The sequence below is a fragment of the Scandinavium tedordense genome (assembly GCF_024764965.1).
Classification (GTDB): domain Bacteria; phylum Pseudomonadota; class Gammaproteobacteria; order Enterobacterales; family Enterobacteriaceae; genus Scandinavium; species Scandinavium tedordense.
Window position 1 is genome coordinate 1 of sequence record NZ_JALIGG010000045.1, and the last position, 85,167, is coordinate 85,167.

Genomic DNA, 85,167 nt, shown 5'->3' on the forward strand with positions numbered 1-85,167 from the left:
TGCCTGGCGGCAACAGCGCGGTGGTCCCACCTGACCCCATGCCGAACTCAGAAGTGAAACGCCGTAGCGCCGATGGTAGTGTGGGGTCTCCCCATGCGAGAGTAGGGAACTGCCAGGCATCAAATTAGCAGGTCAAACCGGGGCATAAAACCGGTTGTTGTAAAGAAATTCGGTGGAGCGGTAGTTCAGTCGGTTAGAATACCTGCCTGTCACGCAGGGGGTCGCGGGTTCGAGTCCCGTCCGTTCCGCCACTTATTAGAAAATTAAGCCTGCTTTAATGCGGGCTTAATAATAAGCGTCATTTAGGGGCGTAGCTCAGTTGGTAGAGCACCGGTCTCCAAAACCGGGTGTCGCGAGTTCGAGTCTCTCCGCCCCTGCCATATAATGATCCTTTGCTTCGGCAAAGGATTTTTTTTGTCTAAAATTCAGCGGATTTTCATCCGCCACCTCTCATAGAAAATACTCAAATTCCTTATTCGAGCACGGTCACCTTCAAGATCTCTCGAATTTGTGCCTGCTTATCACTGTTCTGAAGCCAAATAGCATATAACGGTCGTGAAAGCGTCGCGCTGTCAGCAACGGTATGTAACCCATCTTTCTCTTTTGCCCAAATCATTGGTAACCAGGAGCAGCCTTCAAGCGGCATGAGTTGTTGCCGTGCCAGCTCCGCAGAACTGGTTGTCAGCAGTGGAATGTCATCTGGTGCGATAAGTCCTGCCTCATGCTGTTGGAAGTCCGGGCCCCATTCCAGTCGCAGATAGTTCAGATTCGCTTTGACCTGCGAAGGACTTGAACAATAGAGCGCCAGCGTGAAATGCCCCAGTAACTGGCTGCTGAATTCGTCCATTTTAGGGGCTTCAGTGGTAATCAGCAGATCCAACTGACGCTCATGAAGCTGTTTAACCAACGATTGCCTCTGAGCGATACGGGCTTCAAATTGCAACGTGTTGTGCGTCGGATAGAGTCGTCCCAACCAGCTATTCAGCATGCACTCCCACAGAGAGGCGCTGGCACCAATAGAGAACTCATTATGGCGTGACGTGTTGGCCACTTCCTTACGTGCCAATTGCCAGGTACTCATCAGCGTTTCGGCATAGGGAAGAAGCTTCTCACCAGCCGCTGTCAGGCGGATATTGTTGCGATGTCGGGTAAAAAGATTCACACCCAGCTGGTTCTCAAGCTGACGAATACGAAAGCTGACGGCTGATTGCGTCAGGTATAGCGCTTCTGCCGCACGCCCGAAGTGACGTGTTCGGCTCACTTCAAGAAAAGTTTTTAGCAATTCCGTATCCACAACCTTCTCCGCAAAATAATTTGTCGTGTTGATTTAAATGTTTTGTTTGACGCTCTGTCAAGCGTAACTAATACTCCGCGCCATAAATAGCTCAGCCAAAGAATCAGGAGCGTGTAGGATGGCGGAAAGCTTTACGACGACTAATCGTTTTTTTGACAATAAAAATTATCCGCGTGGGTTCTCTCGTCATGGTGACTTCACCATCAAAGAAGCCCAACTGCTGGAGCGCCACGGTTATGCGTTTAATGAGCTGGAACTGGGTCACCGTGAGCCTGTGACGGAAGAGGAAAAGCAGTTTGTCGCGGTATGCCGTGGCGAACGCGAACCGGCAACCGAGATTGAACGCGTATGGATCAAGTACATGGCGCGAATCAAACGGCCAAAACGTTTTCACACGCTGTCTGGTGGTAAGCCTCAGACAGAAGGTGCGGAAGACTACACCGAAAGCGACGATTAATGATAAAGGGGCGAAAGCCCCTTTTTTACGCCATCATTTTCTGTAAATGGATCAGTAACCTTTCTATTGCCCGATACCCCAACGCTTCTTGTAAATGTACCCGCGTTATCTTTTCCGCTCCGGCAAGATCGGCCAGCGTTCGTGAAACCTTAATCAATCGCTGCCAGGCCCGAATCGATAATCCCAAGTGGGCGAATGCCTGCTCCAGCCATGCCGCATCTTCTTCCTGCAGTTCACACCATGTTTTAATCTCATTGTTCCCCAGAAGGGCGTTGAGCTTCCCCTGGCGGGACAACTGTATTTGCTGTGCGGCAATGACACGTGTCTTCACGATCATGCTGCTTTCACCTTTTTCAGGCCGTTGGCTAAGAAGACCTGGAGGTGGAAGTGGGATCTCCAGCGAGAGATCAAAGCGGTCAAGAAAAGGCCCTGACAGGCGCGCCAGGTAACGCAGGATTTGCTCCGGAGAGCTGCGATTATGATTGCCCTGATAGTGTCCCGTCGGGCTAGGGTTCATGGCGGCAATGAGTTGAAAACGCGCTGGATAGGTGATTTTTGCCCGGGTCCGCGAAATATGAATTTTCCCTGACTCAATGGGTTCACGCAGAGCATCCAGTACCCGACGTTCGAATTCCGGGAGTTCATCGAGAAACAGAATGCCATTGTGCGCTAACGAAATTTCCCCAGGTGCGGGGATCGTGCCGCCACCGACCATCGCCGTAATTGATGCACTGTGATGAGGCGAGCGGAATGGACGCTTACGCCATTGTTGGTGAAGATGCCCCGCACTGGTCAGGCTGAGGATTGCCGCACTCTCCAGAGCTTCCTGGCTGCTCAGAGAGGGTAGAATGCCCGGTAATCGGCTGGCCAGCATTGTTTTTCCGGTACCCGGTGGTCCCACAAGTAGCAAGTTATGCCCGCCTGCGGCGGCGATTTCGAGCGCGCGCTTCCCCTGTTGTTGGCCTATAACGTCGCTGATGTCGGCCTCTATAGCCGTGGGTATGTCTTCCAGCATTTCGGGATGTTGCAATGGGATGCGTCCCTCAAGAAAAGCACAAACCTCCTGCAAATGGCTGGCAATGAAACAGTCTGTTCCGCCAATCAGACCGACCTCAGGGGCATTTTCTGCCGCCACAATAATTTGTCGGCCAGCGCTGATGGCTTCCATCGCGCCGGAAATAGCCCCGGTAACTCCACGTAGCGCGCCCGTAAGCGCGAGCTCACCGATGAGCTCATACTGATTAAGTCTGGTGGTGTTGAGCTGCTCAGAAGCCGCCAGAAGCGCAATTGCGATAGGCAAATCGTATCGTCCACCCTCCTTGGGTAAATCGGCCGGTGCCAGGTTGATGGTGATCTTCTTTGCAGGAAATTCATACCCGCTGTTGATCATCGCGCTTCTGACCCGATCGCGAGCCTCTTTCACCGCTGTTTCCGGTAAACCCACCATAGTTAAGCCTGGTAATCCGTTACTGATATGCACTTCAACGGTGATGAGGGGGGCGTTAACCCCCAATGCGGCCCGTGTATAAATAATCGACAATGACATAGCGCCTCCGTAAGAAGTCAGTATGTCGAGTTACATAAGCGCGGCAATGATCAAAGTTGTTTTTTACGGGCATGTATCAGGTGATTTTCAGGGTATTTCATCGCTGTTGCATTCAATTGGGAGCACGTTCGAGAAAAATAGCCATTGCCAAACGGTCTTCATGTAATGAAGAATTTTCATCTCAGTTATTTCTTATAAAAAACAATACTTTTTACCAATATCGTTAGCGCGATCAGAAAACGCATTATAAAAAATCTTGTGTTGTTCTTCATGTCTGTGGTAACTCTTTAGGTATTCCTTCGAACAAGAAGCCAGAAAGTATAGAAAATGACAGCCCTTCTACGAGTGATTAGCCTGGTCGTGATTAGCGTGGTGGTGATTATTATCCCACCGTGCGGGGCTGCACTTGGAAGAGGAAAGGCTTAGAAAACAAGCCTTAACGAACTAAGACCCCCGCACCGAAAGGTCCGGGGGTTTTTTTATGACTGCGAAAAAACCAAAGAGAAACAGAGCATGGTAAATAGCATAAAATTCTGTTTCTCTCGAATAGCGACGGGGATGTAACTATGAATGGGGCTCAATGGGTGGTGCATGCGTTGCGAGCGCAAGGGGTTGAGACAATATTTGGCTACCCGGGCGGCGCTATTATGCCTATCTACGATGCATTGTATGACGGCGGTGTGGAGCATCTGCTGTGCCGACATGAGCAGGGCGCGGCGATGGCGGCGATTGGCTATGCTCGTGCAACCGGGAAAACCGGCGTGTGTATGGCGACTTCCGGCCCTGGAGCCACCAACCTGATAACCGGCCTTGCCGATGCGTTGCTGGATTCCGTCCCGGTCGTGGCCATCACCGGCCAGGTCGCTTCCTCGTTTATCGGCACCGATGCATTTCAGGAAGTGGACGTTCTCGGTTTATCACTTGCTTGCACCAAACACAGTTTCCTGGTGCAGTCGCTGGAAGAGTTGCCACGCGTCATGGCCGAAGCCTTCCTGGTGGCAAACTCAGGCCGTCCTGGTCCGGTTCTGGTTGATATCCCGAAAGACATTCAGGTCGCCAGCGCCGCACTTGAACCGCATTTTTCCACCGTTGAAGATGAAACCGTTTTCCCGTTCGAAGACGTTGAACAGGCTCGCCAGATGATTGCCCAGGCCAGCCAGCCGATATTGTACGTCGGTGGTGGCGTCGGGATGGCGCAGGCGGTTCCTGCACTGCGCGAGTTTATCGCGGTCACGCAAATGCCTGTTACCTGCACACTGAAAGGGCTGGGTGCAGTGGAGGCAGATTATCCGTACTACCTGGCGATGCTGGGTATGCACGGTACGAAAGCGGCTAACCTGGCGGTGCAGCAGTGCGATTTGCTGATCGCCGTTGGCGCGCGCTTTGATGACCGCGTTACCGGCAAGCTGAATACTTTTGCCCCGAATGCGAAAGTCATTCATATGGATATCGACCCTGCGGAACTGAACAAGCTGCGTCAGGTTCACGTGGGTCTTCAGGCGGATTTGAATGCGCTGTTACCTGCCCTGCAACAGCCGTTGAAGATCGATGCGTGGCGTAAACACACTGCGGAATTACGTGCTGAGAACACCTGGCGCTACGACCATCCGGGTGAGGCCATTTACGCGCCGTTACTGCTCAAACAGCTCTCCGATCGCAAACCGGCCAATAGCGTGGTGACCACCGATGTCGGCCAGCATCAGATGTGGTCGGCGCAGCACATGACGTACACCCGTCCGGAAAACTTCATCACCTCCAGCGGATTAGGCACGATGGGCTTTGGCCTGCCTGCGGCTGTGGGCGCGCAGGTTGCTCGTCCGGATGATACCGTTATCTGCATTTCCGGTGATGGTTCGTTCATGATGAACGTGCAGGAACTCGGCACCGTGAAGCGTAAGCAGTTGCCGGTGAAGATTGTCATTCTCGATAACCAGCGCCTGGGGATGGTTCGTCAATGGCAGCAGCTCTTTTTCCAGGAGCGCTACAGCGAAACGACACTGACTGATAATCCGGATTTCCTCATCCTGGCCAGCGCCTTTGGTATTCCTGGTCAGCACATTACCCGTAAAGACCAGGTTGAAGCGGCTCTCGACACTATGCTGAACAGCACCGGGCCATACCTGCTTCATGTCTCAATCGACGAACTCGAAAACGTCTGGCCCCTGGTACCGCCGGGTGCCAGTAATGCAGAAATGCTGGAGAAATTATCATGATGCATCATCAGGTTGCCGTTCAGGCCCGCTTCAATCCGGAAACGTTAGAGCGCGTTTTGCGTGTGGTACGCCATCGTGGCTTTCAAATTTGTGCCATGAATATGGAAACAGCCACTGACGCCCAAAACATAAATATTGAATTGACCGTTGCCAGCCTTCGTCCAGTCGAATTACTGTTTAGTCAGTTAAGCAAACTGGTAGACGTCGCCCGCGTCGAGATCCAGCAACGAACAACATCATCACAACAAATCCGCGCCTGAGCGCAAGAAGGAAGAACAATGACGACGAAAAAAGCTGATTACATCTGGTTTAACGGTGAGATGGTTCCATGGGGTGAAGCGAAGGTGCACGTGATGTCCCACGCCCTGCACTACGGGACGTCCGTCTTCGAAGGCATCCGTTGCTACGATTCTCACAAAGGCCCGGTGGTGTTCCGTCATCGTGAACACATGCAGCGTCTGCATGATTCAGCCAAAATTTATCGTTTCCCGGTTTCTCAGAGCGTCGATGAACTGATGGAAGCCTGCCGTAATGTTATTCGTAAAAACAACCTGACCAGCGCCTACATTCGTCCGCTGGTATTCGTTGGCGATGTCGGTATGGGCGTGAACCCGCCAGATGGTTACAACACTGACGTTATCATTGCCGCTTTCCCTTGGGGTGCATACCTCGGCGCAGAAGCGCTGGATCAAGGGATCGACGCAATGGTGTCTTCCTGGAATCGTGTGGCACCGAACACTATCCCAACCGCAGCAAAAGCGGGCGGGAACTACCTTTCTTCATTGCTGGTCGGCAGCGAAGCGCGTCGTCACGGCTACCAGGAAGGGATCGCGCTGGATGTGAACGGCTATATCTCTGAAGGCGCAGGCGAGAACCTGTTCGAAGTGAAAGACGGTATTCTGTTCACGCCGCCATTCACCTCTTCCGCGCTGCCGGGGATTACCCGCGATGCGATCATTAAGCTGGCGAAAGACCTGAACATCGAAATTCGCGAGCAGGTGCTTTCCCGCGAATCGCTGTATCTGGCTGACGAAGTGTTCATGTCCGGTACCGCCGCAGAAATCACGCCAGTCCGCAGTGTGGACGGCATTCAGGTGGGTGAAGGCCGCTGTGGCCCGGTCACCAAACGTATTCAGCAAGCATTCTTCGGCCTCTTTACCGGTGAAACGGAAGATAAATGGGGCTGGTTGGATCAAGTTAATCCGAAATAAAACAATGGGACGGCACGCACCGTCCCATTTAACAGTTAGACGGGAGTAAACAGAGCATGCCTAAGTATCGTTCCGCCACTACCACCCACGGCCGAAATATGGCCGGCGCCCGCGCGCTGTGGCGCGCCACCGGGATGACAGATGCCGATTTCGGCAAACCCATTATTGCCGTTGTGAACTCGTTTACCCAGTTCGTGCCAGGCCATGTACATTTGCGCGACCTTGGTAAACTGGTTGCTGAGCAAATCGAAGCCTCTGGCGGCGTGGCGAAAGAATTCAACACTATCGCCGTCGACGATGGTATCGCCATGGGTCACGGGGGCATGCTGTATTCACTGCCGTCGCGCGAGCTGATCGCCGATTCCGTGGAATACATGGTGAACGCCCACTGCGCCGATGCAATGGTCTGTATTTCCAACTGCGACAAAATCACCCCGGGGATGCTGATGGCGTCTCTGCGCCTGAACATTCCAGTTATCTTTGTTTCCGGTGGCCCGATGGAAGCCGGGAAAACTAAATTGTCCGATCAGATCATCAAACTGGACCTGGTTGATGCGATGATTCAGGGCGCGGACCCTAAAGTGTCCGACGAGCAGAGCGAGCAGATTGAGCGCTCCGCGTGCCCGACCTGTGGTTCCTGTTCCGGCATGTTCACCGCCAACTCGATGAACTGCCTGACCGAAGCGTTGGGCCTGTCGCAGCCGGGCAACGGCTCGCTGCTGGCAACGCACGCCGACCGTAAAGACCTGTTCCTCAACGCCGGTACGCGCATCGTTGAGTTGACCAAGCGTTATTATGAGCAGGACGACGCGTCCGCGCTGCCGCGGAACATCGCCAGCAAAGCCGCGTTTGAGAACGCCATGACACTGGATATCGCCATGGGCGGTTCCACCAATACCGTTCTTCACCTGCTGGCCGCCGCGCAGGAAGCGGAAATCGACTTCACCTTGAGTGACATCGACAAGCTGTCCCGCAAAGTGCCGCAACTGTGTAAAGTCGCGCCAAGTACTCAGAAATATCACATGGAAGACGTTCACCGTGCCGGCGGCGTCCTCGGAATTCTCGGCGAGCTGGACCGCGCTGGGCTGCTGAACCGCGATGTGAAAAATGTGCTGGGGCTGTCACTGCCGCAGACGCTGGATCAGTACGATGTGATGCTGACCAAAGATGACGCGGTTAAAACCATGTTCCGTGCGGGCCCGGCAGGTATTCGTACCACTCAGGCCTTCTCGCAGAACTGCCGTTGGGACACGCTGGACGACGATCGTGCCGAAGGCTGTATCCGTTCACTGGAAAACGCCTACAGTCAGGACGGCGGTTTGGCAGTGCTGTACGGTAACTTCGCGGAAAATGGCTGCATCGTGAAAACCGCAGGCGTGGACGACAGCAATCTTAAATTCACCGGCCCGGCTAAAGTGTACGAAAGCCAGGACGATGCGGTAGAAGCGATTCTCGGCGGCAAAGTGGTTGCTGGCGACGTAGTGGTTATCCGCTATGAAGGACCAAAAGGTGGACCGGGCATGCAAGAAATGCTCTATCCGACTACTTTCCTGAAATCGATGGGCCTCGGCAAAGCCTGTGCACTGGTCACCGACGGGCGCTTCTCCGGCGGAACGTCTGGTCTGTCTATCGGACACGTGTCACCGGAAGCGGCAAGCGGAGGCAACATCGCGCTGATTGAAGACGGCGACATGATTGCTATCGACATTCCGAGCCGTGGTATTCAGCTGCAACTGAGCGATCAGGAACTGGCGGCGCGTCGTGAAGCGCAGGACGCACGTGGCGATCAGGCCTGGACTCCGCATAATCGCGAACGTCAGGTTTCTTTCGCGCTGCGTGCCTACGCCAGCCTGGCGACCAGTGCAGACAAAGGTGCAGTGCGCGATAAATCCAAACTTGGGGGCTAATCATGGCCGAATCCCAACCGCTATCCACCGCCCCTGAGGGGGCGGAATATCTTAGAGCGGTGCTGCGTGCGCCGGTCTATGAAGCCGTCCAGGTCACGCCGTTGCAGAAGATGGAGAAAATCTCCGCTCGTCTCGACAACGTCGTGCTGGTGAAGCGCGAAGACCGTCAGCCGGTTCACAGCTTCAAGCTACGCGGCGCGTACGCGATGATGGCGAGTTTGACTGAAGAGCAAAAAGCGTGTGGCGTGATTACTGCTTCTGCGGGAAATCACGCCCAGGGCGTAGCGTTCTCGTCGGCCCGTCTGGGCATTAAAGCGCTGATTGTAATGCCGGTGGCGACCGCGGATATCAAAGTTGATGCGGTGCGCGGTTTTGGTGGCGAAGTGCTGCTGCATGGCGCGAATTTTGATGAGGCCAAGGCCAAAGCTATCGAATTGGCACAACAGCAGGGCTTTACCTGGGTCCCGCCATTCGATCACCCAATGGTGATTGCCGGACAGGGCACGCTGGCACTGGAGCTGATCCAGCAGGATGCGCATCTCGACAGGGTATTCGTGCCGGTCGGCGGTGGCGGTCTGGCGGCCGGTGTTGCAGTGCTTATCAAACAGCTGATGCCACAGATCAAAGTTATTGCGGTGGAAGCGGAAGACTCAGCCTGTCTGAAGGCGGCGCTGGACGCCGGGCATCCGGTTGATTTACCGCGCGTCGGGCTGTTTGCCGAAGGCGTCGCAGTGAAGCGGATTGGCGATGAAACCTTCCGGCTGTGCCAGGAGTATCTCGACGATATCGTCACCGTCGACAGCGACGCTATCTGCGCGGCAATGAAAGACCTGTTCGAAGATGTGCGTGCGGTGGCGGAACCGTCTGGTGCACTGGCTCTGGCGGGGATGAAAAAGTATATCGCGCAGCATAACATTCGCGGTGAACGCCTGGCGCACGTGCTGTCCGGGGCGAACGTTAACTTCCACGGATTGCGCTATGTCTCTGAACGCTGCGAACTGGGAGAACAGCGTGAGGCGTTGCTGGCGGTGACTATCCCGGAAGAGAAGGGCAGCTTCCTCAAGTTTTGCCAGCTGCTCGGCGGGCGTTCGGTAACGGAATTCAACTACCGATTTGCCGATGCTAAAGACGCGTGTATTTTCGTCGGCGTGCGGTTAAGTCGTGGCCTGGAAGAGCGCAAAGAGATCCTCGGTCTGTTGAATGACGGGGGCTATAGCGTGGTGGATTTGTCTGACGATGAAATGGCGAAGCTGCATGTTCGCTATATGGTCGGCGGCCGTCCTTCGAAGCCGTTACAGGAGCGTCTGTACAGCTTCGAGTTCCCTGAATCTCCCGGCGCGTTGCTGAAGTTTCTCTACACCCTCGGCACCCACTGGAATATTTCATTGTTCCACTATCGCAGCCACGGTACTGACTACGGTCGCGTATTAGCCGGTTTTGAACTGGGTGAGCACGAACCGGATTTCGAAACCCGACTCAGCGAACTGGGCTACGAGTGTCACGATGAAACCAATAACCCGGCGTTTCGCTTTTTCCTCGCGGGCTAGTGGTTCGGCAGAATCGCCCAGAAAGCGTCTATAAGCGGCTCATGTAGCCGCTTTTTTTGTACACATACGCCGAGCTCAAACGGGGTTTTTTCGTCGCTGCGCTCGAGGATCATCACGCGGTTGCGCACCGGTTCAGGGCTGTTTTCCAGCACGATTTCCGGGATAAGTGCCACGCCGCAGCCGAGCGCTACCATCGACACCATCGCTTCATGACCACCAACGGTGGCGTAAATCGACGGATTGCTGATTTTATGGCGACGGAACCACAGCTCAATGCGGCGACGCACCGGGCCCTGATCGGCCATGATAAACGGTACCGTTGACCAGTCTGGTTTCTCCTGCGCCACCTGCGTGCGCACTGGGCAGGCGAGCGCCGGGGCAATCAACACCACCGCTAAATTCTCCAGCATCGAAAACGCCACTGCGCCGGGGAGCGTTTCCGGTTTGCCAGCAATGGCTAAATCCGCCTCGCCGGTCATCACTTTTTCCATCGCATCGGCGGCATCACCGGTGGTGAGTTTGATTTCCACGGAAGGATGCTCCGCACGGAAGCGGTCCAGAATCGGCGGTAAATGGCTGTAGGCTGCGGTTACCGAGCAAAATAGATGTAGCTCGCCGGAGAGCGACGGCCCTTTCTGGTCGATGGTGTGACGCAGCTGCTGATACTGCAACAGAGTTTGTTGAGAGAAGGTGCGCAGCTCTTCACCGGCTTCGGTGAGGGTCACGGTGCGGTTATCGCGGACAAATAGCGCCTGGCCAAGATCTTCTTCCAGCCGTTGAATTTGTCGCGAAAGCGTGGAAGGACTGACGTGCATCGCCCGCGCGCTGCGGCCAAAGTGGCGACTTTCCGCCAGATGCAGGAAGGTTTTCAGATCGCGTAAATCCACAGGAGACACCCCACGATTTTATATTGCAGAAATTGCAACGTGATGTTGTGAATATATCAATTTCCGCAATAAATTACCTGTTGTAATGTGGTTCCAGTCCCGCAAAACGCGAACCGAACAATAAGACAGTACAACATCACGAGGTATCACCATGGCTAACTACTTTAATACACTGAATCTGCGTCAGCAGCTGGCACAGCTGGGTAAATGCCGCTTCATGGCGCGTGACGAATTCGCCGATGGCGCGAGCTACCTTCAGGGTAAAAAAGTGGTCATCGTCGGCTGTGGCGCACAGGGCCTGAATCAGGGCCTGAACATGCGTGACTCCGGTCTGGATATCTCTTATGCGCTGCGTAAAGAAGCGATTGCTGAAAAGCGCGCGTCATGGCGTAAAGCGACCGAAAACGGTTTTAAAGTAGGCACTTACGAAGAACTGGTTCCACAGGCAGACTTGGTTGTTAACCTGACGCCAGACAAGCAGCACTCAGACGTTGTACGTTCCGTACAGCCGCTGATGAAAGATGGCGCAGCGCTGGGTTACTCCCACGGCTTTAATATCGTGGAAGTGGGCGAGCAGATCCGTAAAGACATTACTGTGGTCATGGTGGCGCCGAAGTGCCCAGGTACCGAAGTGCGTGAAGAGTACAAGCGTGGTTTCGGTGTACCAACGCTGATCGCCGTTCACCCGGAAAACGATCCTAAAGGCGAAGGCATGGCGATTGCTAAAGCCTGGGCAGCGGCGACCGGTGGTCATCGTGCTGGCGTGCTCGAATCTTCCTTCGTTGCAGAAGTGAAATCTGACCTGATGGGCGAGCAGACTATCCTCTGCGGTATGCTGCAGGCGGGTTCTCTGCTGTGCTTCGACAAACTGGTGGCTGAGGGTACTGACCCGGCTTACGCAGAAAAACTGATTCAATTCGGCTGGGAAACCACCACTGAAGCGCTGAAGCAGGGCGGCATCACCCTGATGATGGACCGTCTGTCTAACCCGGCGAAAGTCCGTGCATTCGCACTTTCCGAGCAGCTGAAAGAAATCATGGCCCCGCTTTTCCAGAAACACATGGACGACATTATCTCCGGCGAATTCTCCTCCGGCATGATGGCTGACTGGGCAAATGACGATAAGAAACTGCTGACCTGGCGTGAAGAGACCGGTAAAACCGCGTTCGAAACTACCCCGCAGTTTGACGGTAAAATCGGTGAACAGGAATACTTCGATAAAGGCGTAGTGATGATTGCGATGGTGAAAGCGGGCGTTGAGCTGGCATTCGAAACCATGGTTGATTCTGGCATCATCGAAGAGTCCGCTTACTACGAATCACTGCACGAGTTGCCGCTGATTGCGAACACCATCGCCCGTAAGCGTCTGTATGAAATGAATGTGGTTATCTCCGATACCGCTGAGTACGGCAACTACCTGTTCTCTTACGCATGTGTTCCGCTGCTGAAAGAGTTCATGACCACGCTGCAAACCGGTGACTTGGGTAAAGCGATTGCTGAAGGCGCGGTAGATAACGCTCAGCTGCGTGACGTGAACGAAGCGATTCGCAGTCACGAGATTGAAACCGTTGGCAAGAAACTGCGCGGTTATATGAAAGATATGAAGCGTATTGCTGTAGCAAGCTAATACCCTGTCGTCTTCGATTCGCAGCTGTGTTGGCTACGTTCATACACCCCAGTTACATCGTTATCTATGCTCCTGGGGCTGTACTCACTTGCCGCCTTGCTGCAAGTCGACATTCTTAGGCGTATCTCTTCAGGCCCGGCCCGCGTTAGCGCCGCCGGGCTTTTTATTAGTTACGGTACAGCACTTTGATGATGTGGTAGCCGAACTGAGTATGCAGCGGGCCAGTAGGCTCCAGCACTGGGCATGAGAAGACTACTTTATCAAACGCCGGAACCATCTGGCCCTGTTTGAATTCGCCTAAATGACCGCCTTTTCTGCCTGACGGACAGGTGGAGTGCTTCTTCGCCAGCTTCTCAAAATCGCCGCCGTTTTTGATCTGCTCTAAAAGATCCAGAGCCAGTTTCTCTTCCTTTACAAGGATATGCATTGCTGCTGCTGTTTTTGCCATGATCGTGCCTTGAGTGGTATGGTTCAGGCTCGCTATACTACCACGCTCTATACCCGTCGTCCTTCAAGTTGCAGGTATGTTGGCTGCTCTCGTTCACCCGAATCACTTACTTGAGTAAGCTCATCGGGATTCTCTCGTTTGCCGCCTTCCTGCAACCTGAATGAGCTTGGGTATGTTTCGGCCCTCCCGTTTTTCATTGAGTGACCCTATGCGTTTAAACCCCGGACAACAACAAGCCGTCGAATTCGTCACCGGACCCTGCCTGGTGCTGGCGGGAGCGGGATCGGGCAAGACGCGCGTGATCACCAATAAAATTGCGCACCTGATCCATCAGTGTGGCTATCAGGCGAAGCATATCGCCGCCGTGACCTTTACCAACAAAGCCGCGCGCGAAATGAAAGAACGTGTCGCCCAGACGATAGAGCGTAAAGAGGCACGCGGCCTGATGATCTCCACGTTCCATACCCTGGGGCTGGAAATCATTAAACGCGAGTTTGCCGCACTGGGGATGAAATCCAATTTTTCCCTGTTCGACGATACCGATCAGGTTGGGCTGCTGAAAGAGCTGACGGAAGGGCTGATTGACGATGATAAAGTGGTGCTTCAGCAGCTGATCTCGACGATCTCCAACTGGAAAAATGATCTGATGACGCCGCAACAAGCCGCGGCGCAGGCCAATGGCGAGCGCGATCGTATTTTTGCTCACTGCTACGGGCTGTACAGTGCGCACATGAAAGCCTGCAACGTGCTGGATTTCGACGATCTGATCCTGCTGCCGACGCTGCTGCTGCAACGCAATGAAGAAGTGCGTGAGCGCTGGCAGAATAAGATTCGTTATCTGTTGGTGGATGAATATCAGGATACCAACACCAGCCAGTACGAGTTGGTGAAACTGCTGGTGGGCAGCCGGGCGCGGTTTACAGTGGTGGGCGATGACGACCAGTCGATTTACTCCTGGCGTGGTGCGCGTCCGCAAAACCTGGTGCTGTTGAGCCAGGACTTCCCTAAACTCCAGGTGATTAAGCTCGAGCAGAATTACCGTTCTTCTGAACGTATTCTGAAAGCGGCCAACATCCTGATTGCCAATAACCCGCACGTTTTTGAAAAGAAACTGTTTTCTGAGTTGGGCTACGGTACCGAACTTAAGGTACTGAGCGCAAATCACGAAGAACACGAAGCTGAACGCGTCGCCGGCGAACTGATCGCCCATCACTTCATCAATAAAACGGCCTATAAGGATTATGCGATCCTCTATCGTGGTAACCATCAGTCGCGGGTGTTCGAAAAGCTGCTGATGCAAAACCGCATTCCGTACCGCATTTCTGGCGGCACGTCGTTTTTCTCGCGTCCTGAAATCAAGGACCTGCTCGCCTATTTGCGCGTGCTGACTAACCCGGATGACGATAGTGCATTTCTGCGGATTGTGAATACGCCGAAGCGTGAAATTGGCCCGGCAACATTACAGAAGCTGGGTGAATGGGCAACCACCCGTAATAAAAGCATGTTTGCCGCTAGTTTTGATATGGGTCTGACGCAAACGCTTACCGGGCGCGGTTATGAATCTCTGACCCGTTTCACTCACTGGCTGGGTGAAGTTCAGCGTCTGGCGGAGCGTGAACCTATCGCGGCGGTACGCGATCTCATTCACGGCATCGATTATGAGTCTTGGCTGTTTGAAACTTCGCCGAGCCCGAAAGCGGCTGAAATGCGCATGAAAAACGTCAATACCCTGTTTGGCTGGATGACGGAAATGCTCGAAGGTTCGGATCTCGAAGATCCGATGACGCTGACGCAGGTCGTTACCCGTTTCACCCTGCGCGACATGATGGAGCGTGGCGAAAGTGACGAAGATCTCGATCAGGTCCAGCTGATGACGTTGCACGCGTCAAAAGGTCTGGAGTTCCCGTATGTGTATCTGGTTGGTATGGAAGAAGGGCTGCTGCCGCATCAGAGCAGTATCGACGAAGATAACGTAGATGAAGAGCGTCGTCTGGCGTATGTGGGGATTACCCGCGCGCAAAAAGAGCTGACCTTTACACTATGCAAAGAGCGCCGTCAGTACGGCGAACTGATCCGTCCGGAGCCGAGCCGTTTTCTGCTGGAGTTACCACAGGACGATATCATCTGGGAGCAGGAGCGTAAGGTAGTCTCGCCGGAAGAGCGGATGCACAAAGGGCAGGCGAATGTGGCCAACATCAAAGCGATGCTGGCCAAAGCGAAGGCGAAGTAATTAGTCGACGGTCAACGGCCAGTGGACATAGCTCTGCCACTGGCTTTCCTGCAACACCAGTTCCGCACCGAGCGGATGGTTAGCCAACCAGCCTGACGGCAGCATCAGGGTCAATGTTTCCCCTTCCACGCTAAGCGAAATATCTGGCAGTAGGTCGTCCCGGCGGCGACCCGCAAAGAGGATAGCCAGACGCAGCAAACGGCAAAGCCGATCGGCTATGCGCGGCGGAACCGCATTTTGCTGATGCAGCGAGGGCAAGTCGACGGGATTGGTCTGGTTGAGCACCAGTGTGGCCAGCAGCTTTTTCTGCGCAGGCGTAAAGCCGGGGAGATCAAGATTGCGCACCAGATAGGCTGCATGCTGAGGGGCCTGTTTGAAATCGACACTCAGGCCAATTTCATGCAGATGGCAGGCGCTAAGTAATAAATCACGGCTTAACGGTTCAATTTCCCAGTTTTTTTCACACTGATCGACGAGATGAGAGGCTAACTGCGCCACGCGCTGAGCCTGTTCGGTATCGACCATAAAACGCCGTTGAATATTGCGTAGCGTGCGACTGCGGATATCCTGATCGACGGCCAGATGCAGCATGCCGTAAACCAGACCTTCGCGCAGGGCGCCACCCGCGAGGGTCATGCACTGGATATCAAGCTCGCTAAAAATGGCCAGTAAAATTGCCAGTCCACTTGGGAACACCAACGCCCGTTCGAGCGTCAGGCCTTCAATCTCGAGTTCTTCCAGACGACCACACTGAATTGCGCGCTGTTTGAGTTGCTGCAGCTTGGCGAGCGTAATGCGCTCATCCATGCCCTGTGCCATCATGATTTCCTGCAATGCCTGAACGGTACCGGAGGCGCCTACGCAAATTTTCCAGCCGTGTTGACGAAGTTCGTCGGCGACTGGGCGTAGCACATCACGTGCTGCCTGCTCGGCGGCATCAAAATGGGCGTGTTCGAGATTTCGATCAGTAAAGAAGCGTTCGAGCCAGGTTACGCAGCCCATCGACAGGCTGAAAAGAGAGGTGGTTTGGGCTCCGGTGCCGGTGACCAGTTCAGTACTGGCCCCGCCAATATCCACCACCAGACGGCGATCGTCGCCACCGGTGGTATGTGCCACGCCCTGATAGATCAGGCGTGCTTCTTCTTCACCGCTGATCACTTGCACCGGACAACCGAGGATTTCCTGTGCTTTTGCAAGGAAGGCATCGGCGTTAACGGCCAGACGCAACGTGGCGGTTGCCACGACGCGGATTTGTACGTGCGGGATATCTTGCAAACGTTCGGCAAACAAACGCAGGCATTGCCAGCCTCGTTCCATGGCCTCCGGCGACAGCGTGTTATCGCTGTTCAATCCGGCGGCCAGCCTGACTTTGCGCTTAATGCGCGTCAGGGTTTGAATGCTCCCCGCCACTTCGCGCACAACCAGCATATGAAAACTATTAGAACCGAGATCTATTGCTGCGTATAGCGAAGAGGCGTTCATACACTTCATCCTTCAACCTGTCTCTGCGTTGGATTCGTACTCTTGGCGCCGTGATACAGGTTGGAGGATTTTGTGTATGGCATAAGCCTGCTTAACCTGAACGACGACGGTTGCGCGGTGCGCCGCCGCCAGAACGGCGTGGGCCGTTACCTGGACGCGTGCGTGTCAGGCGCAATGCCTTCGGCAAATCGCTCATCAGCGCATCCGGGTTGTACTTGCTCTGCGGAATCGAGTGACCGATATAGGTTTCGATAGCCGGCAGGTTCAGCGCGTACTCTTCGCAAGCGAGGCTGATGGAATGGCCGCTGAGGCCAGCACGACCGGTACGACCGATACGGTGAACGTAATCTTCACAATCATCTGGTAGATCGTAGTTAAAGACGTGCGTCACGGCAGGAATGTGCAGGCCGCGGGCAGCAACGTCCGTCGCGACCAGAATATCGAGGTCACCACGGGTAAATTCTTCCAGAATACGCAGGCGTTTTTTCTGTGCCACGTCGCCGGTCAGTAGACCAACGCGGTGACCATCGGCAGCCAAATGGCCCCAGACGTCTTCGCAGCGATGCTTGGTGTTGGCAAAAATAATGGCGCGATCTGGCCATTCTTCTTCCAACAGCGTTTGCAGCAGACGCATCTTCTCGTCGTTGGACGGATAGAAGAGCTCTTCTTTAATGCGGTGCCCGGTTTTCTGTTCCGGTTCCACCTCCACATACTCGGCGTTATTCATTTGCTCGAACGCCAGTTCACGTACGCGGTAAGAAAGAGTCGCGGAGAACAGCATGTTCAGGCGCTGGTTAGCCTGCGGCATGCGACGGAACAGCCAACGGATATCTTTAATAAAGCCCAGATCGTACATACGATCCGCTTCATCCAACACGACAACCTGAATTGCCGCCAGGTTGATGTAGTTCTGCTTCGCGTAGTCAATGAGACGACCGGTGGTGCCGATCAGAATGTCGACGCCGCTTTCCAGCACTTTCAGCTGTTTGTCGTAACCATCGCCGCCGTATGCGAGACCCAGCTTCAGGCCGGTGGCCGCTGCCAACGGTTCTGCATCAGCATGGATTTGAACAGCCAGTTCACGCGTTGGAGCCATAATCAGCGCACGCGGTTGGTTAACCTGGCGGTTCTCAGCAGCAGGGTGAGAGAGAAGATAATGGAACGTTGACGTCAGAAACGCCATCGTTTTGCCGGTTCCGGTTTGCGCCTGTCCTGCAACATCACGTCCTGCCAGCGTCAGCGGGAGTGCGAGTGCCTGAATAGGGGTGCAATGATGAAACCCTTTCTTTTCAAGGGCTTCTATCACCTGAGGGTGCAGGGCGAAGTCGGAAAACTTCTGTTCTGTTAAATGTGTTTTGCTCATAGTGTGGTAGAATATCAGCTTACTATTGCATTAAGAAAGCGTATCCGGTGAAATAACGTCAACCTTTTAGTTGGCTAAAGCAACATCAACCTGACGTTGCTCGTTGATTAATGCTACACCAACACACCAGGCTTATTCCTGTGGAGTTATATATGAGCGATAAAATTATTCACCTGACTGACGATAGTTTTGACACGGACGTACTCAAAGCTGACGGGGTTACCCTCGTTGATTTCTGGGCAGAGTGGTGTGGTCCGTGCAAAATGATTGCCCCGATTCTGGATGAAATCGCTGAAGAGTTCGAAGGTAAGCTGACCGTTGCAAAACTGAACATCGACCAGAACCCGGGCACTGCGCCGAAATACGGCATTCGCGGTATCCCGACTTTGCTGCTGTTCAAAAACGGTGAAGTCGCTGCGACCAAAGTGGGCGCGTTGTCTAAAGGCCAGCTGAAAGAATTCCTCGAAGCAAACCTCGCCTAATCCGGCACTGGGTTGAAGTGGCGTCCGCTGTTCCGAAAATGTCGGGACCGCTGGACGCCCGCCCTGAGTCGTGCTAAGTTAACGTTGACTTCGTTTTAAACATACCTTATGTAGTTTGAATCTGATTTAGCCAATACTTCCCGTACCACATCTTTATACGCGTGAAGTTGATAGATTTCAGGCATATCACTCTTTCTTTCCGTCTCGTCGTTTCAGTTCTGCGTCCTTTCTTTTGACCAGGCAGCGTACAGGCATGAGTTGATGGCCGCAAACAGGCATGGATGACCCTGCCATACCATTCACAACATACGTTCGAGATTTACCCCTCACACCACTATGAATCTTACCGAATTAAAGAATACGCCGGTTTCTGAGCTGATTACTCTCGGCGAAAATATGGGGCTGGAAAACCAAGCCCGTATGCGCAAACAGGACATCATATTTGCCATCCTGAAGCAGCACGCGAAGAGTGGCGAAGATATCTTTGGCGACGGTGTGCTGGAGATTCTGCAGGATGGATTTGGTTTCCTCCGTTCCGCAGACAGCTCCTACCTCGCCGGTCCCGATGACATCTACGTTTCCCCCAGCCAAATCCGCCGTTTCAACCTCCGTACAGGTGACACCATTTCCGGTAAGATTCGTCCTCCTAAAGAGGGTGAGCGTTACTTTGCATTGTTGAAAGTTAACGAAGTTAACTACGACAAGCCGGAAAATGCGCGTAACAAAATTCTGTTCGAGAACTTAACGCCGCTGCACGCGAATTCTCGTCTGCGTATGGAACGTGGGAATGGCTCAACTGAAGACTTAACCGCTCGCGTACTGGATCTGGCATCGCCGATCGGTCGTGGCCAGCGTGGTCTGATTGTCGCACCGCCGAAAGCCGGTAAAACGATGCTGCTGCAGAACATCGCGCAGAGCATCGCGTACAATCATCCAGACTGCGTGTTGATGGTTTTGCTTATCGACGAACGTCCGGAAGAAGTGACCGAGATGCAGCGTCTGGTTAAAGGTGAAGTTGTTGCTTCTACCTTTGATGAGCCAGCCTCTCGTCACGTTCAGGTTGCTGAGATGGTTATTGAGAAGGCTAAACGCCTGGTCGAGCACAAGAAAGACGTTATCATTCTGCTCGATTCAATCACTCGTCTGGCTCGTGCCTACAACACCGTCGTACCGGCTTCCGGTAAAGTACTGACCGGTGGTGTGGATGCGAACGCTCTGCACCGTCCGAAACGCTTCTTCGGTGCTGCGCGTAACGTGGAAGAGGGTGGTAGCCTGACTATCATCGCTACCGCTCTGGTTGATACCGGTTCTAAAATGGATGAAGTTATCTACGAAGAATTTAAAGGTACCGGCAACATGGAACTGCATCTGGCGCGTAAAATCGCTGAGAAGCGCGTGTTCCCTGCTATCGACTACAACCGTTCTGGTACGCGTAAAGAAGAGCTGCTTACCACTCAGGAAGAGCTGCAGAAAATGTGGATCCTGCGCAAAATCATCCATCCAATGGGTGAAATCGACGCGATGGAATTCCTCATTAATAAGCTGGCGATGACCAAAACCAACGACGATTTCTTCGATATGATGAAACGTTCGTAAGTTTCGCGAGACTTAAAAACGCCACGCAACTGCGTGGCGTTTTTGTTTTAGTGCATACTTAAAGCCAGTTTCTGCGATGACAGAGCACATTTATTCCGAATCTCTCTCATTCATCTTCATTTTTTGGTTAGAATACAAACATCTCCCGTAAAACTCAGCCTGATTCCTCTTCTGGAGAATCGCTATCGTGGGTATACTTTCGCTAATAATTTTCCCAGAGAGCACGCATTGTGAATTTACTGACAGCATGCGCTGATCTGATCAGTATTTTTTTGTTCACAACCTTATTCCTTTTTTTCGCGCGCAAGGCAGCTAAAAAGGTGGGTTTAGTGGATAAACCCAATTTCCGTAAACGTCACCAGGGAATGATCCCTCTGGTCGGCGGAATTTCTGTGTTCGCAGGAGTGTGTTTCGCCTTCGGTTTGGTTGATTACTACATTCCCCACGCGAAGTTGTATCTGAGCTGCGCTGCTGTACTGGTGGCGGTTGGTGCTCTAGACGATCGCTATGACATCAGCGTTAAGTTTCGCGCGATGGTTCAGGCTATCGTTGCCGTTCTGATGATGGTTCAGGGGAAATTATACCTGAGCAGTCTGGGCTACATCTTTGGTTCCTGGGAGCTCGTTCTCGGTCCGTTCGGCTACTTCCTTACCTTGTTTGCAGTCTGGGCCGCTATCAATGCCTTCAACATGGTTGATGGTATCGACGGCCTGCTGGGCGGACTTTCAAGCGTTTCCTTTGGCGCAATGGGGATAATCCTGTGGTTGGATGGCCAGTACAGCCTCGCCATGTGGTGCTTCGCGATGATTGCGGCGATCCTCCCTTACGTTCTGTTGAATCTGGGGCTGCTTGGACGTCGGTATAAGGTTTTCATGGGAGACGCGGGCAGCACGTTGCTCGGTTTTACTGTCATCTGGATATTACTGGAAACGACCCAGGGGAAAACCCATCCGATAAGCCCGGTCACCGCGCTGTGGATTATTGCTATTCCGTTGATGGATATGGTTGCCATCATGTTCCGTCGTTTACGCAAAGGAATGAGTCCCTTCTCCGCCGACAGGCAGCATATTCATCACCTGATCATGCGGGCAGGTTTTACCTCCAGGCAGGCTTTTGTGCTGATTACACTTGCTGCTGCGCTGCTAGCGGCCATTGGAGTAGTTGGCGAATATACGCGAATTATTCCAGAATGGGGCATGTTACTCCTGTTTATACTTGCCTTTTTTATGTACGGTTACTGCATAAAACGCGCATGGAAAGTGGCGCGCTTCATCAAAAGAGTGAAGCGGCGAATTCGTCGGCATAGCGATAAAACGCACCATTTAACCAAATGAATCTGGAAGAGAGATGACACAACAATTACCGGGAGCAAACTCAGTGAGCGCTGAAAATGAGCTGGATATTCGCGGTCTGTTTTGCACGCTATGGGCCGGAAAACGCTGGATCGCAGGCATTGCCTTTTTGTTTGCTCTGATTGTGCTTGTCTATACCTTCTTTGCCCGGCAAGAGTGGAGCGCTACCGCTATCACTGACCGGCCGACGGTCAACATGCTGGGGGGCTACTATTCCCAGCAGCAGTTTTTACGCAATCTGGATATCAAGGCGAATTTGGCGAGCCCCGATCAGCCTTCAGCCATGGATGAATCGTATAAAGAGTTCATCATGCAGCTGGCGTCATGGGATACCCGCCGCGAGTTCTGGTCGCAAACGGACTACTACAAGCAGCGTCAGTCAGGAAATGCGCGTGCCGATGCCGCACTGCTGGATGACTTAATTAATGATGTACAGTTCATGCCGGGTGACCCGCTGAAAAGCGTGAACGACAGCATCAAGCTGGTGGCAGAAACGGCCCCGGATGCTAACAATCTGCTGCGCCAATATGTGGCCTTTGCCAGCCAGCGAGCTGCAGGACACTTGAATGATGAACTGAAAGGTGCGTGGGCGGCACGTACCATTCAGATGAAGGCGCAGGTTAAGCGCCAAGAAGAGGTTGCTCAGTCCATTTTCGATCGCAATATTCACAGCGTTCAGCAAGCATTGAAAGTGGCGCAGCAGAACAATATTTCCCGCAGCGAAACGGATGTTCCGGCAGAGCAGCTGCCTGACTCCGAATTGTTCCTGCTCGGTCGCCCTATGCTGCAGGCAAGACTCGAAAATCTACAATCTGTTGGTCCTGATTTTGATCTCGACTACGACCAGAATCGTGCGATGCTGACCACGCTCAATGTTGGTCCAACTCTCGACCCTCGTTTTCAGACCTACCGTTATTTACGTACACCGGAAGAGCCGGTAAAACGCGACAGTCCGCGTCGCGTCTTTCTGATGGTAATGTGGGGCATTGTCGGTGCGCTGATTGGCGCGGGCGTTGCGTTGGTGCGTCGTCGCACACAGTAACATGCACTTCGTGGCGAGGCGGATTACGCCGTCGCCACCTATTCAAAGAGAATTGATGTGAAAGTATTAACCGTATTTGGCACACGTCCAGAGGCGATTAAAATGGCGCCGCTTGTCCATGCTTTGGCAAATGATCCACATTTTGAAGCCAAAGTCTGCGTCACGGCACAGCATCGGGAAATGTTGGATCAGGTGCTAAAGCTGTTTTCCATCGTTCCTGATTACGATCTCAACGTGATGAGTCCAGGGCAGGGACTGACGGAAATCACCTGCCGGATCCTACAGGGCCTAAAACCGGTACTGGAATCCTTCAAGCCTGATGTTGTGCTGGTGCACGGTGATACCACCACTACCATGGCCGCGAGCCTGGCCGCTTTTTATCAGCGTATCCCGGTCGGACACGTTGAGGCAGGTCTGCGCACGGGGGATCTCTATTCTCCATGGCCGGAAGAAGCCAACCGCACCATGACGGGCCATTTGGCGATGTACCAATTCGCGCCGACGGAAAATTCCCGTCAGAATCTTCTGCGCGAGAACATTTCTGAGCAGGGCATCGTCGTGACGGGCAATACCGTGATTGACGCGCTCTTCTGGGTGCGCGACCGCGTGCTGGCTGATGAGTCCTTACGCAGCGAACTGGCTGGCCGTTATCCATTCTTAGACAGCGACAAAAAGCTTATCCTGGTCACGGGCCATCGTCGCGAAAGCTTCGGTCAGGGCTTTGAGCAGATTTGCCATGCGCTGGCAGAAGTGGCCGCAGAAAACCCGGAGGTTCAGGTCGTTTATCCTGTACATCTCAACCCGAACGTAAGCGAGCCGGTTAATCGTATTCTTGGCCATGTAGACAATGTCTTCCTGATTGAACCGCAGGACTACCTGCCGTTCGTCTGGCTGATGAATCGTGCCTGGTTGATCCTCACTGACTCCGGCGGGATTCAGGAAGAAGCCCCATCGCTGGGTAAACCGGTGCTGGTAATGCGCGACACCACCGAGCGCCCAGAGGCCGTAGATGCCGGAACCGTCCGTCTGGTGGGTACCGATCGTCAGAACATAGTGAATGAAGTTACGCGATTGCTGCGTGACGAGAAGGAGTATCAGGCGATGAGTCGGGCCCATAATCCTTATGGTGACGGCCAGGCCTGTAGTCGAATTTTGTCAGCCCTCAAACACAATCAGGAAACACTATGAGTTTTTCGACCCTCTCTGTCATCGGCCTTGGCTATATCGGACTGCCAACGGCAGCGGCATTTGCCTCACGGCAGAAACAGGTGGTGGGTGTGGATATCAATCAGCACGCGGTAGACACCATCAACCGCGGTGAAATCCATATCGTTGAACCCGATCTCGGTCAGGTCGTCAAAGCGGCGGTCGAAGGCGGCTATCTGCGCGCTAGCACGATGCCGGTTGAAGCCGATGCCTACCTGATTGCCGTGCCTACGCCGTTTAAAGGCGATCATGAGCCTGACATGGCATTTGTCGAAGCGGCCGCGCGGTCTATTGCGCCGGTGCTCAAGAAGGGCGCGTTGGTAATCCTCGAGTCCACCTCTCCAGTGGGTGCGACGGAGCAGGTAGCCGAGTGGCTGGCAGAAATGCGTCAGGACTTGAGCTTCCCGCAGCAGGCTGGCGAACAGGCTGATGTGAATATTGCCTACTGTCCGGAGCGTGTACTGCCGGGCCAGGTGATGGTCGAACTCATTAAAAACGATCGAGTGATTGGCGGTATGACCCCCGTTTGCTCTACGCGAGCAAGCGAGCTCTACAACATCTTCCTCGAAGGGGAATGTGTGGTGACGAACGCGCGTACAGCAGAAATGTGCAAACTCACGGAAAACAGCTTCCGTGACGTGAATATCGCGTTTGCCAACGAACTGTCGCTGATTTGTGCCGATCAGGGGATTAACGTCTGGGAGCTGATTCGCCTCGCGAATCGTCATCCGCGCGTTAACATTCTCCAGCCAGGACCGGGAGTGGGCGGACACTGCATCGCCGTTGACCCGTGGTTCATCGTGGCGCAGAACCCGCAGCATGCGAGATTGATTCGCACCGCGCGTGAAGTGAACGATCATAAACCGCATTGGGTAATGAATCAGGTGAAAACGATGGTCGCCGATTGTCTGGCCGCCAGCGATAAGCGTGCCAGTGACGTCAAAATTGCCTGTTTCGGGCTGGCATTCAAACCGAATATTGATGATCTGCGTGAAAGCCCGGCGATGGAAATCGCGACGCTGATTGCTGACTGGCACAGTGGTGAAACGCTGGTGGTCGAGCCCAACGTTCATCAACTGCCGAAAAAACTCACTGATAAAGCCACGCTGGTTTCTCTGGATGACGCCCTGAATGATGCCGACGTACTGGTGATGCTGGTCGATCACAAGCAGTTCAAAGCTGTAGACGGTGACAGTATCAAGCAGACGTTTGTGGTGGACACCAAAGGAGTGTGGCGGTGAAAAAGATTCTGGTGACCGGCGGTGCGGGCTTTATTGGTTCCGCCGTGGCGCGTTACATCATCAGTGAAACCACCGACAGCGTTGTCGTGGTCGATAAGCTGACCTACGCCGGAAATCTTGCCTCGCTTGCCCCTGTTTCGCAAAGCGATCGCTTCGCCTTTGAGCAGGTCGATATCTGCGACCGTCAGGGGCTGGACGGCATTTTTGCCCGTCATCAGCCCGACATGGTCATGCACCTGGCGGCAGAAAGTCATGTCGATCGTTCTATTGACGGTCCTGCGGCGTTCATCGAAACCAACATTCTTGGCACTTATACACTATTAGAAGCGGCGCGCGGCTGGTGGAATACTCTGGCAGACGATAAAAAATCGGCGTTCCGTTTCCATCATATCTCCACTGATGAAGTGTATGGCGACCTGCACGGCAGCGATGATTTCTTCACCGAAACCACGCCGTATGCGCCAAGCAGCCCTTATTCAGCGTCGAAAGCCGGTAGCGATCATCTGGTGCGGGCATGGCTGCGAACTTATGGTCTGCCAACGCTGGTCACCAACTGTTCGAATAACTACGGGCCGTATCACTTCCCGGAAAAGCTTATCCCGCTGACGATTTTGAATGCTCTGGCGGGCAAGGTGCTACCGGTTTATGGCAATGGGCAGCAGGTGCGCGATTGGCTTTATGTGGAAGATCACGCCCGCGCGCTGTACCGCGTGGTGACTACCGGTGTGGTGGGCGAGACTTACAATATCGGTGGCCATAACGAACGTCAGAATATTGATGTGGTTCGCACCGTCTGTGCACTGCTTGAAGAGTTGGTACCGCAAAAGCCTGAAGGCGTGGCCAGGTATCAGGATTTGATCACCTACGTGACAGACAGACCTGGGCATGATGTGCGTTATGCCATCGATGCGGCAAAAATTGAACGCGAACTGGGCTGGACGCCGGAAGAGACATTTGAAACCGGAATGCGCAAAACGGTGCAATGGTACCTTGCGAATCAGGCCTGGTGGCAACAGGTTCTGGATGGCAGTTATCAGGGCGAGCGCCTCGGCCTGAAGGGTTAACTCTACCGGGAGGACATATGAAAGGCATTATTCTGGCCGGCGGTTCCGGCACCCGCTTGCATCCTATCACCCGCGGTGTTTCCAAACAGCTGCTGCCCATTTACGACAAACCGATGATCTACTACCCCCTGTCAGTGCTCATGCTGGCGGGGATCCGTGAGATTTTGATCATCACGACACCTGAAGATATAAGCTACTTCCAGCGTCTGTTGGGTGATGGGTCTGAATTTGGTATCGAGCTGCATTATGCCGAGCAGCCAAGTCCTGATGGTCTGGCGCAGGCGTTTATCATCGGTGAAACTTTCCTGAACGGGGAACCTTCGTGCCTGGTGTTGGGCGATAATATCTTCTTCGGCCAGGGCTTCAGCCCGAAATTGCGTAGCGTTGCCGCGCGTGCCGAAGGCGCAACCGTCTTTGGCTATCAGGTAATGGATCCTGAACGTTTCGGCGTGGTTGAATTCGACGACAATTTCCGCGCAATTTCGCTGGAGGAAAAGCCCAAAGAGCCAAAGTCTAACTGGGCGGTCACCGGCCTCTATTTCTATGACCACAACGTGGTGGAGTACGCCAAACGCGTGAAACCTTCAGAGCGCGGTGAGCTGGAAATTACCTCCATTAACCAGATGTATCTCGATGACGGTAAGCTAACCGTGGAGCTTCTCGGACGTGGATTTGCGTGGCTGGATACAGGTACTCACGACAGCCTGATTGAGGCCAGCATGTTCGTGCAGACGGTCGAAAAACGTCAGGGATTCAAAATTGCCTGCCTGGAAGAAATTGCCTGGCGCAACGGCTGGCTTGATGATGACGGCGTAAAACGCGCGGCCAATCAATTAGCCAAAACTGGCTATGGTCAATATCTGCTGGAGCTGCTTCGTGCTCGCCCGCGCCAGTATTGATCCCCTTGACTGGGAAACGCAGTTTTTTGGTATCAGCAGCGCCATTGTTCGCATGAATGATGATGCACCGGAACTTCACGCCGAAGAACTGGCGAACTGGTCGCGCGTGCAGGCGAAAATCCCGGCGCAGCGCACCGACTGGCTTGATGCGTTGCAAGCGATCGGTTTTCAGCTGGTGGAAGGTGAAATTGACTTCCGGCTAACGGTGACGGATAGCGTTGACCCACAGGCTGAGATTGCCACCGAAGAGGACATTCCTCGGCTGCGAGAATTTGCCGCACAGGCGTTTGCACAGAGCCGCTTTCGCGCGCCCTGGTACGCCAAAGATGCCAGTGGCCGTTTTTACGCGCAGTGGATTGAAAATGCAGTGCGTGGCACGTTCGATCATCAATGCCTGGTTTTCCGCGATGAGAACGCGACTATCCGCGCCTTTGTTTCTTTGCGTCAGCTGAATGACAGCGAGGCCCGGATTGGGCTGCTGGCAGGGCGCGGGGCGGGTGATATTCTCATGCAGGCTGCTGTGCATTGGGCGCATACGCGCCGACTGAATACGCTGCGGATAGCGACCCAAATGGGCAATGCCGCGGCACTTAAACGTTACATTCAAAGCGGTGCTGTCCCCGAAAGTACCGCCTATTGGCTATACAGGTGACACGATGATTCCTTTTAACGCACCGCCGGTTGTAGGTACAGAGCTCGATTACATGCAGTCGGCCATGGGCAGCGGCAAACTGTGCGGCGATGGTGGCTTTACCCGTCGCTGCCAGCAGTGGATGGAGCAACGTTTCGGCAGTGCCAAAGTGCTGTTAACCCCATCCTGCACCGCATCGCTGGAAATGGCAGCCTTGCTGCTGGATATCCAGCCTGGTGATGAAGTCATCATGCCGAGTTACACTTTCGTGTCCACGGCTAACGCCTTCGTGCTGCGTGGCGCAAAAATCATTTTTGTCGATGTGCGTCGCGATACCATGAACATTGACGAAGCGCTGATTGAAGCGGCGATCACCGAGAAAACGCGAGTCATCGTGCCGGTGCATTATGCTGGCGTGGCCTGTGAAATGGACACCATCATGGCGCTCGCCAAAAAGCATAACCTGTTCGTGGTGGAAGATGCCGCCCAAGGCGTGATGTCGACTTACAAAGGCCGCGCGCTGGGCACCATCGGGCATATTGGCTGCTTTAGCTTCCATGAAACCAAAAACTACACCGCCGGTGGTGAAGGCGGCGCAACGCTGATCAATGATCGTAAACTGATTGAGCGTGCCGAAGTCATTCGCGAGAAAGGTACCAATCGCAGTCAGTTCTTCCGCGGGCAGGTCGACAAATACACCTGGCGCGATATCGGTTCAAGTTACCTGATGGCCGATTTGCAGGCGGCGTATCTGTGGGCGCAACTGGAAGCCGCAGATCGTATTAATCAGCAGCGTCTTAGCCTGTGGCAAACCTATCACGATGCGCTGAAACCGCTGGCTGACGCCGGCCGTATTGAGCTGCCGACGATTCCAGCCGACTGCGTGCATAATGCGCACATGTTTTACATCAAGCTGCGTGACGAAGCTGATCGCGGCAAGCTGATTTCCTGGCTGAAAGAGGCCGAGATCCTCGCGGTGTTCCACTATATCCCGCTGCACTCATCCCCGGCGGGCGAAGCGTTTGGCGAGTTCCACGGTGAAGACCGCTTCACCACGCAGGAAAGTGAGCGTTTGCTCCGTCTGCCGCTGTTCTACAATCTGGCGGCGGTGAATCAGCGCACGGTGATTAACTCTCTGCTTAGCTTCTTCGCCTGATGTCGCTGGCAAAAGCGTCTGTCTGGACTGCGGCCAGCACGCTGGTCAAAATTGGTGCGGGTCTGCTGGTGGTCAAACTGCTGGCAGTGACCTATGGGCCGTCTGGTGTAGGCCAGGCGGGTAACTTCCGTCAATTGGTGACGGTGCTCGGCGTGCTCGCTGGAGCGGGGATTTTCAACGGCGTCACTAAGTATGTCGCGCAGTATCACGACGACCCCGAGCATCTGCGCAATGTAGTCGGCACCTCGTCAGCGATGGTGCTGGGTTTCTCCACGCTGTTGGCCATCATCTTTGTTGTTGCCGCTGCGCCCATCAGCCAGGGGCTGTTCGGGCATACCCATTATCAAGGGTTAGTGCGGCTGGTGGCGCTGGTCCAGATGGGCATTGCATGGGCCAACCTGCTTCTGGCGTTGCTCAAAGGTTTTCGCGATGCATCCGGAAACGCACTGTCTCTCATTGCCGGTAGCTTAATTGGTGTAGCAGCGTATTTTCTTAGCTGGCATTTCGGTGGCTATGAAGGCGCGTTGCTGGGCATTGCCTTAGTCCCTGCGCTGGTTGTACTGCCAGCCGCAGTGATGATGGCGAAGCGCAGAGCGATTCCGTTTGCCTACCTGAAACCACGGTGGGATGCGTTTTATGCCGGACAGCTGGGAAAATTTACGGTAATGGCGTTGATCACATCGGTGACGCTGCCGGTGGCATATGTGATGATGCGAAACCTACTGGCTGCGCATTACAGCTGGGATGAGGTGGGGATCTGGCAGGGCGTGAGCAGCATTTCCGACGCCTACCTGCAGTTTATTACCGCCTCATTCAGCGTCTATTTGCTGCCAACGCTTTCGCGGCTGACCGAGAAATCAGACATTACGCGTGAAATTGCGAAAGCGCTGAAGTTCGTACTGCCGGCGGTAGCCGCGGCGAGTTTCACCGTCTGGCTGCTGCGTGATTTTGCTATCTGGCTGCTGTTTTCTGCGAAGTTTACCGCAATGCGCGATCTCTTCGCGTGGCAGTTAGTCGGCGATGTGCTGAAAGTGGGCGCTTATGTGTACGGCTACCTGGTGATCGCCAAAGCGTCGCTGCGGTTCTACGTACTGACGGAAATTAGCCAGTTCACGTTGCTGACCGCATTTTCGCATTGGCTGATCCCCGCGCACGGTGCACTCGGCGCGGCGCAAGCCTATATGGCGACCTATATCGTTTATTTTGTGCTGTGTAGCAGCGTATTTTTAATTTGGCGTAAACGGGCATGACTGTACTGATACACGTACTGGGATCGGATATCCCGCACCATAATCAAACCGTTCTGCGGTTTTTTAGTGAAGAACTGGCGGACGGTTGCGAGCACGCCCGCGAATTTATGGTGGTGGGCAATGAAAGCGAGCTGCAAGCCGCAGGCCCGAACCTCTCGCTGCGTTTTTATGCAGACAAGAAAGCGTTGGCTACCGCAGTTGTCGAGAAAGCGAAAGCCGACCGTACGCAGCGGTTTTTCTTCCATGGGCAGTTCAACACCGGCCTTTGGCTGGCGCTGTTATCCGGCGGTATCAAGCCCGCGCAGTTTAACTGGCATATCTGGGGCGCTGACCTGTATGAAGTTTCTCGTGGCCTGAAGTTCCGTCTCTTTTATCCGCTTCGCCGGATGGCGCAGGGGCGTGTGGGTTGTGTTTTCGCCACACGAGGCGATTTGAATACCTTCGCCAAAGTACATCCGCGGGTACAAGGTGAATTGTTGTATTTCCCGACGCGCATGGATTCGTCGTTAAACGACATGGAAACGGCGCGTCACGAAGCGCAAACGCTGACCGTACTCGTCGGCAACTCCGGCGATCGCAGCAACGATCACATCGCGGCGCTGAAGGCTATTCATCAGCAGTTTGGTGACACCGTTAATGTGGTGGTGCCGATGGGCTACCCGGCGAATAACGACGAATACATTCGCGAAGTTCGCGCGGCAGGTGAAGCGTTATTCAGCGTGGAACACCTACAGATCCTCGGGGAAAAGCTGGAGTTTGACGATTATCTGGCCCTGCTTCGCCGCTGCGACCTGGGCTACTTCCTGTTCCCACGCCAGCAGGGGATCGGCACGCTGTGTTTGCTTATTCAGGCGGGGGTTCCGTGTGTGTTGAACCGGGAGAATCCGTTCTGGGAAGACATGGCCGAGCAGCACATTCCGGTGCTGTTCACTACTGATACACTGGACGTCGCCGTGGTGCGTGAAGCGCAACGACAACTGGCGAGTGTCGATAAAACACAGATAGCGTTTTTCCGCCCAAACTATCTGGAACCATGGCATCGCGCGCTGCAGATTGCAGCAGGAGAGGCGCAATGAGCCTGATGCAGTTTACTGGCCTGTTTGTGGTCTGGCTGTTTTCATCGCTGTTTATCGCCACGCTGACGTATTTTGAGTTTCGTCGGGTGCGCTTTAACTTTAACGTCTTCTTCTCAATGCTGTTTTTATTGACGTTTTTCTTCGGCTTCCCACTGTCGATGACACTGGTGTTTCGCTTTGACGTCGGTGTCGCGCCGCCTGAAATTCTGCTGCAGGCGCAGCTGTCGGCGGCCTGTTTTTACGCGATGTACTACGTGGCGTACAAAACGCGCCTGCGTGCGGCACGTACTCAGAAGGAACGTCGTCCGTTATTCACCATGAATCGGGTGGAAACCCACCTGGCCTGGATGACGCTGGCGCTGATTGCATTGTTGAGCGTCGGTGTATTCTTCGCGCACAACGGTTTCTTGCTGTTCAAGCTGCACTCCTATAGCCAGATTTTCTCCAGCGAAGTCTCCGGCGTGGCGCTCAAGCGCTTCTTCTACTTCTTCATCCCGGCGATGCTGGTCGTCTATTTCCTGCGTCAGGACAGCAAAGCGTGGATCTTCTTCCTTGTCAGCACCGTGGCGTTTGGTCTGTTGACCTACGTGATCGTCGGCGGCACGCGCGCCAATATCATCATCGCCTTTGCTATCTTCCTGTTCATCGGCATCATTCGCGGCTGGATTTCGCTGTGGATGCTGGCGGCGGCGGGTGTGTTAGGGATTGTCGGCATGTTCTGGCTGGCATTGAAACGCTATGGGATGAATGTGAGCGGCGACGAAGCGTTTTACACTTTCCTGTATCTGACGCGCGACACCTTCTCGCCATGGGAAAACCTGGCGCTGCTGTTGCAGAACTACGACAAAATCGACTTCCAGGGGCTGGCGCCGATTGTCCGCGATTTCTATGTCTTCATTCCGAGCTGGCTGTGGCATGACCGGCCGAGCATCGTACTCAATACCGCCAACTACTTTACCTGGGAAGTGCTGGATAACCATTCCGGGCTGGCGATTTCACCGACGCTGATTGGCTCGCTATTGGTGATGGGCGGCGCATGGTTTATCCCGCTGGGTGCGGTGGTCGTGGGGCTGATTATCAAATGGTTTGACTGGCTGTATCAGCTGGGCAACCGTGAAACGAACCGCTATAAAGCGGCGATTCTGCACAGTTTCTGTTTTGGCGCTATCTTCAACATGATTGTGCTGGCCCGCGAAGGACTCGACTCATTCGTTTCCCGTGTGGTCTTTTTCCTGGTGATTTTCGGGCTCTGCCTGCTGGTCGCCAAATTGCTTTACTGGCTGCTGGACAGTGCCGGGCTTATCCATAAACGCTCAAGGCCGCAGCCACAACCTCTGGTTTGATAAGGGAACACATGACGGATTCAACCGTTGCGCCGCTTTATGCCGTGCGCGGCCTGCAGCTGATTGGCTGGCGTGATATGGCGCATGCGCTGGACTATCTCTATGCCGATGGGCATATGAGACAGGGGACGCTGGTGGCGATCAACGCGGAGAAAGTACTGGCGGCGGAAGACAACGCCGAGGTGCGTACGCTTATTGACGCCGCAGAGTTTAAATATGCCGACGGGATAAGCGTCGTACGTTCGATTCGCAAGAAATACCCGAAGGCCAACGTGTCACGCGTGGCCGGAGCCGACCTTTGGGAAGCGCTGATGGCTCGCGCGGGCGCGGAAGGCACACCGGTATTTCTGATTGGTGGCAAGCCGGAAGTGCTGGCGCAAACCGAAGCCAAACTGCGTCAACAGTGGAACGTGAATATTGTTGGCAGCCAGGACGGGTATTTTAACGCGGAAGAGCGGCAGGCACTTTTTGAGCGAATTCAGGTCAGCGGCGCGAAGATTGTCACCGTGGCGATGGGCTCACCAAAGCAAGAAATATTGATGCGTGACTGTCGTTTGGTTCATCCTGATGCGCTGTATATGGGCGTGGGCGGTACCTATGACGTCTTCACCAGCCATGTAAAACGTGCGCCTAAGATATGGCAAAAACTGGGGCTGGAATGGCTCTACCGCTTGCTGTCGCAGCCGAGTCGCATTGGCCGGCAGTTGCGCCTGTTGCGCTATCTTCGCTGGCACTACACCGGCAATCTTTGATCTCCCTTCCTAAAAATGTATTGCACAACAATTGTGCAATACATTCGCATAACTAATACTTTATTTGCCATTTCACCCTTTTTATTCAACCATTCGCACCCTTAAAAGTCGGCACGCCTGTTGATGCCAGACATTCCACGGTATGACATCTGTTCATAACAATAACCAGCAACGACCGGAAAGCGGCAAACACGCGAGGATCTATGGCTGAGAAAGAACCAGTGCTACAGCGAGGGCTGGAAGCGCGACACATTGAATTAATTGCCCTGGGCGGCACCATCGGCGTTGGGCTGTTTATGGGCTCCGCAAGCACCCTAAAATGGGCGGGTCCTTCGGTTTTACTGGCGTACATTATCGCCGGCCTCTTTGTGTTCTTCATCATGCGTTCGATGGGCGAAATGCTGTTTCTCGAACCGGTCACTGGCTCGTTTGCCGTTTACGCGCATCGCTACATGAGCCCATTTTTTGGTTATCTCACCGCGTGGTCTTACTGGTTTATGTGGATAGCGGTCGGCATTTCAGAGATAACCGCCATCGGGGTTTACACCCAGTTCTGGTTCCCGGACATGGCACAGTGGATACCGGCGCTTATCGCCGTGGCGCTGGTGGGATTAGCGAATCTCGCGGCGGTGCGTTTGTACGGCGAACTGGAATTCTGGTTTGCGATGATCAAAGTCACCACCATTATCGTGATGATCGTCGTGGGGCTTGGGGTGATTTTCTTTGGCTTCGGCAACGGCGGCCACGCGCTGGGCTTCGGTAATCTGACCGAACACGGCGGTTTCTTTGCCGGCGGCTGGAAGGGTTTCCTGACGGCGTTGTGCATTGTGGTGGCATCGTATCAGGGCGTGGAGCTGATTGGCATCACCGCCGGTGAAGCGAAAAACCCGCAGGTCACCCTGCGCAGTGCGGTGGGCAAAGTCCTGTGGCGTATTTTGATTTTCTACGTCGGCGCTATTTTCGTTATCGTCACCATTTTTCCGTGGAATGAAATTGGCAGTAGCGGCAGTCCATTCGTGCTGACCTTTGCCAAAGTCGGGATCACAGCGGCGGCGGGCATCATCAACTTTGTGGTGCTGACGGCGGCACTTTCCGGCTGCAACAGTGGAATGTACAGTTGTGGCCGCATGCTGTACGCGTTGGCGAATAACCGCCAGCTTCCATCGGCGATGGCGAAAGTCTCGAGGAACGGTGTGCCGGTGGTGGGCGTGGCGGTGTCGATTGTCGTGCTGCTGCTTGGCTCATGTTTGAACTACATCATTCCCAATCCGCAGCGGGTGTTTGTGTACGTCTACAGCGCCAGCGTGCTGCCGGGTATGGTGCCATGGTTTGTTATCCTGATTAGCCAGCTGCGTTTTCGTGAGGCGCACAAGCAGGCGATGGCGAGCCATCCGTTCCGATCGGTACTGTTCCCGTGGACCAACTATTTGACGATGGCTTTCCTGATTTGTGTGCTGGTCGGCATGGGCTTTAACGACGACACGCGCACATCGCTGTTTGTCGGCGTTCTTTTCCTGGTAATTGTGACAGTGCTTTACAAAGTGTTAGGCCTCAATCGGACTGATAGCACCCAGAAATTGCAGGAATAAGCGACAAAACGTGCAAAGCATAACCAAACGGAAAATTTCTTTAAAAAGACACTAGACAGCACAGCATGAAGTCCGTAATATCCGACCCCGCAACGGCGCTAAGCGCCCGTAGCTCAGCTGGATAGAGCGCTGCCCTCCGGAGGCAGAGGTCTCAGGTTCGAATCCTGTCGGGCGCACCATTTACCCGGTGCTGGAGCTGCGGTGGTCTGTGATGTAAAGACAGGGCCGCGTGAAAGAATATCAGTGGTGGCTATAGCTCAGTTGGTAGAGCCCTGGATTGTGATTCCAGTTGTCGTGGGTTCGAATCCCATTAGCCACCCCATTAATTTTGAGTTCAGTGGCAATGCGAAGGTGGCGGAATTGGTAGACGCGCTAGCTTCAGGTGTTAGTGTTCGTAAGGACGTGGGGGTTCAAGTCCCCCCCCTCGCACCACAACTTAAAATTAAATAGAATTGAACGAAAATTCAAAAAGCAGTATTTCGGCGAGTAGCGCAGCTTGGTAGCGCAACTGGTTTGGGACCAGTGGGTCGGAGGTTCGAATCCTCTCTCGCCGACCAATTTTGAACCCTGCTACGGCAGGGTTTTTTCTATCAAGAATTGAACAAAAATTCAAAAAGCAGTACATCGGCGAGTAGCGCAGCTTGGTAGCGCAACTGGTTTGGGACCAGTGGGTCGGAGGTTCGAATCCTCTCTCGCCGACCACATTCGAAAAAACCGCTCTTTTGAGCGGTTTTTTTTTGTCTGTAGCCCGGAGAGGATGAAGAAGCTCCGGGGGAAGGAGGTTCGAGCCGAGCGAAGCGAGACAACGTTGCTTTAGCAGCGGCCCGGAGGGCGAGCCACGTAGTGGCGAGTTATCCTCTCTCGCCGACCACATTCGAAAAAACCGCTCTTTTGAGCGGTTTTTTTACGTCTGTAGCCCGGAGAGGATGAAGAAGCTCCGGGGGAAGGAGGTTCGAGCCGAGCGAAGCGAGACAACCTTGCTTTAGCAACGGCCCGGAGGGCGAGCCACGCAGTGGCGAGTTATCCTCTCTCGCCGACCCATTTTGAGCTTCGTTTTGGCTTTTTTTTCTATTCTGTACCTGGTGTTTCTGCCCTTTAAAAAATATTTTTCCGCTCGGATTTTCTCGTTGTCAAATATGTCTCCAGACGGCGACATTTAATTCCCTGATTTCATGCGACATCGCCTTTTCTGTATTCCAGCGTCTCCGTTTGGCGACATCTCATTTATTCCTAAAGCGGCTAACCCCCTGATATTGAGGGTACAAGAGTGGCGTGACGTGTGTAATAATATCTGTGTAGATGCTCATTCCATCTCTTATGTTCGCGTTTACGCCTCATAAACTCAGGAATGACGCAGAGCCGTTTACGGTGCTTATCGTCCACCGACAGATGTCGCTTCGGCCTCATCAAACACCATGGACATAACGTTGAGTGAAGCACCCTTTGTTGTCAAAAAGACCTGTTTTAACGCCTGCCCTGTTTTCAGTGCAGGCGTTTTTTTATGGGTTACGTTCGGTAGCGGAATAAGACGGCGGCCACTAACAATAATGCGCAGAATGAAACGCCCCACAGCGTATAAATTGCGCCAAGCTGGCTCGGTAGCATTACCGTGATAGACGTCGCGAGGGTGGCGCTGAGGGTTTGCCAGCGCCAGGCTTTTGCGCTGGCGGAGGAAACGTCATCTTCGGTGAACTGTTGCAGCACGCTGAACGTCCCCACCGCGAAGACCACATTTGACGCCAGGTGAGCGATAAAAATGGCTCCCAGCGCCGCAGCGGTCAATTTCGACAACATCAGCATCATGATGTAGGCGAGCAGAAATATCCAACCCAGCGGCAGCTACGCCAGCCCGGCAGTATCATCCGTGCGCCAACGTGGGCAGAAGCGCCATCGCCAGAGTGCCAACAGGCCGAGTAATTCGCAGCAAATGAGCAACTGCAGGAGAGGGTGAGTGCGGCACAATCTTTCGCCAATAAGACTGCCCAGAAAGCCGGGCATGGTCGCCAACAGCCAGGCGAGCGTTAACGTTGTCGGTGAGGCCTGCCAACGCAATAGCTGACCGAAAACGACGACCTGCATCAGACCATTACCCAGTGACGATAAAATAAAGGCGAATGCTGAAAAGTCGTTACATTGGCAGGCTCTTGAAAGAGGTTAAGAGCAAAGAATTTAGCATGTTGCTTAAGAAAAAAGAAAGGGACCCGAAGGTCCCTTTTTTGCTGAATCGACTCAGGAAGGCGGGTTGTTCTGCAACGTCAGTAACAGCCCGTCACGACGCATGTTGGCCGCTTCTTCTGGCTGATGCAGTCTGTCGAGCGCATCGGCCAGCCAGGCGTAATCAAACGCGTCTGGACGCTGTTTCAACGCCGCGCGGAAGGCAACGGTCGCTTCCTGCCATTCGCCGTGCTTCATCAGCGACTGACCCAGCGTACTCCACAGCAGAGGGCGGTCACCCACGCTTTTGATTTGCTGGCGCAGGACTTTTTCCAGCTGCTCAGGCGTATTGGTTTTCAGACGCGGTACCGGCAACAGCAGGCGATCGTCATACTGACGCTTGAGGCCATCAATGATTATCTGTTGCGCGGTGTCATGATCGTCGCATTCGATGAGATGATCCGCCATCGCCACCTGCAGCGGCACACGCTGACGGGTTTTGCGGCTCTGATTTTTCCACCATTCACGCAGACCATCGCTGCCCTGATCGGCACGCGCCTGATCCATCAGACCAATCCAGGCCTGCTGTTCCAGAACGTCACGGTGTGCTTCATCTCCGACGTTCGCTTTCGCCATTGACGGAATGATATCCAGCAGTGAGGTCCAGGCCCCGGTGCGAATATAGGCTTGCTCAGCCAGACGCAGCACTTCCGGGTGACGCGGTGCGATTTCCAAAAGCTTATCGACGCCGTGACGTGCGGCATGGTCTTCATTGCGTGCCAGTTGCAGGCGAACGCGGGTGATTTCGACCGGGATCAGATCGTTGCCGGCACTTTCGGCCGCACGTTCCAGATGCTGATTGGCGCGCATTTCGTCCCCGCGCTGTTGCGCAGCTTCTGCGGCTAACAGGTAATTTACTACCGGTTGTTCAGCGTGATCGGCATTCTTCGACATCAGCTTTTCAACCTGCTGATAATCACCCTCTGCCAGCTTCAGCAGCGCCTGTTCGGTCTGCTTACGCGCCCGACGGCGTTTACGGCCAACAAACCAGCCACGGGTATGTGCCCCAGTGCGGAAAATGCGGCGCAGCAGCCATTCGATAGCGAACAGCACCACCATGGCCAGGATCAGAATGATCACCAGGCCGGTGACGCTGGTTTCAATGTTGTAGTTATCTGTCTGGATCAGGACGTATCCTTGATGGCCAGCGACGATCGGGCCCACAACGATCCCGGCGATCAGCAGCGCAAAGAGCAGTAAAACTTTAAGCATGCTTATTCTCCCTGCGGTGCAGCGGCGGCGGGCGCGGCATCAGCCTGAGGTGCAGCGCTCGGCGCAACCGGCGGCTGTGCCAGCAGATTACGCACGCGGGTCTGCATCAGCTTTTCCAGAATCGCCTGGCTTTGCAGCGTTTCTGGCACGTCCATATTGATATTTTGCTGGCTCAGCGAATCCACCTCATCAAGGAAAGCTTTGGTGGTCGCATCGTCAGTATCGTAGTACGCGCGTACCCAGGTGGAAACGTTGTCCAGTGCCTGTTTGTACGTTTGTTCCTGATGGCGAGGCACGGCCTGGGCCGCAACCAGCAGACGCGAGCGAATGTTTTCGCGCAGGTAGACATCCTGATTTGGCGCTAACAGCGGAACGGCGGTTTCATCACGGCGACGAACGGTGATGAAGCTGTCCATAAAGTTCTGCCAGCTTTTTTGCAGATTGACGCGCCATTCACTCAGCGAGCTGGAAAGCTCACCGCTGTCGTCGTCCATCGGGGAATCATCGTCAGTGTTATCGGCCAGACGCAGGTTATCAATCTGATTAGACAGCTGATTGACCTTCAAAATGATCCCGTCGTAATCGACCTGCGCCACGCCGGAGAGGCTGGCGATATCGTCAGTGATTGCACGACGAGCGTTAATCAGGCTTGGGTCATTCATGTCCGCCAGGCTTGCATCGGCACTTTTCAGCAGTGCCGCTGCGGTGGTGATGTCCTGATCGCTCCACAGTTTACGTCCTGCCAGTTTGACGAGGAAATCGGCCTGTGCGAGCTGCCAGGTTTTGGCATCGCTGCCGGAAATCGTGGCGACTTTTTGCTGCAGCTCATCAAGCTGTTTCGTCAGCACATTTTGTTGCTGTTGTGCAGCACTCAGACGATCGGCTTGTTGCTTGATGACGCCATCCAGTTCGCTCTTCTGCGACTCTTGTGCTTTTTGCAGGGCGGTCACTTGATTGACCAACGCATCGCTGGCGGTCGTCTGATTAGTATTTTGTTTTTTTACCAAGCCATACAGGCCAATGCCTGCGGCCAGAGCGATGGCAATCGCCACTACGCTCAGCGCCAACGGCGCTTTGTTGCTGCTGTTTTTCTTCTCAGCGTTTTTCTTTTCAGCATTCTCCGGCTGTGGCGTTTGTTCCACGGCCTCCCTGGTCTCCTCAACCACGGCGGAGTTCTCTTTTTGTTCCGTCATTATGGCTTCCAATTTTGAGAGTTATTGTAAAGCACGCAGCAGCGCGTCGTTGTCGGCGCTATCGGCCACCCTGATATTCCGCCAGCCCAGCTCCCGGGCCTGTTCAGCAAGGCGCTCACTCACCACAAGCACTTCGCAGTTTAACAACCAACGCTCTCGATACCATTGCGGAATAAGCGACCAGAGCTGTTTTAACATTTCGCCGCTGGTGATGACCAGTCGGCTCACGCCGCGCCTTTGCCAGCGCATAGCTTCTTCCGCACCGTCATAGTTCCGATTACTGCGTTGATAACATTCACAAAAAATCACTTCTGCGCCGCGACTGTGTAGCGTTTCACCGAGCAATTCGCGCCCGCCGTTTCCGCGTAAAATCAGTGCTTTCTTGCCGGCAACGTTTTGTAATTCAGGTAATTGTAGCAACACTTCGCTGACTTCCCGATCGAGAGGGTAGCGAACGTCAATACTGCTGACTTTGTGCAGCGCCAGGCCAGTGGTTCGCCCGATGGCAAAATAGCGTGGCGCGTGCGGCCAACGTTGCCCGTGCTGCTGAAGCTGTGCCTGGGCAAATTCGACAGCGTGTTGTGAAAGGGCGAACAGCAGATCGCCGTCGTTCAGTGCGGCCAGGTGTCCCGCAAGCTGCGCTAATTCGCGGCCGGGAGTAAATTCAATTAATGGAAAGCTCCAGGCCTCTCGCCCCAGCGCGCGCAGGCGGCTGACAAGTTCTTCTCCCTGGGGAGAGGGGCGAGTGACCAGAATGCTCATTCAGGGGCTTCTCCGTTATACACTTCCGCGAGAATTTCACGTGCGCCGTTATTCAGCAGCTCCTCGGCTAATGAAATCCCCAGCTCTTTGGCGTCTTCGGCTGGCCCACGGCGTTCACCGCGTACCATCTGGCTGCCATCCGGTGCGCCAACCAGCGCCCGAAGCCAGATTTCACCGTGGCTTAATTCAGCATAGCTGCCAATCGGCACCTGACAGCCGCCTTCGAGGCGAGTATTCATCGCGCGTTCTGCGCAGACGCGCACCGCGGTATCCGCGTGATTCAGCGGTGCCAGCAGCGTACGGGTGTGAGCGTCGTCGAGACGGCACTCAATACCCACGGCACCCTGGCCAACGGCGGGCAGAGATTGCTCAGGCGATAATGCCTCGCGAATTCGGTCTTCCAGACCGAGACGCTTCAGCCCAGCGACGGCCAAAATAATGGCATCGTAATCGCCGTTATCGAGCTTGCCGAGGCGCGTGCCAACGTTGCCACGCAGCGAGCGAATCACCAGGTCCGGGCGATCGGCAGCCAGTTGACACTGGCGGCGTAAACTTGACGTGCCAACCACGCTGCCCGCAGGCAACGCGTCGATAGAATTGAAATGGTTAGAAACAAATGCGTCGCGTGGATCATCGCGTTCGCAGATGGTCGTCAGACCGAGTCCTGGCGGGAATTCCACCGGAACATCCTTCATAGAATGCACGGCGATATCGGCGCGGTCTTCAAGCAGCGCAAGTTCCAGCTCTTTGACGAACAGGCCTTTTCCGCCCACTTTCGCCAGAGGCGTATCGAGGATCACATCGCCGCGCGTCACCATCGGCACCAGTTCTACCTGAAGCCCGGGATGGCACGCCATTAGCCTGTCTTTCACATAATGTGCCTGCCACAGCGCGAGAGGACTTTGGCGTGTGGCAATTCTTAAAAGTTTGTCTAACATGCTTGTTACCGTCGTTATCGTCCGCCAGCCATCCTAACATTGTTGCTATAAGGATGTTAGTTTTCGAGTTTTTCTGAAAATGAGCAAACGGAGCGATTACCGGCATGTTGAAGAATTTACAGCCGTTAATCGGTGCTAGACTTATGAGTAGCGCAACTTTCTTTACGGTCAAACGGCAAGGTGTTAGATTGATCACGTTTTAAACCGTTTGTTAGCCCGCACCAACACACCATCTCGGCGACAGACGGTAGCGGTTCTTGTTGAAATTCTAAAAACCTTCGTATCCCGTGCAGTTCACCGCCTTAGCGATACGCCAGGTTTTAACATCAGGCGATACGTCTTGTACCTCTATATTGAGACACTGAAACAGAGACTGGATGCCATTAATCAATTGCGCGTGGATCGCGCGCTTGCTGCCATGGGGCCCGCTTTTCAGCAGGTCTACAGTCTTCTGCCGACATTGCTTCACTACCATCATCCGCTAATGCCGGGTTACCTCGACGGTAACGTACCCAAAGGCATTTGCCTCTACACGCCTGATGAAACTCAACGTCACTACCTTGATGAGCTGGAACTGCACCGCGGTATGCCGCCGCAGGTTTCCGCCAAAGGTGAACTGCCGATTACCGGCGTTTACTCTATGGGTAGCACTTCTTCGGTTGGCCAAAGCTGCTCTTCCGATCTCGATATCTGGGTCTGCCATCAGGCCTGGCTTGATAACGAAGAACGCCAGCTGTTGCAGCGTAAATGTAGCCTGCTCGAAAGCTGGGCCGCGTCGCTTGGCGTGGAAGTCAGCTTCTTCCTGATAGACGAAAACCGCTTCCGTCATAATGAAAGCGGCAGCCTCGGGGGTGAAGACTGTGGCTCAACGCAGCACATCTTGCTGCTCGACGAATTTTACCGGACCGCCGTGCGCCTCGCCGGGAAACGTATTCTGTGGAATATGGTGCCATGTGAAGAAGAAGAGCATTACGACGATTACGTTATGAAGCTCTACTCGCAGGGCGTACTGACGCCAAATGAATGGCTGGATCTCGGCGGATTGAGCTCGCTCTCCGCGGAAGAATACTTCGGGGCCAGCTTGTGGCAGCTGTATAAGAGTATCGACTCGCCGTATAAAGCGGTGCTGAAAACCCTGCTGCTCGAAGCTTATTCCTGGGAATATCCAAATAGCCGCCTGTTGGCGAAAGACATCAAGCAGCGCCTGCACGACGGCGAGATTGTGTCCTTTGGGCTCGATTCTTACTGCATGATGCTCGAACGCGTCACGACCTATTTGCAAGCCATCGATGACGCCGCCCGTCTGGATCTGGTGCGTCGATGCTTCTACCTGAAAGTATGCGAAAAACTCAGCCGCGAACGCGCCTGCGTGGGCTGGCGTCGTGAAGTCATTGGCCAGCTGGTGAAAGACTGGGGCTGGAGCGAAGAGCGTTTGGCGATGCTCGACAATCGTGCGAACTGGAAGATTGACGAAGTGCGCGATGCGCACAACGAACTGCTCGACGCGATGATGCAGAGCTATCGAAACCTGATCCGTTTCGCGCGCCGCAACAACCTCAGCGTTTCAGCCAGCCCGCAGGATATCGGGGTGTTGACCCGTAAGCTGTATGCGGCGTTTGAAGCACTGCCGGGCAAAGTGACGCTGGTTAACCCGCAGATTTCGCCGGATCTCTCCGAGCCGAACCTGACCTTTATCCATGTGCCGCCGGGCCGAGCCAACCGTACAGGCTGGTATCTCTATAATCGTGCGCCAAACATGGAATCGATTGTCAGTCATCAGCCACTCGAATATAACCGTTATCTTAATAAGCTGGTGGCGTGGGCCTGGTTTAACGGCCTGCTGACTTCACGCACCCGCCTGTTTATTAAGGGCAACGGCATTGCTGACCTGGCGAAACTGCAGGAAATGGTGGCCGACGTGTCTCACCACTTCCCGCTGCGCTTGCCTGCGCCGACGCCGAAAGCACTCTACAGTCCGTGCGAAATTCGCCATCTGGCGATTATCGTCAACCTCGAATATGACCCGACTGCGGCATTCCGTAATCAGGTCGTGCATTTCGATTTCCGTAAGCTGGACGTATTCAGCTTCGGGGAAGAGCAGAATTGCCTGATTGGCAGTGTCGATCTGCTGTACCGCAACTCGTGGAACGAAGTGCGAACCCTGCATTTCAACGGCGAGCAGGCGATGATCGAAGCGCTGAAAACTATCCTCGGCAAAATGCATCAGGATGCGGCACCGCCGGACAGCGTGGAAGTGTTCTGCTACAGCCAGCACCTGCGCGGACTTATCCGTACGCGTGTGCAGCAGTTGGTATCAGAGTGCATTGAACTGCGTCTTTCCAGTACCCGTCAGGAAACTGGGCGCTTCAAAGCGCTGCGCGTGGCAGGGCAAACCTGGGGCCTGTTCTTCGAACGTCTGAATGTGTCAGTGCAGAAACTGGAAAACGCCATCGAGTTTTATGGCGCGATTTCTCACAACAAGCTACATGGCCTCTCGGTCCAGGTAGAAACTAACCATGTGAAACTGCCGCCGGTCGTGGACGGGTTCGCAAGTGAAGGGATCATTCAGTTCTTCTTCGAGGACAGCAGTGAAGACAACGGCTTTAACATCTACATTCTGGATGAGAGCAACCGGGCAGAGGTCTATCACCATTGTGAAGGCAGTAAAGAAGAACTGGTGCGTGATGTCAGCCGCTTCTACTCGTCCTCGCACGACCGCTTTACCTACGGCTCAAGCTTTATTAACTTCAACCTGCCGCAGTTCTATCAGATTGTGAAAGTCGACAATCGCGCTCAGGTGATTCCGTTCCGCACTCAGGCTATAGCGGCCGTCGCACCCGCAAATCAGGATGCAACGACCCCACTGCTGCAACAGTATTTTTCCTAGCGGAAGCTAACAGCCTCGCCCGCCTGCTGCGTGGCGGCCTGTTCCAGCAAATCCCAGAAGGTTTCGCCGCTGCGATCGCAGACCCACTCGTTGTCTTTCAAACTAAAATGATAGCCTCCCTGTTTGGTGGCCAGCCACACCTGGTGCAGCGGCTCCTGGCGGTTAATGATGATTTTGCTGCCGTTCTCGAAGCTCAGCGTCAGCACGCCGCCGTTAATCTCACAATCAATATCGCTGTCGCCATCCCAGTGGTCGAGTTTCTCTTCGATGGTCATCCACAGTTGGTCTGTAAGGCGATGAAATTCACTGTCGTTCATTGTTCTTTTCCATTATCAGGTGATGGCGGCAGTATAACGCGAAACAATTCCGGTTGCAGTCAGGCGCTAAACGCTTGCTTTTACGTCTTCTCCTGCGATGATAGAAAGCAGAAAGCATCAACCACAGGCACTTTAAGAATGAAGAACCTCTTTCGACCGCTGGTCCTTTTGGCTGCGTTATTGACCCTGGCAGGTTGTGGCCTGAAGGGCCCACTCTATTTTCCGCCAGCAGATAAATCGGCGGCTCCACCAACGAAACCGGTTGATACGGACACTCAGACGACTGAGCCGACCCGTAACGATCGCGGTGATAACGGTGGCCCGAGCCAGGTTAACTACTAACAAGACATCGTTATTTCTGCGTGGATGGAGTCAATGATGCAGTTCTCTAAAATGCACGGCCTGGGCAACGATTTCATGGTCGTCGATGCGGTAACGCAGAATGTGTTCTTTTCTCCGGAGCTGATCCGCCGCCTGGCCGATCGGCATCTTGGCGTCGGCTTCGATCAGCTGCTGGTGGTTGAGCCACCGTACGATCCCGATCTCGACTTCCACTACCGCATCTTTAACGCCGACGGCAGTGAAGTTTCTCAGTGCGGCAACGGTGCGCGCTGCTTTGCCCGCTTTGTACGCCTTAAAGGCCTGACCAATAAACGTGACATCTGCGTCAGTACCGCCAACGGTCGTATGGTATTAACCGTAACGGATGACGACCTGGTGCGGGTGAACATGGGCGAGCCCAACTTCGAACCTTCGCAGGTGCCGTTCCGCGCCAACAAAGCGGAAAAGACCTATATTATGCGTGCGTCTGAACAGACAGTATTGTGCGGCGTAGTCTCAATGGGCAATCCGCACTGCGTCATTCAGGTCGATGATGTCGATACCGCTGCGGTGGAAACATTAGGCCCAATTATGGAAAGCCATGAACGTTTTCCTGAGCGTGCCAACATCGGTTTTATGCAGGTGGTGAAGCACGATCACATTCGCTTGCGTGTATTTGAGCGCGGCGCAGGTGAAACGCAGGCCTGCGGGAGCGGAGCTTGTGCGGCAGTTGCCGTCGGCATTCAGCAAGGTTTGCTGGCCGATGAGGTACGCGTGGAATTACCAGGCGGGCGGCTGAATATCGCCTGGAAAGGACCGGGTCAACCGTTGTTTATGACTGGCCCGGCGGCACATGTCTACGACGGATTTATTCATTTATGAAACCAATCGGGGAAGAACAGCAGGCTGAACTCAACATGCTCGACGATCGGGCGGTAGTCGACTATCTGCTGCAACATCCTGAATTTTTCATTCGCAACGCCCCGGCGGTGGAAGGGATGCGCGTGCCGCATCCGGTTCGCGGCACGGTGTCGCTGGTCGAATGGCACATGGCACGAGCCAGAAATCACATCAACGCGCTGGAAGAGAACATGACGCTGTTGGTGGAGCAGGCATCGGCGAACGAAAGCCTGTTTTATCGTCTGCTGCATCTGCAAACGCGTTTAGCTGCGGCTGAAAGCCTCGACGATATGCTCAATCGTTTCCACCGTTGGGCGCGCGATTTGGGTCTGGCGGGTGCCACGGTGCGTCTGTTTGCCGATCGCTGGCGCATTGGCGCGCCGTCTAAGTTCACCCAGCTTGCACTTTCCCGTCAGTCTTTTGAATCCATCCGCATTCAGCGTCTTGGCCATGAGCGCCATTTTCTAGGCTCGCTGAATGGCCCGGAACTGCTGGTGATGATGCCGGATGCCAAAGCGATTGGCTCGGTCGCAATGTCGATGCTCGGCAGCGACGGTGACCTCGGCGTAGTGCTGTTCAGCAGCCGCGACGCGCACCATTATCAGGCGGGTCAAGGAACGCACCTCTTGCAGGAAATTTCCCTGCTGCTGCCTGGCCTGCTGGAGCGTTGGGTCGAGCGCGTATGACGCAGACTCCGCTCTTTGAACCGACCGAACGCTTCCTGCGTTATCTCGGCGTTGAACGCCAGCTCAGCCCGATAACTGTGCTCAACTATCGGCGTCAGCTTGATGCCATCATTGCTATCGCCGAAGAAAGCAATGTGAAAAATTGGCAACAATGTGATGCTGCGACAGTCCGTAGTTTTGCGGTTCGCAGCCGTCGTAAAGGGCTTGGCCCGGCGAGTCTGGCGCTCAGGTTGTCGGCCCTGCGTAGTTTTTTCGACTGGCTGGTGAGCCAGGGTGAGCTGCAGGCCAACCCGGCGAAAGCTGTATCCGCGCCGAAAGCCCCGCGCCATCTGCCAAAAAATATTGATGTGGATGACGTCAATCGTCTGCTGGATATCGATCTCAACGATCCGCTGGCCGTGCGCGACCGGGCAATGCTTGAAGTGATGTACGGCGCGGGCCTGCGTTTGTCGGAACTCGTGGGCCTTAACATTAAGCATCTTGACCTGGAATCAGGTGAAGTGTGGGTGATGGGGAAAGGCAGCAAAGAGCGTCGTCTGCCGATTGGCCGTAACGCCGTGCACTGGATTGAGCACTGGCTCGATTTACGCGGGCTGTTCGGGAGCGAGGAAGACGCGTTGTTTTTATCGAAGCTCGGCAAACGAATCTCCGCGCGCAATGTGCAAAAACGCTTTGCGGAGTGGGGTATCAAGCAAGGGCTGAACAGCCATGTAAATCCGCACAAGTTACGCCACTCGTTCGCGACCCACATGCTGGAGTCGAGCGGGGATTTGCGCGGCGTGCAGGAGCTGCTCGGTCACGCCAATCTCTCCACCACCCAAATCTATACCCATCTTGATTTTCAACATCTTGCCTCGGTGTACGACAAGGCACACCCACGCGCTAAACGGGGGAAATAATGCGTTTTTACCGTCCACTGGGCCAGATTGCGGCCCTGACTTTTGATCTTGATGACACTCTTTACGACAACCGTCAGGTTATCCGCCGCACGGAAAAAGAATCACTGGAATTTGTTCGTGGTTACCATCCGGCGTTACAGGTGCTGGAAAGCAGTGATTTCCATCAGCTGCGGCAGGCGCTTCGTCAGGCCGAGCCTGAGATTTATCATGACGTAACCGAATGGCGTCGTCGTGCGGTTGAATTAGCGATGCTGAATGCCGGTTTATCAGCGAGAGACGCCACGATTGGTGCCAACGCCGCGATGGCCAATTTCGCCCACTGGCGTAGTGCGATCGATGTGCCGCAGGAAACCCACGATACGCTTGCGAAGCTGGCCGAAAAATGGCCGCTGGTGGCGATCACCAACGGCAACGCACAGCCGGAACTGTTCGGCCTGAATGACTACTTTACGTTTGTGCTGCGCGCAGGCCCCGACGGACGCTCCAAGCCATTCAGCGATATGTATCATCTGGCGGCAGAGCGCCTTAACGTGCCGCTGGAGCAGATCCTGCACGTGGGCGATGACCTGACGACCGACGTCGCGGGTGCTATCCGCTGCGGTATGCAGGCTTGCTGGATAAACCCGTTCGACGGCGACCTGATGCAAATCGCCGACAGCCGCCTGTTACCTCACATCGAAATTTCGCGGTTGGCATCCCTCACCACGCTGATATAATCAGCAAATCTGTATAAAATTCCAGGGGTTTCTGCGCGTCATTCTTTGGTTTGCAGACGCGTTGGCTGCACTCACTCACCCCAGTCACATAGTGAATCTATGCTCCTGGGGGCTCATGAGTTTGCCGCCTTCCTGCAAATCAAATGATTGAGCGCAGTGGCTCCACACTAACCCGGCGGTGCCAATGGACGTTTCTTACCTGCTCGACAGCCTCAATGACAAACAGCGTGAAGCCGTGGCGGCGTCGCGCACCAACATGCTGGTGCTGGCTGGGGCAGGAAGCGGCAAAACGCGCGTGCTGGTGCACCGTATCGCGTGGCTTATCAGCGTCGAACACAGTTCACCGTATTCGATAATGGCGGTGACCTTTACCAACAAAGCGGCGGCGGAAATGCGCCACCGTATCGGCCAGCTGATGGGTACCTCTCAGGGTGGCATGTGGGTCGGCACGTTCCACGGTTTGGCGCACCGCTTGCTGCGCGCGCACCATCTGGATGCTAATCTGCCACAGGATTTTCAAATTCTCGACAGCGAAGATCAGCTGCGTCTGTTGAAGCGTCTGATCAAGGCCATGAACCTCGACGAGAAGCAGTGGCCGCCGCGTCAGGCGATGTGGTACATCAACGGTCAGAAAGACGAAGGGCTGCGCCCGCATCATATTCAAAGCTACGGCAATCCGGTGGAGCAAACCTGGCAGAAGGTCTATCAGGCCTATCAGGAAGCGTGCGACCGCGCGGGTCTGGTTGATTTCGCCGAGTTGCTGCTGCGCGCCCATGAGCTATGGCTCAACAAGCCACATATTTTGCAGCACTATCGCGAGCGTTTCACCAATATCCTGGTGGACGAATTCCAGGATACCAACAACATTCAGTACGCGTGGATCCGCATGCTGGCGGGCGACACGGGCAAAGTGATGATCGTCGGTGATGATGACCAGTCGATCTACGGCTGGCGCGGCGCGCAAGTCGAAAACATCCAACGTTTCCTGAACGATTTCCCCGGCGCTGAAACCATCCGTCTGGAGCAGAACTACCGTTCGACCAACAATATTCTTAGCGCCGCGAATGCCTTGATTGAGAACAATGACGGGCGTCTGGGCAAAAAGCTGTGGACCGATGGCGTCGACGGCGAACCGATTTCACTGTACTGCGCATTCAACGAGTTGGATGAATCCCGCTTCGTGGTGAGCCGAATCAAAGCCTGGCAGGACAACGGTGGTCAACTTGAACAGTGCGCCATTCTTTATCGCAGCAACGCCCAGTCGCGCGTGCTGGAAGAAGCGTTGTTGCAGGTTAGTATGCCGTACCGTATTTATGGCGGGATGCGCTTCTTCGAACGTCTGGAAATCAAAGATGCACTGGCCTATCTTCGCCTGATTGCCAACCGCAATGACGATGCGGCGTTTGAGCGCGTGGTGAATACCCCGACGCGCGGCATTGGCGATCGCACTCTCGACGTGGTGCGCCAGGCCTCCCGCGACCGGCAGCTGACGCTGTGGCAGGCATGTCGTGAATTGCTGAAAGACAAAGCCCTTGCCGGACGAGCGGCCAGCGCATTACAGCGCTTTATGGAACTTATCGACGCCCTCGCGCAGGAAACCGCCGATATGCCGCTGCATGTGCAGACTGACCGGGTGATTAAAGATTCCGGCCTGTTCATGATGTATGAGCAGGAGAAAGGCGAGAAAGGCCAGACGCGTATCGAGAACTTAGAGGAACTGGTGACGGCGACGCGCCAGTTCAGCTACAACGACGAAGAAGAAGATTTGATGCCGTTACAGGCGTTCCTGTCCCACGCAGCGCTGGAAGCGGGTGAAGGGCAAGCCGATACCTGGCAGGACGCAGTGCAACTGATGACGCTGCACTCGGCGAAAGGTCTGGAGTTCCCCCAGGTCTTTATCGTCGGGATGGAAGAGGGCATGTTCCCGAGCCAGATGTCGCTGGATGAGGGCGGACGTCTGGAAGAAGAACGCCGACTGGCGTACGTCGGCGTAACGCGTGCAATGCAAAAGCTGACGCTGACCTACGCTGAAACCCGTCGTTTATACGGTAAAGAGGTGTATCACCGTCCGTCGCGCTTTGTCGGCGAACTGCCGGAAGCGTGCGTTGAAGAGGTGCGTCTGCGAGCGACAGTCAGCCGCCCGGTCAACCATCAGCGGATGGGCACGCCAATGGCAGAAAACGACACCGGCTACAAGCTAGGCCAGCGCGTGCGCCACCCGAAATTTGGCGAAGGCACCATCGTGAACCTGGAAGGCAGTGGCGAACACAGCCGTTTGCAGGTGGCGTTTCAGGGTCAGGGCATCAAATGGTTGGTGGCGGCATATGCCAGGCTCGAAAATGCGTAACGTTAAGAAATACATCATATTTTCTTAACGATCTGCTAGTCTTATATGCCAGAGAGGTGGAAAAACTCTCTGGCGCTTCGCTGTATGTTGACGCTTCATTTAGGCTGGCGTAACATGCGCGCACGAATACGCTAAGAGGACTGATACCTTGGACACACCCAGTAGATGCTGGCTCAACTTCCTGCAACCCAGGAACAACTCCTAAGGCTATCACCCGACGCTGATGGCCTTAGAGGTTGTCGGCGACATGCAATATTCCCGTCGCAATGAGTCAGGCTTAATGGTCTGAAACCCCTGATGTTTCTGTGTGCCCACCGTACTGTCCGATAATTTTTTGCATTGGGAGTCCCGGTCATGCTGAGCGCATTTCAACTGGAAAACAACCGCTTAACGCGCCTTGAGTCTGATGACATCAAACACCTCGCCACCTCGGTTTGGGTAGATTTGGTCGAGCCAGATGACGAAGAGCGTAATCGCGTACAGACGGAACTGGGTCAGAATTTGGCCACGCGGCCTGAGCTGGAAGACATCGAGGCCTCGGCCCGTTTCTTCGAAGACGAAGACGGGCTGCACATCCACTCCTTCTTCTTTTATGAAGATGCCGACGATCACGCCGGTAACTCCACCGTGGCATTCACCATCCGCGAAGGGCGTCTGTTCACGCTGCGCGAACGCGAACTTCCGGCGTTTCGTCTGTATCGAATGCGCGCCCGCAGTCAGGAAATGGTCGATGGCAATGCGTTTGAGCTGCTGCTTGACCTGTTCGAAACCAAAATCGAACAGCTGGCGGATGAAATTGAAAACATCTACAGCGATCTGGAAAAGCTGAGCCGCGTCATTATGGAAGGCCATCAGGGCGACGAATACGATGAAGCGCTCTCCACGCTGGCGGAGCTGGAAGATATCGGCTGGAAAGTGCGTTTGTGTCTGATGGATACCCAGCGCGCATTGAACTTCCTCGTCCGTAAAGCGCGTTTACCGGCGGTACAGCTGGAGCAGGCGCGTGAGATCCTGCGCGATATCGAATCCCTGCTGCCGCATAATGAATCGCTGTTCCAGAAAGTGAACTTCCTGATGCAGGCGGCGATGGGCTTTATCAACATCGAGCAGAACCGCATCATCAAGATATTCTCGGTGGTCTCCGTGGTGTTCCTGCCACCGACGCTGGTGGCCTCAAGCTACGGGATGAACTTCGAATTTATGCCAGAGTTGCACTGGAGTTTCGGCTATCCGGGGGCGATTGTGTTTATGATCCTCGCGGGCCTCGCGCCGTATCTCTATTTCAAGCGCAAGAACTGGCTTTAACGAGCACATCCTACCTGCGGAGGCGTTGCCGCTTTCTGGCAACGCCTCCGGTGTCAGCTTTTTGGCGTACGGCGCAGGGTATACAGTGCATCGATAACGAACACCGCCAGCGCGACCCAAATAAATGCGAAAGTGACCATTTTATCCGCCCCTGGGGTCTCACCGTAAAACATCACCGCGAGAATGAACATTAGCGTCGGGCCGATGTACTGGAAGAAGCCCAGCGTCGATAGCCGCAGTTTGGTGGCGGCGCCGGTGAAGCACAGCAGTGGGATGGTGGTGACGACGCCTGCCGCCATCAGCAGCAGGTTCAGCGACCACGAGTTTTGCCCCATATGGCTGGTGGCGCTGTCGGCGATGCCGAACAGATAAATGGCCGCCACAGGCAGTAACCAGAGTGTTTCCACCAACATGCCTGTTTGGGCATCAACGGCAATTTTCTTACGCAACAGACCGTAAAACGCAAAGCTGAACGCCAGACCCAGCGCAATAATCGGTAGCGAACCAAAGGTCCAGAGCTGCACTAACACACCGCAGGCCGCGAGGAAAACCGCCACCCATTGCATCCGACGGAAGCGTTCCCCGAGGAAAATCATCCCCAGCACGATATTCACCAGCGGGTTAATGAAATAACCGAGACTGGCTTCCAGCATGTGCTGATTATTCACGGCCCAGATAAACAGCAGCCAGTTGCCGCCAATCAATACCGCAGAAAGCGCCAGCAGGAAGATTTTCTTCGGCGTCTGGCACAGGCGCTTGATGCCACTCCACTGACGGCTGATGCTGATCAGCGCCACCATAAAGAAGAATGACCAAATAATACGGTGGGTGAGGATTTCATCGGCGGGTACGTAGTGAATGACTTTGAAGTACGCCGGGGCTACACCCCAAATAAAATAAGCGGCGAGGGCGAGTAAAACCCCTTGCCGCGTTTGTTTAGCATCCATGGGAAAATCCGTTACATAAAAGTAAGGGGATGTTACCCGATTTTAACGGTTAACCCACCATATAAGTAGCGGTCGCACTGGCGATATAAACCTGCTCTTCGTTGTGCAGTTCGACGCGTGCGACGGCGACTTTATTACCCGCGCGCAGCAGGCTGCTGGTGGCGGTAAAACGGTTGCCCCGGCCCGGACGCAGGTAGTCCACGCGTAAATCGATGGTGCCCATTCGCGACAGGCGCTGGCGCAGCTCATCTTCGTTGATGGTGTCGTGTCGGGTGAGCGTACTGCCCACGCACACCAGGCCTGCGGCGACGTCCAGCGCTGAGGCAATCACCCCGCCGTGAAGAATACTTTGCGCCCAGTTACCGACCATCATCGGCTGATTGTTAAAGCTAAGCTGAGCGAAGGATTTCTCGTAGCGTTCCAGCTCTAGCCCCAGCGCGCGGTTAAACGGCATGTGGTACACAAAGATATCGCCTACCAGCTTTAGCGCGGCTTCGGCGGTGAGTTCTGCGGACATAGCAACCTTTCCATTGGTTAAGGAAATGTTGATTTTATGCCTATGGATTGTTGATTTCTACTTTCGGAAACGATAACCGCGCAAGATGGCGATAAATCGGTAGAATGACAGCCGACTGATTATCCAATAATAAATTTTGTTCAGGAGAACTCCCAATGCGAACCAGGCTGGGTTGGTTGCTGGCAGTTACAGGGCTGCCGCTGTCCGTTTATGCACAGGAAGCAACGATTAAGGATGTTCATGATGCGCCTGCCGTGAGTGGCAGTGTCATCGCCAACATGCTCCAGGAGCACGACAATCCTTTTACGCTGTACCCATACGACACCAACTATGTGATTTACACCGATACTAGCGACTTGAATAAAGAGGCCATCAAAAGCTACAACTGGGCCGACAATGCGCGCAAGGATGAGGTGAAATTCCAGCTGAGTTTAGCGTTCCCGCTGTGGCGAGGGATCCTGGGTAATAACTCCGTTCTCGGGGCATCATATACCCAGAAATCATGGTGGCAGCTCTCCAATACTTCCGAATCAGCCCCATTCCGCGAAACCAACTATGAACCGCAGCTTTTCTTGGGTTTTGCAACTGACTACCAATTTGCAGGCTGGACGCTGCGTGACGTGGAGTTGGGTTACAACCATGATTCCAATGGCCGTTCCGACCCGACGTCCCGCAGCTGGAACCGCCTCTACACTCGTCTGATGGCGCAAAACGGCAACTGGATGGTGGAAGTGAAGCCGTGGTATGTGATTGGCAGCACCGACGACAACCCGGATATCACCAAGTACATGGGCTACTATCAGCTCAAAGTGGGCTATCACCTGGGTGATGCCGTGCTGAGCGTGAAAGGCCAGTACAACTGGAATACCGGCTACGGCGGTGCGGAGCTCGGTCTGAGCTATCCGATGACCAAACACGTGCGCATTTATACGCAGGTTTACAGCGGTTACGGCGAGTCGCTGATTGATTACAACTTCAATCAGACACGCGTTGGCGTAGGCGTAATGCTCAACGATTTGTTTTAAACGTTGCACTCTTGCTCTCAGGCGCTGAAAATAGCGCCTGTTTTTATTTCAGAATTGGGGTGAGTGTGGCGCAGGCGGAAGTGATAAATCAGGTATCGCTGGCAAGACAGGTTTTACAGGAAACCTTTGGCTACCAGCAGTTCCGCCCGGGTCAGGAAACCATCATCGAGACGGCGCTCGAAGGGCGTGACTGTCTGGTGGTGATGCCGACCGGCGGCGGGAAATCCCTGTGTTATCAGGTTCCCGCGCTGGTTCTCGACGGCCTGACGGTCGTTGTCTCACCGCTGATTTCATTAATGAAAGACCAGGTCGATCAGCTGCTCGCCAACGGCGTGGCGGCGGCCTGTCTGAACTCGACACAGACTCGCGAACAGCAGCAGGACGTCATGGCGGGCTGTCGTACCGGCAAAATCCGCCTGCTGTATATCGCCCCTGAACGTCTGATGCTCGACAACTTCCTCGATAACCTCAGCCACTGGAATCCGGTGATGCTGGCGGTGGATGAAGCGCACTGTATTTCTCAGTGGGGCCACGACTTCCGTCCTGAATATGCCGCGCTGGGCCAGCTGCGCCAGCGTTATCCGGCGCTGCCGTTTATGGCGTTAACCGCCACAGCCGATGACACCACTCGCAGCGACATCGTACGCCTGCTGGGCCTGAACGATCCGTACATCCAGATAAGCAGTTTTGACCGACCGAACATTCGCTACATGCTGATGGAGAAGTTCAAGCCGCTCGATCAGCTGATGCGCTACGTGCAGGACCAGCGCGGAAAATCCGGCATTATTTACTGCAACAGCCGTTCGAAGGTGGAAGACACCGCCGCGCGTCTGCAAAGCCGTGGGATCAGTGCGGGTGCGTATCACGCCGGGCTGGAAAACACTGTGCGAGCCGATGTTCAGGAGCGTTTCCAGCGCGACGATTTGCAAATCGTGGTGGCGACCGTGGCCTTTGGTATGGGCATCAATAAGCCCAACGTGCGCTTTGTGGTGCACTTCGACATCCCGCGTAATATCGAATCCTACTATCAGGAAACCGGCCGCGCCGGGCGTGACGGGCTGCCTGCCGAAGCGATGCTGTTTTACGATCCGGCTGATATGGCCTGGCTGCGTCGTTGCCTCGAAGAAAAACCTCCCGGACAGCTGCTGGATATTGAACGCCACAAGCTCAACGCGATGGGCGCGTTTGCCGAAGCGCAAACCTGCCGTCGTCTGGTGCTGCTGAACTATTTCGGCGAAGGCCGTCAGGAGTCGTGCGGTAACTGCGACGTGTGCCTTGATCCCCCGAAACAATACGATGGCTTACAGGATGCACAGATTGCGCTCTCAACCATTGGTCGGGTGAATCAGCGCTTTGGTATGGGCTATGTGGTCGAAGTGATTCGCGGCGCGAATAACCAGCGTATCCGCGAAATGGGCCACGATAAGCTCAAGGTGTATGGCATGGGCCGCGATAAAACCCATGAACACTGGGTGAGCGTTATCCGCCAGCTTATCCACCTCGGGTTGGTTATGCAGAATATCGCGATGCACTCCGCGTTGCAGATGACCGACTCCGCGCGCCCGGTACTGCGTGCCGAAGTGCCGCTGCAGTTAGCCGTGCCGCGCGTGCTGGCGCTCAAACCGCGTGTGGCGCAGAAATCCTACGGCGGTAACTATGACCGTAAGCTGTTTGCCAAACTGCGCAAGCTGCGCAAAGTCATCGCCGACGAAGAAAATATCCCGCCTTACGTGGTGTTTAACGACGCCACGCTGATTGAAATGGCCGAGCAAATGCCGACATCGCCGGGTGAAATGCTCAGCGTTAACGGCGTGGGCGTACGCAAGCTGGAGCGCTTCGGGCAAGAGTTTTTGGCGCTGATCCGTGCCCATGCTGACGGGGATGATGAGGAGTAGTCAGCCGGGCAAAAAAGTGCCAGGATAATCACTCACTGAATCATTCCCCGCGAGTTTCCTATGTTGATGTTATTTCTCACCGTGGCGATGGTGCATTTAATTGCACTGATGAGCCCTGGCCCGGACTTTTTCTTCGTGTCGCAAACGGCCGTCAGTCGCTCCCGTAAAGAAGCGATGATGGGCGTGCTTGGCATTACCGCTGGCGTCATGGTCTGGGCGGGTGTTGCCCTGCTGGGTTTGCATCTGCTGATCGAAAAAATGGCATGGCTGCACAACATCATCATGGTCGGCGGCGGTCTGTATCTGTGCTGGATGGGCTATCAAATGCTGCGCGGTGCGCTGAAGAAACGCGAAGCAACCACCGAAACCCCGGAAGTGGAACTGGCGCAGGGCGGTAAAAGTTTCCTGAAAGGGCTGCTGACCAATCTGGCGAACCCGAAAGCCATTATCTATTTTGGCTCGGTGTTCTCACTGTTCGTCGGGGATAACATTGGCGGTGCGGAGCGCTGGGGCATTTTCCTGCTGATTATCGTTGAAACTTTCGCGTGGTTTACCGTCGTGGCAAGCCTGTTCGCATTGCCGACCATGCGCCGCGGCTATCAGCGCATGGCCAAGTGGATTGATGGTGTGGCCGGAACCCTGTTCGCAGGCTTCGGCATCCATCTGATTATCTCTCGCTAATCAGGCATGGCGTGCTGACGCAAGCAGCGCGCCGACCAGCATAAACAGCGATCCAAAAATCTTATTCAGGGCCTTCATCTGACGAGGGCCTTTGATCCAGCCTGCAATTCGCGTCGCCAGCGTCGCATAGCCAATCATCACAATGATATCCACCACGATGGTCGTCACCCCGAGGATAACGTACTGCATGACCTGCGGCTGATGCGGGATGATGAATTGCGGAAATAACGCCGCCAGAAAAACGATGCTTTTCGGATTGGTGAGATTCACAAATACCGCGCGTTTGAACAGATGCCCACGGGTTTGCGTCTTCGCCACAGTGTTAAGATCGATAGCGCCTGCGGCACGCCATTGCTGAATACCAAGCCAGATGAGGTACGCCACACCCGCCCATTTCAGCACTTCAAACGCCAGCAGCGAACGCGAAAACAGCGTCCCCAGACCGACACCCACCAGAACGATATGAATACTCAGCCCGGTTTGCAGTCCGGCAATCGATGCCGCTGCGCCTCGGTAGCCGTGGTTGAGGGCGGTGGTCATGGTGTTGATGGCCCCGGAACCGGGGGAAAGGCTGAGAATTATGGACGTCAGTAGATAGGCGAACCACCACTCGAAGGTCATGAGACACTCCCTGATTGACTGCTTTTATGCCACAATACGCTATGCCCGTCATACTTCAAGCAGCAGGGGTGGATAGCCGATGTTTCGGCAGAAAATGGACTGGAAAACCAGAGAAAATGGGTTCGCCGCTTTCACGATGGGTCCGCTGAATAACTTCTGGCGCCAGCGTGAAGAAGCTGAATTTACAGGCGTGGATAACGTTCCGGTACGCTTCGTCCGCTTTCGCGCCAAAAAACACGACCGGGTGATTGTGGTGTGTCCAGGACGAATCGAAAGCTACGTGAAGTATGCGGAACTGGCCTACGACCTGTTCTACAGCGGCTTCGACGTGCTGATTATCGATCACCGTGGGCAAGGGTTGTCCGGGCGAATGCTCGACGACAGTCATCGCGGTCACGTGGATAACTTCAGCGATTACGTCGACGACCTGACCGCTTTTTGGGAACAGGAAGTCGCACCGGGACCGTGGCGTAAGCGTTATATCCTTGGCCATTCGATGGGCGGGGCCATTTCTACGTTGTTTTTACAGCGAAATCCAAAGCAGTGCGACGCGCTCGCGCTTTGTGCGCCAATGTTCGGTATCATCATGCGATTGCCCGACTGGATGGTGCGGCCAATTCTCGATTTCGCTGAGGGCCATCAGCGCATAAGAGAAAGCTACGCCATGGGAACCGGGCGCTGGCACGCACTGCCGTTCAGCCTCAACATTCTGACCCATAGCCGGGAACGTTATCGGCGAAACCTGGGGTTCTATGCTGACAATCCGTATATTCGCGTTGGCGGGCCGACCTACCATTGGGTGCGAGAAGGGGTGATGGCCGGAGAGGAAATCCTGGCTGGTGTGGCGTTAGATGACACCCCGACGTTGCTGATTCAGGCTGAAGAAGAAAAGGTCGTGGATAACCGTATGCATGGCCGTTATTGCGAACTTCGCGCCGCGGCGGGCAAGCCTTGTGAAGGCATTAATCCGCTTGTCATTCCCGGTGCTTATCATGAGATCCTTTTCGAAAAGGACGATATGCGTTCAGTCGCGCTCGAGACCATCGTCGAGTTTTACGATCGACATAATTAATCCGGCGTTAGCGCCGCTCTTACCAGAGGTTTAATTCGTTTATGTACCAGGTTGTTGCGTCTGATTTAGATGGTACGCTGCTCAATCCCGACCATCGTCTGTCCTCCTACACCAAAGAAACGCTGACCCTGCTGACCGAAAAAGGGGTGAACTTTGTTTTTGCGACTGGCCGCCACCACATTGACGTTGGTCAGATCCGCGATGGCCTGGGCATCAAGGCATTCATGATCACCTCCAACGGTGCTCGCGTTCACGATACCGACGGCAATCTGGTGTTTGCCCATAACCTCGATAGCGATATTGCCTCTGACCTGTTTGGCGTGGTGAATAACAATCCGGATATCGTGACCAATGTGTATCGCAACGACGAATGGTTTATGAACCGCCATCGTCCGGAAGAGATGCGTTTCTTCAAGGAAGCGATTTTCAACTATTCGCTGTATGAACCGGGCCTGCTGGAAGCCGAAGGCGTCAGCAAAGTGTTCTTCTCTTCGCCGGATCACGACGTACTGCTGCCGTTAGAGCAGGCGATCAACGCCCGTTGGGGCGATCGCGTCAACGTGAGTTTCTCGACCCTGACCTGTCTGGAAGTCATGGCGGGCGGTGTATCAAAAGGACACGCGCTGGAAGCGGTCGCGAAAATGATGGGTTACGGTCTGCCGGACTGCATCGCATTTGGTGACGGCATGAACGACGCTGAAATGCTCTCCATGGCGGGTAAAGGCTGCATCATGGATAACGCGCATCAGCGGCTGAAAGATTTGCATCCGGAACTGGAAGTGATTGGTTCGAACGTGGATGATGCGGTACCGCATTACCTGCGCCGCCTGTATCTCAATCAGGCGTAACGCAACGCGATTCGCTCCAGTCTATAAAAGCCCTGCTTGTCAGGGCTTTACTGTATAACCAGCCCTGCGCATATTTCACACCATGCGATTTCAGCCACGTGGCCTGTGCCTGCGTTTCAACCCCTTCCGCCAGCGGCTCCAGCGACAGTGACTGCGCCAGCGCGATAACCTGCGGTAGCAGGCTTTTCCCCGGCAATGGGTCGACCAGCGTTTTATCAATTTTGAGCATATCGAAGGTCATCGCCTGCAGATAATTCAGGTTCGCATAGCCACTGCCAAAATCGTCCAGATAAATGGCGTGTCCTGCCTGGCGATAGCGCTCGACCATCGGGGCGATGGCTTCCGGGTCAACCATACTGCTTTCCGTCATTTCCAGCGTGATTTGCTGCGGGTGAACGCCATAGCCATGACACAGCATCGATAAATGCGCCAGCAGATCGGTGGATTGCAGATCGTCGGGTTCGACGTTAATGGAAACATATTGACGCCGATTCTGACGCAGCCATGCGCCGAGATCGTTCAGTACCTGCTCAACCACCCACTCTGTCATCGTACTCAGCAGCTGCGTTTCACGAGCAAAAGGAATGAAGCTGTCCGGCGCCAGCAGTTTGCCGTCTGGCTGGGGCCAGCGCACCAGCGCTTCGGCCCCCACGACGCAGCCGCTATCCAGCTGGACGATAGGCTGATACCACATCTCCAGTTGTCGGGTGTGGATAGCCTGCTTCAGCCGCGCGCGTGAGGCGTTCAACTGGTGAAGAATCGAAGGAATAAAATTACCGTCAGTCACAGGGTCCATCCTGAAAATACTGCTGATGGGGGAAGAGATTCAGTATTCCCCGAATTCCAACGCATAACTATCAGTAATGGACTAATTAGGACCGCGAAATAGCCGCTGCGGAATGTGAGTGTTCGTTATTTGTCCAGTTGTCAACTGAATACTCCGCTACAATGCCCGCAAACTATCCTGAGAGAGTCTCATCGTGGCGTTACTGATTATCACCACCGTGTTGTGGGCATTTTCCTTCAGCCTGATTGGCGAGTACCTGGCGGGCAGCGTCGACAGCTATTTCTCCGTGCTGATGCGCGTGGGCCTGGCGGCGCTGGTGTTCCTGCCATTCTTGCGGGCGCGCTCGCAATCGTTGAAAGTGCTGCTGATGTACATGCTGGTGGGCGCGATGCAGCTTGGCATCATGTACCTGCTGGCGTTCCGGGCGTATCTCTACCTGACCGTGTCCGAATTCTTGCTGTTTACGGTGCTGACGCCGCTGTACATCACCCTGATTTACGATCTGATGAGCAAGCGCAGGCTGCGCTGGGGTTATCTGTTGAGTGCCATGCTGGCGGTGATTGGCGCGGCGATCATTCGCTATGACCATGTCAGCACGCATTTCTGGACCGGGCTGCTGCTGGTCCAGTTGTCGAATATCTGCTTTGCTCTCGGGATGGTGGGCTACAAGCGCTTAATGGAAATCCACCCGATGCCGCAGCACAACGCCTTTGCCTGGTTTTATCTTGGCGCACTCATCGTGGCACTGGTGGCGTGGCTCATGCTCGGGGATCCGAACAAGCTGCCGACGACAACACTGCAATGGGGCATTCTGGTGTGGCTCGGCGTGGTGGCTTCAGGGCTGGGCTACTTCATGTGGAACTACGGCGCCACGCAGGTGGACGCCGGTACGCTTGGGATCATGAATAACATGCATGTGCCTGCCGGATTGTTGGTGAACCTGGCTATCTGGCAACAGCAGCCGCACTGGCCGAGCTTTATTACAGGTGCGTTGGTGATTGTGGCTTCGCTGTGGGTCCATCGCCATTGGGTCGCTCCGCGCTCCGAACAAACGGCAAATGATCGCAAGCGTGATTCCGTGTTGAGCGAATAAACGCTTCGGTGACTGGCTGGCGCTGCTCGCCATCGCGCACGGCAGCGTACAGTCGGCTCCACAGACCTTCGCCCAGGGTTTTGGTCACCACCAGACCCTGGCGTTCAAAACTCTCCACCACCCAATGCGGCAGGGCAGCAATGCCCATCTTAGCTGCAACCATCTGAATCAATAACAACGTGTTATCCACGCTTTTCAGCGAGGGACTCACGCCTGCTGGCTGTAAAAAATGACGCCAGATATCGAGTCGGCTGCGCTGCACCGGGTAAATCAACAGTGATTCGCTGGCGATGTCTTCCGGCGTGATGCGAGCTTTCGCGGCCAGGGGATGATCGGGTGCCAGTACCAGTCGCACTTCATAATCAAACATCGGCGAATAATGCAGACCGCTGCGCGGCAGAATGTCTGAGGTCAGCACGATATCCAGCTCTCCCTGCTGCAACGCAGGCTGCGGGTCGAAAGTTACCCCTGATTTGAAATCCATCTCCACCTGCGGCCAGCTCAAACGGAAGTTTTCCAGTGCGGGCGTCAGCCACTGAATACAGCTATGGCACTCAATGGCGATCCGCAGCGTGGTTTGCTGTGGTTCATTACAGGCCTGCAATGCACGGCTAATCTGCGGCAGAACCTGATTAGCAAGCTGCAGCAGAATTTCTCCTTGCGGGGTAAAGCGCAGCGGCTGACTCTTACGGACAAATAGCCGGAAGCCAAGGCGCTGTTCCAGATCGCTGAATTGGTGAGAAAGCGCGGATTGCGTCTGGTGCAGCATGGCTGCCGCTGCTGCGAGCGATCCGCTATTCCGTAACGCTTGTAGCGTTTTCAGGTGTTTAATCTCGATCATGAAAGTCCTTCACTTCGGCATGAATAAATTGCGCTTGAGGATCATACAGTACCTGCCAATTATAGATGTGTAAACATCCAGACGTCCAAATTCGTCGTCTTTCAGGCCATAGCGGCGTTGGCTGCCCTCGCTCACCCCAGTCACTTACTTGAGTAAGCTCCTGGGGATGAGCTCACTTGCCGCCTGGCTCTGACCTGAAATCCATAGAATTAATAAAAGAGGAACGGCCATGACAATCAAAAACCACACCCTGGGATTCCCGCGCGTCGGCCTTCGCCGTGAGCTGAAAAAAGCACAAGAGAGCTACTGGGCGGGCAATTCCAGCCGTGAAGAACTGCTGGCGACCGGGCGCGAGCTGCGTAGCCGTCACTGGCAGCAGCAGAAAGACGCTGGGGTGGATCTGCTGCCAGTGGGCGATTTCGCCTGGTACGACCATGTTCTGACTACTAGCCTGCTGCTGGGCAACGTGCCGGCTCGTCATCAGAACAAAGATGGCTCAGTGGATATCGACACGCTGTTTCGTATTGGTCGCGGTCGGGCGCCCACCGGTGAACCGGCGGCAGCGGCAGAAATGACCAAATGGTTTAACACCAACTATCACTACATGGTGCCGGAATTCACTAAAGGGCAGGAATTCAAACTGACCTGGACCCAGTTGCTGGATGAAGTGGACGAAGCGCTGGCGCTGGGCCACAACGTGAAACCGGTGCTGCTTGGCCCGGTGACCTATCTGTGGCTGGGTAAAGTGAAGGGCGAGCCGTTCGACCGCCTGAGCCTGCTGAAAGATATCCTGCCGGTCTACCAGCAGGTACTGGCGGAACTGGCAAAGCGCGGCGTCGAATGGGTACAAATCGACGAACCGATTCTGGTGCTGGAGCTGCCGCGTCCATGGCTGGATGCGTTCCAGCCCGCTTACGATGCGCTGCAGGGCAAAACGAAGCTGCTGCTGACCACCTATTTCGAAGGCGTGACGCCAAACCTGAACACCATCACCGCGCTGCCGGTGCAGGGTCTGCATGTCGATTTGGTGCACGGTAAAGATGACGTCGCTGAACTGCACAACCGCCTGCCAGCCGAGTGGCTGCTGTCTGCGGGCCTGGTGAATGGCCGTAACGTCTGGCGGGCCGATCTGACAGAGAAATATACACACGTTAAAGACATCGTCGGCAAACGTGCGCTGTGGGTGGCCTCTTCTTGCTCACTGTTGCACAGCCCCATTGACCTGAGCGTGGAAACACGTCTCGATGCGGAAGTAAAAAGCTGGTTCGCCTTCGCGCTGCAAAAATGTCAGGAACTGGCCCTGCTGCGTGATGCGCTCAACAGCGGCGACACCGCAGTCATTGCTGAATGGAGCGCGCCAATTCAGGCTCGTCGCAACTCAAGTCGCGTACACAATGCTGCGGTAGAAAAACGTCTGGCATCGATCACCGCTCAGGACAGCCAGCGTAGCCGGCCTTATGCTGAGCGTGCTGAAGCCCAGCGGGCGCGTTTCAATCTACCAGCATGGCCGACCACCACCATCGGTTCTTTCCCGCAGACCACTGAAATTCGCGGCCTGCGCCTCGACTTCAAAAAAGGCAATCTCGATGCGGGTCACTATCGCACCGGCATCGCCGAACATATCAAACAGGCCATCGTTGAGCAGGAACGTCTGGGACTGGACGTGTTGGTGCACGGCGAAGCCGAACGTAACGACATGGTCGAATACTTCGGCGAGCATCTGGATGGTTTCGTTTTCACCCAAAATGGCTGGGTGCAGAGCTACGGTTCCCGCTGCGTGAAGCCACCGGTGGTGATTGGCGACATCAGCCGTCCGGAAGCGATCACCGTTGAGTGGGCGAAATATGCGCAGTCTCTGACCGACAAACCGGTGAAAGGCATGCTGACCGGTCCGGTGACCATTCTGTGCTGGTCATTCCCGCGTGAAGACGTGAGCCGCGAAACCATCGCCAAACAGATTGCCTTGGCGCTGCGTGATGAAGTGGCGGATCTGGAAGCTGCGGGTATCGGCATTATCCAGATTGACGAACCGGCATTGCGTGAAGGGCTGCCGCTGCGTCAAAGTGACTGGGAAGCCTACCTGGCGTGGGGCGTGGAAGCATTCCGTATTAACGCCGCGGTGGCGAAAGATGAAACGCAGATCCATACCCACATGTGTTACTGCGAGTTTAACGACATCATGGATTCCATCGCCGCGCTGGATGCTGACGTTATCACCATTGAGACCTCGCGTTCAGACATGGAGCTGCTCGAGTCGTTCGAAGAGTTCGAATATCCGAACGAAATTGGCCCGGGTGTGTATGACATTCACTCCCCGAACGTACCAAGCGTTGAGTGGATTGAAGCGCTGCTGAAGAAAGCCGCTCAGCGCATTCCGGCAGAGCGCCTGTGGGTCAATCCGGACTGTGGCCTGAAAACCCGTGGCTGGCCAGAAACCCGCGCCGCACTGGCGAACATGGTGAAGGCCGCGCAGAACCTGCGTCAGGCGTAAGTGCCGGGTTGCTTTTCTGAAACGTGCTCGCAAAACGGAAAGCAACTCGGATGCAACGCGTAAAACTGCTTTCTTTATAACCATGGTATTCGTAAGGTGATGGCGTTGCGGTCAATCCCGCAACCGGGCGTAGGAACCCGTGTATCTGCATGGTGATGCATATTTTATGTGTCAGGCCAACGCACATCACAGTAAACTCTCTGGTGACGCTGGCGGGGCAACCGAAAGGTTGGCCGGGTCCATGTATGCCGGTATTCCTACCCCCGTCAGCGTCACCACCTGTGAGCGTAGGAACTCCAGTGGTGGCTTCTCCGATACATACATGGAAGCTACCTTATGACTACTTTTTCAAGCCCAACTCTCTCTGAGGACGATCTGCAAGAAATCCAGGACGTCCTCGATATTCCGCTATCCGGCTCAGCCGATCTTTCACTACCGCCGATCTCTGCGCCACGTTCGTTAGCGTGATGGTGGAATGTGAAGATGAATATTACCGGCAGGCACTGTGTGGGCGGTTAGCGCACGCACTCACGGTACTGCGCCAACGTTGCGTAGAAGATTTACCCGAGTGGATTGTCCGTCAACTGACGACGCAAACGGTGCCCCTCTCCAGCGTACCGGAGTGCTGGCAGGATTCAGAATTTATGCTGGACTATGCGCAGGCGTTAACCCTGGCGTTGAGCGGAAACACGCTCCTGGCACGAAATGCGCAGGATCTGGCGGGGTTACTGCACGATCTGGTGTATTTGCTGGTGGATCAGTTGAAAACGCCGTTGATCGTCAAACAATAATACTTTGGCATTTGCCCGGCAGCGTTGCCGGGCAGTCTGAAAATCGTTATCCCTTCTTCCCGCTGTACTGCGCAAACCACGCCAGCATACGCTGCCAGCCGTCTTTGGCGGACTCTTCGTGATAGCTCGGGCGATAGTCAGCGTTAAATGCGTGTCCGGCTTCCGGGTAAACAATAATATCGGCTTTGGCGTTTGCCGCCCGTAACGCCTGACGCATGGTATCTACGCTCTCGAGCGAAATGCCCGTATCCTGCCCGCCGTACAAACCCAGCACCGGCGCGGTTAAATCGATGGCGATATCGACCGGATGCTTCGGCGAATTTATCGATTTTTCACCCACCAGTTTTCCGTACCACGCCACCGCGGCTTTCAACTGCGGATTATGCGCAGCGTACAACCACGCGATACGTCCTCCCCAGCAGAAACCGGTGACCAGCAGACGACTGGCGTCGCCGCCGTTACGTGAAGCCCAGCTGGCAACGTGATCGAGATCGGCCAGCACCTGGGCATCCGGCACTTTCGAGACCAGGCCGCTGAACAGCGTTGGGATATCGGCATAATCATTCGGATCGCCCTGACGGAAATAGAGTTCCGGCGCGATCGCCAGGTAGCCTTCCACAGCCAGACGTCGGCAAATATCGCGAATATGCTCGTGCACGCCGAAAATTTCTTGCACCACAATCACGACCGGCAGCAGGCCATCGGCATTTTTCGGGCGAGCGTGAAACGCAGGCATATTTTCACCCTGCGACGGAATAGAGGTTTCACCCGCGATGATGACGTCTTCAGGTGTCAGAATTGAGGTTGATGCGTGCGGTTCTGCAGCCGGTGCAAAGCCGGGTTGTTTGTTGGTCATGGCATTCTCCGTCCCATCCATTAGCGCAAAGGTAAATATAGCCCGCAGGTTAACAATTCACAGTGCCAGAAAACGGCTATCTTATGTGCAGTGGTTATCGTTATCACTTGTTAATGTGATGTAAATCACTGTTTATAAGAAATTCAATGCAAACTTTTTCATTCATAGTGACAGGTGTCACGAAAATGTGTCCAAAGCTTCGGTAAAGTGCGTTTTTGCTTCTGCTGACAACTCGACCCAGAGAGGAGTTTTTTATGTCTACGTCTGATGTTTTTCATCTCGGCCTCACCAAGAACGATTTACAAGGGGCAACGCTCGCTATCGTCCCGGGCGATCCGGAGCGTGTGGAAAAGATCGCCGCGCTGATGGATAAGCCGGTCAAGCTGGCATCACATCGTGAATTCACCTCCTGGCGTGCAGAGCTTGATGGCAAAGCGGTCATCGTGTGTTCCACCGGTATCGGCGGTCCATCCACCTCTATCGCGGTTGAAGAACTGGCCCAGTTGGGCATTCGTACTTTCCTGCGCGTGGGCACCACCGGCGCAATTCAGCCAAACATCAGCGTCGGTGATGTGCTCGTGACCACCGCATCCGTTCGCCTTGACGGTGCAAGCCTGCACTTCGCGCCGATGGAATACCCGGCTGTCGCTGATTTCGCCTGTACCACCGCGCTGGTGGAAGCCGCCAAATCTGTGGGCGCCACGACCCATATCGGTGTGACCGCATCTTCCGACACCTTCTACCCAGGCCAGGAACGTTACGACACCTTCTCCGGCCGCGTCGTTAACCGTTATAAAGGTTCGATGGAAGAGTGGCAGTCGATGGGCGTGATGAACTATGAAATGGAATCCGCCACCCTGCTGACCATGTGTTCCAGCCAGGGCTTGCGCGCGGGCATGGTTGCAGGCGTCATCGTCAACCGTACCCAGCAAGAAATCCCGAACGCGGAAACCATGAAGAAAACCGAAAGCCACGCGGTGAAAATCGTGGTCGAAGCGGCACGCCGCCTGCTGTAATTCCCTTCTCGATGAAAAAGGCCGACGCGTTCGGCCTTTTTTATTTTGCGCATATCCTCGCAGGAAAACCCTTTTCAGCTGGACATTTATACAGCACACTTAACAATTAGATTCTGTTGTGCCGATACGTTGTTGAAGCAGGGGGAAGGGTGGACATCTCAATCATTTTAAGCGCAGTAGCAGCGCTGATTGTCGGGGCGGCGTTTAGCTGGTTAGCCAGTAAATCCCATGCCGACAGGCTGCGCGCCGATTTCATTGAAGAGCGGCATGAACTCGACATTGAACTCAACGCGGCGAAGCAGCAGCTGGCGCAAAATGCCCACTGGCGTGACGAGTGTGAACTGCTGAACAACGAGCTGCGCAGCCTGCGGGAAATTAACACCTCGCTGGAAGCCGATTTGCGCGAAGTGAGCACCCGCCTGGAATCCACGCAGCTGCACGCGGAAGACAAAATTCGCCAGATGGTGAACAGCGAGCAGCGTCTGAGCGAGCAGTTTGAAAACCTCGCCAATCGCATTTTTGAGCACAGCAATCGCCGGGTGGATGAACAGAACCGCCAGAGCCTGCACGGTCTGTTGACGCCGCTGCGCGAGCAGCTCGACGGCTTTCGTCGTCAAGTGCAGGACAGCTTCGGTAAAGAGGCGCAGGAGCGCCACACCCTGGCCCATGAAATTCGTAATCTCCAGCAGCTGAATGCGCAGATGACCCAGGAAGCGGTCAATCTGACTAAAGCGCTAAAAGGCGATAACAAAACTCAGGGCAACTGGGGGGAAGTGGTGCTCACCCGCGTGCTGGAAGCCTCTGGCCTGCGCGAAGGCCATGAATACCAGACGCAGGTCAGTATCGAAACCGATACCCGCGCCCGTATGCAGCCCGATGTGATTGTCCGTCTGCCGCAGGACAAAGACGTAGTGATCGACGCCAAAATGACCCTTGTGGCCTACGAGCGCTACTTCAACGCCGAAGATGATTACATCCGCGAAGCCGCGCTGCAGGAGCATATTGCCTCGGTACGTAACCATATTCGCCTGTTGGGCCGCAAAGATTATCAACAACTACCGGGCCTGCGTTCTCTGGACTATGTGCTGATGTTCATTCCTGTAGAGCCCGCATTTTTGTTGGCCCTCGACCGACAGCCAGAACTCATCACCGAAGCGCTAAAAAACAACATCATGCTGGTCAGCCCGACTACCCTGCTGGTGGCCCTGCGCACCATTGCCAACCTCTGGCGCTATGAGCACCAGAGCCGCAATGCCCAGCAGATAGCCGATCGTGCCAGTCGTCTGTACGACAAAATGCGCCTGTTTGTTGATGATATGTCTGCTATCGGGCAGGGGCTGGATAAAGCGCAGGACAACTATCGCCAGGCAATGAAAAAACTCGCATCCGGTCGCGGAAATCTTCTGGCGCAGGCTGAATCATTCCGTGGCTTAGGGGTTGAGGTGAAACGAGAAATTAACCCCGATTTGGTGTAGCAAGCCACCGAGAAGGAAGAGAATTTTGCGCTCGACGACAGCCCATTTGATGAAAGCGAAGCGCGTACCTCGACCTCTGACGAACCTTCTGAAACTGAGCTTTCTCGCGTTTCTCAGCGCGGTTGAGGCATAGGGGAAATGCGCCCAATCTGTTACACTCGCCGAACATTTTCTTGATAGGCAGACATTGAGATGGTTGAGGATTCACAAGAAACGACGCACTTTGGCTTCCAGACTGTAGCCAAATCGCAGAAAGAAGACATGGTGGCACATGTATTCCATTCTGTTGCCGCTAAGTATGATGTCATGAACGACCTGATGTCGTTTGGTATCCATCGCTTGTGGAAGCGCTTTACCATTGACTGCAGCGGCGTTCGTCGCGGGCAAAAAGTGCTGGATTTAGCCGGAGGCACCGGTGACCTGACGGCGAAATTCTCCCGTCTTGTTGGCGAAACAGGCAGCGTCGTACTGGCTGATATCAACGAATCAATGCTCAAAATGGGCCGCGAAAAGCTGCGTAATATCGGCGTGGTCGGGAACGTGGAATACGTTCAGGCAAACGCAGAAGCGCTGCCCTTCCCGGACAACACCTTTGACTGCATCACCATCTCCTTTGGCCTGCGTAACGTCACCGATAAAGAAAAAGCGCTGCGCTCGATGTACCGTGTGCTGAAGCCGGGCGGACGTCTGCTGGTTCTGGAATTCTCCAAACCCATTCTCGATCCGCTGAGCAAAGCCTACGACGCCTACTCATTCCACGTGCTGCCGCGTGTGGGAGAGATGGTCGCAAAAGACGGTGAGAGCTACCGCTATCTGGCAGAATCCATCCGTATGCACCCCAATCAGGACACCCTGAAAGCGATGATGCAGGATGCCGGTTTTGACAGCGTGGATTACTACAATCTGACGGCGGGTATCGTCGCGCTGCATCGCGGTTATAAGTTCTGACAGGAGTTCTCCATGCCTTTTCAACCTTTAGTTACCGCGGGTATTGAAGGTGCGCTTAATACCTTTTTATGGCGCGAGCGCGCGTTAAAATCTGCCCGTCAGCGTCTGCTGGGCAAGGTGCTGCTCGTTGAGCTGAAAGAGTTCACATCGCCGCTGGTGCTGGCCTTTAGCGAGCAGCAGATTGACGTCCTGGGTGCGTGGGAAGGCGAGGCGGACTGCACGGTAAGTACTCGCCTTGGCGTGTTGCCGCAGTTACGCAACCGTCAGCAGTTAACCACTCTGATTCGTTCGGGCGACCTCGAAGTGCAGGGCGACCTGCAGGTGGTGCAAAATTTTGTCGCGCTGGCGGATTTGGCGGAATTCGATCCTGCTGAACTATTGGCGCCGTATACCGGCGATATCGCGGCGGAAGGCGTCAGTAAAATACTGCGCGGCGGGGCGAAATTCCTGCAACGCGGGCTGCAACGTCATCAGCGCTATGTGTCTGAAGTCATTACCGAAGAGTGGCGCATGGCGCCCGGCTCGCTGGAAGTGGCCTGGTTTGCCGAAGAGAGCGACGCCGTTGCGCGTGGCGTTGAGGCATTAACCAAACGGCTGGATAAACTGGAGGGGAAATGACGCCAGGGGAAATTCGGCGCCTGTATTTTATCATCCACACCTTTTTGAGTTACGGGCTTGATGAGCTCATTCCCAAAATGCGTATCACCCTGCCGCTTCGTATCTGGCGGCGGATGTTGTTTTGGATGCCAAATCGCCACAAAGACCTGCCGCTAGGCGAGCGTTTACGCCTTGCCTTACAGGAGCTCGGCCCAGTCTGGATTAAATTCGGCCAGATGCTTTCTACCCGTCGCGATCTCTTTCCGCTTCAAATCGCCGATCAGCTGGCAATGTTGCAGGACCGCGTTGCGCCGTTTGACGGCAAACTCGCGCAGCAGCAAATCGAAAAATCGATGGGTGATATTCCCGTTGATAGTTGGTTCGACGATTTCAGCGTTGAGCCGCTGGCGTCCGCTTCTATCGCCCAGGTGCACACGGCGCGTCTGAAAGAAAACGGCAAAGAGGTGGTCATCAAGGTTATCCGCCCGGATATTCTGCCGACTATCAAAGCGGACATGAAACTGATTTATCGTCTCGCACGTTGGGTGCCGCGTCTGCTGCCCGATGGCCGCCGTCTGCGTCCGCAGGAAGTGGTGCGTGAGTATGAAAAAACGCTGCTTGATGAGCTGAATTTACTGCGCGAAGCCGCCAATGCCATCCAGCTGCGCCGCAATTTCGAAGACAGCCCGATGCTCTACGTCCCGGAAGTCTATTCCGACTATTGTCGTGAAGATATGCTGGTGATGGAGCGCATTTATGGCATTCCGGTGTCAGATATTGAGACCCTGGAAAAGCAGAATACCAACATGAAACTGCTTGCCGAACGCGGCGTACAGGTATTCTTCACTCAGGTTTTCCGCGACAGCTTCTTCCATGCCGATATGCACCCCGGCAATATTTTTGTCAGCTACGAACACCCGGAAGATCCGAAGTATATCGGCATTGACTGCGGGATTGTTGGCTCGCTGAACAAGGAAGATAAGCGCTATCTGGCTGAAAACTTTATTGCTTTCTTTAATCGCGATTACCGCAAAGTGGCGGAGCTGCACGTGGATTCTGGCTGGGTACCGCCGGACACCAACGTTGAAGAGTTTGAATTTGCGATTCGCACGGTGTGTGAACCTATCTTCGAGAAACCGCTGGCGGAAATCTCTTTCGGCCATGTTCTGCTGAATCTGTTTAACACCGCGCGCCGCTTTAATATGGAAGTTCAGCCGCAGCTTGTTTTACTTCAGAAAACACTACTTTACGTTGAGGGGGTAGGCCGCCAGCTCTATCCTCAGTTAGACTTATGGAAGACAGCGAAACCTTTCCTTGAGGCATGGATTAAAGATCAGGTCGGCCTGCCGGCGCTGGTGCGTGCGTTTAAAGAAAAAGCGCCGTTCTGGATCGAAAAAATGCCGGAAATGCCGGAACTGATTTACGACAGTTTGCGCCAGGGCAAAAGTCTCCAGCGAAGCATTGATAAAATTGCCCACGACATGGAGTCCGGTCATACCCGACGTGGGCAATCCCGTTATCTGTTCGGCGTGGGTGCTGTATTTATGCTTAGCGGAACACTGTTGTTGATTACCCGTCCGGATCTCGGATTACAGCCTGCCTGGCTTATGGGCGCTGGCGTCCTGTCCTGGGTGGTTGGCTGGTTTAAAGGTCGCTGATTTTTGCATCATTCAGACGAAGGCGTGTAAGCTACACGTCAGTGAATTCACTATCATCTGACACAGAGGAACATGTATGGGTGGTATCAGTATTTGGCAGTTGTTGATTGTCGTCGTTATCGTGGTTCTGCTTTTCGGGACGAAAAAGCTGAGCTCACTGGGTTCTGACCTGGGAGCGTCTATCAAGGGCTTTAAAAAAGCCATGGGTGATGAAGACGACAAACAGGAAAAGAAAGAGACATCCGCTGAAGACGCCGATTTCCCTGCGAAATCACTGTCTGAAAAGCAGGATGACGCCAGCAAAGACGACGCAAAACGCCACGATAAAGAGCAGGTGTAATTCGTGTTCGACATTGGTTTCAGTGAACTGATTCTGGTATTCGTGATTGGCCTGATTGTTCTCGGGCCAAAACGTTTGCCGGTGGCAGTAAAAACGGTGGCTGGCTGGATCCGGGCGATTCGCTCGCTGGCTACCACCGTGCAAAACGAACTGGCCCAGGAGCTTAAACTCCAGGAGTTTCAGGACAGCCTGAAGAAAGTTGAGAAAGCGAGTTTGGGCAATCTCTCACCGGAGCTGAAGGAGTCCATGGACGAGCTGCGTGATGCGGCAGAATCCATGAAGCGTTCCTACACGCAACACGATCCTGAGCGCAGCAGCGACGAAGCCAATACCATTCATAATCCGGTGGTGAAAGGTAGCGAAGCACAGCGCGAAGGCGTCACGCCGGTTACACCTGAACATCAGGCCAGTGCTGAAGCGCAAGCGCCTGCCGTTTCTGCTGAAACCATCGATAAAGCCCCGGAAACTGTTGTTTCTGAGGAGAAGATGAAAGCGCCGGTGGCTGCTGCCGCACCGGCTTCTGAATCATCCCCTGCAACCAGCGATAAACCGTAAACATGGGCGTAGAACAGACTCAACCGCTGATCACACATTTGATTGAGCTGCGTAAGCGCCTCATCAACTGCATCATCGCGGTATTCGTGATTTTTCTGGCGTTGGTCTATTTCGCCAACAATATATACCATCTGGTGGCCGCGCCGCTGATAAAGCAAATGCCTGCCGGTGCAACAATGATTGCCACCGATGTGGCGTCGCCATTCTTCACGCCGATTAAGCTGACCTTTATGGTCTCGGTTATCCTGTCGGCGCCGGTAATCCTCTATCAGGTCTGGGCTTTCATCGCACCGGCGCTCTATAAACACGAGCGTCGTCTGGTGGTGCCGCTGCTGGTATCCAGTACGCTGCTGTTCTATATCGGCATGGCCTTCGCCTACTTCGTGGTGTTCCCGCTGGCGTTTGGTTTCCTGACGCATACCGCGCCGATCGGCGTGCAGGTCTCGACGGATATCCGCAGCTATCTCGATTTTGTCATGGCGCTGTTTATGGCCTTTGGTGTGTCGTTTGAAGTCCCGGTGGCCATCGTTCTGCTGTGCTGGGTTGGCGTTACCACCCCGGATGACCTGCGTAAAAAACGTCCTTACGTTCTGGTTGCGGCTTTCGTTATCGGTATGCTGCTGACGCCGCCGGATGTGTTCTCGCAAACGCTGCTCGCCATTCCGATGTACTGCCTGTTCGAAGTGGGGGTCTTCTTCGCCCGTTTCTACACAGGTAAGCGAATGTCGCGTGACGATGACGCCGCAGCGGAAGAAGACGCTGCCGAGAAAGAAGAGTAATCAGCCGCCCGCAAGGGCGGTTCTTATTTGGGAGTCACTATGTTTGATATTGGCGTTAACCTCACCAGTTCTCAGTTTTCCCGCGATCGCGATGAGGTGGTGTCCCGCGCGTTTTCCGCCGGCCTTAACGGGATGCTGATTACCGGCACCAATCTGGAAGAAAGCGCAGCAGCCCAGCAGATGGCGAAACAGTTTGCGCGCTGCTGGTCTACCGCAGGCGTTCATCCGCACGATAGCAGCCACTGGGCGCCGCACGTGGCTGAGGCCATCCATCGTCTGGCGCAGCAACCGGAAGTGGTTGCGGTGGGTGAATGCGGCCTCGATTTTAACCGTAATTTCTCAACACCGCAGGAGCAGGAAACCGCGTTTAGTGCGCAGTTGGCGCTGGCCGCTGAACTGAATATGCCGGTGTTTCTGCACTGTCGTGATGCCCACGAACGGTTTATCACCTTACTCAAACCGTGGCTCGATAAGCTGCCTGGTGCCGTATTGCACTGTTTTACCGGCACGCGGGAAGAGCTCGATGAATGCCTTGCGAACGGGCTATATATCGGCATTACGGGCTGGGTGTGCGATGAACGTCGAGGGTTGGAACTGCGTGAGTTATTGCCGTTTATCCCGGCAGATCGTTTACTGGTTGAAACCGACGCACCGTGGCTGCTGCCGCGTGATTTATCACCGAAGCCGTCATCGCGTCGCAACGAACCTGCGCATCTGTCTCACATTCTGGAACGCATCGCGCACTGGCGTGGCGAAGGTGCACAGGCGCTTTCAGATGCCACCGATCGGAACGTAAAAGCGCTGTTTGGGATAGAGTTTTGAATTCAGATTTTGCGGAAATCGGTGTTTTTCACGCTCTGTAAAACTTGCTTGTTCAGCAGGTTGAGGAGCAGCATGGAACGGGCTTCGCCGTCGGGCTCGGTGAAAATCGCCTCCAGCCCTTCGAAAGCCCCTTCTGTGATCACTACGCCGTCACCCGAGTAGGGCGTTTCCGGGTCAGTAATTCCTTCCGGTGTGTGAACGGACAGCTGGTGAATTACATCGGAAGGCACCATGGCGGGTTGCGCACCAAAACGGACGAAGTGGCTGACACCGCGCGTCGCGTTAATGGTTGTGGTATGAATGACTTCCGGGTCAAACTCGACGAAAAGATAGTTTGGAAACAGAGGTTCATCCACGGTTGTGCGTTTACCGCGTACGATTTTTTCCAACGCAATAGTGGGCATCAGGCAGTTGACCGCCTGGCGTTCAAGATGTTCCTGGGCGCGCTGAAGTTGCCCACGTTTGCAGTACAGTAAATACCAGGCTTGCATAATGACTCTTCTCGACATTCTCAGGAAAGCATATCAAAAGCCAGGCGCGATAGCGAAAGGGATTGTTGCCTCTTATGGAAGCCAGTACTTCACGCTAATTTAACAAAATTACAGCATCCAGCGGCTGAACGCCGTATAATGAGGCGCTTACAAAGAGGCCATGACTGACCCCATGAAATACCACGATTTGCGCGACTTTTTGACACAGCTGGAACAACAGGGCGAGCTTAAACGCATCTCCCTGCCGGTCGATCCCTTCCTTGAAATGACCGAGATTGCCGATCGCACTTTGCGTGCGGGGGGCCCGGCGTTGCTGTTCGAAAATCCTAAGGGATACGATATGCCCGTGCTGTGCAACCTGTTCGGTACGCCTAAGCGCGTAGCGATGGGCATGGGCCAGGAAGACGTGACCGCATTGCGTGAAGTGGGGAAATTGCTGGCGTTCCTGAAAGAGCCGGAGCCACCAAAAGGCTTCCGCGATCTGTACGACAAGCTGCCGCAGTTTAAGCAAGTGCTTAACATGCCGACCAAACGTCTGCGCGGTGCACCTTGCCAGCAAAAAGTTACCCAGGGCGATGACGTCGATTTAAACCGAATTCCTATCATGACCTGCTGGCCGGAAGATGCTGCGCCGCTGATCACCTGGGGTTTAACCGTGACACGCGGGCCGCACAAAGAGCGGCAGAATCTCGGGATTTATCGTCAGCAGCTGATTGGCAAAAACAAACTTATCATGCGCTGGCTTTCCCATCGCGGCGGCGCTCTGGATTTCCAGGAGTGGTGCGCGGCGCATCCGGGTGAACGTTTCCCGGTTTCCGTGGCGCTCGGTGCCGATCCGGCGACGATTTTGGCCGCTGTCACACCAGTGCCGGATACCCTATCGGAATACGCTTTTGCAGGCCTGCTGCGCGGCACCAAAACCGAAGTGGTGAAGTGTCTGTCGAACGACCTTGAAGTCCCGGCGAGTGCGGAAATCGTGCTGGAAGGGTATATCGAGGTGGGTGAAGTCGCGCCAGAAGGTCCGTACGGCGATCACACCGGTTACTACAATGAAGTCGACAGCTTCCCGGTATTTACCGTGACCCACGTGACGCAGCGTGAAGATGCGATTTATCATTCGACGTACACCGGTCGTCCACCGGATGAGCCTGCGGTGCTGGGCGTGGCGCTGAATGAAGTGTTCGTGCCCATTTTGCAAAAGCAGTTCCCGGAAATCGTCGACTTCTATCTGCCGCCGGAGGGGTGTTCTTATCGCCTGGCCGTCGTGACGATGAAAAAACAGTATGCCGGACACGCCAAGCGCGTGATGATGGGCGTGTGGTCATTCCTGCGCCAGTTTATGTACACCAAGTTTGTGATTGTCTGCGATGACGACGTTAACGCCCGTGACTGGAACGACGTTATCTGGGCCATCACTACGCGTATGGACCCGGCCCGTGATACGGTTTTGGTAGAAAATACGCCGATTGATTATCTGGACTTCGCCTCACCGGTTTCCGGTTTAGGGTCGAAAATGGGGCTGGATGCCACGAATAAATGGCCCGGTGAAACCCAACGCGAGTGGGGACGTCCGATCAAAAAAGATCCTGAAGTGACGGCGCGAATTGACGCTATCTGGGATGAGCTGGCCATCTTTAATGACGGTAAAAGCGCCTGACGTGCGCCGTTAGACATTAAGACACGAAATTATTCAGAATGCGTCGAGGCGGCAATGGCGTGAATCCCCGGGAGCAGAGATAACTCTGTAACGGGGTGAACGAAGGCAGCCAACAAAGAGGCATATAGACCCGACAGAGGGAGCGCATGACAACCTTAAGCTGTAAAGTCACTTCGGTAGATGCCATTACCGACACGGTATACCGCGTTCGTTTAGAACCGGAAGCGGTCTTTTCCTTCCGCGCGGGCCAGTATCTGATGGTGGTAATGGACGAGCGCGATAAGCGTCCGTTCTCGATGGCGTCTACGCCTGCCGAGCAGAATAGTATTGAGCTGCATATCGGCGCGTCCGAGCTGAATCTGTACGCGATGGCGGTGATGGACCGTATTCTCAAAGAACGTGAAGTTGTGGTCGATATTCCTCACGGTGAAGCGTGGCTGCGCGAAGATGATGAGCGTCCGCTGGTGCTGATCGCCGGTGGGACAGGCTTCTCCTATGTGCGTTCAATTCTGCTGACCGCGCTGGCACAGAACCCGAATCGTGACATCGCGATTTACTGGGGCGGACGTGAAGAGAAGCATCTTTATGATTTGCCTGAGCTGGAAGCGCTGACGGTGACGCACCCGAATCTGCGCGTTGAGCCGGTGGTTGAACAGCCGGAAGACGGCTGGCGTGGTCGTTCAGGCACCGTTCTGACGGCGGTATTGCAGGATTACGGCACGCTGGCGGAGCATGACATTTACATTGCCGGCCGTTTCGAGATGGCGAAAATCGCCCGCGACCTGTTCTGTAATGAGCGTGGTGCTCGTGAAGATCGCCTCTTCGGCGATGCGTTTGCCTTTATCTAGACATAAAAAACCCGCCCCTGACAGGCGGGAAAAACGGCAACTAAATTCTCTCTTCACCATTGCCACTATAACTGCGTTGGCTGCGTTCTCTCACCCGAATCACTTACTTATGTAAGCTCATCGGGACTCGTTTACTTGCCGCCTTGTTCTGGTGGCAATGGTTTTGAGATAATCCTGTCAGACGGGGCATCGCCCCGTCTTTGTTCATTAGACCCGCTCAATCACCGTCGCAATCCCCTGACCCAAACCGATACACATCGTCGCCAGACCAAACTGGGCGTCTTTGCGTTCCATCAGATTCAAAAGGGTGGTGGTGATACGCGCGCCTGAACAACCTAACGGGTGACCAAGGGCGATCGCCCCCCCGTTGAGGTTGATCTTCTCATCAATCTGTTCCATCAGCCCCAGATCTTTAATGCATGGCAGGATCTGCGCGGCAAACGCTTCATTCATTTCAAACAGATCAATATCGCTGGCCGAAAGTCCGGCTTTTTTCAGCGCCAGTTTAGACGCCGGAACCGGGCCGTAGCCCATGATCGACGGGTCGCAGCCGACAACGGCCATCGAACGAACATGAGCGCGTACTTTCAGCCCCAGTTCACGGGCTCGACTTTCACTCATGACCAACATCGCAGCAGCACCATCGGACAACGCCGAGGAGGTGCCCGCCGTTACCGTGCCGGTCACCGGATCGAACGCCGGGCGCAGAGCGGCCAGCGCTTCCACGGTGGTTTCCGGGCGGATCACTTCGTCCCAGGTAAATTGCTTCAGCACCCCATCGGCATCGTGACCGCCGGTTGGGATGATTTCATTCTTAAACGCACCGGACTGAGTCGCGGCCCAGGCACGAGCGTGGGACCGCGCGGCAAACGCATCCTGCATTTCACGACTTATGCCATGAATACGGGATAGCATTTCCGCGGTCAGACCCATCATGCCAGCGGCTTTCGCTACGCTGCGACCCATTCCGGGATGGAAATCAACGCCGTGGTTCATTGGCACATGGCCCATGTGTTCCACGCCGCCGACCAGACACGCCTGCGCATCACCGGTCATGATCATGCGCGCTGCATCATGCAACGCCTGCATGGATGAACCGCAAAGACGGTTCACAGTGACCGCCGGAACACTATGTGGAATTTCTGCCAGCAGCGACGCGTTGCGGGCAATGTTGAAACCCTGCTCCAGCGTTTGCTGCACACAGCCCCAGTAAATATCGTCGAGCGTGGCAGGATCCAGCGCTGGATTGCGGGACAGCAGACTACGCATCAGATGGGCGGAAAGATCTTCCGCCCGTACATTACGGAATGCGCCGCCTTTTGAACGGCCCATCGGGGTACGAATTGCATCGACAATGACAACCTGTTCCATTGTGACTCCTTAAGCCGTTTTCAGCTCACCCACCGGACGGGCAGGTTCAACCGGTGGATAATATGCTTCGTTGTGACGTGCTTTGCTGCGCAGACCTTCCGGCACTTCATATAGCGGGCCGAGATGCTGATACTGCTGCGCCATGTCGAAGTACTTCGCACTGCCGAGCGTATCCAGCCAGCGGAATGCGCCGCCGTGGAACGGAGGGAAGCCAAGGCCGTAAACCAGTGCCATATCGGCTTCTGCCGGGCTTGCGATAATGCCTTCTTCAAGGCAGCGCACCACTTCGTTGACCATTGGGATCATCATGCGGACGATAATCTCGTCGTCGCTAAAGTCACGTTTCGCCTGACTGACGTCTGCCAACAGCACTTCAACCGCCGGGTCTTCTTCTTTCTTCGGCTTACCTTTGCTGTCTTCTTTATAACGCCAGAAACCGAGGCCATTTTTCTGGCCGTAGCGGTTGGCATCAAACAGGGCATCAATGGCGTCGCGGTAATCTTTTTGCATACGCTGCGGGAAACCGGCTGCCATCACCGCCTGAGCGTGATGTGCGGTATCAATACCGACCACGTCCAGCAGATACGCCGGGCCCATTGGCCAGCCGAATACTTTTTCCATGACTTTGTCGACTTTGTGGAAGTCGGCGCCATCACGCAGTAGCTGGCTGAATCCGGCGAAGTAAGGGAACAGCACACGGTTCACGAAGAAGCCTGGGCAGTCGTTGACCACGATAGGCGTTTTACCCATTTTGCTCGCCCAAGCGACCACTTTCGCTATCGTCTCGTCAGACGTTTGCTCGCCGCGGATAACTTCAACCAGTGGCATGCGGTGCACCGGGTTAAAGAAGTGCATCCCGCAGAAGTTTTGCGGGCGCTTCAGGACACTCGCCAGTTCATTGATAGGAATCGTCGAGGTGTTTGACGCCAGCACTGCATCAAGGCGAACGTGCTCTTCGGTTTCCGCCAGCACCGCTTTTTTCACTTTCGGGTTTTCAACGACCGCTTCAACCACGACGTCGACGCGTTCGAAACCGGCGTAATCGAGCGTCGGGTGAATAGTAGAAATCACATTCGCCAGTTTCAGGCCGTTGATTTTTCCACGTTCCAGCTGTTTATTCAGCAGCTTGGCGGCTTCGTTCATCCCGAGGGTCAACGATTTATCATTGATATCCTTCATGATAACCGGCACGCCTTTCCAGGCTGACTGGTAAGCAATGCCGCCACCCATGATCCCGGCGCCGAGTACGGCGGCCTGTTTCGGGGTGTCGACGTTTTTGGTCAGTTTCTTCGCCTGACCTTTTACAAACTGATCGTTCAGGAAAATCCCGACCAGCGCACGGGCCTCATTCGAATGGGCGAGCGGTACAAAGCTCTGATTTTCAAGCACCAGCGCCTGGTCACGACCTAAGCGTGCCGCGGCTTCAATGGTTTTGACGGCGGTGATCGGTGCCGGATAGTGTTTGCCTGCCGTTTGCATCACCATGCCTTTGGCGATAGTGAAGCTCATGGTGGCTTCAATTTTGCTGAGTTTCAGCGGGTCGAGCTTCGGCTGGCGTTTGGCTTTCCAATCTAAGTCGCCGATGATGGCCTGACGCAGAATCGCGATTGCCCCTTCGCGCAGCTTTTCTGGCTTCACGATGCCATCAACCAGACCGAGCTTGAGCGCTTCTTCGGCACCGACATCTTTCCCGGCGGCAATAATTTCCAGGGCGCTATCGGCCCCGAGCAAACGCGGCAAACGAACAGAACCGCCGAAGCCCGGCATGATGCCGAGTTTGGTTTCTGGCAGACCGATACGCAGGTCAGGTGTTGCCAGGCGATAGTCGGTCGCCAGTACGCATTCGCAGCCGCCACCCAGCGCGTAACCGTTTACCGCGGAAAGGGTAGGTACCGGCAAATCTTCCAGACGGCAAAAGACGCTGTTGGCGAAAGTCAGCCACTGGCTGAGCTGTTCCGGCGGAACCTGGAACAGTGACAGGAATTCGGTGATGTCTGCGCCGACAATAAAAGCGGCTTTTTCAGAGCGCAGCAACAGGCCTTTGAGATCAGGCTGTTTTTCGAGGACGTCCAGCGCCTGGTCGAGGCTGGCTACGGTTGCGGTATCAAGCTTGTTGACCGAGCCGGGGGCATCGAACACCAGTTCGGCAATGCCATTTTCCAGCCAGTCGAGGTACAGGGTGTCGCCTTTGTAGAGCATGTCAGTCTCCTGAATCCAGTATGGTTACTGGTCTTACCAGATGAGACGGAGTGTGGATTTTATGTTAATAAAATGCAAATTACTCTTTAAGAAAATGACGTCTGGATCACGCTTGGCAGAAATCGCGCAGGGTGAAACCGATGTGCTAAGATGCGGGGAATTAGGGTCAAAAAGACAGAAGGGTAAAACATGGAATCACTGGCTACACTCTATAAAAATCATATTGGTACGTTGCAGGAACGCACGCGCGACGTACTGGACCGCTTTAAGCTCGATGCGCTGTTGATTCATTCCGGCGAACTGCTCAATGTCTTCCTTGACGATCATCCATACCCGTTCAAAGTAAACCCACAATTTAAGGCCTGGGTGCCTGTGACGCAGGTACCAAACTGCTGGCTGTTGGTGGATGGCGTCAATAAACCCAAGTTATGGTTCTATCTGCCGGTAGATTATTGGCACAACGTAGAACCGCTGCCGACCTCTTTCTGGACCGAAGACGTAGAAGTGATTGCGCTGCCAAAAGCGGATGGCATTGGAAGCCAACTGCCTGCTGCCCGTGGCAATATTGCGTACATCGGACCGGTGCCTGAACGTGCGCTGGGGCTGGACATTACCGCCGCCAATATCAACCCGAAAGGGGTGATTGATTACCTGCATTATTATCGCTCATACAAAACAGACTACGAACTTTCCTGCATGCGTGAAGCGCAGAAAATGGCGGTGAATGGTCATCAGGCAGCGCAGGAAGCGTTCCTGTCCGGCATGAGTGAGTTCGATATTAACCTCGCATACCTGACTGCTACCGGTCATCGCGATACCGATGTGCCTTACAGCAATATCGTGGCGCTGAATGAACATGCATCAGTGCTGCACTACACCAAACTGGATCACCGCGCGCCGTCTGAAATGCGCAGCTTCCTGCTGGATGCGGGCGCTGAGTACAACGGCTATGCTGCGGATCTGACCCGCACCTGGGCCGGAAATTCAGATACCGAATTTGCGCAGCTGATTAAAGACGTCACCGCCGAACAGCTGGCGCTGATCGACACCCTGAAAGCGGGCGTGAGTTACGTGGACTACCATATTCAGTTCCATCAGCGCATCGCGAAGTTGCTGCGTAAGCATCAACTGGTGACCGACATCAGCGAAGAGGCGATGGTGGAAAATGACCTGACCGGGCCGTTTATGCCGCATGGTCTCGGTCACCCACTAGGCCTGCAGGTTCATGACGTAGCCGGCTTTATGCAGGATGATAAAGGCACGCATCTTGCCGCGCCGTCGAAATATCCTTACCTGCGCTGTACCCGTATTCTGCAACCGCGCATGGTGTTGACCATCGAGCCGGGTATCTATTTCATCGAATCGCTGTTGGCGCCGTGGCGTGAAGGGCAGTATAGCAAGCACTTCAATTGGCAGAAGATTGAGGCCATGAAGCCGTTCGGTGGGGTGCGTATCGAAGATAACGTGGTTATTCACGAGAATAGCCTTGAAAACATGACCCGAGATCTGAAGCTGGCCTGATGGAGAGTTGGCTGATCCCGGCGTCTCCGGTGAGTGTGGTCGACGAGATCAAAAAGAGCCGCTTCATTACGTTAATTGCGCATACCAATGGCGTGGAAGCGGCGAAGGCGTATGTCGAATCGGTCAGAGCGGAACATCCGGATGCGCGCCACCATTGTGTGGCGTGGGTCGCCGGGGCGCCTGACGATTCGCAAAAACTTGGTTTTTCCGACGACGGTGAACCTGCGGGTACGGCGGGCAAACCGATGCTCGCGCAGCTGATGGGCAGCGGCGTTGGAGAAATCACCGCGGTGGTGGTTCGCTACTACGGTGGGGTCTTACTGGGCACCGGTGGCCTGGTGAAAGCCTACGGAGGCGGCGTGCATCAGGCGCTGGCTGAATTGACAACGCAACGCAAGACGCCGTTGACCGAATATACTTTGCAGTGTGAGTACGGGCAGCTTTCGGGCGTTGAAAGCCTGTTGGCGCAATTCTCCGGCAAAATCGTCGACAGTGATTATCAGGCCGTGGTGCACCTTCGGGTGGCGCTTCCGCAGGCCGAAGTGCCGACCTTTTCTATAAGACTGGCTGATTTTAGCCGTGGTGCGTTGCAATTACGCCGGATTGGCGAATAATCCCGGTCTACTTTTTGCTTATCAAAGGAAGCGGCAGAGATGCATTTTCGTGCCATTACCCGAATCGTTGGACTGCTGGTCATACTTTTTTCGGGAACGATGATTGTTCCAGGACTAGTGGCGTTGATATACAGGGACGGGGCGGGGCGAGCATTCACGCAGACCTTTTTTGTGGCGCTGGCCATTGGTTCAATGCTCTGGTGGCCGAACCGTAAGCAAAAGGGCGAGCTGAAATCACGCGAAGGCTTTTTGATTGTAGTACTGTTCTGGACCGTGCTGGGTAGCGTGGGTGCGCTGCCGTTTATCTTCTCGGAACAGCCGAATCTGACCATCACGGATGCATTCTTTGAATCGTTCTCCGGGCTGACCACGACTGGCGCGACCACGCTGGTGGGCCTGGATTCACTCCCGCATGCCATTCTCTTTTATCGCCAGATGCTGCAGTGGTTTGGCGGGATGGGGATAATTGTACTCGCGGTGGCTATTCTGCCAATTCTGGGCGTCGGTGGGATGCAGCTCTATCGGGCTGAAATGCCGGGGCCGCTGAAAGACAATAAGATGCGGCCACGCATTGCCGAAACGGCGAAAACCCTGTGGCTCATTTATGTATTACTGACGGTGGCCTGTGCGCTGGCGCTCTGGTTCGCCGGGATGCCTGCCTTTGATGCCATCGGACACAGCTTCTCAACGATTGCGATTGGTGGCTTTTCAACACATGACGCCAGCGTCGGTTATTTCAACAGCCCGACCATCAACACCATTATTGCCATCTTCTTGCTTATCTCCGGCTGTAATTACGGTCTGCACTTCTCTTTATTAAGCGGTCGCAATCTGAAGGTGTACTGGCGTGACCCGGAATTCCGCATGTTCATTGGTGTGCAGCTGACGCTAGTGGTCATCTGTACGCTGGTGCTGGTGCTTCACGATGTGTATACCTCGGCGCTGACGACGCTCAACCAGGCCTTTTTCCAGGTGGTATCGATGGCGACCACTGCAGGCTTCACCACGGACAGCATTGCGCGCTGGCCACTTTTCCTGCCTGTGCTATTGCTCTGTTCTGCATTTATTGGCGGCTGTGCGGGTTCTACCGGCGGTGGTCTGAAGGTTATCCGTATCCTGCTGCTGTTTAAGCAAGGGAACCGTGAGCTAAAACGTCTGGTGCATCCTAATGCGGTTTACAGCATCAAGCTGGGTAACCGTGCGCTGCCGGAACGTATTCTTGAAGCGGTGTGGGGGTTCTTCTCCGCTTATGCGCTGGTCTTTATTGTTAGCATGTTGGCCATCATTGCGACCGGCGTGGATGACTTCTCGGCTTTCGCCTCTGTGGTGGCCACGCTGAATAACCTCGGTCCGGGCTTGGGCGTAGTGGCGGATAACTTTGCCAGCATGAATCCGGTCGCTAAATGGATCCTGATCGCCAACATGCTGTTTGGTCGTCTGGAAGTCTTTACTCTGTTGGTGTTGTTCACACCGACTTTCTGGCGCGAATAACAGGAGCGTTTGTGAAAATTTTGATTCTCTTTTCTACTCGGGATGGGCAAACGCGTGAGATTGCCGCGTCATTAGCCTCTGAATTGAAAGAGCAGGCCTTCGATGTCGATGTCGTTAACCTGCACCGGGCAGAGACTGTTGCATGGGAAGAGTATGATGGGGTGGTGATTGGAGCCTCGATTCGTTATGGCCATTTCCACTCGACTTTGGATAGCTTTGTGAAAAAGCACCAGCAGGCACTGAAGCAGCTGCCGAGTGCGTTCTATTCCGTCAATCTGGTGGCGCGTAAGCCAGAGAAGCGTACACCGCAGACTAATAGCTATACCCGTAAGTTCCTGTTGGACTCGCCGTGGCAGCCTGATCTCAGTGCAGTATTCGCCGGTGCACTGCGTTATCCACGTTATAACTGGTATGACCGTATTATGATTCGCCTCATTATGAAGATGACGGGCGGAGAAACGGATACCAGTAAAGAAGTGGTGTACACCGATTGGCAGCAGGTGGCCCATTTCGCCCACGAAATCGCGCAACTTGTGCGCAAATAGAACGTAAAAACGGCGCAAAGCCTGGATTTTGAGCAGTCGGAGATTTTTTTCAAATTTATACTTGCCGTCTCGTCAGAACTCCCTATAATGCGCCTCCACTGACACGGAACAACGGCACGCTAGCCGCCGGGTCAGAAGGGTTTCTCAGGAAATCCTGACAGAGAAAAGCGAAAATAAACGCTTGACT

The 85,167-nt window shown here is 54.6% G+C and carries 79 protein-coding genes, 7 tRNA genes, 1 rRNA gene, 2 other RNA genes and 1 pseudogene; 68 read left to right on the forward strand and 22 right to left on the reverse strand.

Going from position 1 to position 85,167, the window contains the following annotated elements; genetic code table 11:
- The first annotated feature begins 2 nt into the window (after positions 1 to 2).
- From rrf to MUU46_RS01300, 3 genes are all read left to right on the forward strand, one after another.
- Positions 3 to 118 (forward strand): 5S ribosomal RNA (gene rrf, locus MUU46_RS01290).
- A gap of 56 nt (positions 119 to 174) precedes the next feature.
- Positions 175 to 251 (forward strand) — tRNA-Asp (locus tag MUU46_RS01295).
- A gap of 53 nt (positions 252 to 304) precedes the next feature.
- Positions 305 to 380, forward strand: a tRNA-Trp gene (locus tag MUU46_RS01300).
- Between the two features lie 92 nt (positions 381 to 472).
- On the opposite strand, the gene hdfR is transcribed toward MUU46_RS01300, so the two are convergent.
- Entirely contained in the window at positions 473 to 1,294 is an 822-nt protein-coding gene (gene hdfR / locus MUU46_RS01305) for an HTH-type transcriptional regulator HdfR (RefSeq protein WP_159761637.1), read from the reverse strand.
- Between the two features lie 118 nt (positions 1,295 to 1,412).
- On the opposite strand from hdfR, the gene MUU46_RS01310 reads away from it, so the two are divergent.
- Positions 1,413 to 1,751 (forward strand): MaoP family protein, encoded by a 339-nt coding sequence (locus tag MUU46_RS01310; RefSeq protein WP_159761638.1) that lies wholly within the window; start codon positions 1,413 to 1,415, stop codon positions 1,749 to 1,751.
- A gap of 25 nt (positions 1,752 to 1,776) precedes the next feature.
- On the opposite strand, the gene MUU46_RS01315 is transcribed toward MUU46_RS01310, so the two are convergent.
- Positions 1,777 to 3,297, reverse strand: a complete 1,521-nt coding sequence (locus MUU46_RS01315) for a YifB family Mg chelatase-like AAA ATPase (protein WP_258964546.1) — start codon at positions 3,295 to 3,297, stop codon at positions 1,777 to 1,779.
- A gap of 327 nt (positions 3,298 to 3,624) precedes the next feature.
- Between MUU46_RS01315 and ilvL the strand changes: the two genes are divergently transcribed.
- From ilvL to ilvA, 7 genes are all read left to right on the forward strand, one after another.
- Positions 3,625 to 3,723, forward strand: a complete 99-nt coding sequence (gene ilvL, locus MUU46_RS01320) for an ilv operon leader peptide (RefSeq protein WP_001311244.1) — start codon at positions 3,625 to 3,627, stop codon at positions 3,721 to 3,723.
- A gap of 87 nt (positions 3,724 to 3,810) precedes the next feature.
- Positions 3,811 to 3,861 (forward strand): peptide IlvX, encoded by a 51-nt coding sequence (gene ilvX, locus MUU46_RS22930; RefSeq protein WP_374684980.1) that lies wholly within the window; start codon positions 3,811 to 3,813, stop codon positions 3,859 to 3,861.
- 2 nt (positions 3,862 to 3,863) lie between these two features.
- The gene (gene ilvG / locus MUU46_RS01325) at positions 3,864 to 5,510 is read left to right on the forward strand and encodes an acetolactate synthase 2 catalytic subunit (protein WP_159761640.1); all 1,647 of its coding nucleotides are present in this window, start codon (positions 3,864 to 3,866) and stop codon (positions 5,508 to 5,510) included.
- Entirely contained in the window at positions 5,507 to 5,770 is a 264-nt protein-coding gene (ilvM, locus tag MUU46_RS01330; protein ID WP_097164576.1) for an acetolactate synthase 2 small subunit, read from the forward strand. Before ilvG ends, ilvM begins: the two co-directional genes overlap by 4 nt.
- 18 nt (positions 5,771 to 5,788) lie before the next feature.
- Positions 5,789 to 6,721 carry a branched-chain amino acid transaminase gene (locus tag MUU46_RS01335; RefSeq protein WP_159761641.1) on the forward strand — a complete coding sequence of 311 codons (933 nt, stop codon included), beginning with the start codon at positions 5,789 to 5,791 and terminating at the stop codon, positions 6,719 to 6,721.
- A 56-nt stretch (positions 6,722 to 6,777) separates the two neighbouring features.
- Positions 6,778 to 8,628 (forward strand): dihydroxy-acid dehydratase, encoded by a 1,851-nt coding sequence (gene ilvD, locus MUU46_RS01340; protein WP_159761642.1) that lies wholly within the window; start codon positions 6,778 to 6,780, stop codon positions 8,626 to 8,628.
- 2 nt (positions 8,629 to 8,630) lie between these two features.
- Positions 8,631 to 10,175: a threonine ammonia-lyase, biosynthetic gene (ilvA, locus tag MUU46_RS01345; protein ID WP_258964547.1), complete on the forward strand. Its 1,545-nt coding sequence runs from the start codon at positions 8,631 to 8,633 to the stop codon at positions 10,173 to 10,175.
- Here the strand turns inward: ilvA and ilvY are convergent.
- The gene (gene ilvY, locus MUU46_RS01350) at positions 10,172 to 11,062 is read right to left on the reverse strand and encodes an HTH-type transcriptional activator IlvY (RefSeq protein ID WP_159761644.1); all 891 of its coding nucleotides are present in this window, start codon (positions 11,060 to 11,062) and stop codon (positions 10,172 to 10,174) included. The two genes, ilvA and ilvY, sit on opposite strands and share 4 nt — an antisense overlap.
- Positions 11,063 to 11,213: 151 nt before the next feature.
- On the opposite strand from ilvY, the gene ilvC reads away from it, so the two are divergent.
- Positions 11,214 to 12,689, forward strand: coding sequence for a ketol-acid reductoisomerase (ilvC, locus tag MUU46_RS01355; RefSeq protein ID WP_159761645.1), 1,476 nt, complete (start codon positions 11,214 to 11,216; stop codon positions 12,687 to 12,689).
- Positions 12,690 to 12,855: 166 nt separating this feature from the next.
- On the opposite strand, the gene ppiC is transcribed toward ilvC, so the two are convergent.
- Positions 12,856 to 13,137, reverse strand: coding sequence for a peptidylprolyl isomerase PpiC (gene ppiC / locus MUU46_RS01360; protein WP_159761646.1), 282 nt, complete (start codon positions 13,135 to 13,137; stop codon positions 12,856 to 12,858).
- 208 nt (positions 13,138 to 13,345) lie between these two features.
- Here ppiC and rep point away from each other — a divergent pair, with 208 nt between their 5' ends.
- Positions 13,346 to 15,367 (forward strand): DNA helicase Rep, encoded by a 2,022-nt coding sequence (gene rep / locus MUU46_RS01365; RefSeq protein ID WP_258964548.1) that lies wholly within the window; start codon positions 13,346 to 13,348, stop codon positions 15,365 to 15,367.
- On the opposite strand, the gene gppA is transcribed toward rep, so the two are convergent.
- Both gppA and rhlB read right to left on the reverse strand, forming a co-directional pair.
- Positions 15,368 to 16,849: a guanosine-5'-triphosphate,3'-diphosphate diphosphatase gene (gene gppA, locus MUU46_RS01370; RefSeq protein WP_258964549.1), complete on the reverse strand. Its 1,482-nt coding sequence runs from the start codon at positions 16,847 to 16,849 to the stop codon at positions 15,368 to 15,370.
- A 91-nt stretch (positions 16,850 to 16,940) separates the two neighbouring features.
- Positions 16,941 to 18,212, reverse strand: a complete 1,272-nt coding sequence (gene rhlB / locus MUU46_RS01375) for an ATP-dependent RNA helicase RhlB (RefSeq protein ID WP_110512141.1) — start codon at positions 18,210 to 18,212, stop codon at positions 16,941 to 16,943.
- Between the two features lie 152 nt (positions 18,213 to 18,364).
- On the opposite strand from rhlB, the gene trxA reads away from it, so the two are divergent.
- The 22 genes from trxA to MUU46_RS01485 all read left to right on the forward strand — a co-directional run bounded on the left by trxA (position 18,365) and on the right by MUU46_RS01485 (position 35,931).
- On the forward strand, positions 18,365 to 18,694 hold the full coding sequence (gene trxA / locus MUU46_RS01380) for a thioredoxin TrxA (protein ID WP_097164566.1): 330 nt from the start codon (positions 18,365 to 18,367) through the stop codon (positions 18,692 to 18,694).
- Between the two features lie 336 nt (positions 18,695 to 19,030).
- Entirely contained in the window at positions 19,031 to 20,290 is a 1,260-nt protein-coding gene (gene rho, locus MUU46_RS01385; protein WP_049839510.1) for a transcription termination factor Rho, read from the forward strand.
- A gap of 230 nt (positions 20,291 to 20,520) precedes the next feature.
- Positions 20,521 to 21,624, forward strand: a complete 1,104-nt coding sequence (wecA, locus tag MUU46_RS01390) for a UDP-N-acetylglucosamine--undecaprenyl-phosphate N-acetylglucosaminephosphotransferase (protein ID WP_159761649.1) — start codon at positions 20,521 to 20,523, stop codon at positions 21,622 to 21,624.
- A 13-nt stretch (positions 21,625 to 21,637) separates the two neighbouring features.
- On the forward strand, positions 21,638 to 22,684 hold the full coding sequence (wzzE, locus tag MUU46_RS01395) for an ECA polysaccharide chain length modulation protein (protein ID WP_159761650.1): 1,047 nt from the start codon (positions 21,638 to 21,640) through the stop codon (positions 22,682 to 22,684).
- Positions 22,685 to 22,741: 57 nt separating this feature from the next.
- Positions 22,742 to 23,872 (forward strand): non-hydrolyzing UDP-N-acetylglucosamine 2-epimerase, encoded by a 1,131-nt coding sequence (gene wecB, locus MUU46_RS01400; RefSeq protein ID WP_159761651.1) that lies wholly within the window; start codon positions 22,742 to 22,744, stop codon positions 23,870 to 23,872.
- Complete coding sequence (wecC, locus tag MUU46_RS01405) at positions 23,869 to 25,131, forward strand: UDP-N-acetyl-D-mannosamine dehydrogenase (protein ID WP_258964550.1); 1,263 nt, start codon at positions 23,869 to 23,871, stop codon at positions 25,129 to 25,131. The genes wecB and wecC overlap by 4 nt, the downstream gene beginning before the upstream one ends.
- A complete protein-coding gene (rffG, locus tag MUU46_RS01410) occupies positions 25,128 to 26,195 on the forward strand; it encodes a dTDP-glucose 4,6-dehydratase (RefSeq protein ID WP_258964551.1) in 1,068 nt (355 codons plus the stop codon). Before wecC ends, rffG begins: the two co-directional genes overlap by 4 nt.
- Positions 26,196 to 26,212: 17 nt before the next feature.
- A complete protein-coding gene (gene rfbA / locus MUU46_RS01415; protein ID WP_159761654.1) occupies positions 26,213 to 27,094 on the forward strand; it encodes a glucose-1-phosphate thymidylyltransferase RfbA in 882 nt (293 codons plus the stop codon).
- Complete coding sequence (rffC, locus tag MUU46_RS01420; protein ID WP_258964552.1) at positions 27,072 to 27,746, forward strand: dTDP-4-amino-4,6-dideoxy-D-galactose acyltransferase; 675 nt, start codon at positions 27,072 to 27,074, stop codon at positions 27,744 to 27,746. The genes rfbA and rffC overlap by 23 nt, the downstream gene beginning before the upstream one ends.
- A 4-nt stretch (positions 27,747 to 27,750) precedes the next feature.
- Entirely contained in the window at positions 27,751 to 28,881 is a 1,131-nt protein-coding gene (gene rffA / locus MUU46_RS01425; protein ID WP_258964553.1) for a dTDP-4-amino-4,6-dideoxygalactose transaminase, read from the forward strand.
- Positions 28,881 to 30,131, forward strand: coding sequence for a lipid III flippase WzxE (wzxE, locus tag MUU46_RS01430; protein WP_258964554.1), 1,251 nt, complete (start codon positions 28,881 to 28,883; stop codon positions 30,129 to 30,131). The genes rffA and wzxE overlap by 1 nt, the downstream gene beginning before the upstream one ends.
- Positions 30,128 to 31,207 (forward strand): TDP-N-acetylfucosamine:lipid II N-acetylfucosaminyltransferase, encoded by a 1,080-nt coding sequence (locus MUU46_RS01435; RefSeq protein WP_258964555.1) that lies wholly within the window; start codon positions 30,128 to 30,130, stop codon positions 31,205 to 31,207. Before wzxE ends, MUU46_RS01435 begins: the two co-directional genes overlap by 4 nt.
- Positions 31,204 to 32,550: an ECA oligosaccharide polymerase gene (wzyE, locus tag MUU46_RS01440; protein ID WP_159761659.1), complete on the forward strand. Its 1,347-nt coding sequence runs from the start codon at positions 31,204 to 31,206 to the stop codon at positions 32,548 to 32,550. Before MUU46_RS01435 ends, wzyE begins: the two co-directional genes overlap by 4 nt.
- Before the next feature lie 11 nt (positions 32,551 to 32,561).
- Entirely contained in the window at positions 32,562 to 33,302 is a 741-nt protein-coding gene (gene wecG, locus MUU46_RS01445) for a lipopolysaccharide N-acetylmannosaminouronosyltransferase (protein WP_258964556.1), read from the forward strand.
- 203 nt (positions 33,303 to 33,505) lie between these two features.
- Positions 33,506 to 34,891 carry a bifunctional threonine/serine APC transporter ThrP gene (thrP, locus tag MUU46_RS01450; RefSeq protein WP_258964557.1) on the forward strand — a complete coding sequence of 462 codons (1,386 nt, stop codon included), beginning with the start codon at positions 33,506 to 33,508 and terminating at the stop codon, positions 34,889 to 34,891.
- 102 nt (positions 34,892 to 34,993) lie between these two features.
- A tRNA-Arg gene (locus MUU46_RS01455) sits at positions 34,994 to 35,070 on the forward strand.
- Positions 35,071 to 35,137: 67 nt separating this feature from the next.
- Positions 35,138 to 35,213 (forward strand) — tRNA-His (locus tag MUU46_RS01460).
- Between the two features lie 23 nt (positions 35,214 to 35,236).
- Positions 35,237 to 35,323: transfer RNA gene (locus MUU46_RS01465), tRNA-Leu, on the forward strand.
- Between the two features lie 48 nt (positions 35,324 to 35,371).
- Positions 35,372 to 35,448 (forward strand) — tRNA-Pro (locus MUU46_RS01470).
- Between the two features lie 68 nt (positions 35,449 to 35,516).
- Positions 35,517 to 35,593: transfer RNA gene (locus MUU46_RS01475), tRNA-Pro, on the forward strand.
- Positions 35,594 to 35,627: 34 nt separating this feature from the next.
- Positions 35,628 to 35,762, forward strand: a non-coding RNA gene (locus tag MUU46_RS01480) — RtT sRNA.
- 34 nt (positions 35,763 to 35,796) lie between these two features.
- A non-coding RNA gene (locus tag MUU46_RS01485) (RtT sRNA) lies at positions 35,797 to 35,931 on the forward strand.
- Between the two features lie 466 nt (positions 35,932 to 36,397).
- Here the strand turns inward: MUU46_RS01485 and MUU46_RS22875 are convergent.
- The 6 genes from MUU46_RS22875 to hemC form a co-directional block, all read right to left on the reverse strand.
- Entirely contained in the window at positions 36,398 to 36,685 is a 288-nt protein-coding gene (locus MUU46_RS22875; protein WP_309582931.1) for a hypothetical protein, read from the reverse strand.
- Positions 36,686 to 36,730: 45 nt separating this feature from the next.
- A complete protein-coding gene (locus MUU46_RS22880; RefSeq protein ID WP_309582932.1) occupies positions 36,731 to 36,970 on the reverse strand; it encodes a hypothetical protein in 240 nt (79 codons plus the stop codon).
- A gap of 150 nt (positions 36,971 to 37,120) precedes the next feature.
- Entirely contained in the window at positions 37,121 to 38,317 is a 1,197-nt protein-coding gene (gene hemY / locus MUU46_RS01495) for a protoheme IX biogenesis protein HemY (RefSeq protein ID WP_159761663.1), read from the reverse strand.
- 2 nt (positions 38,318 to 38,319) lie between these two features.
- On the reverse strand, positions 38,320 to 39,510 hold the full coding sequence (gene hemX / locus MUU46_RS01500; RefSeq protein ID WP_159761664.1) for a uroporphyrinogen-III C-methyltransferase: 1,191 nt from the start codon (positions 39,508 to 39,510) through the stop codon (positions 38,320 to 38,322).
- Positions 39,511 to 39,531: 21 nt separating this feature from the next.
- Positions 39,532 to 40,272 (reverse strand): uroporphyrinogen-III synthase, encoded by a 741-nt coding sequence (gene hemD, locus MUU46_RS01505; RefSeq protein WP_258964558.1) that lies wholly within the window; start codon positions 40,270 to 40,272, stop codon positions 39,532 to 39,534.
- A complete protein-coding gene (gene hemC, locus MUU46_RS01510) occupies positions 40,269 to 41,210 on the reverse strand; it encodes a hydroxymethylbilane synthase (RefSeq protein WP_258964559.1) in 942 nt (313 codons plus the stop codon). Before hemC ends, hemD begins: the two co-directional genes overlap by 4 nt.
- 340 nt (positions 41,211 to 41,550) lie before the next feature.
- Here hemC and cyaA point away from each other — a divergent pair, with 340 nt between their 5' ends.
- Entirely contained in the window at positions 41,551 to 44,097 is a 2,547-nt protein-coding gene (cyaA, locus tag MUU46_RS01515) for a class I adenylate cyclase (protein WP_159761667.1), read from the forward strand.
- On the opposite strand, the gene cyaY is transcribed toward cyaA, so the two are convergent.
- Positions 44,094 to 44,414: an iron donor protein CyaY gene (cyaY, locus tag MUU46_RS01520; protein ID WP_258964560.1), complete on the reverse strand. Its 321-nt coding sequence runs from the start codon at positions 44,412 to 44,414 to the stop codon at positions 44,094 to 44,096. The two genes, cyaA and cyaY, sit on opposite strands and share 4 nt — an antisense overlap.
- A 138-nt stretch (positions 44,415 to 44,552) precedes the next feature.
- Between cyaY and lptM the strand changes: the two genes are divergently transcribed.
- The 8 genes from lptM (at position 44,553) to corA (ending at position 51,588) form a co-directional block, all read left to right on the forward strand.
- A complete protein-coding gene (gene lptM / locus MUU46_RS01525; protein WP_159761669.1) occupies positions 44,553 to 44,756 on the forward strand; it encodes an LPS translocon maturation chaperone LptM in 204 nt (67 codons plus the stop codon).
- Positions 44,757 to 44,792: 36 nt separating this feature from the next.
- Entirely contained in the window at positions 44,793 to 45,617 is an 825-nt protein-coding gene (dapF, locus tag MUU46_RS01530) for a diaminopimelate epimerase (RefSeq protein ID WP_258964578.1), read from the forward strand.
- Entirely contained in the window at positions 45,614 to 46,321 is a 708-nt protein-coding gene (locus MUU46_RS01535; protein WP_159761670.1) for a DUF484 domain-containing protein, read from the forward strand. Before dapF ends, MUU46_RS01535 begins: the two co-directional genes overlap by 4 nt.
- Positions 46,318 to 47,220 (forward strand): tyrosine recombinase XerC, encoded by a 903-nt coding sequence (gene xerC, locus MUU46_RS01540; RefSeq protein WP_258964561.1) that lies wholly within the window; start codon positions 46,318 to 46,320, stop codon positions 47,218 to 47,220. The genes MUU46_RS01535 and xerC overlap by 4 nt, the downstream gene beginning before the upstream one ends.
- Complete coding sequence (yigB, locus tag MUU46_RS01545) at positions 47,220 to 47,936, forward strand: 5-amino-6-(5-phospho-D-ribitylamino)uracil phosphatase YigB (protein WP_258964562.1); 717 nt, start codon at positions 47,220 to 47,222, stop codon at positions 47,934 to 47,936. The genes xerC and yigB overlap by 1 nt, the downstream gene beginning before the upstream one ends.
- A 184-nt stretch (positions 47,937 to 48,120) precedes the next feature.
- Positions 48,121 to 50,283: a DNA helicase II gene (uvrD, locus tag MUU46_RS01550; RefSeq protein WP_159761673.1), complete on the forward strand. Its 2,163-nt coding sequence runs from the start codon at positions 48,121 to 48,123 to the stop codon at positions 50,281 to 50,283.
- Between the two features lie 148 nt (positions 50,284 to 50,431).
- The gene (gene ysgD, locus MUU46_RS22935; protein ID WP_374684476.1) at positions 50,432 to 50,488 is read left to right on the forward strand and encodes a YsgD/CorL family protein; all 57 of its coding nucleotides are present in this window, start codon (positions 50,432 to 50,434) and stop codon (positions 50,486 to 50,488) included.
- Between the two features lie 149 nt (positions 50,489 to 50,637).
- Positions 50,638 to 51,588, forward strand: a complete 951-nt coding sequence (gene corA / locus MUU46_RS01555) for a magnesium/cobalt transporter CorA (RefSeq protein ID WP_110512112.1) — start codon at positions 50,638 to 50,640, stop codon at positions 51,586 to 51,588.
- Positions 51,589 to 51,641: 53 nt separating this feature from the next.
- Here corA and rarD read toward each other — a convergent pair whose 3' ends face one another.
- A complete protein-coding gene (gene rarD / locus MUU46_RS01560) occupies positions 51,642 to 52,535 on the reverse strand; it encodes an EamA family transporter RarD (RefSeq protein ID WP_258964563.1) in 894 nt (297 codons plus the stop codon).
- Positions 52,536 to 52,584: 49 nt separating this feature from the next.
- On the reverse strand, positions 52,585 to 53,052 hold the full coding sequence (gene yigI / locus MUU46_RS01565; RefSeq protein ID WP_125353410.1) for an acyl-CoA thioesterase YigI: 468 nt from the start codon (positions 53,050 to 53,052) through the stop codon (positions 52,585 to 52,587).
- Positions 53,053 to 53,207: 155 nt separating this feature from the next.
- Here yigI and pldA point away from each other — a divergent pair, with 155 nt between their 5' ends.
- The 3 genes from pldA (at position 53,208) to rhtC (ending at position 56,653) form a co-directional block, all read left to right on the forward strand.
- Positions 53,208 to 54,077 carry a phospholipase A gene (pldA, locus tag MUU46_RS01570; protein ID WP_258964564.1) on the forward strand — a complete coding sequence of 290 codons (870 nt, stop codon included), beginning with the start codon at positions 53,208 to 53,210 and terminating at the stop codon, positions 54,075 to 54,077.
- 65 nt (positions 54,078 to 54,142) lie between these two features.
- Positions 54,143 to 55,972: an ATP-dependent DNA helicase RecQ gene (recQ, locus tag MUU46_RS01575; protein WP_258964579.1), complete on the forward strand. Its 1,830-nt coding sequence runs from the start codon at positions 54,143 to 54,145 to the stop codon at positions 55,970 to 55,972.
- A 60-nt stretch (positions 55,973 to 56,032) separates the two neighbouring features.
- Positions 56,033 to 56,653 (forward strand): threonine export protein RhtC, encoded by a 621-nt coding sequence (rhtC, locus tag MUU46_RS01580; protein ID WP_159761676.1) that lies wholly within the window; start codon positions 56,033 to 56,035, stop codon positions 56,651 to 56,653.
- Here the strand turns inward: rhtC and rhtB are convergent, their stop codons facing one another.
- Positions 56,654 to 57,274 (reverse strand): homoserine/homoserine lactone efflux protein, encoded by a 621-nt coding sequence (gene rhtB / locus MUU46_RS01585; protein WP_159761677.1) that lies wholly within the window; start codon positions 57,272 to 57,274, stop codon positions 56,654 to 56,656.
- 79 nt (positions 57,275 to 57,353) lie between these two features.
- On the opposite strand from rhtB, the gene pldB reads away from it, so the two are divergent.
- Together pldB and yigL are read left to right on the forward strand one after the other, a co-directional pair.
- On the forward strand, positions 57,354 to 58,346 hold the full coding sequence (gene pldB, locus MUU46_RS01590) for a lysophospholipase L2 (protein ID WP_258964565.1): 993 nt from the start codon (positions 57,354 to 57,356) through the stop codon (positions 58,344 to 58,346).
- Positions 58,347 to 58,387: 41 nt separating this feature from the next.
- A complete protein-coding gene (gene yigL, locus MUU46_RS01595) occupies positions 58,388 to 59,194 on the forward strand; it encodes a sugar/pyridoxal phosphate phosphatase YigL (RefSeq protein WP_159761679.1) in 807 nt (268 codons plus the stop codon).
- Here yigL and MUU46_RS01600 read toward each other — a convergent pair.
- On the reverse strand, positions 59,181 to 59,981 hold the full coding sequence (locus MUU46_RS01600) for an EAL domain-containing protein (protein ID WP_159761680.1): 801 nt from the start codon (positions 59,979 to 59,981) through the stop codon (positions 59,181 to 59,183). The two genes, yigL and MUU46_RS01600, sit on opposite strands and share 14 nt — an antisense overlap.
- Before the next feature lie 193 nt (positions 59,982 to 60,174).
- Here MUU46_RS01600 and MUU46_RS01605 point away from each other — a divergent pair, with 193 nt between their 5' ends.
- Positions 60,175 to 61,074, forward strand: coding sequence for a carboxylate/amino acid/amine transporter (locus MUU46_RS01605; RefSeq protein WP_258964566.1), 900 nt, complete (start codon positions 60,175 to 60,177; stop codon positions 61,072 to 61,074).
- On the opposite strand, the gene metR is transcribed toward MUU46_RS01605, so the two are convergent.
- Positions 60,962 to 61,915: an HTH-type transcriptional regulator MetR gene (gene metR / locus MUU46_RS01610; protein WP_110512099.1), complete on the reverse strand. Its 954-nt coding sequence runs from the start codon at positions 61,913 to 61,915 to the stop codon at positions 60,962 to 60,964. The genes MUU46_RS01605 and metR overlap by 113 nt on opposite strands.
- Before the next feature lie 229 nt (positions 61,916 to 62,144).
- Between metR and metE the strand changes: the two genes are divergently transcribed.
- From metE to MUU46_RS01625, 3 genes are all read left to right on the forward strand, one after another.
- Positions 62,145 to 64,406, forward strand: a complete 2,262-nt coding sequence (gene metE, locus MUU46_RS01615; RefSeq protein ID WP_258964567.1) for a 5-methyltetrahydropteroyltriglutamate--homocysteine S-methyltransferase — start codon at positions 62,145 to 62,147, stop codon at positions 64,404 to 64,406.
- A gap of 336 nt (positions 64,407 to 64,742) precedes the next feature.
- Positions 64,743 to 64,874 carry a hypothetical protein gene (locus MUU46_RS01620; protein ID WP_258964568.1) on the forward strand — a complete coding sequence of 44 codons (132 nt, stop codon included), beginning with the start codon at positions 64,743 to 64,745 and terminating at the stop codon, positions 64,872 to 64,874.
- Entirely contained in the window at positions 64,871 to 65,197 is a 327-nt protein-coding gene (locus MUU46_RS01625) for a hypothetical protein (protein WP_258964569.1), read from the forward strand. The genes MUU46_RS01620 and MUU46_RS01625 overlap by 4 nt, the downstream gene beginning before the upstream one ends.
- Before the next feature lie 46 nt (positions 65,198 to 65,243).
- On the opposite strand, the gene MUU46_RS01630 is transcribed toward MUU46_RS01625, so the two are convergent.
- A complete protein-coding gene (locus MUU46_RS01630; protein WP_258964570.1) occupies positions 65,244 to 66,053 on the reverse strand; it encodes a dienelactone hydrolase family protein in 810 nt (269 codons plus the stop codon).
- 254 nt (positions 66,054 to 66,307) lie between these two features.
- On the opposite strand from MUU46_RS01630, the gene udp reads away from it, so the two are divergent.
- The 9 genes and pseudogenes from udp (at position 66,308) to tatD (ending at position 74,243) form a co-directional block, all read left to right on the forward strand.
- Positions 66,308 to 67,069, forward strand: coding sequence for a uridine phosphorylase (gene udp / locus MUU46_RS01635; RefSeq protein ID WP_125353435.1), 762 nt, complete (start codon positions 66,308 to 66,310; stop codon positions 67,067 to 67,069).
- A gap of 149 nt (positions 67,070 to 67,218) precedes the next feature.
- Positions 67,219 to 68,670: pseudogene (gene rmuC / locus MUU46_RS01640) on the forward strand (DNA recombination protein RmuC).
- A 66-nt stretch (positions 68,671 to 68,736) separates the two neighbouring features.
- The gene (ubiE, locus tag MUU46_RS01645) at positions 68,737 to 69,492 is read left to right on the forward strand and encodes a bifunctional demethylmenaquinone methyltransferase/2-methoxy-6-polyprenyl-1,4-benzoquinol methylase UbiE (RefSeq protein ID WP_159761687.1); all 756 of its coding nucleotides are present in this window, start codon (positions 68,737 to 68,739) and stop codon (positions 69,490 to 69,492) included.
- Positions 69,493 to 69,504: 12 nt separating this feature from the next.
- A complete protein-coding gene (ubiJ, locus tag MUU46_RS01650) occupies positions 69,505 to 70,110 on the forward strand; it encodes a ubiquinone biosynthesis protein UbiJ (RefSeq protein WP_258964571.1) in 606 nt (201 codons plus the stop codon).
- Positions 70,107 to 71,747, forward strand: coding sequence for a ubiquinone biosynthesis regulatory protein kinase UbiB (ubiB, locus tag MUU46_RS01655; protein ID WP_258964572.1), 1,641 nt, complete (start codon positions 70,107 to 70,109; stop codon positions 71,745 to 71,747). Before ubiJ ends, ubiB begins: the two co-directional genes overlap by 4 nt.
- 76 nt (positions 71,748 to 71,823) lie before the next feature.
- Complete coding sequence (gene tatA / locus MUU46_RS01660; protein WP_110512090.1) at positions 71,824 to 72,087, forward strand: Sec-independent protein translocase subunit TatA; 264 nt, start codon at positions 71,824 to 71,826, stop codon at positions 72,085 to 72,087.
- Positions 72,088 to 72,090: 3 nt separating this feature from the next.
- Positions 72,091 to 72,642 carry a Sec-independent protein translocase protein TatB gene (tatB, locus tag MUU46_RS01665; RefSeq protein ID WP_159761690.1) on the forward strand — a complete coding sequence of 184 codons (552 nt, stop codon included), beginning with the start codon at positions 72,091 to 72,093 and terminating at the stop codon, positions 72,640 to 72,642.
- A 2-nt stretch (positions 72,643 to 72,644) separates the two neighbouring features.
- Positions 72,645 to 73,421 carry a Sec-independent protein translocase subunit TatC gene (gene tatC / locus MUU46_RS01670; RefSeq protein ID WP_159761691.1) on the forward strand — a complete coding sequence of 259 codons (777 nt, stop codon included), beginning with the start codon at positions 72,645 to 72,647 and terminating at the stop codon, positions 73,419 to 73,421.
- A gap of 39 nt (positions 73,422 to 73,460) precedes the next feature.
- The gene (gene tatD / locus MUU46_RS01675) at positions 73,461 to 74,243 is read left to right on the forward strand and encodes a 3'-5' ssDNA/RNA exonuclease TatD (RefSeq protein WP_258964573.1); all 783 of its coding nucleotides are present in this window, start codon (positions 73,461 to 73,463) and stop codon (positions 74,241 to 74,243) included.
- Between the two features lie 2 nt (positions 74,244 to 74,245).
- Here the strand turns inward: tatD and rfaH are convergent, their stop codons facing one another.
- Positions 74,246 to 74,734, reverse strand: coding sequence for a transcription/translation regulatory transformer protein RfaH (gene rfaH / locus MUU46_RS01680; protein WP_159761693.1), 489 nt, complete (start codon positions 74,732 to 74,734; stop codon positions 74,246 to 74,248).
- Positions 74,735 to 74,894: 160 nt separating this feature from the next.
- On the opposite strand from rfaH, the gene ubiD reads away from it, so the two are divergent.
- A complete protein-coding gene (gene ubiD, locus MUU46_RS01685) occupies positions 74,895 to 76,391 on the forward strand; it encodes a 4-hydroxy-3-polyprenylbenzoate decarboxylase (RefSeq protein WP_374684979.1) in 1,497 nt (498 codons plus the stop codon).
- A gap of 146 nt (positions 76,392 to 76,537) precedes the next feature.
- Positions 76,538 to 77,239, forward strand: a complete 702-nt coding sequence (fre, locus tag MUU46_RS01690) for an NAD(P)H-flavin reductase (RefSeq protein WP_159761694.1) — start codon at positions 76,538 to 76,540, stop codon at positions 77,237 to 77,239.
- A 207-nt stretch (positions 77,240 to 77,446) separates the two neighbouring features.
- Here fre and fadA read toward each other — a convergent pair whose 3' ends face one another.
- Together fadA and fadB are read right to left on the reverse strand one after the other, a co-directional pair.
- Positions 77,447 to 78,610 (reverse strand): acetyl-CoA C-acyltransferase FadA, encoded by a 1,164-nt coding sequence (fadA, locus tag MUU46_RS01695; protein WP_258964574.1) that lies wholly within the window; start codon positions 78,608 to 78,610, stop codon positions 77,447 to 77,449.
- 9 nt (positions 78,611 to 78,619) lie between these two features.
- The gene (gene fadB / locus MUU46_RS01700) at positions 78,620 to 80,809 is read right to left on the reverse strand and encodes a fatty acid oxidation complex subunit alpha FadB (protein WP_258964575.1); all 2,190 of its coding nucleotides are present in this window, start codon (positions 80,807 to 80,809) and stop codon (positions 78,620 to 78,622) included.
- A 189-nt stretch (positions 80,810 to 80,998) separates the two neighbouring features.
- Between fadB and pepQ the strand changes: the two genes are divergently transcribed.
- Genes pepQ through hemG form a run of 4 tightly spaced genes read left to right on the forward strand, consistent with a single transcriptional unit; the run spans position 80,999 to position 84,980 of the window.
- Positions 80,999 to 82,330, forward strand: coding sequence for a Xaa-Pro dipeptidase (gene pepQ, locus MUU46_RS01705; protein ID WP_258964576.1), 1,332 nt, complete (start codon positions 80,999 to 81,001; stop codon positions 82,328 to 82,330).
- Entirely contained in the window at positions 82,330 to 82,944 is a 615-nt protein-coding gene (locus MUU46_RS01710; RefSeq protein WP_258964577.1) for an IMPACT family protein, read from the forward strand. The genes pepQ and MUU46_RS01710 overlap by 1 nt, the downstream gene beginning before the upstream one ends.
- Before the next feature lie 39 nt (positions 82,945 to 82,983).
- Complete coding sequence (gene trkH, locus MUU46_RS01715; RefSeq protein ID WP_159761699.1) at positions 82,984 to 84,435, forward strand: Trk system potassium transporter TrkH; 1,452 nt, start codon at positions 82,984 to 82,986, stop codon at positions 84,433 to 84,435.
- Positions 84,436 to 84,446: 11 nt separating this feature from the next.
- Complete coding sequence (gene hemG / locus MUU46_RS01720) at positions 84,447 to 84,980, forward strand: menaquinone-dependent protoporphyrinogen IX dehydrogenase (protein WP_159761700.1); 534 nt, start codon at positions 84,447 to 84,449, stop codon at positions 84,978 to 84,980.
- The last annotated feature ends 187 nt before the right edge of the window (positions 84,981 to 85,167 follow it).

Bases quoted from the DNA above. Each gene is read 5' to 3' on its own strand.
- ubiJ (WP_258964571.1), top strand. From the start codon at position 69,505: ATGCCTTTTCAACCTTTAGTTACCGCGGGTATTGAAGGTGCGCTTAAT.
- trxA (WP_097164566.1), top strand. From the start codon at position 18,365: ATGAGCGATAAAATTATTCACCTGACTGACGATAGTTTTGACACGGAC.
- fadA (WP_258964574.1), bottom strand. From the start codon at position 78,610: ATGGAACAGGTTGTCATTGTCGATGCAATTCGTACCCCGATGGGCCGT.
- MUU46_RS01310 (WP_159761638.1), top strand. From the start codon at position 1,413: ATGGCGGAAAGCTTTACGACGACTAATCGTTTTTTTGACAATAAAAAT.
- ppiC (WP_159761646.1), bottom strand. From the start codon at position 13,137: ATGGCAAAAACAGCAGCAGCAATGCATATCCTTGTAAAGGAAGAGAAA.
- lptM (WP_159761669.1), top strand. From the start codon at position 44,553: ATGAAGAACCTCTTTCGACCGCTGGTCCTTTTGGCTGCGTTATTGACC.
- corA (WP_110512112.1), top strand. From the start codon at position 50,638: ATGCTGAGCGCATTTCAACTGGAAAACAACCGCTTAACGCGCCTTGAG.
- trkH (WP_159761699.1), top strand. From the start codon at position 82,984: ATGCATTTTCGTGCCATTACCCGAATCGTTGGACTGCTGGTCATACTT.
- wzyE (WP_159761659.1), top strand. From the start codon at position 31,204: ATGAGCCTGATGCAGTTTACTGGCCTGTTTGTGGTCTGGCTGTTTTCA.
- yigB (WP_258964562.1), top strand. From the start codon at position 47,220: ATGCGTTTTTACCGTCCACTGGGCCAGATTGCGGCCCTGACTTTTGAT.
- tatD (WP_258964573.1), top strand. From the start codon at position 73,461: ATGTTTGATATTGGCGTTAACCTCACCAGTTCTCAGTTTTCCCGCGAT.
- metR (WP_110512099.1), bottom strand. From the start codon at position 61,915: ATGATCGAGATTAAACACCTGAAAACGCTACAAGCGTTACGGAATAGC.
- wzzE (WP_159761650.1), top strand. From the start codon at position 21,638: ATGACACAACAATTACCGGGAGCAAACTCAGTGAGCGCTGAAAATGAG.
- wzxE (WP_258964554.1), top strand. From the start codon at position 28,881: ATGTCGCTGGCAAAAGCGTCTGTCTGGACTGCGGCCAGCACGCTGGTC.
- tatA (WP_110512090.1), top strand. From the start codon at position 71,824: ATGGGTGGTATCAGTATTTGGCAGTTGTTGATTGTCGTCGTTATCGTG.
- ilvA (WP_258964547.1), top strand. From the start codon at position 8,631: ATGGCCGAATCCCAACCGCTATCCACCGCCCCTGAGGGGGCGGAATAT.
- ubiE (WP_159761687.1), top strand. From the start codon at position 68,737: ATGGTTGAGGATTCACAAGAAACGACGCACTTTGGCTTCCAGACTGTA.
- hemC (WP_258964559.1), bottom strand. From the start codon at position 41,210: ATGTTAGACAAACTTTTAAGAATTGCCACACGCCAAAGTCCTCTCGCG.
- MUU46_RS22875 (WP_309582931.1), bottom strand. From the start codon at position 36,685: ATGTTGTCGAAATTGACCGCTGCGGCGCTGGGAGCCATTTTTATCGCT.
- ilvL (WP_001311244.1), top strand. From the start codon at position 3,625: ATGACAGCCCTTCTACGAGTGATTAGCCTGGTCGTGATTAGCGTGGTG.
- MUU46_RS01315 (WP_258964546.1), bottom strand. From the start codon at position 3,297: ATGTCATTGTCGATTATTTATACACGGGCCGCATTGGGGGTTAACGCC.
- rarD (WP_258964563.1), bottom strand. From the start codon at position 52,535: ATGGATGCTAAACAAACGCGGCAAGGGGTTTTACTCGCCCTCGCCGCT.
- hemD (WP_258964558.1), bottom strand. From the start codon at position 40,272: ATGAGCATTCTGGTCACTCGCCCCTCTCCCCAGGGAGAAGAACTTGTC.
- pldA (WP_258964564.1), top strand. From the start codon at position 53,208: ATGCGAACCAGGCTGGGTTGGTTGCTGGCAGTTACAGGGCTGCCGCTG.
- yigL (WP_159761679.1), top strand. From the start codon at position 58,388: ATGTACCAGGTTGTTGCGTCTGATTTAGATGGTACGCTGCTCAATCCC.
- hemX (WP_159761664.1), bottom strand. From the start codon at position 39,510: ATGACGGAACAAAAAGAGAACTCCGCCGTGGTTGAGGAGACCAGGGAG.
- wecG (WP_258964556.1), top strand. From the start codon at position 32,562: ATGACGGATTCAACCGTTGCGCCGCTTTATGCCGTGCGCGGCCTGCAG.
- wecC (WP_258964550.1), top strand. From the start codon at position 23,869: ATGAGTTTTTCGACCCTCTCTGTCATCGGCCTTGGCTATATCGGACTG.
- ubiB (WP_258964572.1), top strand. From the start codon at position 70,107: ATGACGCCAGGGGAAATTCGGCGCCTGTATTTTATCATCCACACCTTT.
- xerC (WP_258964561.1), top strand. From the start codon at position 46,318: ATGACGCAGACTCCGCTCTTTGAACCGACCGAACGCTTCCTGCGTTAT.
- rhlB (WP_110512141.1), bottom strand. From the start codon at position 18,212: ATGAGCAAAACACATTTAACAGAACAGAAGTTTTCCGACTTCGCCCTG.
- MUU46_RS01435 (WP_258964555.1), top strand. From the start codon at position 30,128: ATGACTGTACTGATACACGTACTGGGATCGGATATCCCGCACCATAAT.
- pldB (WP_258964565.1), top strand. From the start codon at position 57,354: ATGTTTCGGCAGAAAATGGACTGGAAAACCAGAGAAAATGGGTTCGCC.
- ilvC (WP_159761645.1), top strand. From the start codon at position 11,214: ATGGCTAACTACTTTAATACACTGAATCTGCGTCAGCAGCTGGCACAG.
- gppA (WP_258964549.1), bottom strand. From the start codon at position 16,849: ATGAACGCCTCTTCGCTATACGCAGCAATAGATCTCGGTTCTAATAGT.
- thrP (WP_258964557.1), top strand. From the start codon at position 33,506: ATGGCTGAGAAAGAACCAGTGCTACAGCGAGGGCTGGAAGCGCGACAC.
- MUU46_RS01630 (WP_258964570.1), bottom strand. From the start codon at position 66,053: ATGACCAACAAACAACCCGGCTTTGCACCGGCTGCAGAACCGCACGCA.
- rho (WP_049839510.1), top strand. From the start codon at position 19,031: ATGAATCTTACCGAATTAAAGAATACGCCGGTTTCTGAGCTGATTACT.
- metE (WP_258964567.1), top strand. From the start codon at position 62,145: ATGACAATCAAAAACCACACCCTGGGATTCCCGCGCGTCGGCCTTCGC.
- MUU46_RS01335 (WP_159761641.1), top strand. From the start codon at position 5,789: ATGACGACGAAAAAAGCTGATTACATCTGGTTTAACGGTGAGATGGTT.
- cyaY (WP_258964560.1), bottom strand. From the start codon at position 44,414: ATGAACGACAGTGAATTTCATCGCCTTACAGACCAACTGTGGATGACC.
- uvrD (WP_159761673.1), top strand. From the start codon at position 48,121: ATGGACGTTTCTTACCTGCTCGACAGCCTCAATGACAAACAGCGTGAA.
- rffA (WP_258964553.1), top strand. From the start codon at position 27,751: ATGATTCCTTTTAACGCACCGCCGGTTGTAGGTACAGAGCTCGATTAC.
- dapF (WP_258964578.1), top strand. From the start codon at position 44,793: ATGCAGTTCTCTAAAATGCACGGCCTGGGCAACGATTTCATGGTCGTC.
- MUU46_RS01710 (WP_258964577.1), top strand. From the start codon at position 82,330: ATGGAGAGTTGGCTGATCCCGGCGTCTCCGGTGAGTGTGGTCGACGAG.
- udp (WP_125353435.1), top strand. From the start codon at position 66,308: ATGTCTACGTCTGATGTTTTTCATCTCGGCCTCACCAAGAACGATTTA.
- MUU46_RS01620 (WP_258964568.1), top strand. From the start codon at position 64,743: ATGACTACTTTTTCAAGCCCAACTCTCTCTGAGGACGATCTGCAAGAA.
- rhtC (WP_159761676.1), top strand. From the start codon at position 56,033: ATGTTGATGTTATTTCTCACCGTGGCGATGGTGCATTTAATTGCACTG.
- fre (WP_159761694.1), top strand. From the start codon at position 76,538: ATGACAACCTTAAGCTGTAAAGTCACTTCGGTAGATGCCATTACCGAC.
- hemY (WP_159761663.1), bottom strand. From the start codon at position 38,317: ATGCTTAAAGTTTTACTGCTCTTTGCGCTGCTGATCGCCGGGATCGTT.
- rfaH (WP_159761693.1), bottom strand. From the start codon at position 74,734: ATGCAAGCCTGGTATTTACTGTACTGCAAACGTGGGCAACTTCAGCGC.
- rfbA (WP_159761654.1), top strand. From the start codon at position 26,213: ATGAAAGGCATTATTCTGGCCGGCGGTTCCGGCACCCGCTTGCATCCT.
- yigI (WP_125353410.1), bottom strand. From the start codon at position 53,052: ATGTCCGCAGAACTCACCGCCGAAGCCGCGCTAAAGCTGGTAGGCGAT.
- ubiD (WP_374684979.1), top strand. From the start codon at position 74,895: ATGACTGACCCCATGAAATACCACGATTTGCGCGACTTTTTGACACAG.
- ilvD (WP_159761642.1), top strand. From the start codon at position 6,778: ATGCCTAAGTATCGTTCCGCCACTACCACCCACGGCCGAAATATGGCC.
- rep (WP_258964548.1), top strand. From the start codon at position 13,346: ATGCGTTTAAACCCCGGACAACAACAAGCCGTCGAATTCGTCACCGGA.
- fadB (WP_258964575.1), bottom strand. From the start codon at position 80,809: ATGCTCTACAAAGGCGACACCCTGTACCTCGACTGGCTGGAAAATGGC.
- MUU46_RS22880 (WP_309582932.1), bottom strand. From the start codon at position 36,970: ATGCAGGTCGTCGTTTTCGGTCAGCTATTGCGTTGGCAGGCCTCACCG.
- MUU46_RS01535 (WP_159761670.1), top strand. From the start codon at position 45,614: ATGAAACCAATCGGGGAAGAACAGCAGGCTGAACTCAACATGCTCGAC.
- ilvG (WP_159761640.1), top strand. From the start codon at position 3,864: ATGAATGGGGCTCAATGGGTGGTGCATGCGTTGCGAGCGCAAGGGGTT.
- tatC (WP_159761691.1), top strand. From the start codon at position 72,645: ATGGGCGTAGAACAGACTCAACCGCTGATCACACATTTGATTGAGCTG.
- pepQ (WP_258964576.1), top strand. From the start codon at position 80,999: ATGGAATCACTGGCTACACTCTATAAAAATCATATTGGTACGTTGCAG.
- ilvM (WP_097164576.1), top strand. From the start codon at position 5,507: ATGATGCATCATCAGGTTGCCGTTCAGGCCCGCTTCAATCCGGAAACG.
- rhtB (WP_159761677.1), bottom strand. From the start codon at position 57,274: ATGACCTTCGAGTGGTGGTTCGCCTATCTACTGACGTCCATAATTCTC.